Here is a 115343-nt window from a genome sequence, read left to right as displayed (position 1 = left end):
TGAAGTCATTCGTCAGGCAAATTGAGATGTTTGCTCCAGTAAGAAACTCAGAGTTGTGTACGCTGTAATGCCCGCCGGTTTTAAGCTTTAATTCGGCATCCTTCATAACTTTATCAGAGAAACCGCCATTGCCGGGAATGGCTTTGTAGTTAACGATGCCCTGGTACATATCCTGCTCAGCCTGGGTGAAAGGAGTAAATTTCAGCTTCTCCTTCGCTGCCCGTTTGATGGACTCATCCTTTGTGTTTTCAATCAGAAAACGAAGTATGCGCGGATTCTGCATCTTGGAGATGATGAATTCCACAATATCCGGATGCCAGTCGGCAAGCATAATCATTTGTGCTCCCAAATTGTTACTCCGCTTTTAAAAGCGGGGCCGGGTCATTTCTGCCAGGCTCTCATGCTTTCACATGAGATCAGACTATATCATCTAAGAAGGAATCCTTCCATGTCTCGCGCCCCGCAGCACCGTCTCCGGCTGCTGCGGTTTACTTCTTCCGTTCGTATTAAAGAAAAAATTCAGGAAGTTTCAATAGTCGTTGAACGTTCATCTTCGTTTCCAAAGATGCTTCGCTGCTGATTTTCCATTGTCGTATCCCAATCATTTTCAAGCGTTCACGTTTGCCGTTGCCGGCTGCGTTGTAGCTGATTGAGCTTTAGGAGGTTCCAGCAATTCGCGAGATTACGTCGCCGAGTTTGTTAACGACGTGACCCACCCTGCTCTACAAGATGCGTCAATTTGGCAATGTCATCGAGCCATGAAACCGAACCAGAGGATTTACCGTTTACTCCCCGGGCTAGGGTGTTTCTCGGACGAAGAGTAGACCCGTTCGTTCCGACTCCCCCTCCGCGGCTCATGATCTCCATTACTTGTTTGCGGTGCTCAGAAATGCCTTCACGGGAATCCTGGACAAATGGCATTACATAGCAGTTAAAGTACGTTACGTCAGTGCCTGCTCCCGCTCCGTATAAAACGCGGCCTGCAGGAACAAAATTCATGGTCACCAGCTCGTGGTAAAACCTTTCAAACCATTCCTGGCGTTTTTCTTCCGTTTGCTCCACGGAAGCAAGGCCTGTCGCATTCCGTTTAGCGATTTGCTCGTAATATACTTCAAGAGGCTTTTCAATTACGTCAAGAGAACGGACAATCAATCCGCTTTCCACTTCTTCCGGATGATCTAATGAATGCCGGTATTCTTCATCCACAAGAACCGTGGCAGTTTTGGCCGGCCAATCAAGTTCTACGATGTAGCCGAGTCCCCGGGCAGGAAATTTAGGATCCTCTTTAATGGTCAGGACGACAAAGTCACCTTTTGCCAAAGTCACTTTTTCAGTATCCTTAAACGTATATCTGTCCAGCATGACGAGGCGGGAAACTCCTTTATGCATAATGTGCATATCCTCTGTCACCGGATGGACCTGCGGAAACAAGGAAATATCCTTATTCAGCTTGTCGGCATCCACACTCATCTTCTCCTTTAATGAAACGGGCATTCTAACAACTCCTCATTCTTAGTACTTAGTAAAAATATCATAGATCCTACCAAAGAATCAACATATAGTGCATACATTATTAAGAACAATACTAGATATTGATTATAGCTGGCTTTTTCCCCATTTTGTCAAATTGAAAACTAAATAAAAAAAGGAGCAAATCAGAGCAAACAGAAGCTAGTCTGCTATCATCTCTTTAAATTAAACCATTTTGTCGTTTGCAAAACCCCAAGGTATTTTACCTTCTGATAAAATAAGGAAAAGCTAGCATTTTTTTCTTATATGCTTAGAAAATTTAACCTGCAATCATTATAGAACACTTGTTCTATCTTAACCAGACGTAATATCTTCCAAAATGAAAAAGCGGCTGGAACGCCGCTTTTTGCATGCTTACCTTCTGTAATTCCAATCATCGCTTTCATATTTCCTTTTGGCCAGATTCCTGACATAGGCTTCTTCCGGTTCGGACAATTCATACGGTTCAAGCTCAATATCCAGACCGGCTTCAAAGCCCTTCTTGAATGCGGTTCGTGCCTCCGTCACCGTCACAGGCTGAGCTCTTAGTGTATTGGCCGCTACGGCCTTGCTGCTGAAGCTTCTCCGCATCCGCTCCTTAACCCGCTCACTCGGATACTTGAACAAATCAAACAGCTTATCCTCATCCAAGTCCAAAAGAATGGATCCATGCTGAAGGATAACCCCTTTTTGGCGGGTCTGTGCACTTCCTGCTACTTTACGTCCCTCTACAACAAGCTCGTACCAGGACGGGGCATCGAAGCAAACAGAGGATCGCGGATTTTTAAGGCCCTCTTTTTCTTCCTCCGTCCTTGGTACCGCAAAATAGGCATCCAGCCCAAGGTTCCGGAAGCCTTCCAATATCCCCTCTGAAATAACCCTGTATGCCTCCGTAACCGAATGAGGCATTTCCGGATGCTCTTCCGTTACAATGACGCTGTATGTAAGTTCCTGGTCGTGAAGGACCCCTCTGCCTCCCGTAGGCCGTCTTACAAATCCCAGACCGTAGCGCGCAACCGCTTCAAAATCAATTTCTTTCTCTGCTTTTTGAAAATATCCGATCGACAGAGTCGCCGGATTCCATCCGTAAAAACGAATGACCGGAGGAATTTTCCCTTCACTGTGCCAATCAAGCAGCGCCTCATCCAACGCCATATTGAATGAAGGCGAGCAGCTGCCCGAATCTATAAATCTCCATTTTTCTTTGGTCATGTACTTCCCTCTTTCAGCCATTTAATCATTGCCTCAAAAGATTCTTTTTAAGTCTATCAAATCAAAGCCCGATTGAAAACAAATCCGGCCTTTTTTGAAGTGACATTTAAGACAGCCTCTTATATAATTAAAAGTATCGTTTAAAGAATCATTTTCTTTAAGAAAGAAGGAGTCGAGTTTCATTGGAATGGATTATACTGATTGTGCTTCTGGCAGGAGTCGCAGCCTATGGGTTATTCACCTTTTTTTATCAGCGAAAAATTCTTAAATCTCTTTCGGAAGAAGAATTCCGTGCAGGCTACCGCAAAGCGCAGCTGATTGATGTAAGAGAGCCGAAGGAGTTTGAAGGCGGCCACATCTGGGGAGCACGAAATATTCCCCTTTCACAAATGCGCCACCGCCATAAAGAGATCCGTGCAGACCAGCCGGTTTATCTATATTGCCAAAATACGTCCAGAAGCGGCCGCGCTGCCCAGCAGCTGAAGAAAAAAGGCCACACGGAGCTTTACACGCTAAAAGGCGGATTCCGTACATGGACTGGAAAAATTAAAAAGAAATAACTCACAGGGGCTGGCGCCGGAAATGGTGCCAGCCCTTTATTCATTCCTTTTGTATCGGGTTTCTGGGGGAGTGGGCGGGGGTGGGTGCTTTGCCCGGGTTTGGACCTTATACCTGAAACTGCTTTTACGGGAGGTGCCTCCGTTCCTTGCTTCGATGCACGGTGATAGCGGTGGCACCGCTTTACCTGAGCGGGGGTCTGCCTCCGTCCCCCGCTTAGGTAAAGCATTAAACCTCCGTCCCCATTGTGATCAAAACCTTGCAGCACAAGGAATGGCGAAGTCTCAGCTCCGACCCCGAACAAACCGAAAAATGGGGTCGGAGGCTGCCTCCGTCCCCGATTATGTCACCTGGTCTTCCTCTGTCCCCGTAGCATCAAAAGCGCTGGCAGAGTAAGAAGGAGAGCTTTCGGCCTCTGTCCCTTTGTGCTGTGACGCAACGGGGGCCGGAGGAATCACACGCAGCCTTGTACAGGTCCTAATGCCAGAGGCAGCTGGCGCTCAATCGGAACAATGAAATTTAGCAATTTTTGTCGAAAAGTCGATATCTTCGATCAATCGGCTGATAAACGAAATTTTCGGTCGATATAGGATAAGATACGGTCGATTTAAAAAAAGTAAGGTCGATATAATAAAATTTCGGTCGATATCCGGATCATTCCCGTCCCGGAACCGCTTAAATCTATAAGAAACAGGCTTCTATTCCGCTGCAATTCATTCTGACGGGCCCCCCGAGAGGAAATCGTGTACCAAAAAGACGTGAAAACCAATAAAACGACCTTTATTCAGACTCCATCTATTAAATGAACAGCAAAGGTCAGCCTTTTCCTGTTTCCTCCCCTGCCCTGCCTCCACATTGCACACCTTCCAGTTTTCTGCCTCTCTCAAAAGGGTAAAATTCCAGAAAAGGAGGCATCCGCTATGGCTTTTGATTACGACATGGATTTTGAGCACACCGATTTTAGAAAGAATCCGGAAAAATACCGGGTCGGCCGAGGCGAGCAGGGCGTCCTGATGGTCGAACCGTATAAAAGTGAGATTCTTCCGCATTGGCGCTTTAAAACCCCTGAGATTGCCAAGGAATCATCGGAGAAAATTTATGAGCTTTATCTTCAATACAAAAAGAAGGGCGATTTCCCCGGGATGGACATGGCCCGGAAATTCCTCCAGATGGGCTATACACGCTCCCGGAGATACGCAAATTATAAAGGCGGCCGGAAGTATGATAAGGACGGGAACATACACGATCGGAAAATTGACGAGACGAAGGCTGAGTCTGCCGCCATCTTTGAAAAAAAGTGGAAGCAGGTGCGAGCCGATGAAGAGTACCTTAAAATGAAAAAAGAGCATCAGGAGAAGTTTGGCTGAACTCCTGATGCTCCTTTTTTATACCGTCAATCTGGAACGGTTTCTTTTTTTTCGTATTTAAGGACGGGCTTTCTCGCTGCAAGCGTCTCGTCCAGTCTCTTAATTACGGTTGTGTGAGGGGCTTCCTGCACCAATTCGGGATTTTCTTCTGCTTCCTTTGCAATTTGAATCATCGCATCAATAAACGCATCCAGCGTTTCCTTTGATTCCGTTTCGGTCGGCTCAATCATGATGCATTCTTCTACATTCAAAGGGAAATAGATGGTCGGCGGATGGTAGCCGAAATCCAGCAGCCGTTTGGCTATATCCAGAGTACGTACTCCAAGCTTCTTCTGGCGCTTTCCTGACAGTACAAATTCATGCTTGCAGTGCTTGTCAAAGGGCAAGTCGAAGTGTGGAGCCAGCCTTCTCATCATGTAGTTGGCATTTAAAACCGCATACTCTGTCACTGCCTTTAATCCGTCGGGTCCCATTGTTCGGATATACGTATAGGCGCGGACATTGATGCCGAAGTTTCCATAGAACGGTTTTACCCGGCCAATCGATTCAGGCCGGCTGTAATCGAAATGAAAGGCCCCATCTTTTTTTACAAGCACCGGTTTAGGAAGAAATCGGATTAAATCCTGCTTTACTCCTACCGGTCCTGATCCCGGACCTCCGCCCCCATGAGGGCCGGTAAAGGTTTTATGAAGGTTCAAATGGACGACATCAAAGCCCATATCCCCTGGTCTTGCCTTGCTTAACACGGCGTTCAGGTTCGCCCCGTCGTAGTAAAGCTTTCCGCCTGCCGAATGGACAATCCCGGCCATTTCCTGAATGTTTTCTTCAAACAGCCCGAGTGTATTCGGGTTTGTCAGCATTAACGCAGCGGTGTCATCTCCCACTACTCTTCGCAAATCTTCAAGATCCACTAAGCCCGTTTCATCGGACTTGACGGTTACCGTTTCAAACCCGGCGACTGTGGCAGATGCGGGATTCGTCCCATGAGCAGAGTCAGGAACAATCACTTTCGTCCGGTTATGGTCCCCATTCGCTTCATGGTAGGCGCGGATCATCATCAGACCCGTCCATTCTCCATGAGCCCCGGCAGCAGGCTGAAGTGTTACTTCATCCATTCCGGTGATTTCTTTAAGATGCTCCTGCAAGTCATACAGCAGCTCCATCGCACCCTGCACCGTTCCCTCTTCCTGAAGCGGGTGGATATGGGCGAAACCAGCCATTCTGGCGACGTTCTCATTAATTTTAGGATTGTATTTCATCGTGCAGGATCCGAGCGGATAGAAGCCTGAGTCCACTCCATGGTTCCGTTTCGATAATGCGGTGTAATGGCGCATGATATCAAGCTCTGACACTTCAGGCAGCTCAGGCTCTGTTTGCCTGATATACTCACCCGGAAGCAGTTCGCTCAGATCCTCTGCAGGAATGTCCATTTCCGGAAGACTGTATCCGACTCTTCCGGACTTGCTTAGTTCAAAAATGAGTGCTTGATCCTGTTTATTCATGGCGATCCCCCAATTCCTTTACGAGCTGGTCGATTTCAGTCTTTGTTCTAAGCTCTGTAACCGCAACAAGCATGTGCCCCTCCAGGCTTGGATTTGTTAATCCCAAGTCATAGCCTCCGATGATCCCTGACTGAATCAGGTGGGCGTTGGCCTCTTTAACAGGGATATCCAGTTTGACCGCAAATTCATTAAAAATGGCCCCTTCAAACGCAAGTGTAAATCCGGCCTCTTTAAACCGTCTTTTTGCATAATTCGCTTTCTGCAAATTCTGAACGGCCATTTCACGCACGCCTTTTTTCCCAAGCGCTGTCATCGCGACAGAGGCTGCAAGGGCGTTTAACGCCTGATTGGAGCAAATGTTGGATGTCGCTTTATCGCGGCGGATGTGCTGTTCGCGCGCCTGCAATGTGAGAACGAATCCACGCTGTCCTTCTTCATCTACTGTCTGCCCGACAAGCCTTCCCGGCACCTTGCGCATCAGCTTATTCTTTACGGCAAAATATCCGCAATGCGGTCCCCCAAAGGCAGATGGGATTCCAAATACTTGGGCATCTCCTACCACGATGTCCGCGCCTAGCTCGCCGGGAGGAGTCAGAACTCCCAAAGCAAGAGGGTTGGAAGAAACGATCATCATGCTCTTTCCTTGATGGGCAATCTGCTCGAGATCTTTCAAAGGTTCAATTTGACCGTAGAAGTTCGGATATTGAAAGAGCACCGCTGCCACATCCTCACCCATTTGTTTCTCAAGCTCGGATGCGTCTGTTACGCCTGCAGGAGCAGGAATTTCAACGACTTCAATATATTGTCCCTTCGCATAGGTGCGGAGAACATCCTTTGATTCCGGGTTTACGGCTTCTGATACGAGAATTTTCTTCTTTTTCGTCTGTCCTGCGGCGAGCATGGCGGCTTCTGCCAGCGCGGTCCCTCCGTCATACATAGAGGAATTGGCCACATCCATCCCGGTAAGCTCACAGATCATCGTTTGGTATTCAAAGATTGCCTGAAGCTCTCCCTGGGATATTTCAGGCTGATACGGAGTGTAGGCCGTATAAAACTCCGAACGCGAAATGACATGATCCACGACAATTGGCATGTAATGGTCATAGACACCTGCACCTAAGAAGGAAGCGTTTTGGCGGAGGTCTTTATTTTTATCAGCAAGTCCGCTCAGCTCCCTAAGAAGCTCGGTTTCGGACTTTGCAGGCTTGATCGCATACTCCCGGCTGAAACGGACCTGTTCCGGGATATCTTCGAACAGTTCATCAATCGTCTGGACGCCAATAGCACCCAGCATCTCTTTCTCATCTTGTAACGTCATCGGCAAATAACGGTGCTTCATAGCATGATCCCCTCTCTTTATCCTCTAGGACGCTTATAAAATGGTGTAGAAACAACTTTTGCTCTCAGGTGCCTGCCGCGGATTTCCACTTCTACTTCTGTTTCAAGTCCGGTGAACTCAGCTTTAAGAAGGGCAAGGCCTACATTCTTCTTTAAGGTAGGAGACTGGGTGCCGGTCGTAACTTCCCCGATCCTTTCTCCATTTTTGAAAACAGGGTATCCAAGCCTCGGGATGCCTTTATCCAGCATTTCAAGCCCTGCCATTTTTCTTGGCGCCCCATTCTCCTTTTGGTTTTTCAGCACTTCCTTGCCGAAAAAATCCGCTTCCTTGCCCGGTTTAACGGCAAAGCCAATTCCAGCCTCAATCGGAGTGATATCCTTTGAAAGCTCCTGGCCGTACAGTGGCAGATTGGATTCAAACCGAAGGGTGTCCCTTGCACCGAGTCCGCATGGAAGTACTCCGTCCTCTTTCCCTGCTTTAAGAATTGCTGACCATAAAACGGGGGCATCCTCTGACCTGCAGTAGAGCTCAAAGCCATCCTCGCCAGTGTAGCCGGTTCTTGATACGAGGGCATTAACCCCGGCAACCGGAACATCCTCTCTGAATTTAAAAAACTTGATATCCCTTAATTTTTCTTCTGTTAAAGTCTGCAGCACCTGTTCGGCAAGCGGTCCCTGTAAAGCAAGCAGAGCGGTGGCATCGGAAAGATTTACAAGCTCTACATCCCCTGATTGGTGCTGCAGCATCCACTCAAGATCCTTCTCGATATTGGATGCATTGATGACGGCCAAATAATCATCTTCTGCTTTTTTGTATACAAGCAAATCATCCACTGTCCCGCCGTTTTCATAGCACATTGCGGTATACTGTGCTCCGCCCGGTTTTAAGGCAGAGACATCGTTGGTCATTAATTTTTGCAGAAAGGCAAGGCTGTCCTTTCCTTTAATGGATACTTCGCCCATGTGAGAAACATCAAACAGCCCCGCTTTCGTCCTGACCGCCTGATGCTCCTCTTTAATAGAAGAAAACTGAACGGGCAGCTCCCAGCCTCCGAAATCAATCGTTTTTCCTCCGGACTCTTTATACCATTCAAATAAAGGTGTTCTTTTCAGCTGTGTCAATGCATTCCCTCCCCTGTGATGAAAAACGGCAAAAAAGGACAGACCTCTCCTGAAATGATTCAGAAGGGCTCTGTCCTTGGCACCTGAAAGTTTACCCTGATCGGCAGGGCTTTCCCCTTTGGCGGTTTACGGGCTGTAAACTCTCTCCAGAGCTGCGTCAAATAAGAGTCTTTTTGCCTGAGAGATTCACAGTTGTTTGCTCCTTCGGCGCCGCACACGGCACTGGCCGCTGCGGTCTCTCCCCTTATTCTCATCCGCACATATTAATCCAAATAATGGGCAAGCTAGTAGTCAGCATAGTATGGCTGCTCGTTTGCACGGACATGGACATCGGAGCAGACAACGGATTAACAGAAAATGAAGCATTTTGTAAACTTTCTAACTACTTAACATCCTACCATCATCTTAAAAGGAGAGCAATCTAATTTTTTCTGAATGTTCCAGTTATAAAACATTAAATCATTCGGTTATAACCCGTTTCTTGTGATTAAACTATCTATAAACCATGAAAATGTCACAAAAAGTGAACATTAATGAAAGCTGGTGAGAATATGATGAGAAGGTTTTCAACCTTCAATGTGCCAATCCATTACGACAGCGGCTGGCAGGAGGAAATGATGGATCGGATGGAGTCGGACGGGCCGTGGGCCAACTGGGAGCTTTTTAAGCTATCCTCCGAAATCCAGCAGCATACCGCCGTCCCGGATTTCGAGGGACTGCAGGCCCCGAAGCATCTTCCTGACTTCCAGCCGCTGCCCCACCAGCTGGAAGTGGCCAAGACAGTCGTCGAAAAGATGAACGGCAAAGCCATTCTGGCAGATGAAGTAGGCCTCGGCAAAACCATTGAAGCCGGTCTGATATTAAAAGAGTACATGATCAGGGGACTCGTCAAAAAAGTACTGATCCTTGTCCCTGCCTCCCTCGTGTCACAATGGGCCAGGGAATTGAACCAGAAGTTCTACATTCCGGCCATCGAACAAAAGAAGAGCTATGTATGGGAGCAGTGTGATGTTGTCGTCTCTTCCATCGACACAGCGAAGCGCAGCCCGCATCGTGAGATCGTTTTAAGCCAGCTGTATGACCTGGTGATTATCGATGAAGCTCATAAACTGAAAAACAGCAAAACCAAAAACTATGACTTCGTCCTGAATTTAAAGAAGAAATATTGTCTTTTGCTGACAGCTACCCCAATCCAAAACCGGATTGAGGAAATTTTCAACCTGGTTTCTCTTTTAAAACCCGGTCATCTCGGAAATGAAGCCTATTTTACGGAAGTCTTTTCAGCTAAAAACCGGTCTGTCGAGCATCATGAGCATCTTAAGGAGCTTATAAACAAGGTTATGCTGCGCAACAGGCGCGGTGATACAGGGATTGACTGGCCGAAGCGGATTGTCGAAACCATCTCCATACAGTTTTCAGAAACAGAACAGCAGCTGTATGATCAGCTATCATCCGTTAAAACCGCTATGGCAGGAGCCGTCAACACGTTTTCGATCATGACACTTCAGCGCGAGGCCTGCAGCAGCCGGGAAGCCGTTTATATGACCCTGAAAAAAATGCTCGAGCGCCGCGAAGATGAAGGGTCTCCTATACCTGCCCCGATGATCCACGATCTTCTTCAAGCGGTGGATGCGGTATCTAAAAACAGCAAAGCTGAAAAAGTTCTGGAGCTCATCCAGCAAATCAATGATAAGGTTATTATCTTTACAGAGTACAGAGCAACTCAATTGTACCTTCAATGGTTTTTAAAGCAGCATGGCATTTCCTCTGTTCCATTCAGAGGGGGGTTTAAGCGGGGGAAAAAAGATTGGATGAAGGACCTGTTCAGAGGAAATATTCAAGTTTTGATTGCAACGGAAGCAGGCGGCGAAGGAATCAATCTGCAGTTTTGCAACCAGATCATTAATTATGACCTGCCATGGAACCCGATGAGACTTGAACAGCGGATCGGCCGTATTCACCGGCTCGGCCAGGAACGGGATGTTCATATATACAACCTGTCTACCAAAAACACCGTGGAAGAGCATATTCTAAAGCTGCTGTATGAAAAGATTGATTTGTTTGAAAAGGTTATAGGACAGCTGGATGAAATTCTGGCTAAATTGGAAATCACAAATTTTGAAGAACACCTTCAGGATATCCTCTTTCACTCATCAACGGAAGGCGAGATGAAAATCAAAATGGAAAACCTGACCTCAATCCTTGATTTCGGCAAGCAGGAAACAGAGGAACAAAAAGCATCCGGCGGTATTTAAAAAGGAGGGAACTGCATGAACCAGCAGCAAATTTATGGATTGCTAGAGAGATTTTTCAAAGCGAATTATTGTGACGTCTCCGGTAATGGTGCCGGGTCTCTGGCCATTCAGCTGACACCGGACATGGATAAAGAGCTGATGAACCGCCCTTTTTACTGGCATTACCTGGAGAAAACCGGCGGAGAGCCCAACCCGATGAAACTTCATTTGCTCACAGACCGGGACGCTGAAACGGAAAGTGAAAAACCTGAATTTATTCACTTCGGCTCTCCAAGGCTGCATCAGATTTTTCGTTCTGCACAAAAGCTCGGCTCTTTCGCTCGTATGTATGAAAAATCGGCTGCAATCCAAGGCCAGCAGCCTCTTCATCCGTGGCTTGGGATAAATATTACAGTCTCTTATCAATGTGACATGAAAAAGGACGTTGTCTATTCCATCGGGCTGCACTTAATCAGCGGAACCATGGTGGAGGGTTTTCAGGACCGGCTGAACGAGCTCGTTCTGACACCGACCATCCCCGATTTCAGCTTCACCCTCTCCCCTCTGATCCTGCCTAAAAGCGGGATGCAAAGGATCAGGACACATATAGAGCAAAGAATTTCAGAGGATGACCATACATGGGCAGAAGAAGCGAAGCAGCGCTGGAATGCTGATTTAATGCTCCTGCACCATTTTTATGAGGACATGGAGGAAAAGCCGGAAGTGTACGAGCTGGAGAAAGGTGCGTTGAAAGACTTATATGAACCAAGAATACATATTTCTGTCAATAACGGGGGTATTTTTTACCTGAACGAAAAAACAATTTTTTAATAATATCGGCTGAAAAAACAAGAATATTAAATTATTTTTCAATTTCGACAGCTTTCGGCAACTTTTTTCCATCCTGCTATTTATAATCATAGTACAAAGGTTACCTTCCCAGCCATGGACCAAAGTATTAGCTCAGACGGAATGATAGCTTTCACCAGTCAGACAAAGGCAAACCTGCTGAAAGGCAGCGACGCAAAATCACGGGTCTAAGGTTGCCGGAGGCAATGATGATCGCCGGATTGCCTGAAATACATACGTATTTTAGGAGGAAAAGGGATGGAAAATGTTATGGTCAAAGAAGAAATGGATTTGGACTTGGAATGGAAGGATTTAATCAAAGCAGCATTGGAAATGGGACTAAGCAAAGAAGACATCCGCACCTTCCTTCAAACGAATCAGGATGAAAGAAACAGCTGACAGTTTGTCGAAAAAATTTTGTCGATTTTGTTCGATTTACCGAAGAAAACCCTTCGTTATATGCTATAATGACTAAGGGAAGGTGATGTTATGATCGGAGAACGCATTCGCAAATACCGCAAAGAAAAAAACCTATCACTATCTGAACTAGCAGACCGAGCAGGCGTTGCAAAATCTTATCTGAGTTCGATCGAACGTAATCTCCAATCCAATCCATCGGTACAATTTTTGGAGAAGGTTTCAGCTGTGCTTGGTATTTCTGTAAACACCCTGTTGAACGGAAATACGGACGATGCATATGCGAGCCAGCTTGATCAGGACTGGGCATCACTTGTTAAAGAAGCTATGCAATCAGGAGTTACAAAAGATCAGTTTCGTGAATTTCTGGAATTTAATAAATGGCGGATTAATCAGCCAAAAAAATAAACGGTCAGGACACTTGTCCAGGCCGTTTATTTTATGTACTGTCTGATTTTTGCTGGTGAAGTTCTTCAATTTTCAGGATTGCCTGCCAAATGGTTGATATCGAATAAATAATCAAAAGAATCCCCGGTATGATCGCAAGAAGGGCTCTCCCCTCTTTTGACCGTACATAGCTGCTGATGTATCCTGCATAAGGAATGGTCGACCCCGTGTATTCAGCCACTACATTTTGCGCCAGAACCGGGTCTGAGTCCTCAGATTGATTGTGATCCCCTTTGGTTCGGTACACAGCTTGACCGCCGCTCATTGTTTTTCCGGTAATTCTATGGGTTGCCAGATCCTTTTCATTCATCCAGTATGTGATGACATTCCCCACTTCAAAGCGATTCATATCACCGCCCGTTTTCACCGCGATGACAGACCCTGTTTGAATTCCCGGTTCCATCGATCCTGAAAGAACAGTTTTCAGCTGATATCCAAAAACTTCAGGCTCCCCTCCCGATGCTTTCGATGAAAAAACGGCTATCGCAAGTCCGGCAATGATTAGAAACAGCAGCATGGAAAATGCCCGGCCGGCAAGCTTCATCGAATGGCCTCTTCTTCATCCTCTGCCTGTTCTTCTAGAAGTATATCTCTGTTATCTTCATGTTCCGGACTTTCGGTTGTACCCTTTTCGCCCTTTGGCTGCAATGTTTGAGCCATTTCTTCTTGTTTCTCCTGTGTCTCAGGATCTTCAGACTTTGCCCGCTGGTCATCCTGCGGCTCAGGATTTACTCGCTTTGCTTTCTTTTCATCCTGCGCCTCTGGATTTACTCGCATTGCTTTCTTTTCATCTTTCGTCTCAGGCTTTGCTTCTTGTTCATCCTCAATTTCCGGATTCCCGCATGCAGCTGCCGTTATTTTCCCGCTGCTCGTCCAAACCGTTTTATCTTCTTCTCCCTCATAGCCAGGGCGCTGGGCAATTTTTGCGTAATAGGTGCCTGGCTCCTCTGTGCTAACCATAATTTGCGCGGACCTGTCTTCTCCGATTTCCTCCAACGAACCTTCCTCGATCACTTCGTCATTCAGGTAGATGCGGTAATCAGTGCCGCCAGTCATGGCAAACCCGCTATTTTTTACGGAGAAAATCACTTGCTTTGTTTCGCATACCAAATTCTCTGTCTGTTCATAGCGGAGCTTGCTGCCATCCCACCATGATCCCATTTGAATTCCGATCGTCTGCTGACTGTCCTTGCTGAAGTAGGCCTGGACAGGGGATGAAAAGACGCCTGCTGCAAGAAAAGCGGCGCATACGAATCCGGCCGTTTTTACAGCGCCCCTCTTTTTCTTGTGTTCTTTGTCCACCGGTATCACCTTCCATGTAGGTTAAGTGCTTCCTCTGTCCGCTAATCAAAAACAGAACGGGAGAGGGGCTGCCTCATCCCGCTTATGTAAAATCGTCCTGAATCCATTCAGCGCTTATAGCTCTTGTCCTTTTCCCTGCCGGCCGTCAAATGTCCATTTAAGCTGAAGAGAATCGCCTTGGAACTGATTTTGATCCTCATCATTATCAACGAATTCAAACTGGACGAACAAGTCATCGGTCGTTCCTGCTTTCAGTCCTTTTTTCTTTTCAAAAAGAGGTGTGAAAACATTGCTGGAAACAGCGTTAGGATCCATTTCCTTTAATTCTTCCAAGGTTGTGCTGTAAATGACATCATTCAGCTTGTCTGCATTATAAAGGAAGTTTACCTTAATATGGCTGCCTAGGTCCTCCGTGTTAGCTTCTTCGCCTTCTTTGTTCACAACTGTATAATCTGTAGTCAAAAGTACCTTCTTAATGTCGACCGTTCCATCGTTTTGCAGCTTGAATGTACGGGTTACATAATCTCCCGGAGCCATGTCCTTCACATTCACAACTTCAGTCGGAACCGCATTTAAGTCAAGTGTGCCGGCAGCAAATGAGCTCGTTGCCTCTGCTCTGTCATTGAAATAAGCATATGTACCCCCGCCGACCAACGATAGTCCCAATGCTGCTGAAGCAATACCTAACCCTAATTTCGTCTTGATCCCCATTTTACATTCCTCCTGTTTCCTGTGTATGTGATCTCTTATACCTAAGCCCTGTCACGCCTTCGTCCATTCTTTTGGACCAAACATGAAACCAGCCTTTGCAAAGAGGCTCAACCGGTGGTGCAGCTTTTAATTTTCACCTATTTTGTTTAAATATTCCGACAAATATTACCGCGAGGAATTCATCTCATCTGTTATGACAAATTATTTATGATTTGGGATAAAATTCTTCCTTCTTTCCTCCTTAAGTGTAGCAGTCGCCTAAATTCGGCAAAAGGTTCTTTATACCAATAAATCACCTCATCCATTTGTATGATTTTTGAAGTCCCCGGTTTAATAAAAAGCATGAAATCAATGTTTTCCACTAAAATTTTTTACCCCATGAACCAATGGGTCCGGTTCTTTCGGCATTGAAATGGAATGAGTCTACCTAAATAAAAAGAACCCGGATTCTTTTCCAGGTTCTTCTTTATGCATATAGAGAAATGACAGGCTGATCTGACTCGGATTGTGCGTATTTTCCATTAACCGGTGCGATTTTACGCTGGCCGCTTACTTTCAGAACCCGCTGGAAGGTAAGATCATTCGAACAGGAAGGGCATATCCATTCCCCGCCGCTGTAGCTGCTGTAAGAAGACTTGGCACAGCGGGGGCACACTTTTTTAAACATTTCCATCTCTCCTAAACTGTGACATGAAGAATCCAAGTAGAATGAAGGACCAGTACAAAGGAATAGAGGATACACGCTCCGTACGTAACCCCCTTTAGGAGGGTCGTCGTTTTAATTGGGAGGAGAAAGACCATGAAAAAGAGGAGAAAGGAAAACAGAAGCTTGACTCCGATAAAAGCGGCCGGACTCCATTCATACAGCCCTCTCATGATAGGATTGGCTTCCTGTATAAAGCCCAGCTCCAGCCCGGCTAAAGTGATGAAAAGATCTGCGGCATTGACAACAGCCAGATAAATGAAAGCAACCTTCAATGGGAGCAGCTCCTTCTGAAAGGCATATTAGTTATGCTGAAGCTTATGCATTCTTAGGTTCCTCAAGCCTTGCAACAGCTTTCCATATAGTTAATATGGAGTACCCGATCAGCAGCAATCCGGGAACAATGAACAAGAGTGCGTTTCCTTCTTTAGACTTAGCATATTCAATTAAATAGCCGATATACGGAACTGTGAAACCTGTATAAGAGGCTGAAACGTTTTCTGAGAGCACCGGTGATGAATCCGCTGATTGGTTATTGTCCCCCTTCGTTGTATACATCACATGCTCTCCGCTCGTTTTCCGTTCAATCACGCGGTGGGTAACAAGAGTCTGTTCATCCATCTTAAATGTAATCACATCTCCCTGCTCAAACCGTGTCATATCGCCGCCTGGCTGAACCGCAATAACCGATCCTGTCTGAATTCCCGGCTCCATCGAACCGGACAAAACGGTTTTAAATTGATATCCGAAAATTTCAGGATCCCCTCCTGAAACATTTGTTGAAACCACTAACAGAATCATGCCTGTAAGCAAAAGAAACAGAAAGGCGGACATAAGCTGGCTAACGATTCGTTTCACTGCTTTCATCTGCAATCTCTCCTTCGTGATCCGTGATTACTTCAGATTCAGAACGGGCAGCAGGTTCTCGTCCAGCGGATAAATCTGCAGAAGCTGGCTCATGCGTCTGCTTCAATCCCGACTCATCATCGAATGGCTCCGTACCTTCTTCCGCTGTCACAGAACATCCTTTTACTTCTACTGGGTGGCTGCTTATAGAGGCAGTCTCTTTGTCATTGCCTCCGTAGCCCGGCCGTTGATCCACTTCGAATCTGTATGTGCCGGCCTCACCCGCTTTGATTGAAAGAGGAGCCGTTTCTCCCGTTTTTACTGCCGGAAGGTTTCCATCCTCAATCATTTTTTCGTTCATATATATTCTGTAGGACGTACCATCAAGCATCGTAAATCCCATATTTTGGATAAGCGCCTTAATCTCAGCAGGCTCTCCGCAAACCGTTAACGCATCATTTACCGGAATGTCCATAAAGCTTAATTCACTTTTATCCCACCAGGAACCCATCTTGATTTGAATGGACTGCTCATTCCCGTCAGTAAAGTAAGCACTTGTTGGGGAGGTTATGTAAGTGAGGAATAATATCAGAAAATAGGCAATGAACGAGCATTTTAACAGATGATTCACCTTTCGCCGAATGGTCTCCAGCCCCTGTTCTTCTATGGGAATAATTGAAGAAAGGAGAACAGGAAGATCCTGCCCTCCTAACCCTGCTTGTTACAGTTCTTCACCTTTACCGTGCTGTGCTTCAAACGTCCATTTAAGCTCCAGCGCATCACCCTGGAATTCATTTTGGTCTTTGTCGTTCTCCACAAACTCAAATTGAACGAAAAGGTCGTCTGTCGTTCCGGCAGCCAGGCCTTTCTTTTCCATCATTGGAGTAAAGACGTTTTTATCGATAGCATTTGGATCCATTTTTTTCAGTTCACTCAGCGTTGTGCTGTAGATGACATCATTTAGCTTGTCTGCATTATAAAGGAAGTTAACTTGGATGTGCTTGCCAAGGTCCTGAACGTTCTGATCAGCACCGTCCTTATTCATGACCGTATAATCTGTCATCAAGAAGACTTTTTTGATATCCAATGTCCCTTTGTTTTCAAGCTTAAATGCTCTGGTGGCCCAGTCACCGGGCTTCATGTTCTCCAGTTCAATAACCATTTCCTCAGGGCCCACAGCCAAATCTAAAGTCCCTGCTGCAAACGTGCCTTTAGCATCTGCTTTATCACTGAAGTAAGCATATGTACCGCCGCCAACCAATGTCAGACCAAGTGCTGCAGAAGCAAGACCCAATCCCAATTTCTTCTTCATGCTCATTGTAAAGTCCCCCTAAAAATTGATTTATATTGAACTTCCAATACTTCAGGAAGAGTCAATCACTGCCAGTCTATCTTTCTCCCGCGCCTGCTGAACAGCAGCCTAAAGGAGATGTAAAGCAAAGCGGTGCCAGGCAGAATCATCAGAAAGATGCCGGCTGCCCTGGATTGAATGGCTGCGAACAAAAAGCCTGCATAGGGGATCGTGATTCCTGTGTACACCCCTGAAATGTCTTGAGCAAGCACCGGTTCACGGTCCGCACCATCGTTGGCATCCCCTTTTGTAACATAGGAATCTCCCTCAAGCACCTTATCAATGCGATGAGTAATGAGGATTTCTTCTTTCGTTCTGAAGGTAATGACTTCCCCTTTATTAAATGTTTCTTCCCGATCCGGTTTTCTGATTAAAATCATGGATCCTGTCTGAAAAACGGGTTCCATCGAACCAGATAAAACATTCTTTAGCTGAAAAGGAAGGAATTGGTGCGTGTTCCCAAGAAGTAATAAGTAAAACACAATGCCTAATACGAATGTGAATCTTACAGCATAAAAAATGACTCTTTTTTTCATTCAGGCAGCACACCACTGTTCTTAATTAAGAATTTCTTACTATGATTATATCTTATGGCCTATTTAAAAGAAAAATCTCGAAAAATGCCATTTAATTCATTTTAACGAACGTTTTCGTTCGTTTTCTCGAATATCCTCTCTTTTTCTAACAATTTCTTAATTTTATTAAGAACAATTTGTTTTATATAATGAACGAAAGCGTTGCATTTATTGTTAAGAAGGAGTTCATTATATGGAAGCTGTCGGAAAAAGAATTCGCGAAATCAGGCGTCAAAAAGGCTATTCACTCAGTGAGCTTGCCGAACAGGCAGGTGTATCAAAATCGTATTTAAGCTACATAGAACGAAATGTTCAAAAGAACCCCAGTCTTCAGTTTTTAACCAAAATATCGGACACGCTGGATGTCGAAGTAAATGAACTGCTGGGGGACCCTGAGCCAAAGGGCCAGCTCGATGAAGAATGGAAGGCATTGATTGAGAGAGCCATTAATGAAGGCATGAGCAAGGAAGAGTTTGAAACGTTCAGAAATTATGTCAGATTCAATAAATGGAAAGAATCCAAGGGGGAAAAAAATGATGACTGAACAAAGACTTGTTTCAGAAAAAGAGTGGGTTGAACTGTTAACGGAAGCCAAAAACTTGGGACTGACACCCGAGGAAGTACGAAGCTTCCTATTCAGCAAAGAACCAGCAGCAGCACATTAAACGATTCGTTCTCTTTTGGAAGCAGGTGGTGTTATGGTAAAAATCCTGGCTGCGGCCATCCCGGTCCTGTACATTGCCGTGATATGGATTCAATCCAGCTATTCAACGGAAGCCATCATTCTTTTTCTTACAAAAGGGATTGACCGGGTGGCCGTGATTGAAGAACCGGCATTGCCTATTATTCTATTAGGCACCCTCTTTGAACTGCTTCATCTAATCGAATTCGGGATCTTGTTCTTTCTGTCCGTTCTTGCCCTGCAGGCTTTCGGCCTCTCCTCTAAAAGGGCAATCCCGATCGCCCTCTTCATTGCCGCCGGCTACAGCGTCATTGACGAGTGGCACCAATACTTTACAGCAGGCCGTTCCGCCTCATGGACAGATCTTCTGAAGGACTGGGCCGGCATTGTCATCGTCTGGTTACTCATGATCCGGCATGAGCGGAAGAAAAGACAGAGAAGAAGGGCTGAATGGAATACAAGGCTCAGGAAAAGGGCATAGCAAAAACAGCCGGTACCGCTAAACGAAATGCGGCACCGGCTGTTTGCTGTCTGTATATCTTTAATCATTCTTAACGGCTAACCTGAACCGCCTCTGCCTGATTCCCAAGCAGACGCCCAAACTGGCCCGAACGCTGGCTGGCGAGCTCCTGAAAGCCACCAGCCTGCACAATCCTTCCTTCCTCCAATACAATCACCTGATCCGCGTTCCGGATCGTAGAAAGCCTATGCGCAATGACAATAATCGTCATCTTTCCCTTAAGCCCCTCCAGAGCCTCCTGAATCTTTCTCTCATTCTCGCTGTCTAAAGCACTCGTAGCCTCATCCAGCACCAAAATTGAAGGCTTCCGCAAGATTGCCCTGGCAAGCACCAGTCTCTGCCGTTCCCCGCCTGACAGCCGAACGCCCCGGTCTCCGATAGGCGTATCGAGACCATCAGGAAGCCTGCGGACGAATTCGGCAGCGGAGGAGAATTCCAGGGCTTGCCAGATCTCTTTTTCAGAAGCATGGTTTTCAATCATCAGAAGATTATCCCTTATGCTCCCATTAAAAAGAAAAGGATCCTGTGATACATAACTTATAGATTTCCTTAAAGAATACAAATTATCATCTGTAATTGGTGATTCATCAACGTATATTTTGCCATTAGTCGGCTTATTAAGGCCCATAATTAAATCTACTAAAGTACTCTTTCCAGCTCCTGAACGCCCGACTATAGCTGTTGTTCTATTTGTAGATATTTCTAAATTGATATTAGTTAGTGTCCACTTTTCCTGATTATCACTATATTTAAAATCTACTTCTTCACAAGCAATACCATCTGCAAGCAGAAGAGGTTCACCTTGCATTTTATTATTTTTTTCCCCCTCCTTTGAAGCATCAGATTCTTCTTGCAGTTTAATTAGGGACTGAAGAGCAGGCAAAGTTGATGCAATTTGTTCAGCATTCGATTGTATACTTGTGAATCTTGGCCATAGTCTTGTAAATATGAGTATAATCAATAATAATTGTGCAGACTGAGCCTGAAACAAAGTAATGGATATATAAATCAATAGAGCAATAATAACTGCTGAAGACACTTTATAGAATAGCTGGGACCTGTTTCTAAGATGTACAATTGCTAACTGTTCTTTTTCTACTGTGTTACACCAATGCTGCAGCCATGTAATTCTGGAATTTTCTAAAGTATTCGTTTTAATATCTTTCATTCCATTAAAGTGGTCTGTGATCCCCCCTAAATAACTCCTTGCTACTTCTGATGTTTGGTTTCCAATTTCTTTGGATTTCTTAATAAAATGCCTTGAACATAGTGCAAGCATCACTCCAGATAATAGAACGAATAAAGTAATCTGCGGGGATAGCCAAAATGCAATAGCAATTTGTATAAAAGTAAATACAATAGAAGTTGATAATTGGAGAAAAAGCTGAGTTCCAGCAACTACTCTGCTTAACTCATCAGTTAGAGCGTTAACAAAATCAGATTTTCTTCTCTTAATGAAAAAACTCCAGTTTGCATACGTTAATTTCGAAAAAATTTCTAAACGCAAGTGATTTGTAAACCTTACTAAAATTTTCGTATTACGGAGAGCTAATTTTTGATGAAGTAAGGTTTGAAAAACTACTATACCTAAATAAATGGATAAAATAACCGGGAGAAGAAATAAATCGGGGATACTTGAAAATAACTTAACAATTCCAGAGAAATGACTGCTGTTAGATGAGTCATCCAAAATTCCGCTAATATTAAGCATAGGAATAAGCATTAGTATACCGATTCCTTCAAGCAGACTTACAAGACCCATAGCAAAAAAATTCACATAAAGGATTCTACCTGAGAACTTATGCAGTTTTTTTGCAAAAAAAATTAGTGACTCCATCGATCACGTCCCCCAATTATTATAAATAGCTTTTGATTTTCTCCAAGTCCAAAGGAAAGGACGCAGAGGCACATACAGAAAATGGAGATTTTTCGGCAGCGGCATTGTCTCAGAATCAACTGGATACGGATGAAGCAAGCTCAGAGCAAACAAGCATTTCTGTTTAGCTGACATTAGGTCAAATAGATGTCTTTGATGATATTTAGATACATGTATAGGCACAGGTTCAGTATGTAAATTGATCATCTCTTCAAGGTAAAAAATTGCTTTATGAGCAAGCTGATTAGCTCGTTTTCTTTGAAATAACGGCTCCATATCACTGGATATAGGAGTCTTAAATAAACGATTTGTTAAAATCAATGCTTGACCTCCAATATCTAAATAACCATAGGACCTTAGCACCTTCATAACTTTGTTCCAGTCCAAATCCTGCTGAACTAACTGATGGATATCCATTACCCATCGTATTCTAGACCATCCATGCCTTGCTCCATGGGTTACTAGGAAAAAAAACAAATCTTCTTTACTCAGGTAAAAAATAGGTGATTGCGAAAAAGTGCTTACTCTCCTCCGTTCCCATAATTCTTTAAAAGCAGGCTGTTTTGCAGGCCCAGGGTTCAGTCTCCAGTGAATCTCTACCTTCATCTTTGTTTCCGGATGATTAAAAGTCACGTGGTGGTGTCTCCATTTCCAGTCATTAAGAACAGATGAAAAATAGTCATCTTTTATGTAACCCTTTACTTTCATCATCTGTTCAACCTTATTTAGGTCTTTTATAGAGACAAGTACGTCAATATCACTTGAAGTTCTAAGTGATAAGCTTCCATACAATTCTGCCCCTAATATAGGACCTTTTAAGAATAAAGCAGGGATATTATGTTGATTAAAAAGGGTTCCTAACTTACCCATTTCACCACTCAAAGAAAGCATATTCATTGTGTTTATTTTTACATATTGGGATAATAGAGCCATTGTCTGTTGAGGGATAAAACCCCATTTTTCTTCCTTGATTTTTAAAAAAAGACTTGGAAATAAACGGTGATGAATAGACATTTCAACAAATTCATTCCAGTTGACATTTTTGAAAAAATCTTGATTGTTTTTATTCAGATTTTCTGATTTTTTACATGATAACATTTCCAATATTAAGATCAGTTCGTCTGGTACTTTCCTTAAGCATAGTTGATAAGATACCATGGTATAAATCTCCTTAAATGTTCACGAAATGTTTTTTTTAGCAAATGTGCTTACAACCGTATAATCCTGCATTTCTGCTGCGCCAGATATATAATAGGGGCCGCTCCTCAGCCATGCATGGGCAATCATTTTACCATTCGTACTTCTTGCTGAACCTAAGTATAGAGTACTTTCTATATTTCTTCTTTCAAGCATTTTCATCCCTGCTATCGCTTTTACCAAACACTTACTTTCCCAAAAAGTGTATTTACTCATTACGTGAATAGCTATAGCAATTTCTTTTAATTGCTTTCTATTTTGTGTCATAAGTTCTGTAGATGTTTCCTGCATATGATACCCTAATAAATGCTTAATTTTATAAAAAGGGAAAGCTTTTAGTATTCTGGCCCACCCAAGAAATAGGAAGGCTTCTATATACAGACTCAACGTTTTATGGTCCAAAGAGATGAATGTTTTGAATTTTTTTAACGCTCCCACTCTCACATTCCTCATTTTATCTTTTAATTATGTTTATTAAGTAATTCTTCTGAATCAAGCATGGTTAAGAATCTAATGACTTCGTCTTCACATACATCTCTACTCACCTCAAATTTTTCTATGAGGATGTCGATTAAATTAGAGACGCGAATGGGATCCTTTAATTCCCCCCAGATTTCACCACCTATGGAACCTAAATTATAATATTTCCCCTTGTCAACATTAAACATCACTTTTTCGCCAGCCATGTCACTGGTAACGTTCCCTTCTCTTTGGGAAACAGTAGAATAAACGGTGATTTCTTCACAATTAATCACAAACATTCTCCTTTCCTATGATGTTTAATATATTCATAGCCAATTCTGGTGCAGTATATCGAGAAATGGGCCTATTCAAAGAATACACTCCAACTTGATTCAAAATAGCAGCAGAGTATGAAAAATGCCAGCTAGTTAAATTTAATGAGGGAATTAAAAAGTTGCGGTAGGTATGGTTAAGCAGAACTTTGAACCTATTAAATCCTTCCATGCTTTCAATACTCAGATGGTTATCTGTTTTTACAAGTTCAATAATTCCACCTAATGGCAACGGCTGAGTAATAAAATTAGATGAAACTGGCACACTGAATTTATCCGTTCGTCCAAAAATTGATTTGTACTCTTCCTTTTTCATTCCAAAATAATTAAGGCTCTCCTGCCAAAGCTTTTGCTGAGGATAGGATGGGGTCACATACGGATAACCATTCTGCATTGTTATTGGAATGACATCATCACTTAGAAGTTTATATCCTGATTTTAAAAAATAAGAAGCTAAAGTAGATTTTCCCGCGCCGGACTCACCAACAATGCAATAGGCTTTCCCCTCAATTTCAATGGCGCTTCCATGAAGAGGAAGGATTTTTTTTTGCATTAGTATTACACCCATGCATGTACCAAGAACAAAAAGCCTAATCATATCAAAATCTGTTTCCCTGATTGGAGAATATTGAATTTCATGCCCATTTAAAATTCCAAATATAGCTAGGTCGGGAATTTTAAAGTAAACATCCTTGTTATCAAAAGTAAAACCAAACTCATTATCAGAGAGTTCTCTCCAAAGATAAGTCAAGTCTTTTTCATATATATTTATATCGATTGGTAAATTCCGATTTGCTGAGGAAGAAAGTTCTGGCAGTAATAGGTCACTCTGTATAGTAAAACCAAAGCCTGTATATATAAGCTTTTCTTTGACTTTAAGCATCTCTCTTCACTCCATGAAGTAGCCCTACCCTATAGGATAGGGCTCAATAAAATGTGTACTAAGTATCCTCTATCATTCAAAAAACATATGGAGTGATATTAGCTGAAAGTCAATTTTCCTTTTGGAGTATTAGGGTCAAATGCAGCATCTGTAAAATCACCATCTCTTCCAAGAAGAGTTTCGTTTACATCCAAAACTTCTAAAGTTGGTTTTTCCCATACCTTTTTCATATTTTCACCTCCCTTCAATTGAATTTTTTTAAAAACCTATATAAAATAACCGTTCTTACAAGAATCTTAAAATAAGGGTTGATGGCATGGTGTGATTCGACCCCTTGATCCATAATGGAGAGAGCATTCATAATCGTATCCCTATTTAAGTAATACATAACCTGATCATCTTTAACTAAATGATCCAATTCATGTCTAAACTCATTCCACTGAGGAATCATTCTATAAACCCAATCTGCACCTTGCACACCAAAGGTACGTTGATTCAACCTTACTTCATCTGGCAAATAATTCTTTGTTGCTCTTCTTATCAATGCACGGTCTAGACCATTTTGCACATATTGACTATTGGGAACAGATAGGCAGAAACGAATTACACGAAGGTCATTAGTTGGATCACGTTTCCACAAAGAATATTTCAGCGATAGTTTCGTTGATAGAGTGTTGCTGGCATTCCAATGGAAACCATCTTCAAAATGTTTAATTCTTTCTTCTTCTAAGGAAGAATTCAGATACCAGCCTCTATGATTTATTCCTTGCTTTGCAAGTTTTTGATTTACCATTATTTCCTCTGCAAAACTTTCATTGATTATTGACGGCATTCTGTTCTCTGTTTTTCTAATGAACATACCAGGAAAAGCAATTTTTGCAATGTCAGGCAATTGACCCAGTCTGGCTCCACCTGTATTACGACTGTATTGATTCAGTTCCTTATACAACTTCACCCATTTTAATTTCTTTAATAGTTCTGAATAATAATGAACAGCGGAGCCCCATGAGATAGAAAAATTTCCTCTATCCCCATTTAAAAGTACACCTGCGCCTTCTGAATGAGCTGCTTCAAAAAGTCCTTTAAGCCAAAATGAATTTTCAAAAAATTTATAGGGCATCTCCATTATGCTTAAGAAGTCATCTATTTCATCATAAGAATTTTTTTTATCAAAGCTTAATAAATGAGCATGAATACCATTAACATGCTGAACGGTTTTTTTAATCAAAGGTGTCTCATTTGTTAGCAAATGCGTAGCGGTAAAATCTTCAAAATCGTTGGGAGGAATATAGCTAAAAGTATGCAGGATCTCCCTTTTTTCTTTTAATGAATTGACTGCATAGCTTACGACAGAGCCTGAGTCTAATCCTCCACTTAACTGCGCACCAATTTTCTTATAGGTTCTTAGTCTAGCAGTTACTGCCTGTTGAAATTCACTTTGAAAGGCTTCTACATATTCTGAATCATTTTTGAATTTAAATGGATGAATATTGCTGAAAGAGTGGTACCTACGGATTGTGATTTTATCGTTTTTTAAAGTTAGGCTATGAGCCGGGGGAATTTGGTATATATCCATATAAGGAGTAATGGCAGGGTCCACGCTATCCATCATTCCTGACACAGCTAAGTAATCGGCTAGCCAACATTTATTCAGCTTTTTATCAATAAAGGATAGAGAAAGCAATGGTTTAATGGTTGTACTAAAAGCAAAGTTGGATCCTGATTTACTATAATAGAGTGTCCTGGACCCAGAAAAATCTCTAGCTCCAAAAAGGAGATTTTGTTTTTCGTCCCAGATCATAAAGGCGAAATCACCAATTAAATATTTGGGTGATTCTTGACCCCATTTTAGATAAGCCAGCATAATCAATTGACTGTCCGTGATGTTTTTTTGGTCTCTCAAGGGAACTTGCAGGTGTTCGAATAATTCAAGGCGGTTATCTATAATGGCATCTGCTGTGATTGCAATTTGCCTTTGCGGATCATAAAATGGCAACTTCTCTCCTAGAGATTCTTTTGTAATCCATTGTGAATGGCAGCCAAGATAAATATGATTTTTATGAAAGCAGCCTATGTGATTTACAGGAAACTCAGCAAGTGAATCCATAATATTTGTTCTATTTCGAATAGAAACATCATTCTGGTTAAATTGTAAGATCCCTGTAATAGCGCTCATGTTTCCTCCATCGTATATTCTTTATAAAGAACGAAAAGATTAAAAAAAGAGGCAATTATTATCACAATTACTTTCTTTATAAAGAACATTATATAGGTGTAGATTACCATTTATCTATTAACCTGTCAATTCCAAACAGTACTGTAGACTTATAATATTCTTTTTTTAACAAAATCCTTCAAATACTTATATATTGTGCAATTTAGCTTGAAATCAATCCAAACGGCTTAAACACTGCAAGAGCTCCTACATACTCCCAGGTAATACTGCCGTCCTGAGCAGTGCCATTAGTGTTAGATGGTGCAGATGCCCCACTGGATCCCGCAGCTATACATCTGTATACTTTTCCGTTTGCATTGACTAAGCTATTAATGGTATAGGATTTATTTGGACTCCATGGATTTTTGTTTGCAATTCCAGAAGCAACGCAAATCCAGCCAACATATCCCCCCGCTACCGGGGTGACATTATAGATTATTTGTCCAACCATATATGTGCCAGTACTAGGTTCTGAATCTGCTGCTGCAGGGAGAGGAATATTACCCACTATATTTTTTTCTAATTGTAAATCTAAATTCTTCGTAAAAACAATTTCAGAATTTATACTATTATTGTTTTGTGCAACAATTATTGTTCTAGGTTTTGGAAGGGATGAGCCGGATTTTCTATAAGCACTCTCAATCGTGATCGTCCCTTTGGTACTAATACCAATATCATTTTTGGTTACAATTGTATTATTAGAAAGAACTAAATAGTTTTCAGCATAAACCCTTAACGAGTGCATCGCACCTAGAGAAACATTTTTTCCTACAACTCTAAGATTATTATCTGTAACTTCGAGTCTGGGGATATAAAGAAACGCAACTCCAGGTCCTCGAGCTTCATGAACAGCAGTTCCGTATGAAGCGTCCCAGATGATCGTATTGTTACTAAATTTATGTGTAACATACCCTGTTTCTTCAGCTAATATCTCACTGCCGTAGATATCGCCTCCATCAAACCTGAATGACTGGTTCCTAAAGGTTGAGTTTTGAACCCTCATTGATCTAGATGCCATCATACGGCTATAGTTCACTTTGTTTCCGCTGTGAATAAATTCACAGTCTTCAACAATTAGGTTTTTTGCACCTACATAATGTCCGCCGCTTGTCTCATTTGTTAGAAATTTAACATTTTTAAACAAAGCGCTTTCTGTTTGATTGTAACTAGCCGTAACGAGGCCTCCGGCTCTTCTTACATCAAATAATGAATCATAAATCTCAATATTCTTGCTGGCAAAGCGAAGTCCCGCATCTTTATCTGGGTCATCAAAAGTCAATTTACAATTATATATTTTCAAGGTTTCACCAAAGAGGTTTAAGCTGCTTTTTGTAAAAACACAGTTTTCTAACGTCGTATTTCCGGCATTAATTGAACAGGAGGCGTCAAAAATAGAATCATTTCTAAATGTAACAAATGTTCCATCTGCCTCATTACCGCTCGTAATTGACCTGCCTGTAATCGGACCATAATATATATTATTATGCGATAAATAATCATCTCCACTGCCGCTTAAATTAACGGCACCCTTAAATTTATTATTTTCGAGATACACTCCTCTGGTACTGATACAAATAAACGCTCCAGCTCGATTATCGTAGAAGTTACAATTTTTCACGGTGATTTTTTGATTCGTCATATATCCATCTTCTATGTCGATACCATAGCCTGGATTACACCCTTGAGAGTTGCTCATAGGGTTACTGTTGTTATATAATTCACACCTGTCATATGTGATAAATCTGCCCCCATTAACAGACGCACCAAGCCTTCTATTTCTATGGGCTTTACAATTTATATAAGTGATATACTGAGGTATTCTGGCACATAGTACGTAATGCAAATTTCCATTCATTAAGTCGAAATTTTGCAAGTAGGAAAATCTCACTTTTGCAGTACCCTCAGGTAAAGAAGATAGATAGATCAATTCATACGTTCTGGTATTTCTAAATCCTAAATAAGAACCATCTGATTTATAGAAATGCACCTTTATTACTGTTTTGTTTAAGTTACTTCCGGTACCATATCCACCATACCCATCACCCGAGTAATAAAAGTATCCAACTGATTTTACTGTAGATCCCGTCACGTCAAAGAATCTTGAGACTGTAGTATAATTGGACTTTGAAACATCTATATTACCTTGCGCATTAATATCCCCTTTAGCGAAATGTGCTGGGTGCTGGATACCGCCTATTGCTGAAAAGTCCATAGCTGTGGTAAAACCATCTCCAGTGCATTCACTTACCTCACAGTTATTCAAAACAATGTTGTAACAGGAATTTTTACACTCTATGCCATGTCCCCATTCATGTGTACCACCGCTAGAATAGTCGTGAGTCTCCCTATCTCCAATTACAGTAGCACCTTCTATAGTAACGTTTTTGACATTATTACACGAGAGAACAGTGTAGCCTGTAAAGTTGTTTGATTCTTTTACAAATACACAATCATAAAGCTTGTACGTTGTATTGCTATTTAAATTTACTGATGCATTTTTATCTATAAGATATCTGCCCTTTGGTAAAACAACCAAGTTATAATCATTTTCCCTTGCCCATAAAAACGCTTGGTTAATCCCAAGAGTAGTGTTTGCTGCATCTGTTTCATTATCTTTAATTCCCCACCGCTCCAGTTCAACAGTGTAAGAGAAATCACTCATTCCATTCACCTGCAGCTGCTTTGGTGTTCTCATGTGTTATAAATAAACCAACTCTTAATTCACGAATACATTTCATATCTATATATATTCCTCCACTTCTTCTTCTTAGAGGTAATATATTCATATGTACTCTTTTCGTGTGGGTTTATAATTAGATCTGAACTTTTTAACTTGCTGCGGGGTTTAAATAAATTCTTATAACCTGCCGAACATTCAACCCATTAATTTATGATTTCAACCAATTAATTTACCTTCTTTTAAATTAGACTCTATACTCTTTTTCATGATCATTCTATCTACCATTTTTCCTATTGGATAAAATATAAAGTTGATCAAATAAGAAGAAAGGAGACAGAGGGCGATTAGCCAAATGAAAACCAATATCCAATATCTTGGAGCAAATGTAAGCTCCGGGAAAATGGACATATAAAAGAACATATGGGTTAGCCATATGTTCGTAGAATGATCACCAAAAAAGAGTAACACCTTTTTTACTGTTTTTCCTTTACTCATGAGATTAAACAAGCAGACAAAAGCAATGGCAGTCAGAGGGGCAACAATCATAGACTCATACACAGAATGTAATACCAACAATCCAAATATGGCGCAGCCACTTATTAAATTGCGATAAGGGTTGGCAGAGAACTTTCTTGATATTTTTGAATTAACTTTTTCCTTTGCAAATATACAACCAACAATAAATGGAAAAAGAGAAGTACCCACTAAAACTAGAGAATTAATTAAAGAGGTATAAAAGGCTTGATCCAGATCTATAATTTCCTTAATACGCTGGATATAACTTATTAAATAAATAACTACCGAAACAACTAATACATTTCTGGTACTATGAGCTTTCACTTTCTTTACAATATATGGGGTTAATAGGATGAGTATTATATAAGTTTGCAAAAACCACCATGCTCCATTATATGAGTTGGACAGCACGAAAAAGTTAAGAAGAAAGCTGCCAAGTCCACCTTGAAACGCCCCTGATTTTCCGGCCAGGAACCCAATTAACATAAATAATAGCAGAATTATCCAGAAATTGATAAGTAGTTTTAAGATTCTTATGGAGTTTTTTTTCAAAAATGTGTGTTTATGATATGAAATATAGAGACCGTAACCACTTGCAAAACAATATATTGGAACACATGCATCCCCAAATAAACCAATATAATAGGCTAGTGGAATTCCATTAAAAGAAACCAAGGTTTCATATAATCCATTTACATCTTTTCTGCAAAATAAATGAAGGAGCAGCATAAATAAAATGGCTACTCCTTTTAACATTTTCATATTATTTTTTGAAATTTCCATTAGATTCTTCCTAACTCCAATAGCATTTGCTTGGGTCTTTGCTTTAAATATGCTTTTTTTCCAAATTGATATAAATATTTTTCATCATTATTTTTAATCGCTTGTAAGTATTCGTTAGAAAAATATTTTTTTGCGCCCTCGTTGTTGATAGCCTCGGTAATACAAGCATTGGATAAGTAAGTCTTTATTAAATCTCTTTTTTCAATTCCGTTGTATTCACTATAAAACAAGTTGGAAAGACAGGTTTTGAAAGTATTTAACAACATGATGCTGATTCCGTTTAACATGTTTTGTTTAGTATTATAATAATACTTATTAATAACTCCTTGTTGGATTAGGTATCCATTTACAATATCATCGAAAAAATACGGCATATATTTACTTGTAGTTCCACCAGCTCTATAAAAATATAAAGCTTTATTTATTACTTTTATTTTGTTAGCTTTAAGGAATATTTCCAAATTATAATAAAGATCTTCTCCAAAAAATTTAATAGCATCAAGATACTTCCCTGAACTTACAAGTAGCTCTCTTTTATATAACTTAGCACATAATGATGAAGGGAAAGGATGGCCATGAAAATATGCTACAATTAACTCGTTTCTAATTCCTTCTTTATTATAGACTTTAACCCCATTAAAATAAGTACTTTTATTCTCTTTCTTTATCGATAATTTATCCCCAATTACTTTATACATATTACACACTGTAACATCTGAATTACTTTCGTAAGCTTCTTTATATAACAATTCTATTGTCTTGGTATCAATCCAATCATCAGCGTCAACAAACATAATATATTTAGATTTAGCTAGTTCCACACCTTTTCTTCTGGTTGCAATACAACCTTCATTTTCCTTATTTATTACTTTTATTCTAGTATCGATTTTCTCATACCTTTTACATATTTCTAAACTGTTATCAGTAGATCCATCATTTAACAAAATTAATTCGAAGTCTTTAAAGGTTTGATTAACAATAGAATCAATACATTTATTTAGTCTTTTCTTGGCATTATAAATAGGAACTATCACACTTACTTTCTTCAAAATATCACTTCTTCCATTAGTGATTTACAAACTCAAATAAAATTAATTTAGATTAAAATTGGATACTATCTTAGTCAAAACTTGTTTAGGTTTTCGTCTCTTATACGTCTTTTCACCCAAAAGATAGAGATACTGAATATCTTTGTTCCTTATAGCATTTAAATAATCAGGAGAAAGACATCTAATAACTCCCTCATTGTCTAAGCACTCAATAATACTTTCTTTAACCACATTATTTAATATCTTTTCTTTTATTTCAGATTCACTAAACTTCCCCATAAACAAATTAAGCAATCCACTTCTAAACATGTTTAGTAATACTATACTAATTCCATTGATCTCATTCTGTCGGGTCTGTGTATAATACTTATTTATAATTTCTTTTTGAATTTCGTAGCCATTAATAACATCTTCAAAAAAATAAGGCATAAATTTATGGCTGCCTCCACCATATCTATAATAATAAAATGGTTTATTAATGACTTTGACTTTATTAGTTTTTAAGAGCATTTCAAGGTTATAAAAAAGGTCTTCCCCTAAAAATCGTATTCTGTCTAAATAATTACCACTATTCACAAGAAGTTCTCTTTTGTATAATTTCCCCCAGAGCGACGAGGGGAAGGGATGTCCATGAAAATATGCTGTAGCTAACATCTTAACTTCTTCATGATAATATGTTTTTTCCCTTTCAAAATATACACTCTTATTTAGCTGTTTAATAAACCCATACACTCTGTACATATTACATACGATTATCTCAGCTTTACAGTCCATTAATTCATTATAAAGAACCTCTATCATCTTACTACTAATCCAATCATCTGCATCAACAAACATAATATATGGGCCACTTGAAGCTTCTATGCCCTTCTTTCTAGTAGCAGAATGCCCCTCATTTTTCTTGTCTATCAGTATTATTCTTTTGTCATTTTCTGTATATTTCTGACAGATTTCCAAACTATTATCAGTAGAACCATCGTTTACTAGTACTAATTCTAATTCTTTGAAAGATTGATTAATTATAGATTTTATACACTTATGGAGTTTTTCTCCTGCATTGTATATGGGGACAACCACACTTACTTTGCTCATATATTTTACAAATCCTTTCAGATTCAAGAATATTATCAATTGCTAACAAACCAAAGGAGTTAATTTAATGTTTACATTACTAATTGTTTTCGTTTATTTTCAATGTTAACAAGCTGCCCCTTACTAAGTTTAAAAACAATATCACAATTTTCTATCGTGCTAAGCCTATGAGCTATCATGATTAACGTTTTCTCACCTTTTAATCCATTAATAGACTTCATGATTTCTTTTTCTGTTTCATTATCTAATGCTGAAGTTGCCTCATCCATAAATAGTATCTCTGGATCATGGTATAGGGCTCTAGCGATACCTATACGTTGACGCTGTCCTCCTGAGAGCCTTACACCTCGTTCACCTACAGCCGTCTCTAACTGATTAGGTAATGATTTAACAAATTCTGTTAGTTGAGCTTGTTTTAACGCTCTCCAAACTTCTTTATCATCAATAAGATGACTATCTACTCCAAAAGCTATGTTATTACGAATAGAATCATCTGATAAATAAATAGATTGAGGAATGTAGCCAATTTTTTTTTGCCATGTTGATTTTATAGTAAATAAATTTTCTCCATCCACTAAAACATTTCCTTTTTCTGGTTTCAACAACCCAAGTATAATATCCACTACGGTAGTCTTTCCTGCCCCCGATTCTCCTATAAATGCAACAGAGTGTTTAATTGGAATAGTTAATGAAATGTTTTTTAATGAATAGTCTATTTGATTTGGATAGCGAAATGAAACATCATTTAATTCGATTGAATCTAATAACCGGTTTTCTCCACTATTTACATCAAATATACTATCCTCAATAGTATTTGATGTTGCTTCTTCTCTATTATTAAACAAGTCTTCGTAAACTACTGATAAAGCAGGCTGATTATACTTAATAGATGTAATTAAACCTACTACTCGGGTAATAGAGGGCATTAATCGAAAAGCAGCCATAGCAAAAAGTGCCATTGTAGAAATCAACTGGTTAGTATTCAAACCTTGGAAAACGATTATTAATATTGTAATTAGTACTATTGAAATTAGAAGCGTCTCTATAAAAAGTCTTGGTACATGATCTAATATCCTCATGTATCGGCTATTATTCGCATTAATTTGGCTTTGAGTAGTGTATGCATTAATAAAATATTTCTCTTTTCCAGATACTTTTACTTCTTTAGCTGCTCCTAGCCCCTGATTCACCCATTTGATCATCATAGCAAATACCTTTTGTTGCTCTAACCCTAATATACTAATTTTCTTCCGAAATAATTTAAAAAATAAAAAAACGCTTCCCCCTAGTAGAATAGAAGCTGTAATTGTTGCTATTGGAGTTGTTATAAGGAGTAATGTTAAAATACATACAATAACTAAAAGTTCTGTAATTAACTGAAACCCTGATATAAGAATTCCTTGAAACACTCTAGGTACCTCACTATTAACATTTCGAAGAAGATCGGCGGTATTTCGCTGCAAATGAAATGTATATGGTTTTGTTAAATATTCTTTAAACAATCTTCTAGATAGTTTAACTTGGTGATTAAGTATTACTTTCAATTGTATATAATTAAAAAAAAGCAGGTACACATTTTTAAATAAAAATACTGCAAACAATACTATTACTGAAAAAGTAATGAACGCTACCAATGAATTGAAGTTTAAAATCTCATAAATGTACTTTAAGACGCCTTCCTCTTGTATTATATTGGGGTTTGTTACTATTCCCACGAAGGGGACAATTAAACCTATTCCTATAGTTTCAAAGAAAGCTGCAAAAATCATCATAATAAATAAAAGCAAGAATTTTTTCTTCTCTTTTTTATTGAAAAGTCTAAATAATTTATATATATCATCCTTCAATTTAGCCACTCCTCTTCTTTTATCCTAGCCGAGATACCCCTCCATTTTCCTTATGCACTACAATAACTCGGCTGTCAGCTTTAGCGTATAGTTCACAAATTTCTCCGCAATTATCGGGTGAACCATCATTAACTATTCAAAATTTGTAAAAGTTTGCGCAAGGATCGAATCAATACATTCATTTAAAAATTTTTCAGTTTTATAAATCGGGACAATTATACTTATTTCGGGAGTCATCATAGCCCCTCCAAATTTTCTTTATTGTTTTAATACCTTTAACAAATTTTCTACATTAGTTTTATTACTTAAGTCATTTCGTTTTAAGTTACACTGCAATTGTTGTTTAAATGAAGTGTTTTTTAATAATAAGGATATTTGTTCAAATATTTGACGATTGTCAAAATCTACAATGATCCCAGTTTCACCATCTATAATCTGTTCTCTCGCACCTACAAAATCAGTTGTAATGATAGGTTTATTAAATGCTCTGGCTTCGGCTAGAGTTATACAATATCCCTCATGTCTTGATGGCTGAACATAAATATCACACTGCTTCATATAGGGATAAGGATTATTTAGATTACCTAATAAAATAAGGTGTTCTTCTAGTTGGTTCTTCTTAATGAGATTCTCCAGCTCTGCTCGGCCTTCACCTTCACCGATACAGTACCATCTAATCTTAAATCCCGCTAAAGTCAATAGCTTTAAAATACTAGGTATTAAATCTTGACCCTTTTGGGATGTTAACCTACCTACTGTAAGGATTTTAGTACCGTTAAATCTATCTTCAAATCCTTTTTCCATTGATAGCTTATCCATTTTTATACAATCAATTATATTGTAGAAAACTGCCGTTCTTTTTTTAAGATCGGGATACATATCAGTAAACTTATCCATAGCGTATTTAGAAACACAAAATACTTTATCAAATTTGGAGTAGTATTCTTTATATGGTTGAAGCTCACGTTCATATTGAGTAACATCGCTATGGATCCAGGCAACTTTCTTGTTGGCAATAATATTATCTATTACATAAACTACTGGAAAAGACGCTGGAGTATGAAAAGCAATTGCCATGTCGTACCTTTCTTTACCTTTCGGTAACATTTTAGAATGGTAAAATTCTTGTTCAAACACCGTTTTTGCTTTTCTAGCTAGGAGGCTATAGTAACCAGTTTTAAAAGCAGCGGCAAATTTGCCTTTTTTGAAATCATTAATTACCCTTTCTCGCGTAGATTGTTCATCACCAAAAAGGCATTTCACTTTAACGTAATCTGGAAGATCATCAACAAGCTCTCCTCCATTTGCCATAACTAAAATTGTGATATCAAATTCATCTTTAGGTATTGTTTCGAGCATAGAAATTAGTGCTTTTTCTATTCCTCCCATTACCATTTGTCTAGTAACAAATATAATTTTTTTCATGCCATACCTCTAACCGATTTGACTTTGAAAATCCATTATTCTATTCACTTCAAAAGAAGGATCAATTATTTCTTCAGATAGTTTCCTTGAAAATGCTTCTCGTAATCTATGATTATTTAATAAATTTACTACAGCTTTGAATATATCGTTTTCGTTACAGCTTACTATCAGACCAGTTTCTCCGTTTTTTAACTGTTCACTTGCACCAGTAAAATTTGTAGTAATAATCGGTTTAGCCAGACATTTTGCTTCAGCGAGTGTAATACAATATCCTTCATGTCTCGATGGCTGAACATAAATGTCACACTGTGCTATATAAGGATAAGGATTAGGATCTGAGCCAAGAAATATAAAACTCTCATTTAAATTAAACTCTTTTACCATTCTTTCATATCTATTCCTTGAATTCCCATCCCCCACACAATACCATCTAACCTTATACCCTTGATTAATTAACATTGCTAGCACTTTTATAGCGAGATCTTGTCCTTTTTCATTCGTTAATCTACCAACGGTTAAGATTCTTATTCCGTTAAAATTATCGCTAAAACCTATACCTTTTCTAGCCTGATGATGAATCAGGTCACTAGACACTAAATTAGTAAACACTTCGGTTTTATCCTTTATAGCAGGAACTCTATCAACAAGCTTCTCTTTGCCTTCTTTAGATACAACAAATATTTTTTCGTATTTTCTATATACCTTAGATGCAAAATACCTATCGAAGCCTACTTTAGTTACATCAAAATGAATCCATTGGATTTTCTTATCTGCCTTTATTTTATTAATGACAAAATAGCTTATAAAATCCATAGGGCCTGCATAAGCTACTGCCAAGTCATATTCACCTTCGTATGATTGAAAATTTCTCATAGCGTATTTAAAAAAGATGCCTCGATCTTTTCTGATCTTCGATAATAAATGGATAAATAAAATACTAGAAGCAGCAAATATATTGCCTTTTTTAAAGTAATTTATAGAAGTTAATTGGGGTGGTTGATTTATTAGGTCTTTAATATCTTTATATTTCTTTAAATACATCTTACTAACATGCCCAGGAACTGAATCTAAGAATCCACCATACTCTTCTAACATTAAGATCGTTATCTCAAATTTATCTTTCGGGATTTCTGAAATCATGTTCAACAATGCTTTTTCGGTTCCACCTATATTTAAATTAATGATCATGAAAATAATTTTTTTTTTCATATCGCTCCCCTATTGCTAATTTCAAATTTTAAAAACTCACTTAGCTTTTCGAATTGGGCAGCTGCTTCAAAGGCTACGTTTGTAATGTCAGCTTTATTATTAAGAGCCTTGAGGATTATCTTTTCATTGAACTGAATGTGGAGATTTTCCATAGTTACCAAGATGTCAGCTAATTGAATGTCTTCCAGCATATGAGTAGTTTTGTGGCTGTATATAATAGGCATCACTCCTGATTCAAAGATTATTGCTAAGATGTTCGCATGAAATCTTGCTGCCACAAACAATTTAAAAGAAGCTATTATATTAATAGCTTCTTTTAAATTTCCCTTATAGCTATATTTAATTGTATTCTTTAGCGCCTCTGGGGAAAGAGTTGAAATAATAGAATCGGTGACTTGCAAATCCCCTTCATCTTCACAAAAAGACATTAAGCAACATTCGTACCCTTTACTAGTAAGTAATTCAATGGCATTAACTGTACTTCTTAAATAATCATTATAATACTCTGACAAACCTTGTTTATGTTTCACATCAATAATTGAAAATCCCACTCTATCTTTTATGGTGATTTCCTTATACTCCTTAATATCCATCTGAAACACAATATCCGGTGCATGTCTAATTTGCGGAAGATCTTTGAATAACTCATATGAAGCTGTATCACGAAAACAAACATCCGCACACATTTCAAACAATTCTTTGTAGTCTGATAAGAAACCCTTAGTTTGATAAGGACCAAAATTTGCACCAAGAATAAAAACCGGCTTGTTTCTTTTCTTAAATTCTTTTACTAATTTCAATCTATCAGCATACAAATTGGAATGGTAATCTTCCTCTCTGAAAATAGATCCTCCAATAAATAGTAATGCATCATGTTCTTCTGCTACGGCATGGAAATTTGTAATAGAGTCTGATAACTTGAGACGTTGACCGATTTTATTCACCAGACTATATTTTCTTCGTTTAACATTGGTATATTGGGAGATAAAATCATCATAATTATTCCCCAAGTGGTTTACAGTAAATTGGGCAGCAGGATATTTTTTGGCTAAAATGTCTAGGAATAAATCATCCCCTAAGTTGAATTTCAAATAAATATCAACAAATATTTTTTTCATTCAGCATCCCCACTTATGCTTTTTCTAGAATATTATAAAACCTTTGCAATTGATTTAAGGAATTATATGGTTGAATCGAATCTAATTCTTTCATTATGTCTCTCTTAAAACTATGGTCTTCTAAAAACCTTTTTACACCCTCGTATATACTCTCTATGTTGTGTTCTACAATTAATCCAGTTTTGTTGTGTTCAATTATCTCTTTTGCGGTATCAAAATTGGTACAGACTATTGGTCGCTTTAATATTTTTGCTTCACAAACCGTAAGCCCAAAACCTTCTTTACTAGATGTTTGAACATATATGTCGCAGTTTTTCATATATACATAAGGATTAATTTTTTTTCCAAGCAAGACAAAATGTGCATTTAAGTTATAATCATCTATCATTCTCTGGATTGCATCTTTCTCGGAGCCTTCTCCTATTACAAACCATTTAAATTTGTAACCTGCGCTTTTTAATAATCTGGCAACCTCTACAGCTTTATCATAGGATTTAGCACTCACTAATCTGCCAACTGTTAAAATATTTACAAAAGAATCCTCAAACTCCACTATATTCTGTTCATCTGCCAGCTTACTAATGAATTCAGGATTTATTATGTCAAATATCAAATCAATTTTTTTCTTATACTCATCTCTAATTTTTGATATTGATTGTTTTGTATGATAAGAAACGGTAATGATTTTGTCCATGTGTTTGTAAGAGTCATAATCAACATTTTTATCGTACTGTGTATTAACATAATCTGTATTGATCCATGCTAATTTTTTTAATGCATTTACTTTATGAGCTACATAATATGTTGGCATCCCCTGACTGTAAGCAATGGCAGCATCATAATGTGTAATAATTGGTTTTAATATGCTCTTAATACTTCTGTATACAACTTGTTCACTGTGGTGAGACTTTCTTTTGAAATTATTTAATCTTATAAAAAGTGAAGTCTTTATTCGAAAGTTGTAATACTTTAGTTTTTTCCCAATAGGAAATCTAGTCCCATCTAAAAATAAAAAATATTCGGGTGGGGAAAGTATATTTACATACTCAGGTACATGTTTTTCAAGATCACCACCCCTTTTAAATAAGAGTAGGTCTATTTCATACTTTGACGGATCGATCATGTTTAATAATGATACTAAGCTTTTTTCTGCTCCTCCAATATTTAATGAATCAATAACAAATAATAGCTTTTTCATAGGCCCACGTTCTTTCTTTTCTTAAAATTTCTATTTATATTTTTAATTACATTTATAAACATTCCATATTGAATACTACTTTTTATATGCCTATTCCTTAAAAAGAAGATGTACGGCTTGTATATCCAATTCTGTGCTTCAAATTTATCTTGATACTTTTTGATGTAAGGGATAGACAATATGTAATCAATATCGTTAATTGCCTGTTTCATTCCGTGATCCTTTATTTTCATACTTAACATTTCTACATTACTTACAATAATGTTTTGAATTCTATTTCCTATTATCTGATTAATTTCTTGATTACCTAAATTTACAGATAAAAATATTTGTTCAAGGTGCTTGCATACAGCGATGAAATTTTCTAAATACTTTGTAGAAATATTCGAACTGATACTATCCTGATTAAGCCTATTGTAATGATATAAATTCTCGTTTATTGCTGTAAAAGAACTACTGCAACGAACTACATATTGTAATACAAAAACCAAGTCCTCTGACATAAAAATATCCTTATCCATTTTAATACCATATTTAACGATTATTTCTCTTCTGAAAATTTTCCCCCAGAGTACCCCACCAGTTCTCTTGCATACCATATCAATTATTTCATGAGTAGAAACACTGCTTTCAAACTCAAAATCAGTGCAATTTATAACCCCATACTCTGATATATCCACATACCCACAGCAAACTAGATCTGATCCGGTTTTAATCATTCTTGTTAGCAATAACTCTACATAACGCTTGTCAACTGTATCATCTGAATCAACAAATACTAGATAGTCCCCTGTAGAAAGGGATATTCCTCTATTACGGGCTTCCGATGGACCGCTATTGGTCTGTTCATAGTAAATAATCCGAATATCCATCTCTTTAAAATGTTTGACTACCTGCCCGCTACCATCCGTTGACCCATCATTAATGATAATGATCTCTATGTTTTTGTAAATTTGGTTAATGATACTCTCTAAACATTTAGATAAGTATTTTTCACAATTATAAACAGGCACAATAACACTTACTTTTGGAAGCATTTTGACCTCCAGGTAATTTGATTTTCAAAGTTAAATGAAACTTACACTTTTATTTAAACAGCCATTTAAACTTTCAACAACTCTTCCTTGATCCTCAATTGTTAATCCAGAACCAGATGGCAAACAAATTCCCTTATTGAACTTACATTCAGCAACACAATCATATGTACGTTGCTGAAAGAACCGGTATTTTTCAAAAAGCGGCTGTAAATGAAGAGGCTTCCATACCGGTCTTACTTCAATATTATTATTTGCAAGTTCCGCCAAGACGTTTGAAACACTGAGGCCCAGGCTTTTAGTATCGATATTAATAACAGTTAACCAGCGGTTTGTCATGGTCTGTTCTAATTCGGGGATAAAAGAAATCTCCTTAATGTGCTCCAATTCTTTCTTATATGTCTCGTGTATCCTTCTTCTTGCCTCTACTCTATCTTCCAAAACTTCCAGCTGAGCCCGTCCTAATCCAGCTAAAATATTACTCATCCTGTAATTGAATCCTAATGAACTATGCTGATAGTGAATGGCTGGATCTTTTGCCTGGCTTGCTAAAAACCTGGCCTTCTCAATTGCTTCCTCATCATCCGATACGAGCATTCCCCCGCCTGAGGTGGTGATGATTTTGTTTCCGTTAAAGGAGTAGATTCCGAAGTACCCGAACGTGCCGCTCGCTTTCCCTTTGTAGGTAGAGCCAAGAGATTCCGCTGCGTCCTCAATCATGGGCACATCATAAAGGTTGCATAGTGCGAGGAGCTCGTCCATTTTTGCACTTTGGCCATACAGGTTGACGACAATGACGGCTTTGGGCAGCTTTCCGGCATCTGCTGCATCTTTAAGTGCCATCTCCAGAGCCTGTGGAGACATGTTCCATGTTTCCGGTTCTGAATCGATGAATACCGGTTCGGCTCCCTGATATAAGATTGGATTTGCAGTGGCTACAAATGTAAGGGTGGAACAAAATACCGTGGCTCCTCTTTCGACTCCTAATAAAATAAGAGCCAGATGAATGGCTGCAGTTCCGGAACTGACGGCTGCGGCTGCTCTGACTCCTACTTTTTCAGCCAGCTCTCTTTCAAATGCGTCCACGTTCGGACCTAAAGGAGCGATCCAGTTGGTTTCGAATGCTTCGTTAATATAATGCATTTCTTTCCCGCTCATGTGCGGCGGGGACAAGTAAATACGTTTTTGCTGAACGGCCTGCTTCATGCTTCTCGCCTCCTTATCTTATGATTTTTCTTAATTTTTGCAGGAACTCCGGCTGCTAGGCAGTGGGAAGGGATATCTCCTATGACGGCTGCTCCGGCTCCGATCACCGTCCAGACTCCGATTTCTTTTCCTGGAATTACAGTGGCTGAAGCACCGATGTGTACGCCTGTTCCGATCTTGACACTTCCTGTTAATGTGGAATTTGGGGAAATGTGGACAAAATCGTGAAGCAGGCTGTCATGTTCAATAATGGATCCCGTATTCAGAATACAGTGAGACCCGACCCTGGCATCCGCATTAATGACACTGTTAGGCATCACAGCTGTTCCAAAGCCGATGGACGCCGATTGGCTGATGATTGCGCTTGGATGGATCAGGGTCGCATATTGATGATCGGCCAGCCTTAGCTTCTGGTACACTCTTTGCCGGGCTGAATTATCCCCGATCGCGATGAAAAATTTCGTTTCCTGCTGGGTAAATTCATTAACAATGGCCGATGGCCCATGAACGATGTTCTCTATCATCTTAATTTCCGTTACACAATCATCCAGGATCGCGATCACTTCGTATTGATCACTCAAGCTTGCCATCTCCTGAATGACCTTGCTGTGTCCACCATTACCGATAATCACGAGTGGAACCATATCAATTCAGTCCAGTGCCTTTAAATTTTTCAGCGGTTGCAAAGCCTGCCTGCTGTACGTCATCTGATTTGATGGCTTTCACGAACGTTACGAACAGAATTTTGACATCCAATAAAAAGCTTTGATTCTCCACGTACCAGACATCCAGCTGGAATTTCTTTTCCCACGTGATCGCATTCCGGCCATTTATCTGAGCCCAGCCTGTTACTCCCGGCTTTACTTCATGCCGTCTTGCCTGTTCCTTGGAGTAAAGTGGCAAATACTCCATTAGCAGAGGCCTGGGACCAACAAGACTGAGATCACCTTTCATGACATTGAATAACTGAGGCAGCTCATCCAAGCTGAATTTCCTGAGGATCTTTCCGAATGAGGTCAGCCGCTGTTCATCTGAAAGCAAAAAACCATTTTTATCGGTTTCATCCGTCATCGAACGAAACTTCATCAATAAAAATGGCTTTTCGTGAAGACCGGGTCTGGTCTGTTTAAACAAAATCGGGCTTCCTAGTTTTGCTTTAATGAATAGAGCCAGGATGCTCATCGGGATACACAATAATAAGATTAGGAATAGTGCAGTTAGCAGATCAAATGACCGTTTTGCCACATCTTCACTCCTTATTTTGCAGCGCTGATAATTTGCCTCTTAATTTCTCTAATTAATTCTACTGTATGGATTTCTTCTCTTTTTTCAGCGATTTGATAAGCGCTCAATAAGATCTTTTTTAGTTGTTCCTGTGTCAAAGTTTATCTCACCTTTACTTTTCTTAAGAGAATGCGTGTGATTTATAGCCGGAAGGATTTTTTACTTGCCAGTTCCAGGCATCCCGGCACATTTGGCTTATTCCTCTAGTCGCGTACCAGTTTAACTCGCTATTGGCTTTACTGGAATCTGCATAGCATTCCGCAATATCACCCTGCCTCCGGCTCATCACCTTATATGGAATGCCTACTTGGTTGACCTTTTCAAACGCGCGGACCATCTGGAGAACAGAATAGCCAATGCCGGTTCCAAGGTTATAGGCATCGGTTCCGGTGGAGTACAAATTTTTCTCCAGTGCTTTTACATGACCGTTTGCCAGGTCCATGACATGGATATAGTCCCTCACCCCTGTGCCATCTGCCGTCGGATAATCATCACCGAATATGTGCAGACAGCTGCGGGACCCGATTGCCACTTGAGCAATAAACGGGAACAGGTTATTTGGAATCCCATTCGGATCTTCTCCGATCAGTCCGCTTTCATGGGCTCCGACTGGATTAAAGTATCGAAGGATGGAAATGCTCCACTCCGGATCAGCATGATATAAGTCTTTCAGTATCTCTTCAATCATCAGCTTTGTCCGCCCGTAAGGATTTGTTGCTGTTAATGCAAAGTGCTCCTGGATCGGTACGGAGTGAGGATCTCCGTATACTGTTGCAGATGAACTGAAAACCAGATTTTTCACGTTGTGTTGTTTCATTACCTCCAGAAGATTCACAGTTCCAGCTATATTATTCCGATAATATTTAAGAGGCTCAGCAACCGATTCTCCAACTGCCTTTAATCCGCCAAAGTGGATAACGGCCTCAATTTGATTCTCTTCAAAAATGGCGTTCAGGCCCTCACCATCCAGTAAATCCGTATCATAAAAAGCGGGTCTTTTTCCAGTAATCTCATAGATTCGATCTATGGATTCAATATGACTGTTGCTGAGATTGTCCGCAATTACGATGTCGTAATTCGCTTCCTGAAGCTCTACGCAGGTGTGGCTGCCGATATATCCTGCTCCGCCCGTCAGTAAAATCATGTTTATTCCTCCTGTTAGCTCTCTATGAGTTCGTAAAGCTTATTCAGTTCAGCCTTACTTTCGTAAGAAACCGCTTCAAGATTGGATATCAACTGCTTCCTCAATTCTTGATTATCCATCATCTGCTGGATGCCTATCGCAATTCCCTCTGGACCGGTTGGTGTAATCTTTCCGTCGAAGCCATCATTCACCTGACTTTTGGCAGTTGGAAAGTTTGTTATGACGATAGGTTTCCTTAAAATCTGAGCTTCTTTAACGGTTACGGCCTTCCCTTCATAGCGCGAAGGCTGCACATAGATGTCACAGGCTTTTATGTATGGGTAGGGATTCACTTTTTTCCCTAATAAAAAAAACCGATCTTCTAATTCGAGATCAGCAATCAGCACCTTCAGCTCATTTTCAAGCGGGCCATATCCAACAATATGCCACTCTAAATCATACCCTTGATCAATTAGCAACCGGCATGCGCGTGCCGCATCGTCAAAGCCTTTCGCATGTGTAAGACGCCCTACAGAAACCAAAATTGTCCTTCCGTTTCGTCGTTGAATTTCAGGGGGGACCATTAAATCCGCCTGCTCCCTGACAAAAGAAGGAGAGAGGATATTTTCAATGACAGCGGTCCTTTCCTTTAAAAGTGGAAACTCACCAGTAAACGTTCTGGAACATTCATCGGATACCGCAACAATATGGTCAAGCTTCTTCCAGACACGTTCATCTGCTTTTTTATTAACATGAATGTTGGAATAATCTGTATGAATCCACCCAATTTTCTTCTTCGCTTTTACTTTAGTTCCAATGAAATGGTGAGGCCATAAAAAGCTGATGGCTGCATCGTATTCTTTTTCTATTTTTGGCAGAATAGGTGTGGTGAAGTCCCAGCCGTATTGGATGGTTAAGTAGCCGGGTTCCGGGATGTTTTTTAGTTTTCCTTCTATGGAACTGGTATACTTGGCTAATACTCTTCCAACTCCGATGGGATATTGTCTTCCCTTAACTACCTCTCCAATGGATTTTCGGAAGGTTGTATAGGCAGGAATCTCCGGCAATACGTTCGGTCCTTTAGGAATGAAGGACATAAATTCTCCCTCCTGTTTAAAGAGGAGAAGGTCGACATCATAACGGCTGTAATCAATCGAATTAAGAAGACCAATTAAGCTTCTTTCTACCCCTCCAATGGCTAGATCAAAGGAGGAAATCAGTATGTGTTTTTTCATTTCGTTCCTCCGCCGGAAGGACTGATTGCATTTCTTACGGCAGCAATTGCTTTCGGTCCAATTAATTTACTGGCCGCTCTCTTAACTGAGCTTTTAAACCTAGTGCTCGCAGGCAGCCATGTTTGAGCATAGTGATGAATTGTGTAGCTCTCTTCATTTATAAAGCTTTCGCCATTTATATAATCGTATGGGCTGAAGTATGTGCGTGGAAATACTTCAACTCCATTATTCAACACCTGGTACTGTCCATTTTGGATAAGACCAAACTGTAAGCACTGACTAGTCATAAGACTGGTGTTTGTTTTCATATTCAAGGAACCATCTTTATTTGTGAAATGCTTATTTTCATAATAGCTAAGGAAATATTTAATCAAATCATGTCCTTTAGCAAAACCCAGCGTTCCTGACTGGAGAAACGTATCATCCTCAAATCCTGTAAATGCATTTTTTTCTAAAAGCGGATCAAGTGGCTTAAGAACTTCTACGTCTGTATCCATGTAGATCCCTCCTTCTTCCAAGAGGGCCGTTAATCTGACATAATCACTGACAAATGCATATTTTTTAGCCTCATAAGCTTCCCTAACAAACGGATGAGAGGAAACATCAAATTTCCTTTCATTCCATTCTATAAACGTATAACCAGTCAGGTGCTTCTGCCAGCTTTCCATGCATTTTTTTACCATTCTAGGTTTTTCTCCATATCCGAACCAGCAATAATGAACCGTTCGCGGGATTCTTTGATCATCAGTCATATGCTTTCCTCCCTCCTCTTTGCTATAAGTTAAAGTAGTTGCTTTTATAAACCATATTTAAAGACAAGACATGTTCATAGTAAAAATAAATAAAGTAGCAAATGATAATAGAGTAATACACTAGTTTTTCATCCTTAGGCCTGAATATCTTTACAATCCAAGAAATAAGAATCAGCTCATACAACCCAAAATATATAGAAAATCTCGCAAATATCCAGTTCTGGGTGGATATGAGCATAAAAACCAACCCTAAGATGGACATATTGACAACCACATCACTGTATGGGAACATCTCCCGAAGTTTTTCTCTTCCAAAGTATGCAAGAATGACTGGCGCTGCATGAACGATAACCCTTAAGAAGCTGGCCCCGCCTTCGGAGAAAGATTGATATCCGGAATACTGAGTGTTTTCAATGGCTGCAAAAAGGATGGCAGAGAATTGGCCATATCCAATTACGGCTAGCGCAGCAAGCATCAATAGGATATACGTTTCTTTCGTCCATGCTCTGCGATTCACTAGAAAGTAAATTGGGAGCATAATGAGTGCGGACTGATGGATGGTTGAAGCAAAAAGAATCGTTATAAAGAATAAAAACCACTTTCTTTTAAAAAGAAACGTGGTAGCGGCAAAAATGATGGCTGCGGCCAGGAACTGGCGCAGCCCATTCATGGACACAAGATACATCCCTGAGGTAATGAATACAAATAGGCTTAGTTCAATCATTCTGGAATATTGATAAAGAACGAGAACGATCAATAGATTCGTAATGAGTGCAGTAGTAAAAATTAAAATTTGTGGATCCTTAGAGAAACTTTGCAACATCATCTGCATCATTCCGAATCCGATATCTTTATCGCTTAGTATTTTGTCCCAGGTCATATCTGTCTGAAAGCTGTGCATATAAAAGAAGGTATCTCCAATATTTGTTCTTAAACCAGATACTGCAACAAGCACCATTGAGGTAAAGATAATTAATAGTTTGTTGGCTCTAATTTCGCTGTAGCTATTCAAATCCGGTACTGAAAAATAGCGCGAAAAAAAGGAAAGCAATGAAACTAAAACAAGGTTTAGGTAGAGAATTGCCATGATCTTTTCCTTTCAATTGTTTACCTGATTTTTTCCCAGCATATTCTTCCTATTGCGAAATTGAATATAAAAATAGAGTGCAATTCCCATAGGTGTAACCAGCAAGGCTTCGATTCTGTGAGGCGTTTTAAATAAAAAAAGATACTCTTTTAAGAGTAAGCTGCCCGAAACGTAATGCATTGATTCTCTAAGCCGCTTAGGAAAGGACGGTGCGTATTTCATCGCAACTTTCCTATAATGAAGAAAACCATTTGGATTATTTTTGTACTGCTTAAGCATATTTAAGCTTGAGCCATCTTCGCGATATTCCACATGACATAAAACCTCATTTAAAACCAGGAGAGGATATTCCTGTTCTATTAAGATGTACTTGATATTCAATGGACAATATTTTTCACCTTTAAACAGAGGGTACGGGGGAACACTTTTTATCAGGTCGGTTCTGTAAACCAGCTTTTTATCCCCTCTGACTTTGTGAAGAACATACAGATCAGTCAGTGCAGTTTCTGTAATATGTTCCGGTATGCTTGTTCCAATAATTTCACCAGAGGGACTGGCATCCAGCCCTATTATCCCCGCATACTTTTGGCTTCCTTTGTTTTTCCAAAAGCTTACGATCTTGTCCACCGCGTCCTTTGCCAAATAGTCATCTGAATCAATACACACATTTAATTCTGTATCAATATTTTCATATGCTGTATTATGAGCACCGTGCATCCCTTGATTTTTCTGCCAAATGTATCTGATCGTAATCACATTTTCTTCTATCCATGAATCCACCAGTTCTTTCGTCCGGTCTGTGGAACCATCATCAATTATCAGCCAATCGAAATCCTTATTGCTTTGTCTCTTTAAGCTTTCATAGCATTGACCAAGACAGTAAGCTCTATTGTATGTTGGTGTAAATACCGTTAACGTTTTCAAACCATCACCTCACTGCCCCCAAGTAAAACCCCTGGGCCCATTCAGACGTATTCCGTATATCATAGCCATTTAAAATGAGTGTATTTTGCGGTATGTTTCTTTCCCTTTTTTGAAGTAAGACCTGTGCAACCTTAGACGCCCATTCCTCTTTTTGATTTAGCGGGAGATACGTCATCAAGTTTACGCCCATATCTGCTTCATTCGTGATAGTATCTGATACGATACAGGGAAGACCCGCTCCCTGGGCTTCCACCAGAGTGACAGGCAAACCTTCGTGCAAAGACGGAAAGGCGAAAAGATCAAACGCCTGCAGCAGGTGAGGGATATCCGGCCGGACTCCTAAAAAACTTACTTTGTCTGCTAGTTGCAGGCTGTTCACTCTTTGCTCCATCCTAGTTCTTAATGGCCCGTCCCCTGCCAGCACGAGATGTAGGTCTGTATAGTTTTTGCAGCATTCATGAAAAATTTCTAAAAGAAATTCGTGATTTTTTTGAGGATTAAACCTCCCCACATGCCCGATAACATATTTATTCGTCAAGCCAAGTTCCACTCTAAGGCGGTTCCGTATAGATGGAGAATGCCTGAATTGGTCGGAATCAATGCCATTCTTCATCAAGATTTTGTTCCTCTCTGTGTTTCCGTACAGCCATTGGGCAGCTAATTCTGAACAAGAGAACAAATGGGTGGACGAGGGATGAATGAGTCTTCCAGCCAGGTCCTTATACATTTTCGCCAGGAAATTCCCTTCGCTCTCGGTGTTGTGGCTGTGCGCAATCCTAACCGGAATGTTATGCTTTTTAGCTGAACGGAGAACAAATCCACTCATTTTATCCATGTGGGAATGGACAATTTTATATTGCCTGTTTTTACTAAAAAAAGCGTCCAGGCTTCGGATATAGCGGAAATGTCCCCCATCTGTAATGTATGGAATGCGGTGGATGGTGCCACCCAGCTCCTTGATCTCTTCGTCAAAAACGCCTTCCTTGCAAGTCAGGAAATCAAATTGAACCTTTGAACGGTCCATATTCCGGTAAAGGTTCATAATAAGGGTTTCAGCTCCACCCCGGTTCATGTTAACGACCGAGTGAAGAACTCTCACTGGCTTGGACATGCGGCACCTCCTTTTGATCCATGTATTTTACATACACCGTACTTTTTTGCTTTAGCACCATTTGCTCGCTGTATTTGCTTACAATTTTTTCGCGGCTTGATTGCCCTAGGAGCTGACGCTGGCCTGAGGAATAAGTGACAAGCTGCAGCATCCTCCCCGCCATATCCTCCACATTCCCCGGTTTCACGAGCCAGCCGTTCTCGCCGGGGACGACCAGTTCCCTGTGGCCTCTGTTTTCGGTGGCAAGGACCGGCAGCCCGCATGCCATGGCTTCCATGATGTTGACGGGAAGGCCTTCCCGGTAGCTGGATCCTGCTGCGGCGTCGCATAGGGGGAGGAGGTCGGCGATATCTGTCCTAAATCCGAGAAACTGGATGAGGTGATCTGCCTCAAGTTCTTTGGCGAGCATCCTGCATGACTCAAGAAGCTTGCCTTCACCGGCAAGAAGCAGCCTGATGCGGGGCACTTGATTTTTAATAGCCGTAACCGCCCGGATCAGCTGCTCCTGATTTTTATTTTGGTTAAACTCAGCTGCGTAAAACAGCAGAAAGTGATCTGACTGGTATCCCATCAGTTTTCTTTTTTTCTCTCTTAAACTGGAATCCATTGGCTTGAATTGTTCTGTGTTGACTCCGACTCCGTGGACGTGTTCAATTCTTGATGCTTTAAATGGATGCCGCTTCGCCAGGCGGTAATCTTCCTCGTTTATCGTAATCAGACAGTCCGTAGCCAAGCTCAGTGCCAGTTCAGCCGGATAATACAGCAGCCAGCACGAAAGGGAGGCTCCTTTGCAGAAATGGAAGCCGTGAGCAGTATAAATGACTTTGGTTCCTTTTTTACGCGCCTTTAAAGCAGCCAGTCTTGCAAGCACGCCTCCCATCGGGGTGTGGCAGTGGATCATATCGTAGGCATGTTCATCCATGATCGCTTTTAGCTCTTTTAGGGCCATCCAATTCTGCGATTTAAAAGGAGAACGCTGAATAGGGATATTGAATTTAAGATCGGTATAGGGAAGCTCCAAGTCCCCTTGAGCTGCTATATGAACTTCCCATCCCTGTTCCTTGAACCATTTCATGATTGGTAAATGAAAAGCCTTAAAATGGTAGTCAACTGTTGCCGCTAGCAGCACTTTTTTCTTCATGGACATGGCTCCCATACAAAAAAACGCCAGGGCGGCGTTTCCTTAGTATTATTTAATACGTTTAACCAGGAACGGAAAGAAGCTCTTTGACGGCAGGTTTCCGGTTGGCAAGCTCCAGAAGCCTTTCTCTTAAGGGCTCTGCTTCCAGCTCCGGAAAGGACTGAAGCAGCTCTTCGATTTCGTCCATCAGCAGCTCTGCTTTTCTGCCGATGTAAATTTTCGGATAGATTTGCTCTTCGTGCACTTCCTCTTCCTGAAGCAGCTCCTCGAACAGCTTTTCACCAGGGCGAATTCCGGAAAATTCAATCCCGATCTCGTCGACGGAATTTCCGGATAAAACGATTAAATTTTTGGCCAGATCAACAATCTTAACGGGCTCTCCCATATCGAGAACAAAAATTTCTCCGCCCTGGGCCAGAGCTCCTGCCTGGATGACGAGTCTTGACGCTTCGGGAATGGTCATAAAATAGCGGATCATATCCGGATGGGTAACGGTGACCGGACCTCCGTTCTGAATTTGCTTTTTAAATAAAGGGATGACACTTCCCCTGCTGCCAAGAACGTTGCCGAACCGGACGGCAACAAAGCGGGTATCGCTCATCGAGTCCATATCCTGAATAATCATTTCGGCCAGCCTTTTTGTAGCCCCCATAACGCTCGTTGGATTAACCGCCTTGTCAGTCGAAACCATGACAAAGGTTTCGACTCCGTTCCAGCTTGCCGCCAGGGCTGCATTCCGGGTGCCGATCAGATTGTTTTTTACCGCTTCTTCCGGGTTTCGTTCCATTAACGGGACATGCTTATGGGCTGCAGCATGATATACGACATGGGGCAAATGCTTTGCCATCACCGCGTTCATTTTTTCTGCGTCCTGCAGTTCGGCTATTTCTGTAACAAATTGGATGCCTGATCCCCTGAATGTCCCCTTTAGTTCCATCTCGATCGAATAGATGCTGTTTTCACCGTGGCCGAGCAGAATCAGCTTGGCCGGAGTAAACTTGGATATCTGCCTGCAGATCTCAGAGCCGATGGAGCCGCCTGCACCGGTAACCAGGACGGTCCGGCCCGTAACGTACTCCGATATGCTTTCTATATCCAGCTGGATCTGCTCGCGTCCGAGCAAGTCCTCCACCTGAACGTCCCGGAACTGGCTGACGGAGACTTTCCCGGTTACCAGGTCCTCAAGCATCGGCAGGATTTTGGTTTTGGCGTTCGTTTTGGCGCACTCCTGAAAGATCCGGTTTAATTCTTTTTTCTTCAGAGAAGGGATCGCGATGATGATGTTATCAACCTTTAGATTTTCTACAGCGAGGGCAATTTGAGGCACGCCTCCAACAACCGGAAGGCCCATTATATCCAGGCTTTGCTTTCTCTTGCTGTCATCAATGAAGGCAATTGGCTTCAATTCAGATTCATGGTTGTTTTTCAGCTGCCTGGCCACCATCGTACCAGCTGCCCCGGCTCCAATGATCAGCGTCCGTTTTTTATCCTGCGTCCTGCTGAAAAGCGAGTCTCTGTAGACCCTCCAGCAAAAACGGGAGCCGCCGATAAAAAACATATGCAGCAGCCAGGTTACAGCAAGAAGCCTAAAATATACATCATGAAACGCAATTCCCTGAACAATTCCCGCTGTAAAAATCGAGAGCGTGACCGCTTTTGCAATCATGATCAGCTCACTGATGCTGGCGTACTCCCACGCCTTTTTATAAAGCTTGTACATGTAAGAAAATATATGATGGCAAACAAGAAGTGTCAGCGAGCTGATGAATACAGGGACAGTTAAGACATGAATATCTGCGGATACGACGAATCGGCTGATATAGACGGCGGTCAGTACAATGATTGAGTCAATCAGGATCAGTAAGGCCAGTCTTGTCCGAAATGCCAAAAAGTTCACCCCTTTATTTAAATGGTATTTGAAGTTCTTAGCCTTAAACTCCTAAGCAGAAATTCACCGCTAAACCCTTCAATAGTAAAAATGGGGCATTTAACCCCCCCTCACATCACACTTACGACGACTGGCGTCTAAGGTTGTATAAACCCGCAGCGTAACCGAGTGCCTCCGTGGATAACGGCGAGGAGACATGCCCGCATTTTGTTCTTTTTAAAGAACAAAATAAGTGTAAAAAGATAAAGGAATCGATTTCAGCAGGACTTACTCTGTCTCATTTAAAATGACCCCGAGCAGCTGGGTATCGAAGGATTCAAGCTTCTTTTTTGCTTCTTTCAGCTTGGATTGAGCGGTTTTCCCCGCCCGGGTGATGAGAATCAGGCCTCCGCATTGATTGGCCATGATTTTAACATCTGCTGTCTCAAGCATTGGCGGTGCATCTATCACAATGCAATCGTATTCTTTACAGGCATAGTGGAGAACGTTTTTTAATGCACTGGAAGCAAGAAGTTCTGAATGATTCATCTGAATGCTCCCGGATGTCAGGATATCAAGCCGTCTGATTTCAGTCTTTCCTGCTGCTTCCTCAAGCCGTATATAGCCTTTCAGAACATCGCTGAAGCCGATTGAATTATCAATTTTAAAGGTTGTATGAAGACTTGCCTTCCTTGAGTCCCCGTCGATGAGCAAAACTCTTTTGCCTTGCTGAGCGAAAGAAACAGCGAGGTTGACACTTGCAGTGGACTTCCCTTCTTTATAGCCGGGAGATGTGATAATAAAAGATTTAAGCTGGGCGCTTTCCGGAGCAAGCTGGAGGTTTGTCCGGATGGATCGGTATTGGTCGGCCACTTTTGACATTGGGTTAAAAAAGGAAGCGAGCCGGCGTTTGTCTGCCTTTTCCATCTTTCTTTTACTTGTAGGAAACAACCGATTCACCCCTTACAGAAATTTTAAGCCTTTTGTCCTTTAAAATCGGTGAGGTTTTGCGGGTCATTTTTGATACGCTTCCAAGAACCGGCAGGCCGGTCAGCTTTTCTGCCTCTTCCTCCGTCCGGACGGAGTCATCCAGTGAATCAAGCAGGAAAATCATTCCCAGCGAAAGCACGATTCCGGCAATCAATCCGATAAGCATTCTTTTCACCGGGCTTTCTTTATAGGGCTCTGCGTTCTCCTTTGCTTCTGTCAAAATTTTTGTCTGGCTGAAATTCAGGAGCTTCGGCAGCTCTTCGCGGTAATGCTTCATCGTTGAGTTCGCGATTTTAGCAGCCATTACCGGGTTTGGATCGGTCACGGTAATCTCGACAATTTGAGATTCTCCGACCGGCATCACGGAGATCTGGGAGGCAACCGCCTGAGGAGAACGGTTGAGGTTCAGCTCTTCTGTGACTTTAGACATAATGACTGGCTCCCGGATTACTTCTGTCAGCGTATTAAAAAATTTTGTGTCATCCCGGATTAAAATCCGGGCAGATGCATCATAGACCGGTGTCGTAAAATAGGTGCTATACCCCCAGCCTGCAGCTGTCAGCAGCAAAGCAAACGTAATCATTATCCAGATGCGGCGTTTTATTAACGTGAATAGATTTTTTATATCAATTTCTTTCTCCACTTTCGTCATCCTCCCTGTTTTCAATAGAGAACGGACGGACTAAAAAAATATCCCCTGTTCGTATACTATTAGTCTAGTTCTTTATACAGAACGTGTCAACAATTGAACGGATAATTTGCGGAAAATTTACATTATATTTATCTATATTGGTAATACAAACCTCATTTTGTTCTTCATAAAGAAAATTTACTACTTTTAACCTATGTAATCAACCTTAAATTAGTCAATTTGTTTAAAATAATAGAAAAAGACCTGACAAAGGTCAGATCTTTTTCTTGCGTTTTGCCTTTCTTTTCTTGACCCACAGCATAATGGATATCGGAAGAACACCAAACCATTTAAACCAGAATGGCGTGCGTGTTTCCTTTTTGATTTCCTTTTCCTGCTGGCGCTGTTCTTTTGGCGTATCCATGTATTTAACGACCTGCTGAGTTACGTATTTGATGTAGTCATTGGAAGACATCTGTATTCCTCCTGTCCTAGCAGACAGTATGGACAAAAGCGGTCATTTATAATCTTGCTGCAATGTCTGCTGCTATTTCTTCCGGATTTTTCCCCGTTGTCTCAATCACGATGGCTCCCTCCTCATAGGCGGACATTCTGCTCTCAAAGAGCTGATATATTTGTTCTTTCGTTTTTTCTTTAAGCAGAGGGCGGGTTGTATCTTCCTTCAGCCTTTCATATAGCGCATTAAATTCGCAGCTGAGATAAAAAATCCTGCCCTTCTGCTTTAGAAGTTCCCGGTTTTCTTCTTTCATCACAATCCCGCCTCCTGTCGTAATGACAGCCGGTCCTTCAGGGAGTTCCCGCAGCATTGCTGTTTCCTTTCTCCTGAATTCTTCTTCTCCAAATTGATCAAAGATCTCATTCATGCTCATTCCGAGCTTTTGCTCAAGAAGCACATCCGTATCATAAACAGGCACCGATAGCCTATTCCCAAGTGCCTTGCCTGCTGTAGTTTTTCCCGCTCCCATAAATCCAGTCAGTATAATTCGCTCCATGCATAATCACTCCGTTTTTTCGATGGTTTCTATGATACATCGAAGCGTCGGATGAGTCTACCATTCCTGCCAATTGTACATTTTCTTCTCATGAATGCTCCATTCATAAGAAGCGTGATAGGAGGTCTGTTCACCTAATGAAAAAACAAGAGAAATTTGCAGGCGGTCCTCTGCAGCCTTGACCAATGAGATCTGGATTGTCCCCTCTTTGTCCTTTACGTCCATCTCTCCTGTCCATTGCTCGGCTGCTTTTTTAGAGGAGATTGCAGCACCGGCATAGGTCAGATGCTGCAGCCTGTAAAACTTCCTTGTATCCTCATAGTATTTTGTTTCCAGCAGCAGCATTTGGGTGATGTGAATCGAGGTCATAAAGAACAACAGAACCATCAAAACTGTAAATGGATAAATGAACCCTGTTTCTGTCTTACATGACTTCATTGTATATAGACCTGACTGTCAGGCTGCGAAGCGTTCCGTTTAAGCTTTTAACAACGATGACCATGTGGTTATCCTTCACCTCGAATTGAACATGCTGAACCTTCTGCAGCACCATTTCATTTCCGCTTTTATTAATCTGCCGCCGGATATAATTTTGATACCTCTGGTAGGTTACAGATTGCCCAAGGCTGTTCTTGAAAGAGAGAGTTTCCCCCGTTACGGCAGGATCAACAGCCGATTTCAGCTCCAGCATGGCCTGTTCGCTGAAAAATTCCCATTCTAAATCATTTAATTCCCTATAGCCTTCGACAGATTGATAAAAAAAGAGTAGCAGCGGAAACAGCGAGGAGACAATCAAGGTAAAAACGGAGAGGGAGAACAGCATATTCAGAAGGGAAAAACCTGATGAATTAGTGTATCTGCATACAAAACTCTTGTTCTTTTTGTCTGGCATCCTTCCAGTGTATACAGGAATGCCCGTCACTTGAAATAATCGTATAGGGACCGCTCCCCTCTTCATCGTTTTTTTTGAAGGCTCCAGTCATCCGCTCCGCTGTATGGCTTTGCAGAACTCTATAGGCATCTGTTTCAAGGGAAATGTTTTCTCTTTCCTGCAGCATGCCGACAACACCTGGCAGCAAGGTTAGCACTGCCATGCACCAGATGGAAAAGGAGGCAATGGACTCAAGCAGTGAGAAGCCATTAGATTTTTTTAACAAGAAATCTCCCCTTTCCTAAATAAAACGTGACGAGATAAGCCTGCTGGCGGATGACCACCCTGAGTGTTCCGCTTGCAGAAATGTTTCCATTAGCAAGAAAGGTCAATCTCCGGTCCAGCGTACCCGGCAGTATCGTGATTCCTTCAGGAAGGCTGCGTGAAACCAGCAGTTCATTTGCATTATGGCGGCCCAATTTGATTGAATAGGACGTGCCGTCTTCATTGTAAGTAAATAAATAAGGCAGACGTTCCATGATGGCATGCTGCTGAGCATAAAGGATGTCTTTCTGGAATTGCTCAAAAAAGTGCTGTTCCGTCAATTTTTCGTGTGCAGGCTGCAGCGGGATAAGGACCGTCAGCGAAAGCACGGAGAATATGGAGAGCACGAGGAGGGACTCAATCAGAGTAAACCCATTAGTCTGCCGCTTCAACCACATAGCCGCCGGCATCCAGGGTTATGGTACTTCCATCCGGACATGTATTGCCGTTGATGTATTTACCGCTTATGAGATTGTCGATTGTAGGCACTGCGTTTTCATTCATTCGGTAGGCTTCAGCTTGTGCAGAGATCATATTGCGAAGACCGCTGCAGCCTTTCTCCTGGATATTGCTGCTGTGATTGGCAATGTTGGGGATTGTGACAAGCAGCAGGACTGTGATTACAAGGAGCACAATCAGCATTTCGATCAAAGTAAACCCATTATCATTCTTCATTTTACCGCCTCCTAGATTTGGTCGATCATTTGGTACATGGGGAGTATCATGGATAAATACACGAGAAGGACAATCAGGCCGACGCTTGTGAATACGGCTGGCTGAATAAAGGCTGCTGCGGAAGACAGTTTCTCCTCAAGTCTTTGCAGTGTGTATTGGCTGTAAGTATAAAACTCTCTGTGCAGCATGCCATTCCTTTGTCCGTATGCAGCAATTTCAGCAAGCTGAGGGTCATAGTGGGGCTGCGCAAACAACTCTTCAAAGCGATCCCCTTTTTTAAGCCGGTTAATCATTGTGTTTGCTTCTTCGCTGAAAAACGGGTAAAGACTCTGCTCCCTGAACGTTACCAGGCACTCATAGTAAGACAGCCCGGCCTTTAGAAGGTTGCTAAGCTGCAGACTGATGTAATAGCTGTTAAACAGCTTAACCCATTCTTTTACAAGCGGAATACTCATTAGCATGTTCATCTGCTGCGCCGGAGGTTTTCGCCTGTATGAGAAAAAATAAAAGGAACCCGCTAAAAGAAAAAGGACGGGAAATGCGAAGGAGGCTGCTGCCAGAAATTGAAAGGATGCCAGCAGCACTGTGTTTAAAGGAGAAGGTTTCATATTCATTGACTGATAAACAGAGAGGAATTGGGGAGCGATGATATGCTGTACGACGTACAAAACACCCATCATGATGAAGATTAAGAGAATCGGATACCGCATCATCCGGGTAATTTTTATAAACTGCTCATGCTTTCTGCTGAGCAGCTGCGAGCTCTCGTTTAAAGAGAACGCCAAATCGCCATGCTGTTCGGCAAAAAACAGATAAGTGACGGCATCCCGATGAAAATGCAGCTGCTGGAGAACCTGATGGAAAGGAGTCCCCCTCTTCAGTTCCATTAGGCAAAAGTGGTAATCCCCTCTTCTTTTCTGGGCAGCCTGCAGAGATAGGAAGCGTATGGCTTCATCCAGCGAGTAGCCTTTCTGGACGAGGCTGTTCAGACGGCCAATAAATACGGATTGCTCAGCATTGCTCCATTTATTCTTCATTTGCAAAAATCCACCTGTAATAAGCCGCATGGGGTACAAACCCTAGGGCAATTCCTTTTTTGATTACTTCTTTTAGTGTGGCATAGTCGTTCGCTTCTTCCGATCCTCTAGTCTCCCGAAAGGCCGCGTTTAAATTTTTTCCGTATAAGAGTTCAAAAACAGCTGCTTTTCTTGCTTTTCTCATTTTTTTGCAGTAGGGCGAGCATGCTCCCGGGCAGTAAGGACATTTAATATCTACAAGTCTTTGAGCAGAGACAGCAATAAGCGTCTGTTCCATTTCTGCCTGGGGAACACCGAATTCAAGCAATCTGTATAGTGCCCCTTTTGCGTTTCTAGTGTGCATTGTACTCAGGACCAAATGCCCGGTCAGCGAAGCTCTGATAGCGATTTTAGCCGTTTCCGAGTCCCTGATTTCACCTACCATGATGATGTCAGGGTCATGCCTCAAAATCGCTTTTAATCCTGCAGCATAAGTAATTCCAGCTTTTTCATTCACCTGCACCTGCATCATTTCGTCATTTTTTGCTTCTACGGGATCTTCCAGCGTAATAATATTCCGTTTAAAGTGTTTTTTGGCATGGTTGAGCAGCGAATAAAGAGTCGTTGTCTTGCCTGAACCGGTTGGCCCTGTAAAAATCATGAGTCCGTGGGAATGATAAAAAAAAGAGAGAAGTTTTTGAGTAGCGGATGGAAAGAGGGAGATGCGTGCTGCAGGGGGTGTTTGCCCGGAGGATAAGAGTCTGATCACCATGCTTTCTTCGTAGATGGTGGGCAGGGTGGAAAGCCTGACCGGAACTTCCAGATCATCAAGCTTTACTGAAAGAGCACCGCTCTGCGGCTTCCTTCTTTCTCCTATATCCATAGAAGCTTCAAATTTAAGATGAGAGATCAACCGCTGTGATACATCCCGATGAAGCTTCTGCTGATTGAGAAGATCATCGTCTATCCGGTAAAGAATCTCTGTAAATTCTTCCTTTGGAACAATGTGAATGTCAGATGCGTGGAGTTCAATGGCTTTAAGAACGATGCTTGCGCATAACGCTTCAATTTCCTGCAATCAATTCTCTCCTTTCCTGTATTTAAACAGAAGTATAGACGGATGGAGAGATTCTGTCATATTGGCAAAAAACCATTATCCAGGGTGTACAGTTCTTGAAAATCCTTTTTCCTTACAATAGAAAAACCGTTTTTTGAATAAAAAACGGCAAAAGGATTGTTCTTATTTTTCTTCCGTTACATAGTAGATGTATGTTTTTTTGGATTTAAACAGAGAGGACTTTTCATAATAAATCCTGTAGCCGCCTTCTAATTGATTATGTCCTGCGTAAGTGAGTCTGCTTTTCGCTTCAAAGTCTTTTGCTGCTGCTACCAGGCTGCTCTCAGGCGAAGTATAATCGGGTTTCTCATAGCTAACCGACACAGGCTGCATGTTTACACCTTCAAGATAAAAATTGAATCCTGTCATGCTTCCGCCTCCCATTCATTATAAAGAACAACTTGCATTAAATATAGCACAACAGGAAATGTATTCAAAGTAAAAGAATTGAAAAAATCACCCCTCAGGGTGACATGATCAAGAGACGGACATATGAAGCAGGCTATTTTTTGACAGTTTGCTCAACGCCTGCGGATTGTAGCCGACTACAAGCTTCTTCCCGTCAGTCAGGATCGGCCTGCGCAGCAGCTTCGGTTCATCGGTCAGCAGTTTAAGTAAGGTTGACAGGTTCATATCTTCAATATCAAGATTTAAGTCTTTGAACGTTTGGCTTCTTGTAGCCAAGATTTCGTCGATGCCTTCAGTAGTCAGCTCCAGAATTTTCTTGAGCTCCTCTGCATTGGGAGTTTCGCGGAACATGTGTCTTTCTTCAAAATCAACTTCGTTTGCTTTCAGCCAGTGCTTGGTCTTCCTGCAGGATGTACAGCTTGGGTACGTGAAAAAAGTAAGTTCGCTCATTTAAATGTTCCTCCTCAAGGTTATTCAAAGGCTTAATTTATATTTTTTCTATTGATTATTTATCTGTATTTGTATTGTACATTAATTGTACACCTTTTGTACATCAATATGCACAGCCTGTTAATTTTTTTTAAAAAGTCCTTCACAGCTAAATGTAAACGCTTATTTACAATGAAAGGAAGTGTCCTTTATAATAAAGAGGGATGGAATAGAGGGGTAAGGGAGGAATTGCATATGGACCGCATGTTTCGTGTGCTCGGATTCTGGACTGGAATTTTCGCAGTCATGTTTTATTTAGGGGATATGCCGGAAACTTCAATTTTATTTTTTGCTCAAACGGTCTTTTTTGTTTTTTTATCCTATCTTAAATTATCAGAGCGGATGTATATTTATATTTTCGGTGCTTATTTAACCGTTTTCTTTGTAGGCTTTACCTATTGGACCACCTTCATGATGGTGCCCGGCCAGGGAGGCCATTAAAAAACGGGGCTGTCCAGTCAGTTGCCTGCTGCAGGTGATGTCCTTTTCATTTACAAATTAAACCCCCGGTATGCGCAAGCTTCATAAGCATACCGGGGGTTTTTCTTTGCTCTTAGCGGGACTTTTCTAGACTGCCCCTTTTCTATGTACCATAATATAGAACGATTCACTGATCCCTTCATGTGAAAGGAGGGAACGAATGGCGCGGTTCCTTTTTGATGCAACAGAAAACGGATCAGGGTCCTGTACTTCCTGTAAAAAGCCAGCGAGCCCGTTATCCCAGAAAAATTCGGTCTGCTTTTGCACGGCCAGCTCCTCCCAGCCCAGCTCTCCTGTCTTTTTCAAATAGGCTGTGAGCGGAATGTCATACGTTAAATCCATTTCATACGGATAAGCCAGCGGATGCTCATAAAGGATGTGATTTCTGTAGCCGCGAATTGTCCCTTGCTTTCTCTGAACAAGAAGATCCGAAAAATGACCGTAGTCTGCCGTGACTATATAGGCGTTGCCGAGCTTTTCATTCAGCTGCTGCAATTTCTCAAGCATCTCCAGCGGAATCTCTATTCTGCTCTCCTTTTTCAGAGGAATTTCTGCCCATCTGAGGTAGGAGGCAAGCTCACCGTTGTTGTCCTCGCGATGCATAAAAACGAGCTGTCCCTCCTGATCCGCTCCGACGCCTGCTTCCATTACGACTCCTCCAGAGTTTTCTGCCAATTTTACCGGAAGTGCATCCAGCCATTCATTTGAGAAAATCGTTCCTGAAAAGCCGGCTGGAAGATCCTCGATGCCTGGGAGTACCTTTACTCCAAGCTCTCTCGCTCTTTGACGGTGAGCCGGGCTTTTTTCAACACTGAATACGGTCCCCCGTTCAAAGGTTTCAGGAGACTGGGCTTTCCATTCATCAAGAAAAGCGCGGAGAAAGGATCCCGTTCCGCTTCCTATTTCACAGAAAACCGGAGGGATTTCATTGGAACGGACTTTGTCTAAAAACCACCCTGCCATCAGGGCACCGTATAGAGAAGAAATGGAGCTGGCCGTATAAAAATCACCGGCCTTGCCGATTTTCGGCCTCCCGGACATGTAATAGCCATGATCCGGGTGGTACAGGGATTCTCTCATATACTCATCAAAGGAAAGGAAGCCTCCCTTCTCCCTGATCAGCTGCACCATCATCCCTTTCATTTAAAACCCGTTTAAAAAAGGGTTTCGGTCCATTTCATCCTGAATGGTCGTTTCAGGCCCGTGTCCTGAAAGCACCATCGTGTCCTCCGGCAGCTGGAGCAGGTGATTATGTATGCTTGAGAGCAATACTTGATGGTCTCCTCCAGGCAGATCCGTCCGGCCGATTCCCTCTTTAAAAAGCACGTCTCCGCTGAATACCGATCTTGTTTCTTCATGGTAAAAGGAAACACTGCCTGGTGAATGACCGGGAGTATGCAGAACCTTGAAGGAAAAATCACTGATTTTAAGTGTCTCGCCAGTCTGAATGTATTCATCTGCAGGTCTCGCATGGATTGGACCTGCTCCGAAAAAATGAGAGCCGTTAAGCTCCGGCGAAGGCAGCCAGTCTTTTTCTTTTTTATGGATATAGACAGGAATATTCCATCGTCCGCGTATATCATCAACTGCACCAATGTGATCGAAATGGGCATGGGTAAGAAGCACAGCAAGCGGCTTTAAACCTCTTGATTGAATCAGCTGATTCAGCTTGTCTCCTTCACTCCCAGGATCAATAATCATGCACTCTTTATTCCTGCTGCTTACCAGGTAGCAATTCGTTTGCAGAGGACCTAATGGAATTCGTTCCCAGTTCATAATGACAGCACCTCAATTTGATTTTAGTCTACCCCTATTATTAAGGAAAACCGGCAAAGTTTCAATCCGGGAGGGCTATTATGGCATCGCTTTCAAAAGCTTATTTTTAACTCGACATTCATTTTGAAAACGTTTAAAATATGTAGTGAACTTGTTTCATTTTTTTCCAGAAGTGATCGCAAGGGGGATTGGCAAATGGGGTTAGTCATTATCTTTACGTTGATTTCATTATTAGCCGTATATGGACTGCTGCGCGCCTTTAAAGAAAAAAACATGATGGGAATCATGTTTTGCGTGGCTACACTTGGCGTTTTCGGCTGGTTTACTGTTATGACGGTCATTTTCCACGGATATCCGACTCACCATTAAAGAAAAAGCTGGCTTACAGAGCCAGCTTTTTTATGTACGTTTCATATGCTTTTGAACACTCTCAAGCTTTCCTTGCATCGTTGTTTCCTTATCTCTCCGGTCATCAATCCGGATGTTGGTTGCGACCCGGGATATGCCCTCCTGAAAAGGGGCCTCATGGATGGCTTGAATGACCTCAAAGAGCATCGGCAGCTCCCCTTGGATTAATGTATTCATCGGGGTAAGCTGATAATCGATTTTTCCTTCCGCTTTATAGGATTCCAGAATGTTCTGGATCCCGGCAACGTACCCGCTCACACTCGGAGTATCTGTTCCTATTGGAATGATGGTTACATCTGCAATGGGCATAATTTTGACCGCCTTTCGTTTTCATCAGTATATCACATCCCTAAAAGGGCTAAAACGTAACAAGAGTTTTCAGGCTCCCCGTCAGCAGGTTAATGACCTTCTCCAGCTGAAAGCCGTATAACACTCTGGTACCGTCCGGTGAGTACATTAAAGGCATATTCAGTGCGTCCCTAATGTGAACGGTTTTCTTTTGATCCAGCAGAGAGAAACTTACAAGATTCAGACGGTCAGATTCTTCGTTGTACTCGTAGGTTATGAATTCATGCTCAGATGGGCTGATTTCTATTTTAGGAAGATCCAGGCTTCCTTCTGATTCTTTAAGAGAAGAAGGAAAGCGCTGTTTTTTTATGCCGTCCTGAACGATAAAGACAGGGCTGTCGTTTTCATAGCTCAGCGTAATCCATGTATGATTCCTGGAAAAAACGGATAAAACTTCATCCGCCATCTTTTTTTCTTCCTGCTTTTGAACATCATACTGATAAAGCGGAGAGCCCTTGCCTCCTCCATCCTTCGCAAAAAACAGGTTTCCGTTCCCGCTCCATTCTGCAAAAGGAGCATCGATCGGATCAGCATCCTCGAAGCCGGTCAATGGATAGTAAATGGCGGTCTCATATGTCCAGTCTTCATTGAACGCGGTCACGAACAGCCGGTCCGGATTCGCCTCGCTCCACGAAAATGACAGATCGTGGGAGGAAAATTCCTTTTCAAACCGCTTGGTCCCCTTTGAATCAATCAGCAGGAGATTCGTTGTATTGGCTGAAGAACTACCCTGCATTAAAATATAGGTTCCGTTCACCTCTACATGCGTTACTGCCATGTCCGCCCTGTAAAGTTCTTTTTTGCTTCCCTCCGAAAAATCATAGGTAGACAAAGTGGTCTCTTTTTTATCATATTCCGCCAGAACAACCGTCTTGTCATCAAGCCAGCCCCCTACTGTTTGAAAGGTTTGCTCATCCGCCTCATATGGTATCACTGTCTGTTTATCTGTTGTCTGCACGTTGGCATCAACAGCCGGAGCCTTTTTCTCCGGTTCATTTGCACAGCCTGCTGCTATCATTGCCAGGGCCAGCACTGCCGCCAATAAACGGCCTTGTTTTATACTCATTCCTGCTTCACCTTTCTTTAACGTGTGCCGACTTAACGGACCATTTAACGCGGATTTCAAGCTGATAGAACATTATGTACCCTTATGGGAAGAGCAGAGGGAAATGGGTGAACGGTTCTTCCATCAGGGGCTGAATCCCCTGATGAAAGCCTCATGGATCGTTCCTTTACATATACAGGGCAGCCCGGAAAATGCCCTCCCCTCTTTGAAGGATGGTTTCGTATTGGTCAAGCGGCAAAGGATTGACCCCAGACCCAAGCTCAATGGTGTACCCTGCGCGGCTCCATTCATGAATAAACCAGTCCCTGTAGCCGGCATGACTGTCTATGTTCCGAACCTCCGTATACTTGCTCAGGATGGCAAACTCCTTGACGATTAATGAGGCCTCTTCCGGTTCTTTGTTTAAGTAACCCCAGTAAATCTCTTCACCTTGTGTGTGGAAACAAAGCAAACGGTCAAACTGTTTCCTCTCAGCAAGAGCAGCCATAGCGGCGGATTCGGGTTCAGATAATGGGTATTCTCCCGGATAATCTCTTGGTGCTGGTGATTTAGGGATTTTTCTTTCCTTTTCAATTTCCCAATAAGCCGGATACTGATTGTTTAAATCGACTCCTCTGATGTTTGCTTTCCATTGAGAAAAGTCTGTGGATTCATTATTTATTGGAAGGACGAGTTTACGTATACTGTCTTCTTCCGGAAGACCCTGCAGGACTAAGTCAACGCCGTCAGGATTGACCATGGGTACGATGGATAGAGCATTTAGAGTGTAAAGCTGAAGAGAAGGATGGCCGAACCTGGATTCCCCGTAAATCAAGTCATTAGCAAATTGTTCCAGCCAATCCATTAATACAGCGGAAGTAATCCATTCATTCGCATGGAAGGAGGCATTCATATGAACGAGTCGTTTTCCTGTTCCAAATGTTAACTCTATTATAGGCTTATCCCTCACACTTTTTCCAATTATATGCTGCTGAATAAACGGGTACTTTTGTACTAATTTTTCTATATCTGCATACAAACAGGAGGAGGTGTACGGTTTTTTCCTTGATGAAAGATGCCGCTCAGCCTTAACCGCTGCCACAAATCCTTCTCCGGGATGAGCCGGCTCATAAAACCTTTCAATTTCACCATGTGTCTGTTTCCACTCAAATCCTGGAATCTTTAGTATTTGACCAGCCTGAAACGAATCCTTTTTATCCGGATTGGATTGTTCAATCAGAACCGCCGGAAGCTCAAAATGCTCTGCCACCTCGGTTAAGCCTGTGCTTTTTTTCAGTTTAATTTCCAATGATAATCCCCCTTTCCTTACCATTCATTTTATGAGCGCTGCACCCCTTTCTGAACCCTTGAAAATAAGGAGAAGGCCGTATGCTGTTTCCGCTAAAAAAGCTTTGGCTGTTAGGCCAAAGCTTTTTAGCTTGCTATTTTGATTCTGCCGGATTCTTTTCGTCTTCCTTGTTGTAGAATCTTAGCAGGTCACTGTAGATAATTTTATCGGAATAGTCGAGTTCTTTCTTCGCTTTTTCTAAATAAGGCTCACAGACTCCTTTATCTTCTACAGGCTTGCCGGTGTTCTTATCGTAGCAAATATTATCCGTATAAACATATTTGTCGGTTACGAAGCTTCCGTCACGCATTACGGTAAATGGGAGCCGGTCTTTGGAGAACAGATCGTTTCCAAATTCCACTTGATCCTTCGTGTCTGCTCCCAGCATGTTCATGATTGTCGGCCGAATGTCAATCTGGCCGCCAACTGTATCGATTTCCTTCGGATTCTTGTCCGTCACGCCCGGAATGTGGACGATAAACGGTACACGCTGAAGCTGCTGCGATTCGAAAGGTGTAATTTCTTTGCCAAGATATTTAGACATCGCTTCATTGTGATTTTCAGAAATGCCGTAATGGTCGCCGTAGAAGACAATAATAGAGTTCTCATAGACCCCTTCTTCTTTCAGCTTTTCGATAAATGCTTTAACCGCGTCATCCTGATATTTGACAGTTGTAAAATAGTTGTTCAGCGTTTTGCTGTTTGAATCGAACTTATCAATGGATTGATCTTCTTCACTCAGCTCAAACGGGAAATGATTTGTCAGCGTTATTGACTTAGAGTAAAACGGCTGAGGCAAATCCTTCATGAGGGTGGCAGTCTGTTCAAAAAATTCTTTATCCTTCAAGCCCCACCCTACAGATGTTTCAGGTGTTACTTTATAGCTGTTCACATCGAAGAATCGATCGTATTCGAATGAATCGTACATTAAGTCACGATTCCAGAAAGACTTGTTGTTCGCATGAAAGACAGCGGATGTATAGCCCTTATCCTTTAAAATTTCCGGAGCTGAATTGTATTCATTATCCGGGTTTGTAAAGAAAACAGCTCCGCGTCCGAGCGGGTAAAGAGAATTATCTGTCAAAAACTCAGAGTCAGATGTTTTACCCTGACCGGTCTGGTGATAGACATTCGTAAAATTGTAGCTCTGTTTCGCGAGATCGTTCAAATAAGGAGAAACTTCCTGTCCATTCACTTTTGCTCCGTCCATTACGAAGTTCTGTGTGGACTCAAGTGATACCATAATGACGTTTCGTCCTTCGGCAATCCCCTTCATATCCTGATTTGGTTCTTTTTTGTTTGCTTTAATGTAGTTTTGGATTTCAGTTAAATTCGTACTGTCAGCCATTGCACGCTGTGCTGAGGTTTTCGACTGAATAATCCCGTCATATACGTGGAAATTGTACACACTGATGTTTTTAACAAGCATTTCACGGTCAAATGATCTCGTGAGCAGCTGTGGACGTTCTGTTTCAGCAAGTCCCAGGTTAAAGAAAAATACGGCTGCGACCATTAGATAATAAGCAGAACGCTCTTTTCTTGTAGCACGGATATCCGTACGGAAAGCTGGCTTGCGAAGAAGCCAGAACAGAATGACTAAATCAACAAACAATAAAACGTCAACCGGCTGGAACAGGGATGAAATACTGCTCCCAAGATCTCCCATGTTGCTGGACTGAAACAGGACCGGTATGGTCAGGAAGTCATTAAAGAACCGGTAGAACACCATGTTTGCCAGGAGCACCCCTGTCAGAACGATGCTTGTTATGAATACAAAACGGTTTCGGTTCCGTTCCTTCATAAACAGCCCGATTCCATAAATGAATAACAGGAAGCTTAAGGGATTAATGAAAAGGATCACTTCCTGTGTCCAATTTTCAATTTTAATGTCAAAGCTAGTTTTATAGACAATGTACGTTTTAAGCCACATAAATAATGTAGCTATAAGTAAGAATGAAATTTTTGATAGTGAATTTTTACGCATTCGTTGACCTCCTCATCCGGCAGAACTGCGCATGACTATATCTATTCTTTTCCCAATTTAAGTAAGCAGGTTATAAACAAGCTAAATCATATCTTAATACTTCGTTTACAAAAAATCAATGCTTTTAATATTAACATTACAATGAAATGGTAGAATTATATGTTGACTGTAATCTTTACCCCCTGTATTTAGGGGGCAAACCCCCTTTACATTACAGCTTTTTTAAATAAATTTTATTATGTTACGTAAGTTTTCAAAGGTTTTCTCATCGTAAAAGCGTTTATTCCTTTTTGAGGGAGGAATTTCTGCTTCACTGATTCAACGATGGCTTATATACTCCCGGCCGCAGCATCAGCTTCGCGATTCCTAAAAAAAGAAGCCTGTCAGCAGGCTCCTTTTTAATATACGCTTCTTTTTCCGTCTTCATTAATAATCCGTAAGCAGTGTTTTAGCCAGCCATGCTCCTCCGATGACCCCGGCATCATTGCCAAGTGTTGCGATTTCAATGGCCGCTCCCTGTGCAACCCTTGGGAAGGCAAACTGCTTGAAGTACTTTTCAACATGCACCCGCAAGTATTCTCCCGCCTGGGATACGCCCCCGCCGATCACGATTTTCTCAGGATTAAGTCCATTCGCAAGGCTTGAGAGCGCCAGCCCGAGATGGAAGGTGACGAACTCTACAACCTCCTGAGCAATCGGATCGCCCTTTGCTGCAAATTCAAAAACATCTTTTGAAGAAATTTCTCCTGCCTCTTTAAGAACATTCCGCAGCTTGCTTTCCTGAGTGGACAGGCTGATTTTCTCTTTTGCAATCCGGACGATTCCTGTAGCTGATGCTACCGTTTCAAGACAGCCGGTTTTCCCGCAATTGCATGGTGCCCCGCCTTCCGGGATTGAGGTAATATGCCCAATTTCTCCCCCGGCACCGTTCACTCCATGAATTACATCGCCGTTTGAAATGATTCCTCCGCCTACTCCCGTACCGAGGGTGACTAAAATGACATCCTTCGCACCGTCGCCTGCACCCTTCCACATTTCCCCAATTGCCGCGATATTGGCATCATTATCGATAACAGCGGGAAGTCCTGTTTCTACCTCTAAATGGTCCTTAAGCGGGTAGTTCAGCCAGCCGAGGTTGACGGTCTGATAAACAAGGCCTGACGCAAGGTCTACAGGCCCTGGAGCCCCCATACCGATTCCCGCGAGCTTCGACTTCGTTTCGCCCCGTTCAATTAACTTGGCATCAATTGCTTTTGCAATATCAAGCGTTATGTTCTTTCCTGTTTTATCTGTAGGGATTTCCCACTTCTCAACCAGCTCGCCATAAAGGGAAATAAAAGCCATTTTTATCGTGGTGCCTCCCAAATCTACTCCAACCAGCAACTTTTCGCTCATGTCTCTCCGTCCTTTATCTATCGTATTAGGAAACCGCTTGCACAAATATGTATCAGTTCATTGATCTTTTCCTGCGTTCCATCTGAGCTTCCTGCCGCAGAATGAGCAGCGACATTTGAAAGTCCTGAGTCTCAATCAGCTTTGACTCATATAGCTGTCTGACCTCATCTTCCATCAGCTCTAAATCAGCCACACGGTCACCGACATATATAATGGTTCCATACTTTTTTAAAAGCTGCCGCACATCATAAACCGTTTTCAAACCTTCACCTCATTTAACGACAGTACATCCATTTATAAGGTAACTAAGAACCGTGCTTGAGTCAAGCATTAAATAAGCGCCGTCTCCAGGCTGAAACATACAAGCTGCTGTGCTGGCAGCTTGTATGGCGGGAGACCCGGTTCAGCATGCATGCGCCGTCTAGCTATGCTTTAGTTTATATTCGAAAAATACCCAAACGCAGCCAGGGAAACAGCAACTGCCAGCCCTGAGGCTGCTGCGAGACCCTGACGGAACGATTTTGGCTGGGAAGGAAGCTGCACGGCAAACGCTGCAGCCAGGCCGCCAATCAGCCCTCCGATGTGGCCGGCATTATCAATATTTGAAATGGTAAAGCCCAGCGCCAGATTAATGCCGATCACGACCAGTATATTCGGTCCGATGGTGCGGAGAAAAAGATCGCGCTCCACGACTCCCAAGTAAAGCAGTGCACCGAAGCATCCAAAGATTGCTCCGGAAGCTCCGGCGGAAATAGAATTGCTGAAGGCAAAGCTTGCAAGGGTCCCGAGGATGCCCGAAAAGAAGTAAATGGCCAGAAACCGGGCGGATCCAAACATTTTTTCCACTGCGTCCCCAATAAAATACAAGGCTACTGAATTCATTAGCAGATGAATAAAGCCGATATGAAGAAACATAGGCGTAACGAGCCTCCACCATTCCCCTTCGACAATGTACGGATTGAATTTAGCCCCAAAATCAACGAGCGTCTGATTGTTCTGGCTTCCTCCGGAGAGTTCCATTAAAAAGAAAAGAATAATTTGAATAGCGAGCAGGATTTTCGTGAATTTCGGCTTTCCATATTCAAAAACCTTTCTTTCTTCCTGAATCCGGTGATTTTCTTTTTCTATGACTGTCGTTTTATAGCGATTGAGTTCCTCATAGCTGTCTATCTCCGGAGCACCGGCATGAAAACGGACGGAAAGCATATCCTCTATCGTCATGAGTGCAGCAGACCGGTTTTCATCATATACAAGGACATTTTTTAAAACCGTGTTTCCGCGGGAATACGGTTTTTCGACAAGATGCTCCCATTCATCCACCGGCGGATAAGATGAAAGATAAACATTCAGGATGTTCATTGATTTCCGGCCTGAACTTTTCCTGATTTCCTCAAATTTTTCTGCAGCCCGGGACACGTCTTGCTCCAGCTGATTTCCCCAATCGGTCTCTTTACGTGAAATCCGAAGCAGCTGAAAATCTGCTCCCCTTTGACTTTCAAGCCAAATTTCACTGTGATCTTCAGCCAATGAGACGATACGAAACTTCTTTTCAATCAGCTGATTGATTAAATTCCAGTGTAATACTTCCTGTTCTAGTGACATCGCCATCTCTCCAGCGTCCATTTTTGTTATGGATATTATAGCAAGACTGCATAGTAAATAGAAAGGCAAAGCACTTCGGCCTAAAGGGTTCAGGGTCCTTTATGGCTGCGGCTCAAGGTGAGAATGTTCTCTTATTTTCATCAGATGCCCTATGTACTGTCCTATTATCTATGCAGGAGGTACCACGCCATAAGCGCATCAAAAAAGCACCAGGCATGCCGGTGCTCTTTATCCAAATATTGCATTAGAAAAAGGCTTTGTGAATAAACTTATCTCTTACAAAAGGAAGCCTTAAAGAAAGCCTGATAAAAAATGCGCGCATTGCCGGGTTTCCAAGAATCATGTTCAGCAAACGGTATCTAAACTGATATAGCAGAAAGCCGCCAATGATTGCGAGCAGGTAGCCAGTCAATCGATTCATCGTAATCCCTCCTGCTCATACTTTTTACCGCTTCTGCCTATTTTATCCGTATCTTTTGAATATGGCTCTGATTAAACAGGAAGCTGACCCCAAACCCATGCTGATTGATGCGGAAGGCTTTAGACTGATTATGGACCCCACAGAAGTGAGCGCTGAGGTCTGCCCTGCATAACCATCCGCTGGAAAGCGTTAACAGATCCCGATGTTTCACCGAAACGCTTGTTATACGCGGTGCTCTTCGTCAAAAAGAAAAAAAGATGAAAATTCCAGCTGACAATACGGCTGCAAATCCAATGGAAATGATGTTGACTGCATCATTATTAAAAAAAGAATAGCCTTGAAAGACGTGTCCTTCGACACCACAATGTAACCGCCGCTCTGTGATTTTTCCGCAGGCTGGACATTTATATTTTACCTGGACGGATCCGCCAAGAACTGTATCCGCCAGATTGCCGCAGAATCCAATCAAGGCAATCATGACTCCCCATTGCACGCTCAGGTTAAATACCATAACAGACAGGATGGCGATGAAGGCTGCCCCGGCGGCAGCCGCTCCTGTTCCAAGCATCGAAACCGCACCCGATGTCCCTCTTACTGTTTTTCTTAGTGAAAGCAGCAGTCTGGGATTTCTTTTACTAAGGGTTCCTATTTCCGAAGCCCACGTATCCGAGTTTGCCGCGGCGATTGACGTGCAAAAGACAGCCGTCCATAGATCTGCACCGGTCAGCCAGAACATGAAACTGGCAATGGAGGCAATCCCTCCGTTTGCAAATACCTGGACTGAATCCCTGCGGTCCCCTTTTTCCAACAGTTCATCGACAGCTTGTTTCCGGTTTCTTTTAAATTTACTCAGCAGGCTTGAGCTTGCAAAAAAGGCTCCAAGCAGCAGCAGACCCTGGTACCCATACCCCAGATAGATCAGCATTCCTGTCAGGAACGCTGCAGCTGCTCCGGTTAGAGTCAGGGAGCGGATCTTCCAGCCCGCAAGAGAAATGAAGCCGATTAAAAAGATCCCTATAATGTGAATCGGATTAGTCACAGCAATGAAGCACCTCTTTTTCAGTTATGATCCTTTGCACCGGAACATCAAAGGGTTCAGCAGGAACGAGAGGAAGAACCTGGAAAGAGAAGGCTAGTGAAACTGTTTGTCCCCGGTAATCCTCTAAAAAGCGGTCATAATACCCTCCGCCATAGCCGATCCGGTAGCCTCTGGAATCAAAGCACAAACCCGGCACAGCGATGGCATCGATTGAACGTTTATCCGCCAACGCAGTCATCTCCCGGATTGGCTCCTTTAACCCGTAATAGACCGTTTCCAGCTGATCAAAGGAGGTAAGTACTCTGAATTCCATTTTTCGTTCAGCAGGAAAGCATTTTGGAATAACCGCCTGCTTCCCCTCGCTCCATGCTCTTCTGATGATGTTTCTTGTATTTGGTTCCCTGTTTTGAGAGATTGTTAAACCGATAACGGCGGCATTCTTCCACAACGTGCTTTGAAATAACTGCTTTTCCAGACGGTCAGAGTAAACGGAGTATTCATGGTCGGTCATTTTCTGCAGCTGAATTTTCATTTGCTCCCGCAGGCTTGTTTTATTCATTTTGATTCACCGCTTTTATATGTATTGGTTTCATTATATATGTTCGAAATCGTATTCACAGCAAATCCGCTGAAATATTTTATGAGGTGCCGGGGCTGACCTTGCACTGGTGAATGTTCAGCGTTTTCCGTTTACCGGTATGCTGGGGCGGTGCCGGAGCTTTAGTACATTAAAGGGCCGGGGGTCAGAGACAAAATGCAGTCAGGCGTTATGTGGCAAGGTCTGCCGGATCAGGTGCCGGAGCTTTAGTACGGCAGTGAAGGTGGGGTCAGGCACTGTGCCAGGCCCCTGCTGCTTTAACGCACAGCGGTACGGGGACTTGGACTTTTAAAGCCTTGCTCCGTATGGGATTGGTGAGGTGGTGCCAGAGCTTTAGTGCTTTAGCAGAGTGAGGGTCAGGCGCATCAGCAGCTCCGCACACAAAAAAACAGCAGGAATAAATTCCCTGCTGCTTACTTTGTTTCACGGTGCGTTGTCATTTTTTTCTCTCTGGAGCAGTATTTTTTAAGCTCCATACGATCCGGGTTATTACGTTTATTCTTTTTAGAGATATAGTTACGCTCACCACAGTCAGTGCAAGCAAGTGTAATATTCACACGCATGTTTATCCCTCCAAACTCTTCAATCGTTAAATCTAATCAGACTTTAACATCATACCATTGTTGTTTAAGAAATTCCACTTTATTTTTTATTTTTGAAAGTGTTTTATTTTCCTTGTGTATTTCTCATTTGTTTTTAAGGCTTCTTCGGGCCGGCTGTTGACTGTTATTACGGAAAAAGCCGAGCGGTCCTGGAGAGCCGATATTCTCGTCCAGCTGTCATCTGCATGGTGGATGTTGACTCCTTCAGAAAGACGGAGCCGGTCAAAATCCTCGTCTGAAATCAGCCTGCTCAAAACTCTGGTTTCCTGTCCGTGCTGACACGAAATATGCTCGTAAGCAGCTTTTGAATAGAGTATGAGTTTCGTCTTAACGGCCGGCTTCTCTTTCATTCCTTTCAGCAAATAGATCAGCAGCTGCAATGGGCTGTCGGTCTCCGGAATAGACTGACTCTCCTGCAGGAGCTCTGATAAGACGGAAGCCGTGATGGGCAGGTCTCCGTTCTCCCCTTTTAGCTGAAGGCTTTGATCTTTTTCATTTAGAAGAAAGACAAGATCGGCATTTTTAAAATCACGGGCTTCAGCCGGTGACAGCCTCACTGTAAAATTTGCCCGCTCCAGCCAATCCCTGTGAAAACGGTATGAAAGCGCATCAAGCTCCGCTCCGTAAGTTTCACTCTCATTAGGGAAATAAGCATTTAGAAATGAGCTCTCATATTCAAAGGCAAGGCCCGCTATTCTCGTTTTTATGCCAGGCACCTCGGTTGTAACCATTGTCGCTTTTGAAAAATGATGCTGCATTGATTTTTCTATTTCAGATGGAAGGAGCTGTCCCCCTCCGTCGAAGAAAAGAAAGGAGCACGAATCTTTGGAAGAAACCGCATAAACCCCCATCCTGTTCAATTTGCTGCATCCGAACCTTAACGCGGAAGGTGAAAGCGGATCCTCTTCTGCATAGATTGGACAGCCGAACGATCGGAGCGATTCGGTGAACAGACTCAAGAATAAGGAAGAAAGAGCACTGCCGTCACTTCCGGCAATGACGCCTGCTTTTCCGCAAGAGGCGGCAAATGCCTGTGCAAGTTTCGCCGCTTTAACGCCTCCTCCCTCTGCGATGGCAAGATGGATATGGCCTCTTTTTCTGAAAAGCAAAGCATCTGCCAGATACCTTGCAGAAAAGGTATCATTCAATATAACTCCCGGTGCTACCGTTTGGTCAGGCCAGATCCGAACCTGCTCCTTCACCACGTTATCCCCCTCCAGAACTACATTTTCGCCCAGAACGGACCCATTTTGCAATTCACTGAAGGACTTTATTTCACAGCTGCTTGCCAAAACGGATCCCCGGACGATGGCATATGAGTGAATACGCTGATGATGCCAGAAAATAGAGTGTTCAATCTTCGACCCCTCAGCTATGTGTGTACTGTCACCCAGTATCGCATACGGGCCGATTTTGCTTCCCTTTTCGATTACAGTACCCTTCCCTATAAATAGAGGGCCGGTGAGTATTGTTCCGGGCTCTATGACAGCTCCCTGTTCAATATGGATTCTCTCCTCACTGGAAGTTGAAGCAAAAATCCATTCAGGTGAGAGGCCTTTTATGCCGTCGAGCAAATCGTATTGCGCTCCCCTGTACTCTGAATGAGTGCCTATATCGGACCAGTATCCAGCAGCTTGATGCATATGAAGACCATCCGTGAGAAGCTTGGGCATGATATCCTTACTGATATCCTGAGGTGTTCCTCTTTTGATATAATTGAAGACCTCTGGCTCAAAGATATACATGCCGGTGTTAATATACTCACTGTAGACTTCGGTCCGGCTTGGCTTTTCTGAAAAGCCGAGAATCCGTCCATTCCTTCCGGCAATGACGCTCCCATATTCTCCTGTTTGGTTCTTCTTCACACCAAATACCGTTGCGATGCAGCCTGATTCCCTATGAGCTGATATTCCTTCTCCGAGGTTGAAATTGCTGATCGTATCGCCGCTGACGACCAAGAAAGACTCTTTGAGGAAGGGCTCCGCAAGCTTGATGCAGCCGGCTGTGCCAAGCGGCTTTTTTTCAATCAAATAAGAGATCTGGACGCCGTGCCGGGAACCATCTCCAAAATACTCCTCAATGACCCGGCTATTCCAGCAAAGGGAAAGGAAAATACTCGTAAATCCATTCTCTCTTAAGTGGAGGATGACATATTCAAGGACCGGTTTATTCAGCAGCGGAACCATGGGTTTGGGCAATCTTGATGTAAGGGGCTGTAATCTGGTACCCATTCCTCCTGCCATGATTATTGCTTTCATATGAAAACCCCTTCCCTTCACTTTCTCTGAAGCAGCTTATTGTAAACAGCCAAGGTTTCTTCACCCATTAAGGACCACGAATAATTTTTGGACTCCTTTAGCGCATTTTTTCCAAGGAGCTGAGCCTTTTCTGGTTTACTCAGCATTTCCGATAAAACTTGGATGAGCTGATCTATTTTCCCGTTCTCGAATACCCATCCATTTTCATCATGGGAAACCAGCTCAGGAAGGCCACCCGCGCTTGAAACAGCAACCGGTTTACCTGCAGCCATTGCTTCAAGGGCAGCAAGTCCGAATGGCTCATAGCGGCTTGGTATGCATATTCCAGCCGCATGCTGTATATATTTATTCAGCTCGGTACCCGAAATAAAACCAGGAAATGTTACATCTTCCTGGAGATTGAGTTCTCGTACTAGCCCTGTGCAGCCAGCTAAAGCAGGACCTTCACCGGCTATGACGAGTTCTAAATCTGGAAACGAGGGTTTAAGCTTAGAAAAGGCCCTTATGAGATCCTCAAATCCTTTTTCGGGAACAAACCTCCCCATAGAAAACAGATACGGTTCAGCCGGCTTCCCATTCTCTGCAGGCGGAGGGATCGAAACGCCATTTTTCACTTGCGTGATGGCTCCCGGGTCTGCACCTTCCCGAATCAGGGCCTGCTTCATATACTGGCTGCACACAATTAGGTGATCCGCTTTGCGGATTAATTCCATCTCTGTATCGTGAATCCATTTTTCTGCAGAAGTAGTAAGTGTGTTTTTACGGCCGCTTTCCAGGGAATGAATCGTTGCAACGAGCGGAACATCGAACGTTTTCTTCGCATAAAGAGCGGCTCCTGCTGTCAGCCAGTCGTGGGCGTGTACAAGCGTAAACGGAACGTTCATATCATGTAAAGCTTTAATCCAGGCGAAATTGGCATTCAGCATCCATTCAAAGGAGTGGCTGTAGCGCTCAAAAGCCATTGGCGGGCGGATGATCGAAAACGATTTTTCTTTCCCAGCACTTCCGGCTGCTTTGGAAGGAAGAGTCACGAGTACCCCGCTTCTGTCTCTGACTGCAAGCTCCTTCACTAAATGCTTCACGTGTGTTCCAAGCCCGCCCAATATTTCAGGAGGATATTCAGATGAGAGCATTAGAATGGATTCCGGACCGTCATTTTGCATGTTCAATCCCTTTCTCCGTAATCTGTATAGGCGGAAAAATACAAGCGGTAATCTGCGTTTAGAAAATCGCCCAAGACGTCGGTGCGGGCAGAGGGCAGATCAGGAGTTTTGGCTGCAAACAGCTTCAGGTTGGAGGAGTTGATGAGAATCAGATGCAATTGGAAGGCAGAAAAGCCCTTTGGAAAAAAAAGCTTCTTTTTCCCTGCTGAGGAATGGATCGGGTAATCGTAGGTTACGGGCTCTTTTCCATCATGACGGTAAAGAGATAGCTTAACTATTTTGTAAAGGCTTTCATATTCTTCTTTCATAAGATGTGATGAGGCTTTCTCTGTTAAAGCAGAAATGTGCCATTCTGTAAAAAGAAAGGAAGAAACCTGCTTTACTTGAATCCAGTCTGTTCGTGATGCCGCAGAAGCCTTTTCAAAATCCAACCGTCCGCTCCTCATTTCTCTATTTTTCTCTACTATAATTCAAAATCCGCGATCATACAACCAGAAGCTTGAAACTGGAATAAAATTAAGCAAATCCGCGGTTTTCTGACAAAAACCATTAAAATATTCGACATTTTATGATATAAATAATAAGGGAAAACTTAATGAGAAGGTGGAAATGAGATGGAAGTTGTCATTGTGATTTTACTGGCTGCCGCCATTGGCCTGCTGGCTTATTCATTCACAAAAAAAGATAAGGTTCAAGAAATAGAAAAAGATCTCGATCAGCTTCAGCTGTCTTCAATGCAGGAGATTTACAAGCTAAAAAAGAAGGTCAAGGTGTTGGAAGAAGAAATTCTGCAGGATGACATTCAGTCGATCCCTGAAGAAAAACAGCTTGACTACTATATCGAGAGAAAAGTATTAGCGAAATACCAGCACGGGATGACCGTTGATGCCATCGCCAAATCCGAGAATATTTCTGTAAAGCAGGTTCAAGGTATGATTAAACGGAATGAGAGGATCTTAACATGAGCAGAAAAAGCATTCAGGCTTTCTCCGCAGGGATTATCTCCGCTACCGCTATTCTATCCGCTGCCTATTTTCTTTCTCCCAAAGAAGAAGCTGTGCCTGCAGAGATCACAAAAAAACAAGTCCAGACCTACTTAGGCAGTGAGGGCGAAGTCGCCCTCCCAAGAGATCAGTACGAGGCGCTTGTTAAAGCCAAAGAAGAGGCCGTTTCAAATGATAACAAGCAGAAAGAAGCAGCCAAAACGGAGGAAGCTCCCAAACAGGAAACTTATCGATTCAGCATAGGAGATGGGATGAGTACCGGCGAAGTGGCCCAGATCATGGAAGAAGGCGGAATCATTCCATCGGCTAAAGAGTTTGCCAGCTATCTGATTGATACAGACCTGCACCGGAAAGTACGCCAGGGCAAATACAACCTCCCAACCGGTCTCACGAATGAAGAAGCAGCCAAATATCTTGTAAAGCAGTAAAAAAATCCGCTGGGATCAGCGGACTTTTTTAATTATTCAAATCGTAATGTCTTCCTTTTACAAGGTAGAAAATATTTTCTGAAATGTTTGTGGCGTGATCCGCAAACCGCTCTAGATACCTGCTTACGAATAAAAGCTGTGTAATCTGAGGCATCGATTCACGGCTGTGCTGGGTGAGCTCGAGAAGCTCTCTGATTGTTTGACCATAATAATCATCAACCTGATCATCCATATCCGCTACTTTTTTTGCCAGCACGACGTCCTCTTCATTAAAAGCTTTTATCGATAATGAAAGCATCTCGCTCGCAATCGAATGCATACTCTTTATCGTTTCAATCGGTTTAATGAGAGGGTCGTCTCCAATCCGAATCGCAGACTTAGCGATATTTACTGCAAAGTCTGCCATCCTTTCCATCTCGTTGGAAATTTTAATTGCAACCATAATCCTGCGCAAGTCGGTAGCCACCGGCTGCTGCTTAGCTATCAGAAGAATCGAGAGATCATTGATCTCTTCATCCAAATTATCAACCGTTTCGTCCTCTTCCATAATTTCAAGAGCCCGTTCAATATTCTGGTTCTCAAGAGCATCGATTGCCTTAGACAGTGCAATTTCAGTAAGGCTGCCCATTTCAATCAACTTTTCCCGCAATGTATTTAAATCAAAATCAAATTGTCCGCGTACGACCATATTTATCTCCTCCTTCTATTTCTATCCCCTTATTTCACCATTTTTACTCGTTTTCATTTAAGACAATGATAGGATGCTCTGTTAAACTTGGCTGTTAACTGGATCAAGCTGGCGTTCGCTTATGCTCGGGCGGACGGTTGAGCCTCATGCTCCCGGCACCACTGCCGGATATTACCTGTCCCGCTGCTCTTATCCCGGAAACTCAAGCCTTCCGCTTCGGTGTTAAAATCAACACCATCCTTTGACAAAGCTTGTTGATAAGGTGTTTTACAGTAAAAGCTATCTGAATAAGGAAAAAGCCGTGCTGATATGCACGGCTTTTAATTTTAGCCAAAACGGCCAGTAATATAATCTTCAGTACGTTTATCCGATGGAGTAGAGAACAGTTTGTTCGTATTCGAGTACTCGATTACTTCTCCGTTTAAGAAGAATGCAGTACGGTCAGAAATACGGGCGGCCTGCTGCATATTATGCGTTACGATGATAATGCTGTAATTTTGCTTTAATTCTTGAACCAGCTCTTCCACTTTAAGCGTAGAAATCGGATCAAGTGCGGACGTAGGCTCATCCATAAGAATAACATCAGGTTCAATTGCCAAACAGCGCGCGATGCAAAGACGCTGCTGCTGTCCCCCTGAAAGGCCGTATGCATTTTCCTTAAGACGGTCTTTTACTTCATCCCAGATCGCAGCACCCTTTAAGCTTTCCTCTACAATCTGGTCCAGCACTTTTTTGTCTCGGATTCCGTGAATTCTAGGTCCATAAGCGACATTGTCGTAAATGGATTTCGGGAAAGGGTTAGGCTTTTGGAATACCATTCCAACGTGTGTTCTCAGTTCTTCTACACCGTAGGATTTCTCAAAAATGTTTTGGCCGCGGTAAATAATTTTTCCTGATGTGCGGACAATTGGAACAAGTTCAACCATGCGGTTCAACGTCTTGATAAAAGTGGACTTACCACACCCGGAAGGTCCGATAATTGCGGTTACTTCGTTTTCATACACATCCAGGTCAATATTTTTCAATGCCTGGTTGCTGCCGTACCAAAGGTTTAAATTATCTGTGTTGTACACAATGTTTTTGTTATCGTTTGTGTTTACGGACTCTGTATTTGCACTTGATGCTTTTGTATCTTTCACAATTGTTTTTACTTCCATTGCGAAAATCCTCCTTCACCTAAAACCGGTTTAGTATCTGTTGGAAAACTTATTTCGAATCAAAACAGCTATTGAATTCATAACGATCAAAATAATAAACAGGATGATGATGCCCGCTGCTGCTAATGTCTGGAACTCAGCCTGCGGTCTCGCTGCCCATTGATAAATCTGAATTGGCATAACCGTGAACGTACTTAGTAAATCGTCCGGAATATACCTTACAGCTGCATATGCACCTACTACGAGTAATGGGGCTGTCTCCCCTACTGCTCGGGAAAAGGCAAGAATACTTCCAGTTAATATTCCTGGAACTGCGGTTGGTAAAACCACCCGGTAAATAGTTTGCCATTTGGTAGCCCCCATCCCATAAGAAGCTTCACGAAGCTGTCCGGGTACAGAACGAATGGCCTCTTGAGATGCTACTACTATTACTGGAAGAATTAAAAGGGCCATAGTTAGTCCGCCGGCTAAAATACTTCGATCTAAATCGAAGAAACGTACAAAAATGGTCAAACCAAGTAATCCAAAAACAATGGATGGCACACCGGCCAAATTAGAGATATTCATTTGAATAAAAGTAGTAAATCTATTTTTTGACGCATATTCTTCTAAATAAATAGCGGTTCCGACCCCCAGAATGAGTGATACAGGAATCGTTACTGCCATGACCCACAACGTTCCGTAAAGTGCTGCTTTAATACCAGCCTTTTCAGGTATTACAGAAGTGAAATTCTGTAGAAAATCCCATGAAAGGTATGCATATCCTTGAGTGAATATCCGAAACAGCAGAATTGCCAATACGATAAGTGAAAAAAGAGTGGCCAGCAGGTAAATACCTTTAAAAACTTGATTCTTTGCAAGTCTGCCTCCCATTTTTCTCTTTATCAGAGCTTGGTCGATTAACTTCATCTTAATACTCCTCTCTGAAACGGCGCGAAATAAACTGTGCCAATATATTCATAATGAGAGTAAAGACAAACAGAGTCATTCCTACAGCGTAGATGCTATAGTAAATTGGAGTTCCGTAACCTGCGTCACCCGTACTGGCCTGAACGATATAAGCTGTCATAGTCTGAATCGTTTCAGTAGGATCGAGTGTTAGATTAGGGTTAGAACCCCCTGCAAGCGTTACAATCATCGTTTCCCCAATTGCGCGTGAAATCCCAAGTACGAAAGAAGCAATAATCCCTGATATTGCTGCAGGTAATATTATTTTAATAGCAACTTCGAATTTGGTGGCACCCATTGCCAGTGCACCTTCACGAATGGAGTTTGGCACAGAACTCATTGCATCGTCAGAAAGAGATGCAATCATAGGAATAATCATAATTCCTACTACAATACCTGGACTTAGAGCATTAAAGAAGTTAAGACCAGGAATCACGCTTTGAAGGAGCGGGGTGACAAAAGTTAATGCGAAAAAGCCGTAAACAATTGTTGGAATTCCGGCAAGAATTTCTAGTATCGGTTTAACAATTCTTCTGACTCGGTCAGTAGCATATTCACTCAAATATATGGCTGCTCCAAGCCCAATAGGAACGGCTACAATGGTAGCAATCAGCGTTACAAGGAGTGTACCAGAAATTAATGAAATAATTCCGTACTTTGGATCCCCTGCAAAAGGAAGCCATTTTAGTTCCAGGAAGAAATTCGAAAAAGGAACTTTTGAAAAGAAAGTGAACGTTTCAACGATTAATGTGTAAAGAATTCCCAATGTCGTAAGTACCGACACAATGGCAGTAAACAAAAGAATATAGGGTATTACTTTCTCAATAATATTGCCAGCGCTGTTTTTTGATTTTTTCTCTTTTATCATTTCTCGAACAGACCGGCTGTTTTCCATGGCCATTTTACAAACCCCTTTCTACATAGAAAGATGAGAAGCAAAAGATGCTTCTCACCTATGTGGTTGTATTGCTATTATTTCGTTGCTTCTTCAAATGCTTCCATAGCAGCATCTGTTTCTTCCTGAGGAAGACTTACGTATCCAACTTGGCTAGCAAGCGTGCTTGCTTGCTCAAGGTAGAACTTAACAAATTCTTTAACTTCTTCTTTTTCAGTCAAAGACTCATTTTTCACGTAGATGAATAGTGGACGGGATAGCGGGTTGTAAGAACCGTCTTCAACAGTTTCGTCAGTAGGCTCTACTGCCTCGCCTTCTTCATTTACAATTGGAACAACTTTGAATGTATCTTTGTTTTCTAGGTAGTAAGCATAACCAAAGTAGCCGATTGCGTTTTTATCGTTTTGTACGCCTTTAACCAGAACGTTATCATCTTCGGAAAGAGTAGCAGCTGTTGTAATTTCATTTTCTTTGTCGTTTGCTTCTAGGATTACTTCTGTGAAGTAATCAAAAGTACCAGAGTCCGTTCCTGGGGAATAGAATTTAATTTCTTCTTCCGGCCAAGATGGGTCAATGTCGGACCACATTTTCGCTCCGCCTTCGGACCACATTTGCTGAAGCTGATCTACAGTAAGTTCATTAACCCAGTCGTTTTCTTGGTTAACAACTACAGATAGTCCATCGTTGGCAACTTTGAATTCTGTGTATTCGATGCCAGCATCTTCAAGAGCTTTTTTCTCTTCGTCTTTGATTGGACGTGAAGCTTGGGAGATGTCAGTTTCGCCTTTAATGAAACGCTCGAAACCGCCGCCTGTACCGGATACACCGATAGGAGCTTTAACATCAGGGTGTTCTGCATTGAATTCTTCAGATACAACTTCACCGATTGGTGCTACTGTAGAAGATCCATCAATCGCAATTTCACCGGATAGTTTCTTTTCAGCAGATTCCTCAGCTGGCTTTTCGCTGGAGCTGGAACCGGAACCTCCGTTAGTGCCTTCTCCGCCGCCGCAAGCTGCAAGCGCAAGGAAAGATGATGCCATGATGGATACAGCCATAAATTTCAAGCTTTTCATTATTTCTATTCCCCCTAAAATGGTGTTTTTGTCCTACGTGAATAAGAATACAGGCTTACTATTAACTTGGTTTTAACCAAATGTTAAGACTTTGTAAATCCGTGATGCTTTTTGTCGGTTTTTAGGGATATCCCGCCCTTTTTTTCCAGAAAAAGAGCACTCTTGGTTGAGTGCTTTTATTATGGCAATAGTCCCGGAAGTTTATTCAACTTCTTTTTTTATCGCCTTTTCTTCAATTTTATCTATATTTTTTTGTTCTAAATTTTCTTTATCATGTTTTTCCTTTAGCTCGAAATATTTATCCATGATTCGTTTGCTGATCACTTTGTTGACAGAGTTTGAATTTGAACTTTTGTCATAAGCCCAGGGCACTACTACTGAGAATGCCACTTCCGGCTTGTCATGCGGCGCGTAGCCGACCATGGTGAGGTTAAAAGTGGGAGCTAAAAATTTGCTTTTATTTGGTCCATCATAAAATGCCTGTGCCGTTCCTGTTTTTCCGGCTGGGCTGTAATCAGCCCCCATAAAGTATCCGTAGCCGGTCCCTTTTTTCTCCTGCATCACTTGCCTGAAGCCTTCCTGCACCCGCTCAATCTGATCTTTGTCCATATCCAGCTTGTTCAGAACGTGCGGCTCTGAGGATCTGACTGCCGGTCCAATTCCTTCAGAAGGGTCGGGCTCTCGGATTTCCTTCACCATCTGCGGCTTCATTCTATAGCCGCCATTCGCAATGGTTGACACATATTGTGCGAGCTGGAGCGGTGTGTACGTATCATACTGTCCGATTGATAAATCCAGCAGAAGCCCGGGGGTTACGGATGTTCCCTTGTATCCTGTGGCTTCATTCGGAAGGTCGATCCCTGTTGGAACACCGAGTCCAAATTGGCTGAAATAGTTTCGCATCTCGCTGAAGGCTCCTGTATCAAGCGGAAGTGAGCTGTTTTTTTTGTATTCTCCATCTCCCATTTCGATAGCGGTCTTGAACATGTAAACATTAGAAGAACGTTTCAGCGCTTCCAGATCGTTTACTGTTCCCATCGTCTCGTAGGATTTTTTTGCGGGCGAGCCTTTAATGTAAAGCGGTTCATCCAGCAGGGAAGTGCCTGGTTTGATTGCACCTGACTGATAGCCCGCAAGGACTGTTGCTCCTTTAACGGCAGAACCCATCGTATAGGAGGATGTCATCGCTCCCAATGAATAGTCATTAATTTTCTGGACTCCGCTGTCATCTTTTACAATTTGCTTACCGGCCATGGTAAGGACTTCACCATTTCTCGGATCCATCATAACAACAAAGGCACGGTCAAGCATTTCAGTGCCTGATTCCTTTTTAGCGGCCTTAAGCTCTTCTTCTATAATTTTTTCCACTTCCTGCTGCAGTTCAACATCCAGAGTGAGGACCAGGTCCTTTCCACTTTTTCCCTCGGAGATGATTTGGGTCTCCAGAATGTTGCCTTCCCGATCTGTAATGTTTTTAGCCCGTGCTTTTTCTCCTTGAAGAACATCTTCATACTGCATTTCAAGGTAGCTGGTTCCGACACGGTCATTTAGGCTGTACCCCTTGGCAAGAAACGTATCCCGCTGCTCCTTCGGGATTCCCTGCTCAGGTGAAGATATGCTGCCTATCATCGTCCGAAGCATCGACTTATAGGGGTATTTTCTCTCCCAGTCCGTCGTAATATCAACGCCCGGCAAATCTTCAAGCTGTCCGCTTACTGCAGCAACTTCCTCTGGAGTCACTCCTTTGTTTTTGATTGTTTGAGGAGTCATCGCATACCCAGCATCCATCTGGCGTTTAATGGCCAGCACTTCAAGCTCCTTTTCCGAAATGTCCGCAAGATCCTGTTCTGTAATTCGGCTTAGCTGCAGCTCATACAGCTTATCTTCCGGAATTTCGCCGTCCTCGACCTTTTGCCGGTCTTCAGAAGTGATCTTTTTCTTCGCTTCATCCGGCCGCGTCATGATCCAATAATCTTTCTTGTCTCTTTCTGTCACCTTGTCCGTATTCTGCTCAATGAGTCCGCTGAGCGCCTTTGCAATCGCTAGTCGATCTTCCTGGCTTGTTGCGGATGATCTCGTATATGTAATGGCGTTGAGGGGTTCATTATCTACGAGCGGCGTATAATTCCTGTCGTACATTTTTCCTCTCGGAACCGTTGAACTGACATCCGTCTCTTCTTTTCTTTCCAGTTCCTTCTTGTAATCCTGGCCGTAAACAATCTGGACCACCCCGAGCCTGAGAACGATCCCGCAAAAGATGAAAAAGACAACCAAAAATAAGGCATTTAGCCGAACTGGCAGCATCTTTCTTTTTCGCTTTTTTTCTTCTTTCGTCATTTGACACCACCCTGTATTTCGTTTTATGTGGAAAGGCTTGATTTTGAATGCGACTGTAATTCCTTAAATCGTTCACCCAGTGCCCATCGTACCATACATTTTCTGCCCTGTTAAAAATAAAAAGACACCTTTGCAAGTGCCTTTTCATTGTATTCTTTTTCCGTTTTTATTTCTACCGGCCGATCGGTTTGTTACATAATTGTAAGGAATCCGATTAATTTCCGTTTTCTCCATCCATTAAATTGGATTCTGCAGCGATAATCTCTCCATCTTCGCTTTTAATTGTATGAACCGGCTCAGGAAGCTGAATCTTTCTTACAAAAAAATAGATGCACGCATGCCCCGCCCCAATGATGGACAAAAATACGGGCAAAGCTTCCTGGACATTGAATTGGGTGACCACTGCAATGAACCCGAGAATCGATACCACTCTTCCCGCGTTCAGAAAAAGTTCCCTTACTACCATATACTCTACCCGTGCTTTTGCTGCATTCCATGCTCTGCCAATTACATCATAGGTCAGGGAAGCGTAAGGAACCAGAAGAACTGGATAGGCAACGGCGATGCAGACTGCATAAATGAGCAGGTTTTGATAAGACATGCTGAATAAAATGAGGAAAATGGAGGAGTAGAGCAATAAGCCTCCAAGCAATATCGCTTTTTTCCGTTTGTTTTTTGTAATCAGCCTCGAGGCTGCATAGTAAGCGACAAAGGCCACTGCAGAATTAATCATGCCAAAGGTGCCTAATGCCAGTTCACTGCCCGTTGTGATGAATACGAAAACCCCGATTACGAAAATAAAGGTCCCTTCTCTTAAGCCTTGAAAAAAGTGTGCCCCGGTGATCAGCTTCCAGTTTGCATCATGCTTTCGTTCATAAAACACTTTTTTTATTAAATATTGCCCGCTCGACGGCCTTCTTTTCAATTGCAAACTTAAACCGACCGCACTGGCAAACAGTGCCAGAGATATAGCAAAAATTACGTTATACCCGCTGTCCCCTGCGAAATAGGATATAACCAGGCCGGCCGCTATCGGTCCGATCATACCGGCGGATGACGTCAAAACGCCTAAAAAGCCGTTGAAAAAATCCCTTGTTTCCGGTTCAGTAATCTCAAAGGTCAATACATTGAAGGCCAGCCAGTAAAAACCGTAGCCTACACCGAGAAGCCCCCCCATTATTATGAGGTACTCACTGGCGCGGTTTCCTATGATCAGCACAAGAATATAAAATACGGAAAGAAAAAACACTCCAAGCCTCAGTACGATGACCCTGTCCACTTTCTTCGCCCACCTGCCAGCCAGAATAAAAGTCAGCGGCTGCATCACGACAATGCATAAGTTGTAAACGCCAAGGTCGGCAAACTCTCCAGTCTGCTTCCATAAAAAGACGTTAACAAACGAATTGGACAGCGAAATGCTCAGGGAGTAGAGGCCCCCTATCGTAAGAAGAAGCAGGAGATCTTTGTTGACTTCAATATCCCCGAAGAGTTTTTGCAGTTTAGCCATAGCAAAACTTCCTTTCTGTCTCGTCATAGTGTGGCACGAAGGAAAGGAGTTATGTATTTAATCTGGATTTAATGAGGGTATCGAAACGAATGGAATTAAATCAGCGCCTCGTAACCATGTGCAGCCACCAGAAGTTTTGTCGAATTTGCTCGAAAAGTCTTTATATGTGTGAGTTAGGACAATAAATCTGGAATACGGACAATAAATTGGAAATACGGACAATAAATTAGAAGTACGGACAATAAACCTGTAAACGGGACGATATTTTGTGAAAATGTAACGTGAACTCAGCTAAAAGGGTGAATCCGGGACGTCCACAGCCGCAAGCATGTTCAAATCCTTCTGAAAACGTAATATCTCGAATGATTAAGGCCATTTTCATGTGAAAAATAGCCGCTATCCTTAGCGGAGCCTGTGAATCAGGTACAATACCTCCCCATACTTGGCCGGAGCTTAGATTAGCAGCTATCCACTGCAGAAATCTCTTCAAAAATTTTCTGAACCCACTTGAAAGATCTGATTATTCTACAATCAGCCGCTATACTGTTAGATCATCAAGTACGGTGTCAGCCTCAGGGTCACCCCTGCAAGTAAATTGTTATCGGGAGCGCAATATTTCTGAGCAGCAGTACAAAAATGCATTTTCCTAATGTTTCCGCTACGAAAAAAAGCAGGGCTGTTACCCCCTGCTTCTCATACTGCACATCTTATTTTGCTGATTCGCAGCGGTTGGAAACTTCGTCCCAGTTCACTACATCCCAGAAGGATTTGATGCAATCCGATCATCTTTTCATTGTTCCCATTACAAAAAAAGCAGGGCTGTTACCCCCTGCTTCTCATACTGCACATCTTATTTTGCTGATTCGCAGCGGTTGGAAACTTCGTCCCAGTTCACTACATCCCAGAAGGATTTGATGCAATCCGATTATCTTTTCATTGTTCCCATTACAAAAAAAGCAGGGCTTTTACACCCTGCTTTTCATACTGAACTTCTTATTTTGCTGATTCGTAGCGCTTGGAAACTTCGTCCCAGTTTACTACATTCCAGAAGGATTTGATGTAATCCGGACGGCGGTTTTGATAGTTCAGGTAGTAAGCATGCTCCCAAACGTCTAATCCCAATACAGGTGTTTTGCCTTCCATGATTGGAGAATCCTGGTTAGGAGTACTTGTTACTTCAAGCTCGCCGTTATGAACTACAAGCCATGCCCAGCCGGAGCCAAAGCGTGTTGTTGCAGCTTTCGCAAATTCTTCTTTGAAAGCGTCGTAGCTTCCGAATTTGCTGCTGATTGCGTCAGCAAGAGCGCCAGTTGGCCCTCCGCCGCCGTTTGGTGAAAGGATTTGCCAGAAGAATGAATGGTTAGCATGTCCACCGCCGTTGTTGCGTACAGCTGTTCTTTTTTCTTCAGGAATTGCATCCAGGTTGGAGATCAGGTCTTCAATGCTTTTGCCGGCAAGGTCATCGTGACCTTCAAGTGCAGCATTGACATTCGTTACATATGTGTTGTGGTGCTTCGTGTGGTGAATGTTCATTGTTTCCTTGTCAATATGAGGCTCCAATGCATCATAAGCGTAAGGCAATTGCGGTAGTTCGTAAGCCATTTAAATCTCCTCCTTGAATTAGTATGTACTAAGCAAGCAAAGGGGCTTGCCCTTTTGCTGTCTGAGTTCAGCGTACCAAATTTAAAAAAATGTTTCAATGAATATGATTGCGGTTTGGTACCGCTATCATAGTGAATTGGAAAAATGAGGCTATACTCGTGCGTTTTGCGGCTAAGATTATCGGCATTATTTGCTTAAAGAACGACATATAAGAAATAACCGATCATGATCAGCTGGATCACACTTTTCGCAGCCACTCCTGAAATAAATCCGACAAGTGAGCCGAGACCCACTTTTACAGAGGTCGTGAAGTCTTTTTTATGTACGAGCAGCTCGGCCAGAACGGCCCCAATGAATGGCCCGATTAATATACCGGCAATTGGAATGGCAAATGGGCCTACAAGGAGTCCAATCGTGCTTCCCCATATGGCCGCCTTGCTCCCTCCCACTCTTTTCACACCGATTAAATTTGTCACGTAATCAGCCGCAAAAAGGACTGCTGTGAAGATCCCTTCTATAATCCAAAACGTATAGCCATATTGATCAAAGCCGTAAAACCAGCCGTAAAGAAGAAATCCTCCAATTATAAACACGACGCTCGGTATAATCGGATATATCAGACCAACAAAGGCAATGACAAAGGCAGCAATAATTAACGCCCAATATAAAAAGTCCATCTTTTTACCTCCCTCTATAAATGTTGATGTATTAACGGTTTAAGCCGCTGATGGGGTGTCAAAAAAATATTTTTCGACACAATCCTTAACAGGATTTTTAAAATATGTGATTCTATGACAGTTGACGGGTACACTTCGTGGTCTCCACTGGGTATATCTGGTTGGTGGAGCTGAACTCAGTATGTGATGCACATTGGATTTCTGCGTTGCTTATGATGATGTACCCTCCCATGTCTCTTAGCATCCGTGTGCCTACATTCCTTCGTTCGGTCTAGTCATAAGGCAGAGGCTGGCGAAGCTCCTATAGGGACCGAGGTCGAATGGATATGCCAGCTTCTCCGTGTCATCCTTGTGATTTAATCGGAAGAAGAAATTAGGCGGCTTGCCTGACCTGGGTGAAGTCCTGGATCATTCGCTGCGCATTAAACACCATGTGCTTCGTACTAAGGGCGTGAAGCACTTTCAACAGCTTTCCGCATAGAACCACAATGGACTGCTTTTTCTTGAGCGGATTCTCCCGCCTTGTCGTGTAATACTTATGCAGCTTCCGAAACGCCTCATTGTGACGAATCATCGGCATCATTACTCGGAAGAGAAGGGCTCGAAGCTTTCGCCTTCCCCGTTTGGAAATGCGCTTTTGTCCTTTGTGAAGACCGGAGGAATTCTCTTTCAGCGTTAACCCCGCGAGTTTGACTAGTTGGCGTGGGTGCTGATAATGCGTGAAACTGCCGATCTCGGACAAAAGCTCTACAATGGTGACATCCCCTAAACCGGGTACCGTTTGGAGATATTCGTACTCTACAGACGATTGCACCAGGGCTGTCAGCTGTTCGTTTAACTCCTGAATTTCCTTCTCTAGCTGGCGGTACCGGCGGACAAGCGTGGCAATCTCAATACGGGCCATCTGTTGTCCTTCCGTGACGCCAATGGACGAGGAAGCAAGATCAAGGAGCGTTCGGGCTTTTGGTTTTTGAGGGGATTTGAGCCCCTCTACCTGGCGGTATCGGTTCAAGAGGTCTTCCAGGCCGATGTCCGCCAGATCACTCGGAAACGGAGTCGTTTCCAGCGCAGCCAGCGCCATTTTTCCGAAGGACGGAAACACCTGCGCAAACTCAGGAAAATACTTGTCGGTCCAGCGAATCATCTTATTCTGGATGGAGGCAAGCTCTTCCGTCATCGTCGCGCGAAGCGTGGCTCCGGTCCGGAGTTCGGCTTCTGTGTCCTTCAGGATGCGAGGGTAGCTGAACCGGCCATCTTTCACAAGGCGTGCGATGACGAGCGCATCCTTCGCATCATGTTTGGTTGGCAGGTTATCATCCAGTTCCTTGGATTTCTTGACGTGCATCGGATTGCACACCACAAGGGGAATGCCCCGGGCATCCAGAAAATAGGCGAGATTCTTCCAATAATGACCTGTTGGCTCAATGCCGATCAGCACCTCGCTTTTGCCGTATGCTTTCAAGGCTTGGAGAATGCGCTGATAGAAGTCTTCAAATCCCTGTCTGGACTGGGAAACCGGAAAGGACTTTTCTAGAATCAGTCCCCGGATATCCACCATACAAGCGTAATGGGTCTTTTTGGCAATATCCAATCCTATGACGAGGGTTTGATCGGTGACTTGATTTATTTTGTCGTTTTGCGTAAAATTCACGTTGAGCTCTCCTTGGTATCCAAATTAGGGGTCAATTCGTGCAGATTTGACACCCCGTATCATACCAAGAGGGCTTTTTTGTGTTCAAGTCCCCGAAAAAGCTTCTAACAGGAATGCTCCTATTATAAAAGTTTTGATACCGAAGTGGTTCCATGATGTTCAGCATGACAGGGATTTCATAATAAAAGCAAGCGCAAACAAGTGCCCTTGCCTTCATTATATCTTAAACTGCTGCCGCTTAACCTCTATTTGCGATAGCCGAGAACCGCTTCGGCTACATTGACACAGTGATCCCCGATCCGTTCAAGATTGCTGACGATATCAACAAAGATCATACCGGCCTGTGCGGAGCATTCTCCGCTGTTCATCCGCAGGATATGCTTTTTCCTGAGGGTTCTCTCCATCCGGTCAATCCGGTCCTCTGCTTCAAAAATACGGTTTGCCAGCCCATGATCCCGGTCATCGAGCGACTGAACGGCGTAGCTGAGCGTTTTGACGGTCAATTCAAACATTTCATCTAAGTCATCTAGCGCTTCATCCGTTATCTTTACTTTATTGGACAATTTATAATCAACCAATTCAATGATGTTTTCAAAATGATCGCCCACCCGCTCAAGATCTCTGACGGTATCGATCAATACCGAATGCTCCGAGGTTTCATCTTCATTCAATTCATTCCGGGAAACGAGAATTAAATAATCCGTAATTTTACGGTCCAGATTATTGATTGCCTCCTCGATCTGCAAAGCTCTTTGTGCATGCTTCTGCTGACTTCCTGTCAAGTACAGTTTAGCCTCTTTTAACCCCTGCAGCGAAAAGCGCCCCATACGAAGAACTTCTTCTTTCGCCTGTCCGAGTGCGATGGAAGAGGATTGTTCAATAAATAAAGGATCAAGGTGTTTGGCCCTGTATTCCACAGATGAATCCTCGCCCGGGATGACTTTCGATGCTGCCCATGCGATCGAGCTGATAAATGGAAGCTGAATGAGCGCATTTGTTATGTTAAAGCTTCCATGGGCAAACGCAATCGTCATGGCCGGACTTAAATTTAAATTTTGCTCCAGCGACTGAATAAACATGGTGAAAAGCGGCAAAACAACCAAGAAAAGTGAGGTGCCTGCAATGTTAAAAACAACATGGGCGAGAGCGGCCCGCCTTGCAGCGAGCGAGGCTCCGATCGAGGCGAGCACGGCTGTCATGGTTGTCCCAATATTATCTCCGAACATAACAGGAAGAGCAGCCCGTAAATCCACCAGACTCTGGCCATACAGCTCCTGAAGAATGCCAATAGTTGCACTTGAACTCTGGACAATACCAGTAAACAAAGTTCCTGCCAGTACCCCAAGAAGCGGATTTGAGCTAAGCATCAGGGTAAATTCAGTGAAAAAATCAAGGCTTGCCAGCGGGCGCATTCCATTGCCCATTAATTCAAGGCCAAAAAAAAGAGCTCCGAAGCCGAAAACAACCTGCCCGGCATGATGAATTTTTTTATTTTTGATAAAATAGAGCAAAACCGCTCCGATTGCAAGAATTGGCAAAGAATATTCCGCTACATTGATCCCGATTATAAAAGCCGTTATGGTGGTTCCGATATTCGCCCCCATAATTACGCCAATAGCCTGGTTCAACGTCAGAAATCCTGCACTGACCAGACCTACAGCGATTACCGTAGTCCCGCTGCTTGACTGAATTAAAACAGTAACCAGCATTCCGGCGATCACTGCCTTAACCGGATTTGCTGTAAACTTATCAAGCATATCGCGAAGCCGGTTTCCCGCAGCCCGCTGCAATCCTTCTCCCATATACTTTATTCCAAATAAAAAGATCCCCAGACCTCCTGCAAATTCAAAAATCATCCTTTGGAGATCAATAGCCATCCAAATTCCCTCCAGCTGTTCTCTATCTCTCTTTATTACGTTAATCAAGTCAATTATTAATGAATTGTATATTTATTGTAAAGCATTTTTCGCTTTTTGTTTAATTTTTTTACAAAAGATCGCGTCTTCCTCTATTCACTTCACTTGTTTAAGTAATTTATGAAAGGTAAAATGAAAATTGGATTGAAAGAAAAGGAAGTGAACTTGTGAACGTATTTAAACAATTAGTTAAAAGCCTCTACTCCCCAAAGGATATTGCTTCGTTCAGATTCCAGGGAATAGGGAAAACGATTCTTTATGTATTTATTTTATGTGCGGCAGCCATCATCCCTGCTTCTATTTTACTCGGGCTGACAATCAGCAGCAGCATCGATGCCGTTCAGGAAAGCATCAGCAGCGACATCCCGGACTTCGCCATTGAAAACGGCGAGCTGACGTCTGAAGCAAACAAACCGGTCGAAATTAAAAGCGGCGATATGATCATTGTCTTGGACCCCACTGGTACATACACTGAAAAAGAGATTGAACAAAAACAGAATGCCATCGGCATCCTGAAAAATGATTTCGTACTGGCTTCAAACGGAACTGCGCAGGTTTTTCCTTATGATCAAGCAGGAAATCTAACGGTAACGAAAGATCAGATAACAGACCTCGCTAATCAGACGGGCCAATTAAAGCCCGTCATTGTATCCGCAGTTATCATGATCCTTTACCTGATTACAGCATTCTCTAAATTCGTGGAAGTGACTATACTTGCTCTGCTTGGGCTGCTGATCCGCAACCTGGTGAAGAAGAAGGCGAACTTTAAACAGCTATGGGTTATGTCAGCCTACTCCATTACCCTGGCTACAATTTTTATCGCTTTAATGACTTCGCTTCAAGCGGCCGTGCCCAGCCAGGGACTTGTCGTCTGGTTCGTGCATCTCGTTATGCTGTATCTGGCTATGAAGGAGCTTCCTGCAAGAAAAGAGCCCGCCCTCCCTGCTTAAAGCAGGACTCTAAATGATAGGGCTTTTTTGAAAAAGTTCATAGGTCGAATTATAAAAACCCAGGAATTGCTTTTACAGCGAGCATTCCTGGGTTTTTGTACCGTTTTAGATTCCGCCTTCATTTATTCGGCGGGAAAGAGGACGGATCGATCAATAGAATTATCTTGCAAGCTCCTTCGTCAGGTCTGAAAGCTCACCCGACAGGTTCGTCAGCCTGTTTCCAATTTGATGAGTCAGGTTGATCTGAACCATTTGTTCTTCTGAAGACGCAAGCATTTGCTCGGCACTTGCGAGAGTCTCTTGGGAAACAGAAACAAAATTCTCGGTTGACTGCTCCATGAGGGGCAAACTCTCCTGCAAAGCATACATGTTGTCGTTCATTTGCTTGAGCTTTGAGTTTACGCTTTCCATTTCCTTCATTAGATGGTCAAAGGAGAATCTTGATTCTTCAGCCGCTGTTAAATGGGATTTCAGGCTGCCGTGAAGTTCGCCGAATTCAGAAGTAGCTTTGTTTGAAATGCTCTCCATCTTTTGAACAGAACCTTTTATTTCTTCCGCGGCCTTTGAAGACTGATCTGCAAGTTTTCGTACCTCATCCGCTACGACTGCAAATCCTTTACCTGAATCTCCTGCCCTTGCTGCCTCAATAGCGGCATTTAAAGCAAGCAGTTTAGTCTGCTCGGAAACTTTCTGAATCAGGTTTACTACTTTGGAAATTGATTTTGAATGGCTCTTTACTCCGTGGATGGTTTCATTCATTTTTTCAAATTCTTGCCCAAACGTAAGAATTTCATGAATAAGCCCTGCAATTTTCTTTTCTCCGTGGTCTGCTGAATGATTCATTCCATCCGCACTTTTGAAAAGGTACTCCATACTCTTAATGGCCGTATGAATTTCACTTTTCATCTGATTAAATGCAGCCGAGCTCATTTCTGATGTGGCGGCTGTCTGCTCTGCCCCCATTTTAACCGTCTTAATTGCTTTTACAAGCTGTTCGTTTTGTTCAAGTACATCTGTTGAAGCATTTGTAAGATCAGCTCCTGTTTCAGATAAATCCAATGTCGTATTTTTCATATTCGAAAGCATCGTCCTCATTTGATCAATCATTTGATCAAAGCTTGTAATCAGTGATTTTATTTCAGGAATATTTGTTTTTATGCCTTTTCCTGAATCAAGCTTCCCTTCCCTTACGCCCCTCATCACTTTTCTTAAGTGGGTGAGAGGTTTTGTTAATCCTCTGACAAAAAACACGATTAGAAGGGTCGCAATTACAATACTCGTTGCAGCAGTCCAGGCGGTGAAGCTTCCAAGTGCATCAATAGGGGCTAAATAGCTGTCTGTTTTAACCGCTATCACCAGAATGCCCTTAAGCTCCTGAATTTCTTTTATTGAAAGGGTGTAATCTGCACCATTAATCACCCGGTGATGAATTGTCTGTGTTTCCTTCTCATTTAGATCTTTTAACTGATCAAACTCTAGTTTCGTTTTGGATTGGCCTAAAATTTCAAGGCTTTTATCATTTAGCAGATAAAAGTCTGCATCCAGACCATCTTGAATAAGCTCACTGGACTGATTAGGAAGAACTTTAGTGTTGAAGCGTTCTAAAAAAGCTTCTTCATCCCCTATATAGGCAAACATTAAATTTCCGGCAATTTCATTTGTAGTATTTACCTCTCGTTCAAGCCGGTTTTCAATAATTGAAACGGTCGTTTCTTTTGCTTTCTGATAAGATGTTATGCCGACCACCAAAATTGAAGAAATTAAAATAAAAAGAACAAGGCCAATGATCCGTGTTTGAAGGCTTAAGCCATTTTTCAAGCTTGGGCGCCACTTGCTTGCATGTTTAACCGTTCGTTCCATTGACTTCCAATAACTAAGCAGTGTCTGTTGAGAAGGCAGCAGCCTCGACCATTTCTCTTTCATCAATGGTAAATTCTCCTTTTTGTGTTCATAATGTGTAATCTAATTAAATTATCCCAAAAAAATGTTAAGGAAGTGTAAACTCTGTATTAAATTTAGCAGGATTTGTCGAAAAAGCAGACCATTTTTACTTGTTTTTTAAAAAATTAAAAAAATAATAAGTACAAAGACCCCCTTTTTCCCTACCTGCATAATTAAGTGAGACAAGCATATGCTTTAGTATTCCTGGCAAAAGGGTGAGAGGCTAATGAAAAGGCTATTCCTGCTGTTTTCCATCACACTGCTGACATATATCATTTATTATGATTTAAAGGTAGGCACAATCCCGAAGCAGGAAGCGGAAGGAATCATGACTACTTCCCAGCCTGTTAAAAGCGAAAGGAAACAAAGCTATAAAGAAATCCGTGTACAGGACGGTGAGTCTGTACTAATGATTATCAATAAAGTAAACGGCCATTCCATTCCTGTTCCTCTAGAAACGGCAGCAGGAGATTTTGAGAAACTTAATCCCGGTTCTAAGGCTAACAATATTCTGACAGGAAACTCTTATAAGTTCCCTCTGTATGAATAGCGGGTATGTTTAATTCCTTGTCAATACCGTCAAAAGGCTGATACAATGTGTAAGGAAACAAATCATTCTGGTTAATAAACCAATATGAATAAGGAGCGATTCACTCGTGGGTGAAATTACACATCGTACGAAGACTCGGCCCGTCAAAGTTGGAAATCTGACAATAGGCGGCAGCAATGAGTTAATTATACAAAGTATGACGACAACTAAAACACATGATGTCGAAGCAACGGTTGCAGAAATTAACCGGTTAGAAGAGGCAGGATGCCAGGTTGTCCGTGTTGCATGTCCGGATGAGCGAGCAGCCAATGCCATCGCTGAAATAAAAAAACAAATCAATATCCCTCTTGTCGTTGATATTCATTTTGATTATAAACTTGCCCTGAAAGCGATTGAAGGCGGAGCGGACAAAATCCGGATCAACCCGGGAAACATCGGCCGAAAAGAAAAAGTAGAAGCTGTAGTGAATGCAGCAAAAGCAAAGGGCATTCCGATTCGTATCGGGGTAAATGCAGGGTCTCTTGAGAAGCGGATTCTTGAGAAATACGGATATCCTACAGCGGATGGAATGGTGGAAAGTGCTCTTCACCACATTAAGATTCTTGAAGATCTGGATTTCCATGACATTATTGTCTCCATGAAGGCTTCCGATGTGAATCTGGCTGTTGAAGCATATGAAAAAGCATCTAAAGCATTCGACTACCCGTTGCATCTTGGAATTACTGAATCCGGAACCCTTTTTGCAGGAACCGTGAAAAGTGCTGCAGGTCTTGGGGCCATCCTGCACAAGGGAATCGGAAATACACTCCGGATTTCATTAAGCGCCGATCCGGTTGAAGAGGTCAAGGTAGCCAGAGAGCTTCTGAAATCATTTGGGCTGGCGTCCAATGCTGCAACGCTCATCTCCTGCCCTACATGCGGACGGATCGAGATCGATTTGATCAGTATTGCAAATGAAGTGGAAGAATACATTTCCTCCATCAAAGCTCCGATAAAAGTTGCTGTGCTTGGCTGTGCCGTAAACGGTCCTGGTGAGGCAAGAGAAGCAGACATCGGAATCGCCGGTGCGCGCAAAGAAGGTCTTTTGTTTATGAAAGGCCAAATTGTCCGTAAGGTGCCGGAAGCAACGATGGTTGAAGAGTTGAAAAAAGAAATTGACAAGCTTGCTGAAGCTCATTATGCAAAAGAAGCGGCTGAAAAAGCAAAAATTGAAGCTTAAAAAGTAAAAGCGGGCAATCCCATATGGGATCGCCCGCTTTTTTTGACGCAATTAAAAGAATGGGGTCACAAACAAGCCAAGAATCAGGGAAACAGCTCCGATTCCGATGGCCCAGGAACCTAGTGTCCGGGCCCCTTTTCTTCTTGCAACAAACCCTACAATGATTCCCGCCGCTCCTAATATGACGGGAAGCAAGAATAAGGAGATGACAGAAAGCGCAATCGCTACATACCCAGTCGTTCTGCCTTCTGCAGCGCCCCGGTCTGCATCCGTGTCAATGCGCTCCTCTTCGCGGTACGCATTAACTGGCGGCGCTATTTCTGCTGCCGATTCTTCCTTATATTCACGATGCTTTTCTATTTCCATTAAATCATCACGGTTATTCAGCCCGTTTACGGTATCCGAGTTCGTCATGTTGCCATGGTCCTCGAAGTGTCTTTCATCTGCCATTCCTTTCCCCTCACTTTCAAGTATAAGGAGCATTCCTTAGTATGCAGACCCGCCGGTTCAATTATGCCCCGTTTCCTTCTTTTTTTAGGAGGCATTGTGATACACTGGGAAAAGACTGTTGCAACAGTCAGTCATTGAAGGAAAAGGAGTGCCCGTATGCTGCGTTTAGGAATTGACATAGATGGAACGATTACACCCCCCGAAACATTTGTCCCTTACTTAAACAAATCGTTCAAAAAACAAATCACACTCGATGATATAAAGGATTACGACCTCACGAAAGCACTAAAAGTAAGCTATGAAGAACTCGGCCGGTGGATGGACGAATTTGAGCCTGTCATATATGGAGAAGCTCCTGTATCAAAAGGAGCCAAAGAAATCCTGAATAAATGGAAAGACATCCACAAACTGATCTTTATCAGTGCACGCGGACTTCATCTGAAGGATACTACCGTAGATTGGTTTGAAAAAAACAAGGTTTTTTACCATCATATTGAGCTAGTGGGCTCCCATGATAAGCTCAAGGCAGTCGACCATCATCAAATTGATGTATTTTTCGAAGATAAACACGATAATGCCTGTATCATCAGCGAAACGTTCAATATCCCCGTGATTCTTTTTAACACTCCCTACAATCAGGATCCTGTACCAGAGCAAGTCATCCGGGTAAACAGCTGGTATGAAGCGGAAAAGTGGATGAAGGATTACGAAAAAGAAGCGAATGTCAGAAGATAGGCTTAATGGATTAAGGCCCATATTGAGGAGAGTGAAGGCTGCGAGGTGCCTTCTTCCGGTGCCGGTGCCTGTCCCTCACTCTGATAAAGCGATAAAGCTCCAGCACCTGATCTGCAATCCGTTGCAGCACAAGGCTTTATAAACGTAAGTCTCCGGCCCGCACCACGTTAAAGCAGCGCGGGCCAGGCACGGTGCCTGGCCCCGCTTTCGATGCCGTACTAAAGCTCAGGCACCTGATCTGTCAGGCCTTGGCTCACAAGGCCTGATTGATGGATGCCTATGCCCCTCGTTCCTTTAAAGCACTAAAGCTCCGGCACCCCCGCTCACCAAGCGCTTCGAATGGTATTCTCCTCCGGCATCCGGCTAATAAAACAAAAACACCCAAAATTGCTGGGAAATTCAGCACTTTTGGGTGGATTGGTTAATGATTCTAATGTCAATGGCACTCCGGGCATTTACCGTAAATTTCGAATTTATGCCCGCTCACATCGAACCCTTTTAGATCATCCTTCAGTTTTTCCATTGGACAGGAATGGAGCTCCTTCGTTTTGCCGCAGTCCATGCAAATAAAGTGATGGTGGTGATGGGAGTGGTTGCATGTAAACCGGAAGTGCTTTTCTCCTGATAATTCAGTGGTTTCCAAAATGCCCAGTTCTGCAAATAAGGACAAATTCCTGTAGATGGTGTCAAAACTGAGGCCGGGATAATTGAATTTCATGCTTTCGAGCACGTCCCGCGCTGTCTGGTATTTGTTTGAATCCGCAAAAAAGGAAAGCATATCTTCCCGCTTATTCGTATATTTGTACCCGGAGTCTTTAAGCATTTGGAGTGCTTCGGTAATATTCATTGCACATGTCCCCTTTTAAGCTTGCTTGCTAAAATGGAAAGCGCCAGAATGATGATGTTCAGTACGACAATGGTTCCTCCTGGTGCAAGATCCAGCTGATAGGCTAGGATTAACCCTATCATAACAGACAATTCACCAAAAAGAACAGATAAAACGATGGCCTGTTTAAATCCTTTGGCAAGCCTGATGCTGGCTGCGACGGGCAATGTCATCAAAGAGGAAACCAGCAGAATGCCGACAATTCTCATGGAAGCTGCAATGACTAGTGCCACAGTTAAAATAAACACGAGGTGGATCCACTTAGCCTGGATACCGGAAGCCGCTGCATGCTCTTCATCGAACGAGAGGACAAAAAGTTCTTTGTACAACAGACCGACTACAAGCAGGACAAAAACAGAAATACCAGCGACTACATATAAATCGGACCGGGTTACAGCGGAGACGCTTCCGAATAAATAATTCAGCAGATCTGCGTTGAAGCCGTCGGCGAGGGATATAAATATCACTCCGATGCCGATTCCTCCTGATAAAATAATGGGAATGGCAAGCTCCTGGTAATGCTTGTAAAGCCCACGCAGCCTCTCAATCATAAGGGAGCCCCCAACGGAGAAAGCCATCCCCATATAAATAGGATTCACACCTGTGAGGATGCCCATTTTTTTCTCCAGGAACAGACTTGCTGCAATTCCGGTCAGTGTCACATGGCTGAGCGCATCTGCAATGAGTGACAGCCGCCTAACTACAATATATACGCCGAGTAAAGGAGCAATGAGTCCTATTAGAATTCCGGAAAAAAAAGCGTTCTGCAAAAATTCATATTCAAGGAATGGACTAAACATGGCTGTGGTCCTCGTGATCATGAGTAAGGACATGGACGGGATGGCCGTAAAATTCCGATACGGATTGTCCGTTCAACTCATCAAATTCCTTTGGTGATCCATGAAAATGGAGTGTTTTATTCAGGCAGGCTACCTGAGTCACCTTGTCGGTAATCGTCCCGACATCATGTGTGACTAATATCAGGGTAATTCCAAGCCTTCTGTTTAACTCCTCCAGCATGTTATAAAAATTCTGAACGGATGAAGCATCGACTCCCACAGTAGGCTCGTCCAAAATTAAAAGCTGTGGCTCGCTGACGAGAGCACGGGCGATAAAGGCCCTTTGCTGCTGTCCTCCGGAGAGCTCACCGATATTTCTTCTCATAAAAGAAGCAAGTCCGACTGCCTCAATGGCTTCTTCTACCTTTTTTCTGTCCGGAGCCTTCATCGTGCGGAACAATCCAAGCTTGCTTGAAAGGCCGCTCGCGACCACTTCAAATAAAGAGGCAGGAAAGCCAGTATTAAAGCTGTTTGCTTTCTGCGATACAAACCCGATTTCATGATGGTTTTTAAATTTCCTCAAATCTTCCCCGAACAAACGGATGGTCCCCTCAGTGGGCTTCAGCAGTCCCAATATACATTTTAGCAAAGTCGTTTTCCCTGATCCGTTTGGACCGACCAGCCCGAGAAAAGCTCCTTTTTCCACTTTTAAGTTTATATCTTCAAGCACATTTGTCCGGTCATAGGAATAATACACGTGACTGATATCAATTATAGGCTGTGCCACATTTTTCACCTCATACTTTATCAATAGATGTGGAGTCAGAACGATTCCGATTTAAACTTCAAAAATAAAATGGCTGCACCAAAGCAAGCCATTTTATACAACTATGAAATTATACAAGCCATCTGCGTTTTTGTAAAGTTATCTGCATCAATGAATGGCTGATTTGAATCTGGCCCCTTTTGTTTCCTGGGTATTCATGATCGTTATGAAAGCATTCTCGTCAATCTCATGGATAATGGATTTCAGCTTTGTGACTTCAAGCCTCGTGACTACCGCATAAATGACTTCGGTGTCTTCATCGGAGTAGCCTCCTTTTCCTTTCAGCTTGGTTGTTCCTCTCCCAAGCCGGTGCAGGATGGCATCAGATACTTCCTTATACTGTTCAGTCACAATGATGACAGCCTTTGTTTCATCCAGTCCCTGAATCACAGTATCAATCGTTTTAAATGCAATGTAGTAGGTCATCACCGAATACATCGCCTGCTCGGGACCAAATACGAATGCAGCCCATCCAAAAATAAAGATGTTGATGAACATGACAAATTCCCCAACGGAAAAAGGAAGCCGTTTTGTCATTAAAATCCCGAGGATTTCTGCTCCATCGAGAGATCCCCCATTACGGATAACAAGCCCTACCCCAAGTCCGAGGATCAGTCCGCCAAAAACCGTTGCAAGGATTGGCTCGCTGGTGAATGGATCCATATGGTGAAGGGACTGTTCAATGATGGCCAAAGCAATAATTCCAAATATAGAAGATATCATGAACGTTTTTCCAATATGTTTGTAGCCTGAATACATAAATGGGAGATTGAGGACGACGACAAGCGTACCAAAACTGATAAATGCCAGCTCTGCAGGTGCCAGGTAATCCAGAATGAGGGATACGCCGATGATTCCTCCATCAATGATGCTGTTTGGGATTAGAAATAGCTCAATGGCGATTGCAGCTAATGCTGCACCAATCGTGATCATAATAAAACGATACAATGTCCTGCCTAATTTTTCTTTTCGATGCTGTCTTTTTTCCATAGTCCTCTCCTTTTTCTCTTTATATTTTGTTCATTAGACGAGCTAAAGCCCATATGTATAAGGTATCCCTCTTCATGATAGAGGTTTTAGAGCGGTGAAGTCTCATCGTTCCGCACAGCTTTCGGTTGCCTTTGATAATGTAACGAGAGGAGGGTTTCAATTGATTTTATTTCAGAAAATAATCAATCAAAAAGTCAATTCCATTACCGCGAATGAATTGCTGCAGCTGGCTAAGCAAAATCAGCTATCCATTGACCCGGCACAGGCTGCTCAGATTGTGAAAGTCATAAAAGGGAAAAACGTGGATATCTTCAATGATCATGACCGCAGAAAGCTCCTGGCAAGCATTGCCGCCATAACTTCACCTGCTACTGCCCAGCAAGTGGACCTGCTGTTTAAACAGTTTGTAAAATAGCTTATGCTGAAAGTTGGACGGCTATAACAGTATGAAACAAAAACCTTAGTAAATGGAGAAGAGGCTGGGACATATCTAAAATTGATGTCATTAAAGCCGAATATTTCTTTTGAAAAAGCTCTTTAACTCGGCTGTTGATTGCAGTTAGCAGGCATTCGCTTATCCATGGGCGGGCGGTGAGCCTCCTCGCCGCTTTGCGCCTGCGGGGTCTCACCTTTCCCGCTGGTCCCGCAGGAGTCTCATGCCTTCCACTCCAAACAACAGGTGGTAATAAATCAACAACATACATGAACAAAGCCTTTGAAAAAAAACATGAAAACCAACAAAACCGAACGATTACGAAGCTCTATATTAGAGTTTCAAATAATAGTTCGGTTTTTTAATTAACCGGGAACCTTTTGTCTCAGCCTCTTCTCTCTTTGTTATTGACTGACGATCTTATTTAATACTTCATTATCGAATTCTTTTGATCGGATCATATCAATTTCAAATTTGTACGGCGGCTTTTTGTTTTTCTTATCTTCGCCAACATATGGTGTTTCAAGAATTTTAGGAAGCCCGCTCAGGGACGGATGATGCACGATGTCTACCAGCGCATCGAATCCGATATGTCCGAACCCAAAATTCTCGTGGCGGTCCTTCCTTGCACCGATCGGATTTTTACTGTCATTTATATGCAGCACCTTTAGACGGTCCAATCCAATGATGCGGTCAAATTCCTCCAGCACTCCATCGAAGTTATTGATAAGATCGTATCCGGCATCATGTGTATGGCACGTATCAAAGCAAACGGATAGATGCTCACTGTAGTGAACCCCCTCCATAATCTGTGCCAGTTCTTCAAAGTTCGAACCGATTTCAGACCCTTTTCCTGCCATTGTTTCAAGGGCGATCTGTACGGTTTGATCCTTAACGAGCACTTCGTTAAGTCCCTCAATGATTTTTTTAATGCCCGCTTCTGCTCCCGCTCCGACATGGGCCCCTGGATGGAGCACAATTTGTTTTGCGCCGAGAGCTGCGGTCCGTTCAATTTCTGAACGCAGAAATTCTACGCCGAGTTCGAATGTGCTTGGATTAACAGAATTTCCAATATTGATGATGTATGGGGCATGAACAATGATCTCGCCGATGCCGTTTTCTTTCATATGTGCCTGTCCAGCCTCAATATTCAGATCCTCAATCTTTTTCCTTCTCGTGTTCTGAGGAGCGCCCGTATAAATCATAAAGGTATTCGCCCCGTATGATGCTGCTTCCTGACTTGCAGCCAGCAGCATGTGCTTTCCGCTCATTGAAACATGAGAGCCAATCCTAAGCATTCCTTGCCCTCCTATTTTTCTCTTCTTTTTATTCTCCGCTGTTTCTTTTTGACCTTATCCATTTCCCATTTCATTTTCCGTTTATAGCCGGGTTTGACTTTCTTCGGCTTCCGGATTCCATGTTTCGCACGCTCGTCAGCATCACGGTCGGTTTTCGGGCGGTTTTTCCTGCGGTGGCGGTCATCCGCTTCTTTCCATTCAGAACCGTCTAGGTCTTTGTATTCAAACTGGATGCCCATTTTCTCAAGTTTCGCCAGAGCGTCTTCATCGGATGTTTCATAAATGGTAGCTGCGATCCCTGAGTAGCCTGCACGTGCAGTCCTTCCCACACGGTGGATGTAGAAGTCCAGATCCTGAGGCAGTTCAAAGTTAATGATGTGACTCACGCCTTCAATATCGATTCCGCGGGCGGCGAGGTCTGTCGCTACTACGTATTGAAATTCAAGATCATTGACCTGCTTCATCACTTTTTTACGTTCGCGTGGCGGCAGGTTTCCGTGAATGCGCCCGACTTTAAGGCCCTTGGCAGCGAGTTCGTCCGCAACTGCATCAGCCATTTTTTTTGTATTTGTAAAAACGATGGCCAAATACGGGTTGTAAGACTGAAGCATTTCATAGACAAGTCTCGTTTTGTTTCTGTGTTTAAGAGGAACAAGAACATGCTGAATCTTTGCAGCTGCTGCCTGTTTCGGTGCAACATGCGTAAATTTCGGGTTTGCCATGTATTTTTTTAAGAAAGGCTTCAGCTTTTCGGGAATGGTTGCTGAAAATACGAGCATTTGAAGCTCTTCCGGCATACCGCCTGCAATCCGGTCTACATCTTCCAGGAAGCCCATATCCAGAATCATATCAGCTTCATCTACGACTAAGGATTTAGCCTGATGAACAAAAAGAGCCTTTTCCTTCAGCAGGTCATGGATTCTTCCAGGCGTTCCGACGACAATCTGAGGCTGCTGCTTCAGTTTATCAATAGACCGCTGCTTATCAGTTCCGCCGGTGAAGCACTTGGCAGTAATGTCTTCTTCATGATGAGCAATTAATTTAAGAACCTCTTTATAGATCTGATTCGCCAATTCTCTTGTAGGGGACGTAATAACAACTTGAACAGTCTGGGAAGCGGGATCCAGGTTATTTAGCAGAGGAAGCAGGTATGCATGGGTTTTTCCAGTCCCTGTTTGAGACTGCCCGATGACACTTTCTCCTTTTATGATTGAAGGGATAATTCTTTCCTGTATTTCTGTTGGCTGTTTAAAGCCTAAATCTTTCACTGCTTCTATTAGAAACGGCTTTAGCTGCAATCGTTCAAATTTCTCCATAGTTTTCATAACTCCTTAATAATCTGCCATTCCTGATTTCGGATGTTCCGTATCCGGACAGGTTTAACCATTTTCACATTATATACGAAATCCAGGCAAAACACCAATCTTCCTGAGCCCTTTCCCGGCAAATGAAAAACCTTTTTCAGCCTGGCGCATATTCTGTAAGAGGCAAGAAGTCAGAAAGGAGTGAGACGATGTTTCCACAAAGACCAATGCCGCCGGGCGGCAATCCTGGAAGAGGATTTATGCAGGGACCCTTTCCAGGCGGACAGATGGCTGGAAGAGGCCCGGCTTTTATGGGGAGACAGCCTTTTAATGGGCAGGTGCCAGGCGGCCGCGGGTTATTTCAAGGCGGTCCTTTTGGCGGAGGGCCGGCCGGCTTTGGCGGTTCACAAGGATTTGGAGGGTTCGGCGGACCGGTTCAGGGAGTTCAGCAGGCTGCCGGGAGCGGCGGAATAAAAGGCCTGCTATCGCGCTTTTTACCTTCTGCAGGCGGGGCCGGAAATGTTGCCGGAGCGGCACAGCAAGGCATCCAGGGGCTCGCAAATCCAGCAAATATCACGGGGATGCTCGGCAATGTCCAAAAGGTTTTGGGCATGGCTCAGCAGGTTACACCTATGGTTCAGCAATATGGTCCCCTCGTCAGAAATTTGCCTGCTATGATTAAAATTTTCAGCCAGATGAATAGTGACGATACGGAAGAAGACACACCTGCAGAAGAAAACAAGGCGGTAAAACAGGCACCCGCAGCCGGCACAGCTAAGAAGAAGAAAGAACCTGTATCAGATGGTGCGGAGTCCGTTCCGGAAATAAGTCCTGAGGAAAAAAAGACTTCCCCCAAGGGAGCATCAAAACCTAGACTTTATGTATAAGAGTTTTGCAGTCTTTCCTCCAGTTCGTTATAATGGGAGCAGGGTATTATAAAAAAAGCCGGAAGCCGGCTTTTTTCTATTCGTTTCCTGTTTAGGAGGAAGATATATGGATGTAATTAAAATTGCTCCACGCGGATACTGCTATGGCGTCGTAGATGCGATGGTCATTGCCAAGAATGCCGCAATGGATAAAACATTGCCAAGACCGATCTACATTATAGGTATGATCGTCCATAATAAACATGTTACAGATGCATTTGAACAAGAAGGAATCATTACTCTTGACGGTACGAACCGTCTTGAAATCATGGAACAAGTAAATACGGGCACTGTCATTTTTACAGCCCATGGAGTTTCTCCGGAAGTCCGCCGCATTGCGGAAGAAAAAGGGCTCGTCAGCATTGATGCCACCTGTCCCGATGTGACAAGAACGCACGATCTGATTCGTGATGTAAAAGCAAAAGGCTACGAGGTCATCTATATCGGCAAAAAGGGGCACCCGGAGCCAGAGGGTGCCGTCGGAGTGGCCCCGGATATCGTTCATCTCATTGAAACCGTCGATGATGCTGCAGCTCTGGAAATTCATTCGGAGAAAATCATCGTAACGAATCAGACGACGATGAGCCAATGGGACGTGTATGACATTATGGAAAAGGTGAAGGAGAAGTTTCCCCGTGTGGAATTTCACCAGGAAATCTGCCTCGCCACTCAAGTTCGGCAGGAGGCTGTGGCTGAACAGGCAAAGGATGCCGATTTGACCATCGTTGTAGGTGACCCAAAAAGCAATAACTCCAACAGGCTTGCACAGGTTTCCGAGCAAATTGCGGGCACACCCGCCTACAGAATTTCGAACCTTTCCGAGCTTAAGCTGGAATGGCTGAAGGGCGTAAAGAAGGTCGCCATTACTGCCGGAGCATCCACCCCGACACCGATCACCAAGGAAGTCATCTCTTTCCTTGAGGGGTATGAAGAAGATTCAGATAAAGACTGGCAGGTAGTCCATGCTGTACCATTGAATAAAATTCTCCCAAAGGTCCGGGCGAAGAAATAAACAAAGGAGTTCCGGTGAGACGGAACTCCTTTTTCTATCCTCTATACTGCTATACCGTGTCAGCATCCAGCCTGTTTTCCCGCTCTGCCTCCTTCTTCATTTCATAACAGGCACCTGCTATTAGCAGGGCGAGGCAAGTCATCATCAGGATTGGAAAAGCTGTAAATTGAATATCTCTTGCGAACAGGATAACAGCCAGTCCTAGTATAAGCATGGCGGAAGGAGGGTATATATAAGATTTAGACTGATACAGCCAGGCGAAAGGAAAAAAATGACCTGCTGTGATGACACTAATGGTAAAGGGAAGTGCTCCCGGATCGGTAAAGCAAATATATGCCATAAGCGGTCCCATCAGAGCAGGCACCGCTGCAAGAATACCAGAGAGTCCTGACAGCGGATTAATTTTTTTGAACATATCCGTCTTCATCCATTTGGAAATCAGGATGCCGGCGAGGAAAAGCAGTCCTGTTCCGTACAAATAAATAATGGCAAGAGTACTCTCATTTTTTATGACAAAACTGAATATCAGCATAATGAACCAATATAAAAGAGCGCCCGTGATCATCGGTACTCCTTTTTTATTGTTTAAAGCCAGCTGATTTCTTGCAGTGTTCAGATCCATGAAGCCCATCCCCTTTTCTGCCTGACTTAAATAAACTTGAACGGATCTGTATGGATTTCTGAAGGAATGATGCTGACTTCATAATTCTTCTCTTCGCATAATGAGAGCATGGCATCTGTCACTCCCTGTTTCATTACCTTTTCCACATGATGGCCGGGATCCACAATATTCAGGCCCATCATCATTGCATCATGAGCGGTATGGTAATACATATCTCCTGTAACAAAAACATCCGCCCCGCTGAATTTCGCATCTTTAATGTACTTGTTTCCGTCCCCGCCAAGCACCGCACATTTTCTGATTACGGCATCCAGATCTCCAACAACCCGCACAGCTTCAACATCAAGAGCTTTTTTTACAAACTCAGCGAATTCTCTGAGGGACATTTCCTTCTCCAGCTTGCCGACCCTTCCCAGTCCCATAGGAAGTCCTTTCTGATCCAGTGTAACCAGATCATAGGCGGCTTCTTCATACGGATGAGCTTTAAGCATGGCAGAAATGACTTTTTTCTCAATTGATTCAGGGATAATGGTTTCAATCCGGATCTCATCGGCTTTTTCCAGCCTGCCTGTCTCACCTAGAAATGGGGAGGCTCCCTCAAGCGGCAAAAATGTCCCTGTTCCCCGGGCTGCAAATGTGCAATGGCTGTACTTTCCGATATTTCCTGCTCCCGAATCACCGAGCGCCTTTTTGACCGCTTCAGCATGATCTGCGGGAACAAATACAGTCAGCTTTTTCAATCTCTCTTCAGTTACAGGGGATAACACCTTCGTATCCTGCATATTTAAGGCAGCAGCTAAAAGATCGTTCACACCGCCGTTTGTGACATCCAAGTTTGTGTGGGCTGCATAGACGGCTATATCGTGCTTGATGCATTTTTCCAGAAGCTTGCCTGCCGGCTGGTCCGTTCTCAGCGAATGAAGCGGCCTGAAAATGGGCGGATGATGGGCGATAATCAGATCAGTATTGGATTCGATCGCTTCATCAATCACTTCATCCAGGACGTCCAATGCAATCATAACCTGCTTAACGGGTTTATTAAGCGTTCCGATTTGAAGTCCTATCTTATCCCCCTCCACCGCGTATTTTTTAGGGGAAAACTGCTCAAAAAGCTCAATAATTTCAAAACCATTCGGTATTTTGCTCATTCCAGTACCTCCCTGGTGATCGATATTAGGTGTTCCATTTCACGGCGTTTGCTCAAGGATTCTTCGGTTTGTTTTCCCTTCCCTATTTGAGCAGCCACCTTTTCCCAGTGGAGCATTTCATGTGTCCATTTCTTCTTAAATACTTCATTTTTTTCTTCCATTAAAAATGGACCAAACAGAATAGCCTGTTCCCGTTCTTTTCCTTCATAAGGCTTTAAAGGATTCCCTTTTTCAGCGGCAAGAATTTCATAGATTTTCTGATCCTCTTCCAGGATGCTCTCGCCGGTTAGCTCCCAGCCGTTTTCTATCAGCCACGATCTGATGAGATTCGCATTTACATTTGGCTGCAGAATCAGCTTTTCTGCCACATCCAGTTTGTCTTTTCCCGACTCCAGGATTTTGGCAATCAGGCCTCCGCCCATTCCGGCAATTGTGACACAAGTGGCTTCTGACGGCTTCAGCACTGACAGACCATCCCCTTTTCGGACGTCGATCAAATGCTGCAAACCAGTCCGCTCCACCTGCTTAACAGCGGATCGATAGGGACCCTCCACCACTTCTCCGGCAATGGCTTTTTGAGCCTTGCCATTCATAACCGCAAAGCATGGCAGGTAGGCATGGTCTGACCCTATATCAGCAAGGACAGAGCCCTCCTGAATATAATCTGCTACCGCTTCTAATCTTCTCGATAATTTTAATTCATTCATGTCCGTCACCTTTTGCCTATAATTTATGTATACTCCTTTTATTTTAGGTGAAGTGAATCACGATGTCCAACGGCTGCCGCAGCCAAACAAAAAACCCCTTCAGCAGGGGCATTGAGCACATTATTTAAGTTCGGAAACCCATTTTGCCACTTCATCCAGCTTCTTTTCGTCAGGTACCAGGTTTGGAGGCATTCCGCCGCCGCCGTTTTTGATTTTGTCTTTAATTTCATCTACGCTTAATCCTGTACCGGCAAGCTTCGGCCCTACTCCGCCTTCATAGTTTTCACCATGGCAGGAGATGCACTTTCCCTTATAGATTTCTTCTGGAGAAAGGTTTGCGACATTTTCTGTCTTAGGCTTTTCTTCATCTCCGCCAGCCATTTTTTCAGCATCACCAAGCCCTTTAACCGAGAAAAAGAGCATGAGCCCTATACCGAAAACAGCAATTAAGACAAAAGGTATTAGCGGATTCCGTTTCATTATTTCTCCTCCCAGACTTCGTCTCTCTCTGTATGTAGTAATCGCCATAAACTTCCTTCATTTTACTTTATCTTAGAGGGAAGGAAAAGAGAAGGAATCAAATTTCATCCAAAACTTTTATCTTTTGCCAAATAATCAGCTCAGCATCCGATCTGCCTGGCAATAACCATTCTTTGGACTTCACTGGTCCCCTCGCCAATCTCAAGCAATTTAGCGTCGCGTAAAAACCGCTCTACATGATAATCCTTCATGTACCCATAGCCGCCATGAATCTGAATAGCCTGGTTCGTAACCTCTGAACAGATTTCGGAAGCATAAAGCTTACACATGGACGCTTCTTTCGTAAAGGCTTTCCCCTGATCCTTCAGCCACGCTGCTTTATAAACCATTGTTCTTGCAAGCTCAACTTTCATGGCCATATCTGCCAGCTTAAACTGAATAGACTGGAATGCGGATAAGCTTTTGTTAAATTGCTTTCTCTCCTTCGCATAAGCCAGCGCTTTTTCGAAAGCGGCCTGGGCAATTCCCACTCCCATTGCTCCAATCCCGATTCGTCCTCCGTCCAGTGTAATGAGAAACTGCTTAAAGCCCTTCCCTCTTTCTCCAAGCAAATTTTCTTCAGGAACGATTACATCCTCAAGGACCAGCTCGGTTGTATTTGATGCATTCAGTCCCATCTTGTCATAATTATCAATAACTGTAAAACCGGGTGAATCCGTTGGAACGATAATAGCACTGATCTCTTTATGGCCCTCTTTTCTGCCTGTGATGGCTGTAAGGGCCAGGAACTTAGCGTAGGAAGCATTAGTTATAAAGCACTTGCTCCCATTAATGACGAAGCTTCTGTCTTTTAAAACGGCTTCAGTAGCCGTACCCCCTGCATCAGAGCCGGCGTTAGGCTCAGTCAGACCGAAAGCACCTAAAGACTCCCCTGAACAGATTTTAGAAAGATATTCCCTTTTTTGCTCCTCCGTCCCAAAGAGATGGATCGGCGCTCCTCCCAGTGAGATATGAGCTGAATAGGTAATTCCGGTAGATGCGCACGCTCTGCTTAACTCCTCTGTCACTATAGCAAAGCTCACCGTGTCCGCTCCGGCTCCGCCGTATTCTTCCGGAAAAGGAAGTCCAAGCATCCCCATCTCGCCCAGCTGCTTAAAGACGTGCACCGGAAACTCTTTTGTCTTATCTCTTTCTTCTGCCCCAGGTGCAACCTCAGCAATGGAAAACTCCCTTATCGTTCTTTGTACCATTTTCTGTTCAGCCGTTAACTCAAAATTCATCCAATCCCCCCTGAATAATGAACACGCTTACAATAACAGTATAAGAGGAAAGGGATTTTTTCACAACTTTTAAAATATTTAATATTCTATTCCTCTTTAAAAGCAGCTAGAGGATAAAAGAAGCAGCAGTCATCAGGATTCCTGCAGTCCCTGCGGCAAAGAAGGAGCGCAGCTTAAAACGAACGGAAAACAGGATCCACATAAGACTGTTCAGCACGACAGCTGCTGCATATGCAGGTGTTCTAGGCCAACCCAATAAGTCTGCACCTGTAAGAGAACTAAATAACAGGATCGAAAACACAACTCCCATGTAATAAAAAACGAGTTTCTGTTTTCTGCTGAAATATAATGCGGGTAGCATCCCGAGGAGAAAAGCAGCAAACAGGGCCATTTGCAATGAAGAGTTCATTTCAGTAAAATAGATAAAAAGTGATGCAGGCATCAGCAACATGATAAAAATTGGGATATAGAAACCCGTCTTTTTTCTTCGCTTTGCATCATTCTCCTGCTCTCCCTCTGTATAAAGTGCAAGAAGGAAATCACAGTATGTATCCGGAAGAAGCTTGCTTGACTTCCAGTGCCTGATCTCGTCAATAATGATTTTTTTTCTATCCATGTTCATTCAGTCATACCTCACTGGGTCTATGATACCTTTATTGTAATGAGGTTTGCATTCTTCGTAAACATAAATTATTTTAGTAAGCGCTTACCCCGGAATTATTATAGGGATGGAGAGATTAGGGAGCTTCATATTAATTCGCAGAAGTGCTGGATAAAAAAAAGAAAGACGGTTATCCGCCTTTCCTTCCTACTCCAGAAAATCTTTTAATCGCTTGCTTCTGCTTGGGTGCCGAAGCTTTCTTAAAGCTTTTGCTTCGATTTGACGGATACGCTCGCGGGTAACACCAAACACTTTGCCGACCTCTTCCAGTGTCCGTGTACGGCCATCGTCCAGTCCAAAACGGAGACGAAGGACATTTTCTTCACGGTCTGTAAGCGTATCAAGAACGTCTTCAAGCTGCTCCTTTAGAAGTTCATAAGCAGCATGCTCTGAAGGTGAGGTTGCGTCCTGATCTTCGATAAAATCCCCGAGGTGGGAATCATCTTCTTCACCAATCGGCGTTTCAAGTGATACCGGCTCCTGAGCAATCTTAAGAATTTCCCTTACTTTTTCAGGAGTTAAATCCATATCCTCTGCAATTTCTTCCGGTGAAGGCTCACGTCCAAGATCCTGAAGGAGCTGCCGCTGAACACGGATTAATTTGTTAATGGTTTCGACCATATGCACAGGAATACGGATTGTACGGGCCTGATCGGCGATCGCTCTTGTAATGGCCTGACGGATCCACCACGTAGCATACGTACTGAATTTATACCCTTTGCGGTAGTCGAATTTTTCAACAGCCTTCATCAGTCCCATGTTTCCTTCCTGAATCAGGTCAAGGAACAGCATGCCTCGTCCGACATAGCGCTTGGCGATACTTACAACGAGACGAAGGTTTGCTTCAGCAAGACGGCGTTTAGCCTCTTCATCGCCTTCTTCGATCCGTTTAGCCAGTTCAATTTCTTCATTGGCCGATAGAAGGTCTACACGCCCGATCTCTTTTAAATACATTCTGACAGGATCATTGATTTTGACTCCCGGCGGAACGCTCAGATCATTCAGGTCGAACTCTTCTTCTTTCGCTAAATCCTGTATGTTAGGGTCTTCTGCTTCACCATTTTCTCCTTGAAGCTCAACACCTTGTTCACCAAGAAATTCATAATACTCATCCATTTGGTCTGATTCCATTTCAAAGCTTGACATACGTTCAGCAATTTCCTCATATGTCAATGAACCGCGCTTTTTACCGATCTCGGTAAGCTGATCCTTTACTTGATCCAGCGTCAGTTCTGTGTCATGGGTTTGTTTGTCAGCCATTGGATCCCCTCCTTCCAAAACTTGAAGCCTTCTCAGGCAGTTAGATTTTTCGCTGCCTTATCATAAGACGGCTTAGTGTGCTATAGATGAACTCCATGTAAAATGGATGGTCATTTTTTCAGTATCCTGATCATTGCGCAGCAGCCTGCTGCTGAACAATGAACCGGTGTATTCCCTTAGGATCAGCCCCTTAAAGAGCGCTTGAGCTGAACGATCTCCATGGCAATTCTCGCTGCTTTTACAAAGTCGCGCTGCTTCTCTGCCTCGTTTTTCTCCGCTTCCTTTTCCTGCAGATCGCGGATTTTTGGATAGTTCAGGATCTGTTTCATGTAATCCTGGATTTCGGCAGGGGCAGGATCATCACTGACTTGCATCATGGCTATATCTGATGCTGCAGACATCAGTTCTCTGCTTGGGAGCCTTTGGAGAAAGGTGCTGATGTTTCCGTCGGATCCTTCTTCATAATAAGCAAATAAATAAGTGGCAATTGCACGGTGCTCTTCAATATTAAATTCGATCCCGAGAGTATCCAGCACCTTTTGGGCGGCGTCCCTGCTCTTCAGCATATGGGCAAGCAGCATCCGTTCAGCATTATGATAGGCCGGAAGCAGCTTTTTCTTTTTTCGGGGTGCCATAGGCTTATCAGCAGCCGCCCTGTTCTGCTCCGGTTTGCCTCTCGGCTTTCCGGAAGTTCTCGCAATCTCACCAAGCCTCTCTTTTAGGATCTCCATTCCTATTGAGTATTCCTGAGAGAGCTGTTTAAGATAGATCTCCTGTTCAAGCGGATTGGATAATTCAGCAATCTCCTTAAGAATCTGCTCCATATACTGAATTCTTTCCGCTTCATTCTGAAGATTTTTCCCGCGTTTAAAATAATTCATCTTAAAGGCCATAACAGAGACGCTCGCCCCTATTACATCCTGGCGGAACTTTTCAGCTCCATACCGGTTGATGTAGTCATCGGGGTCCAAGCCATCCGGGATCATGGCTACTTTAACAGCCGCACCAGCCTGAATCAGCGTTTTAGCAGAGCGCAGCGTGGCTTCCAGTCCGGCTTTATCGGAATCATAGCAAAGCACGATCTCCAGACTGTTGCGTTTTAAAATCTTAGCCTGTTCATCTGTCAGCGCTGTTCCCATTGCGGCAACGGATTGCTCCACTCCTGCTTTTGAAGCGGAAATCACATCAGCAAAGCCTTCAAGAAGCACCGCTTGCTGATGTTTTCTTATATGTAGCCTTGCTTTATGGAAATTGTACAGCACCTTGCTTTTATTAAATAATTTCGTTTCAGGGCTGTTCAAATACTTGGGCTGTTCGTCCGTGAGCACTCTTCCTGAAAAGGCGATCGTATTCCCATGATGATCAAGAATAGGAAACATGATCCGGTTTCGAAAGCGGTCCAGGAAATCGGATCCGTCGTTCTTTTTCACCAGCAGCCCTGCCTGTTCCATCAGCGGGAGGCTGAAACCTCTTTTGGCCAGAAATTTCGCTGCAAAATTCCAGGAAGGAAGCGAGTACCCGATTTCAAAATGCTCGATGGATTCTTTGGTGAACCCTCTTTGAATCAGATATTCCAAGGCAGTCTCGCCCTCTTTTGTATTTACCAGCAAATGGTGGTAAAATTTCTTTAGAAGCTCATGGGCTTTTAGCATGACAGCAGAATCCTGGTCACGGCCCTCTCCTGAAGGTTCCGAGAGCTTAGGGGTATCTTCCGGAAGGGCGATCCCTTCTTTTTCTGACAGCTGCCGAACCGCTTCAACAAATTCATAGCCTTCCATTTGCATGAGGAAGGAAAAGACGTTTCCCCCTGCTCCGCAGCCAAAGCAGTGAAAGATCTGCTTATCTGGAGAAACAGAAAAAGATGGTGTATTTTCACCATGAAACGGACAAAGCCCAAAATAATTGCGGCCCTGTTTTTTTAATTGAACGTATTCTCCGATCAGATCGACGATGTCCACGGATTGCTGAATTTTATTGACAGCATCCTCAGGAATTCTCTGAGCCATACTAACATCCCCGTGTTTCAATTATTCGAGACTTAGGATTCAATCCCTGCAAGTTTCGACAAGATTTTTTCTAAGGAATCTGCAAAATTTTTGCGGTCTGCATCCAGAAAAGGCTTCGGTCCTTTGGAATGGATTCCCTCTCTTCTGCCTTTAGCAGATAAATACCGGAATTGTAAAGCCGTGTCTATATTTTGCTCTGTATAATGTTTACCCCGTGGCGTCAAAACCATAACGTTTTTTTTCAGGAGCAAGCCTGCCAATCCAATATCCTGAGTGACCACAATATTGTCCGGTCTTGTGTGGTTAACGATATAGAGGTCTGCCGATTCTTTTTCAGCATCCACATACACCCACTTTTTTCCGAGTGTTTCCATCGTCATGTGGTTGTACGATGCTACAAACACCGTCTCCGCTTGATAAGCATCAGCCAGCTGTACGATTTCATTCTTAACTGGGCAAGCATCGGCATCGACAACTATTTTCAGCTTTTTTTCGGCATTTTTCTCTATTCTCCATCACTCCGTTAAAATCCTTCTTTCAAAGCAGAATCCTGCAACTGAACATGCAGCACCGGAAAACAAGTCCAGCCTGCTTGCTTCAGCTTCCAGTTAAATCAGTCTTTGTCGATTTATTTTTGCTGAATCCACTTGACAGATACTAGTAAATAGTTTATTCTACCGCTTCAAAGTCTAAACCTAAAAAGTGTAATTTTATCACAATTTTTTATTATAATACAAAGTCTCTACTTTTTCTATCCTTTTGATTTAATTTCGCAGAAGGATTTTTGCTCGTCCTGTATTTATTCAAATGAAAGCCCGGCTGAACTTTTTTCAGCTGGGCTTCATTCATCATTCATTTGTCAACAATGCTTTGAATGCACCTTTAAGGCAGGATAGCAGAATTCCCTTATCCAACCGCTATTGCTATTGTCCAGCTTCGGGCGCTACCGTCTCTCAGCGCTGGGCAAGCGCCCTACGCTTTTCTTATTGTCCAGCTCCGGCGGCTAGCCTCTCGAGGTCATAAGCCACTCATCCTGCGGAAGGGAGGACGCCTTCCTCCGGCTGATTGTCTTATGCTTGTCGAGGCTGCACAAGCCGCCTCC

General features: G+C 42.7%; 119 protein-coding genes, 3 pseudogenes and 2 riboswitches (1 of these 124 running past the window's edge). Of the genes and pseudogenes, 20 read left to right on the top strand and 102 right to left on the bottom strand.

Going from position 1 to position 115343, the window contains the following annotated elements; genetic code table 11:
- The 3 genes and pseudogenes from ACQCV8_RS15325 to ACQCV8_RS15315 form a co-directional block, all read right to left on the bottom strand.
- Nucleotides 1-346, bottom strand: a pseudogene (locus ACQCV8_RS15325) (vitamin B12-dependent ribonucleotide reductase); its annotated part reaches 1421 nt to the left of the window's first position; the annotation flags it as partial.
- A gap of 356 nt (nt 347-702) precedes the next feature.
- Nucleotides 703-1494: pseudogene (locus ACQCV8_RS15320) on the bottom strand (ribonucleotide reductase N-terminal alpha domain-containing protein); the annotation flags it as partial.
- A gap of 390 nt (nt 1495-1884) precedes the next feature.
- Nucleotides 1885-2721, bottom strand: a complete 837-nt coding sequence (locus tag ACQCV8_RS15315; protein ID WP_426845799.1) for a lipoate--protein ligase family protein — start codon at nt 2719-2721, stop codon at nt 1885-1887.
- Nucleotides 2722-2912: 191 nt separating this feature from the next.
- Between ACQCV8_RS15315 and ACQCV8_RS15310 the strand changes: the two genes are divergently transcribed.
- Nucleotides 2913-3281 (top strand): rhodanese-like domain-containing protein, encoded by a 369-nt coding sequence (locus ACQCV8_RS15310; RefSeq protein ID WP_426845816.1) that lies wholly within the window; start codon nt 2913-2915, stop codon nt 3279-3281.
- Nucleotides 3282-4199: 918 nt separating this feature from the next.
- On the top strand, nt 4200-4646 hold the full coding sequence (locus ACQCV8_RS15305) for a DUF4385 domain-containing protein (protein ID WP_426845798.1): 447 nt from the start codon (nt 4200-4202) through the stop codon (nt 4644-4646).
- Between the two features lie 26 nt (nt 4647-4672).
- On the opposite strand, the gene gcvPB is transcribed toward ACQCV8_RS15305, so the two are convergent.
- The 3 genes from gcvPB to gcvT are packed head-to-tail and all read right to left on the bottom strand — an operon-like array spanning nt 4673 to nt 8608.
- Nucleotides 4673-6148, bottom strand: a complete 1476-nt coding sequence (gcvPB, locus tag ACQCV8_RS15300; RefSeq protein WP_426845796.1) for an aminomethyl-transferring glycine dehydrogenase subunit GcvPB — start codon at nt 6146-6148, stop codon at nt 4673-4675.
- On the bottom strand, nt 6141-7487 hold the full coding sequence (gene gcvPA, locus ACQCV8_RS15295; RefSeq protein ID WP_426845794.1) for an aminomethyl-transferring glycine dehydrogenase subunit GcvPA: 1347 nt from the start codon (nt 7485-7487) through the stop codon (nt 6141-6143). The genes gcvPB and gcvPA overlap by 8 nt, the downstream gene beginning before the upstream one ends.
- Nucleotides 7488-7504: 17 nt before the next feature.
- Entirely contained in the window at nt 7505-8608 is a 1104-nt protein-coding gene (gcvT, locus tag ACQCV8_RS15290; RefSeq protein ID WP_426845792.1) for a glycine cleavage system aminomethyltransferase GcvT, read from the bottom strand.
- A 155-nt stretch (nt 8609-8763) separates the two neighbouring features.
- Nucleotides 8764-8862: riboswitch (glycine riboswitch) on the bottom strand.
- A gap of 300 nt (nt 8863-9162) precedes the next feature.
- Between gcvT and ACQCV8_RS15285 the strand changes: the two genes are divergently transcribed.
- From ACQCV8_RS15285 to ACQCV8_RS15270, 4 genes are all read left to right on the top strand, one after another.
- On the top strand, nt 9163-10863 hold the full coding sequence (locus ACQCV8_RS15285; RefSeq protein ID WP_426845814.1) for a DEAD/DEAH box helicase: 1701 nt from the start codon (nt 9163-9165) through the stop codon (nt 10861-10863).
- Between the two features lie 15 nt (nt 10864-10878).
- Nucleotides 10879-11673 (top strand): YqhG family protein, encoded by a 795-nt coding sequence (locus ACQCV8_RS15280; protein ID WP_426845790.1) that lies wholly within the window; start codon nt 10879-10881, stop codon nt 11671-11673.
- Nucleotides 11674-11830: 157 nt separating this feature from the next.
- A riboswitch (cyclic di-GMP riboswitch) is annotated at nt 11831-11920 on the top strand.
- 29 nt (nt 11921-11949) lie between these two features.
- Nucleotides 11950-12090 (top strand): anti-repressor SinI family protein, encoded by a 141-nt coding sequence (locus ACQCV8_RS15275; protein ID WP_426845788.1) that lies wholly within the window; start codon nt 11950-11952, stop codon nt 12088-12090.
- Between the two features lie 90 nt (nt 12091-12180).
- Nucleotides 12181-12516, top strand: a complete 336-nt coding sequence (locus ACQCV8_RS15270) for a helix-turn-helix domain-containing protein (RefSeq protein ID WP_426845786.1) — start codon at nt 12181-12183, stop codon at nt 12514-12516.
- 31 nt (nt 12517-12547) lie between these two features.
- On the opposite strand, the gene sipW (ACQCV8_RS15265) is transcribed toward ACQCV8_RS15270, so the two are convergent.
- The 9 genes from sipW (ACQCV8_RS15265) to ACQCV8_RS15225 form a co-directional block, all read right to left on the bottom strand.
- The gene (gene sipW / locus ACQCV8_RS15265) at nt 12548-13099 is read right to left on the bottom strand and encodes a signal peptidase I SipW (RefSeq protein ID WP_426845784.1); all 552 of its coding nucleotides are present in this window, start codon (nt 13097-13099) and stop codon (nt 12548-12550) included.
- A complete protein-coding gene (locus ACQCV8_RS15260; protein WP_426845782.1) occupies nt 13096-13857 on the bottom strand; it encodes a hypothetical protein in 762 nt (253 codons plus the stop codon). Before ACQCV8_RS15260 ends, sipW (ACQCV8_RS15265) begins: the two co-directional genes overlap by 4 nt.
- Nucleotides 13858-13971: 114 nt before the next feature.
- Nucleotides 13972-14568, bottom strand: a complete 597-nt coding sequence (locus ACQCV8_RS15255; protein ID WP_426845780.1) for a TasA family protein — start codon at nt 14566-14568, stop codon at nt 13972-13974.
- 466 nt (nt 14569-15034) lie between these two features.
- Nucleotides 15035-15235 (bottom strand): hypothetical protein, encoded by a 201-nt coding sequence (locus ACQCV8_RS15250; protein ID WP_426845778.1) that lies wholly within the window; start codon nt 15233-15235, stop codon nt 15035-15037.
- An 11-nt stretch (nt 15236-15246) separates the two neighbouring features.
- Nucleotides 15247-15546 (bottom strand): DUF5658 family protein, encoded by a 300-nt coding sequence (locus ACQCV8_RS15245; protein ID WP_426845776.1) that lies wholly within the window; start codon nt 15544-15546, stop codon nt 15247-15249.
- 43 nt (nt 15547-15589) lie between these two features.
- Nucleotides 15590-16138 (bottom strand): signal peptidase I SipW, encoded by a 549-nt coding sequence (gene sipW, locus ACQCV8_RS15240; protein ID WP_426845774.1) that lies wholly within the window; start codon nt 16136-16138, stop codon nt 15590-15592.
- Nucleotides 16113-16748, bottom strand: coding sequence for an amyloid fiber anchoring/assembly protein TapA (gene tapA, locus ACQCV8_RS15235; RefSeq protein WP_426845773.1), 636 nt, complete (start codon nt 16746-16748; stop codon nt 16113-16115). Before tapA ends, sipW (ACQCV8_RS15240) begins: the two co-directional genes overlap by 26 nt.
- Nucleotides 16749-16838: 90 nt before the next feature.
- Nucleotides 16839-17435, bottom strand: coding sequence for a TasA family protein (locus ACQCV8_RS15230; protein ID WP_426845771.1), 597 nt, complete (start codon nt 17433-17435; stop codon nt 16839-16841).
- 59 nt (nt 17436-17494) lie between these two features.
- Nucleotides 17495-18004, bottom strand: a complete 510-nt coding sequence (locus tag ACQCV8_RS15225) for a signal peptidase I (RefSeq protein WP_426845769.1) — start codon at nt 18002-18004, stop codon at nt 17495-17497.
- Nucleotides 18005-18236: 232 nt separating this feature from the next.
- On the opposite strand from ACQCV8_RS15225, the gene ACQCV8_RS15220 reads away from it, so the two are divergent.
- Genes ACQCV8_RS15220 through ACQCV8_RS15210 form a run of 3 tightly spaced genes read left to right on the top strand, consistent with a single transcriptional unit; the run spans nt 18237 to nt 19206 of the window.
- Entirely contained in the window at nt 18237-18587 is a 351-nt protein-coding gene (locus tag ACQCV8_RS15220) for a helix-turn-helix domain-containing protein (RefSeq protein WP_426845767.1), read from the top strand.
- Nucleotides 18577-18708: an anti-repressor SinI family protein gene (locus tag ACQCV8_RS15215; RefSeq protein ID WP_426845765.1), complete on the top strand. Its 132-nt coding sequence runs from the start codon at nt 18577-18579 to the stop codon at nt 18706-18708. Before ACQCV8_RS15220 ends, ACQCV8_RS15215 begins: the two co-directional genes overlap by 11 nt.
- Nucleotides 18709-18741: 33 nt before the next feature.
- Nucleotides 18742-19206, top strand: coding sequence for a VanZ family protein (locus ACQCV8_RS15210; RefSeq protein ID WP_426845763.1), 465 nt, complete (start codon nt 18742-18744; stop codon nt 19204-19206).
- Between the two features lie 70 nt (nt 19207-19276).
- On the opposite strand, the gene ACQCV8_RS15205 is transcribed toward ACQCV8_RS15210, so the two are convergent.
- The 43 genes and pseudogenes from ACQCV8_RS15205 to ACQCV8_RS14995 form a co-directional block, all read right to left on the bottom strand.
- On the bottom strand, nt 19277-21082 hold the full coding sequence (locus ACQCV8_RS15205; RefSeq protein WP_426845761.1) for an ABC transporter ATP-binding protein: 1806 nt from the start codon (nt 21080-21082) through the stop codon (nt 19277-19279).
- A 3-nt stretch (nt 21083-21085) separates the two neighbouring features.
- Complete coding sequence (locus ACQCV8_RS15200) at nt 21086-22279, bottom strand: nucleotidyltransferase domain-containing protein (protein WP_426845759.1); 1194 nt, start codon at nt 22277-22279, stop codon at nt 21086-21088.
- Between the two features lie 21 nt (nt 22280-22300).
- A complete protein-coding gene (locus ACQCV8_RS15195; RefSeq protein WP_426845757.1) occupies nt 22301-22756 on the bottom strand; it encodes a lasso peptide biosynthesis B2 protein in 456 nt (151 codons plus the stop codon).
- Nucleotides 22757-22779: 23 nt separating this feature from the next.
- Entirely contained in the window at nt 22780-23073 is a 294-nt protein-coding gene (locus ACQCV8_RS15190) for a lasso peptide biosynthesis PqqD family chaperone (protein WP_426845756.1), read from the bottom strand.
- Nucleotides 23066-23995, bottom strand: coding sequence for an aldolase (locus ACQCV8_RS15185; protein WP_426845754.1), 930 nt, complete (start codon nt 23993-23995; stop codon nt 23066-23068). Before ACQCV8_RS15185 ends, ACQCV8_RS15190 begins: the two co-directional genes overlap by 8 nt.
- Nucleotides 23996-24093: 98 nt before the next feature.
- The gene (locus ACQCV8_RS15180; RefSeq protein WP_426845752.1) at nt 24094-24225 is read right to left on the bottom strand and encodes a paeninodin family lasso peptide; all 132 of its coding nucleotides are present in this window, start codon (nt 24223-24225) and stop codon (nt 24094-24096) included.
- Between the two features lie 14 nt (nt 24226-24239).
- Nucleotides 24240-26171, bottom strand: coding sequence for an asparagine synthase-related protein (locus tag ACQCV8_RS15175; protein WP_426845751.1), 1932 nt, complete (start codon nt 26169-26171; stop codon nt 24240-24242).
- Nucleotides 26172-26373: 202 nt separating this feature from the next.
- Entirely contained in the window at nt 26374-28872 is a 2499-nt protein-coding gene (locus tag ACQCV8_RS15170; RefSeq protein ID WP_426845749.1) for a right-handed parallel beta-helix repeat-containing protein, read from the bottom strand.
- Between the two features lie 234 nt (nt 28873-29106).
- Nucleotides 29107-30189 (bottom strand): acyltransferase family protein, encoded by a 1083-nt coding sequence (locus ACQCV8_RS15165; protein WP_426845747.1) that lies wholly within the window; start codon nt 30187-30189, stop codon nt 29107-29109.
- Complete coding sequence (locus ACQCV8_RS15160) at nt 30189-31238, bottom strand: glycosyltransferase family 2 protein (RefSeq protein ID WP_426845745.1); 1050 nt, start codon at nt 31236-31238, stop codon at nt 30189-30191. The genes ACQCV8_RS15165 and ACQCV8_RS15160 overlap by 1 nt, the downstream gene beginning before the upstream one ends.
- Nucleotides 31239-31280: 42 nt before the next feature.
- Nucleotides 31281-32330, bottom strand: coding sequence for a glycosyltransferase family 2 protein (locus tag ACQCV8_RS15155; protein WP_426845743.1), 1050 nt, complete (start codon nt 32328-32330; stop codon nt 31281-31283).
- Between the two features lie 71 nt (nt 32331-32401).
- Nucleotides 32402-34186, bottom strand: a complete 1785-nt coding sequence (locus ACQCV8_RS15150; RefSeq protein WP_426845741.1) for an ABC transporter ATP-binding protein — start codon at nt 34184-34186, stop codon at nt 32402-32404.
- Between the two features lie 22 nt (nt 34187-34208).
- Nucleotides 34209-34414, bottom strand: a pseudogene (locus tag ACQCV8_RS15145) (glycosyltransferase family 2 protein); the annotation flags it as partial.
- Between the two features lie 21 nt (nt 34415-34435).
- Nucleotides 34436-35602: a glycosyltransferase gene (locus tag ACQCV8_RS15140; RefSeq protein ID WP_426845739.1), complete on the bottom strand. Its 1167-nt coding sequence runs from the start codon at nt 35600-35602 to the stop codon at nt 34436-34438.
- 9 nt (nt 35603-35611) lie between these two features.
- A complete protein-coding gene (locus tag ACQCV8_RS15135) occupies nt 35612-36811 on the bottom strand; it encodes a glycosyltransferase (protein ID WP_426845737.1) in 1200 nt (399 codons plus the stop codon).
- Nucleotides 36808-37929 (bottom strand): polysaccharide pyruvyl transferase family protein, encoded by a 1122-nt coding sequence (locus tag ACQCV8_RS15130; protein WP_426845735.1) that lies wholly within the window; start codon nt 37927-37929, stop codon nt 36808-36810. Before ACQCV8_RS15130 ends, ACQCV8_RS15135 begins: the two co-directional genes overlap by 4 nt.
- Before the next feature lie 13 nt (nt 37930-37942).
- Nucleotides 37943-39127, bottom strand: a complete 1185-nt coding sequence (locus tag ACQCV8_RS15125; RefSeq protein WP_426845733.1) for a glycosyltransferase — start codon at nt 39125-39127, stop codon at nt 37943-37945.
- On the bottom strand, nt 39124-40164 hold the full coding sequence (locus tag ACQCV8_RS15120; protein ID WP_426845731.1) for a glycosyltransferase family 2 protein: 1041 nt from the start codon (nt 40162-40164) through the stop codon (nt 39124-39126). Before ACQCV8_RS15120 ends, ACQCV8_RS15125 begins: the two co-directional genes overlap by 4 nt.
- Before the next feature lie 30 nt (nt 40165-40194).
- Nucleotides 40195-41367 carry a DegT/DnrJ/EryC1/StrS family aminotransferase gene (locus ACQCV8_RS15115; protein WP_426845729.1) on the bottom strand — a complete coding sequence of 391 codons (1173 nt, stop codon included), beginning with the start codon at nt 41365-41367 and terminating at the stop codon, nt 40195-40197.
- Nucleotides 41364-42011, bottom strand: a complete 648-nt coding sequence (locus ACQCV8_RS15110) for an acetyltransferase (RefSeq protein WP_426845727.1) — start codon at nt 42009-42011, stop codon at nt 41364-41366. The genes ACQCV8_RS15115 and ACQCV8_RS15110 overlap by 4 nt, the downstream gene beginning before the upstream one ends.
- 1 nt (nt 42012) lies before the next feature.
- Complete coding sequence (locus ACQCV8_RS15105; RefSeq protein ID WP_426845725.1) at nt 42013-42612, bottom strand: sugar transferase; 600 nt, start codon at nt 42610-42612, stop codon at nt 42013-42015.
- Between the two features lie 11 nt (nt 42613-42623).
- Entirely contained in the window at nt 42624-42749 is a 126-nt protein-coding gene (locus ACQCV8_RS15100) for a hypothetical protein (RefSeq protein WP_426845723.1), read from the bottom strand.
- 23 nt (nt 42750-42772) lie between these two features.
- Nucleotides 42773-43795 carry a UDP-glucose 4-epimerase GalE gene (galE, locus tag ACQCV8_RS15095; protein ID WP_426845722.1) on the bottom strand — a complete coding sequence of 341 codons (1023 nt, stop codon included), beginning with the start codon at nt 43793-43795 and terminating at the stop codon, nt 42773-42775.
- Nucleotides 43796-43809: 14 nt separating this feature from the next.
- A complete protein-coding gene (locus ACQCV8_RS15090; protein ID WP_426845720.1) occupies nt 43810-45009 on the bottom strand; it encodes a glycosyltransferase in 1200 nt (399 codons plus the stop codon).
- On the bottom strand, nt 45006-45809 hold the full coding sequence (locus ACQCV8_RS15085; protein WP_426845813.1) for a glycosyltransferase family 32 protein: 804 nt from the start codon (nt 45807-45809) through the stop codon (nt 45006-45008). Before ACQCV8_RS15085 ends, ACQCV8_RS15090 begins: the two co-directional genes overlap by 4 nt.
- Nucleotides 45784-46848 (bottom strand): EpsG family protein, encoded by a 1065-nt coding sequence (locus ACQCV8_RS15080; protein ID WP_426845718.1) that lies wholly within the window; start codon nt 46846-46848, stop codon nt 45784-45786. The genes ACQCV8_RS15085 and ACQCV8_RS15080 overlap by 26 nt, the downstream gene beginning before the upstream one ends.
- Before the next feature lie 12 nt (nt 46849-46860).
- The gene (locus tag ACQCV8_RS15075; RefSeq protein ID WP_426845716.1) at nt 46861-47772 is read right to left on the bottom strand and encodes a glycosyltransferase family 2 protein; all 912 of its coding nucleotides are present in this window, start codon (nt 47770-47772) and stop codon (nt 46861-46863) included.
- A gap of 4 nt (nt 47773-47776) precedes the next feature.
- Nucleotides 47777-48883: a glycosyltransferase family 1 protein gene (locus ACQCV8_RS15070; RefSeq protein ID WP_426845714.1), complete on the bottom strand. Its 1107-nt coding sequence runs from the start codon at nt 48881-48883 to the stop codon at nt 47777-47779.
- Complete coding sequence (locus tag ACQCV8_RS15065; RefSeq protein WP_426845712.1) at nt 48846-50024, bottom strand: glycosyltransferase family 4 protein; 1179 nt, start codon at nt 50022-50024, stop codon at nt 48846-48848. The genes ACQCV8_RS15070 and ACQCV8_RS15065 overlap by 38 nt, the downstream gene beginning before the upstream one ends.
- Nucleotides 50025-50085: 61 nt before the next feature.
- Nucleotides 50086-51912, bottom strand: a complete 1827-nt coding sequence (locus ACQCV8_RS15060) for a polysaccharide biosynthesis protein (RefSeq protein ID WP_426845710.1) — start codon at nt 51910-51912, stop codon at nt 50086-50088.
- Between the two features lie 267 nt (nt 51913-52179).
- Complete coding sequence (locus tag ACQCV8_RS15055; protein WP_426845708.1) at nt 52180-52842, bottom strand: CpsD/CapB family tyrosine-protein kinase; 663 nt, start codon at nt 52840-52842, stop codon at nt 52180-52182.
- Entirely contained in the window at nt 52826-53524 is a 699-nt protein-coding gene (locus ACQCV8_RS15050; protein ID WP_426845706.1) for a YveK family protein, read from the bottom strand. Before ACQCV8_RS15050 ends, ACQCV8_RS15055 begins: the two co-directional genes overlap by 17 nt.
- Before the next feature lie 262 nt (nt 53525-53786).
- On the bottom strand, nt 53787-53987 hold the full coding sequence (locus ACQCV8_RS15045) for a YqzE family protein (RefSeq protein WP_426845704.1): 201 nt from the start codon (nt 53985-53987) through the stop codon (nt 53787-53789).
- A 46-nt stretch (nt 53988-54033) separates the two neighbouring features.
- A complete protein-coding gene (locus ACQCV8_RS15040; protein ID WP_426845702.1) occupies nt 54034-54525 on the bottom strand; it encodes a shikimate kinase in 492 nt (163 codons plus the stop codon).
- Nucleotides 54526-54582: 57 nt separating this feature from the next.
- Nucleotides 54583-54963, bottom strand: coding sequence for a hypothetical protein (locus ACQCV8_RS15035; RefSeq protein WP_426845700.1), 381 nt, complete (start codon nt 54961-54963; stop codon nt 54583-54585).
- Nucleotides 54950-55417: a competence type IV pilus minor pilin ComGF gene (gene comGF, locus ACQCV8_RS15030; RefSeq protein WP_426845698.1), complete on the bottom strand. Its 468-nt coding sequence runs from the start codon at nt 55415-55417 to the stop codon at nt 54950-54952. Before comGF ends, ACQCV8_RS15035 begins: the two co-directional genes overlap by 14 nt.
- Nucleotides 55374-55682, bottom strand: coding sequence for a hypothetical protein (locus ACQCV8_RS15025; protein ID WP_426845696.1), 309 nt, complete (start codon nt 55680-55682; stop codon nt 55374-55376). Before ACQCV8_RS15025 ends, comGF begins: the two co-directional genes overlap by 44 nt.
- Nucleotides 55666-56118, bottom strand: coding sequence for a competence type IV pilus minor pilin ComGD (gene comGD, locus ACQCV8_RS15020; protein WP_426845694.1), 453 nt, complete (start codon nt 56116-56118; stop codon nt 55666-55668). The genes ACQCV8_RS15025 and comGD overlap by 17 nt, the downstream gene beginning before the upstream one ends.
- Nucleotides 56096-56395 carry a competence type IV pilus major pilin ComGC gene (comGC, locus tag ACQCV8_RS15015; RefSeq protein WP_426845692.1) on the bottom strand — a complete coding sequence of 100 codons (300 nt, stop codon included), beginning with the start codon at nt 56393-56395 and terminating at the stop codon, nt 56096-56098. Before comGC ends, comGD begins: the two co-directional genes overlap by 23 nt.
- 11 nt (nt 56396-56406) lie before the next feature.
- Nucleotides 56407-57432, bottom strand: a complete 1026-nt coding sequence (gene comGB, locus ACQCV8_RS15010) for a competence type IV pilus assembly protein ComGB (protein WP_426845690.1) — start codon at nt 57430-57432, stop codon at nt 56407-56409.
- Nucleotides 57422-58489 carry a competence type IV pilus ATPase ComGA gene (gene comGA, locus ACQCV8_RS15005; protein ID WP_426845688.1) on the bottom strand — a complete coding sequence of 356 codons (1068 nt, stop codon included), beginning with the start codon at nt 58487-58489 and terminating at the stop codon, nt 57422-57424. Before comGA ends, comGB begins: the two co-directional genes overlap by 11 nt.
- Nucleotides 58490-58651: 162 nt before the next feature.
- On the bottom strand, nt 58652-58897 hold the full coding sequence (locus ACQCV8_RS15000) for a hypothetical protein (protein ID WP_426845686.1): 246 nt from the start codon (nt 58895-58897) through the stop codon (nt 58652-58654).
- A gap of 108 nt (nt 58898-59005) precedes the next feature.
- Nucleotides 59006-59386, bottom strand: a complete 381-nt coding sequence (locus tag ACQCV8_RS14995) for a Spx/MgsR family RNA polymerase-binding regulatory protein (RefSeq protein ID WP_426845684.1) — start codon at nt 59384-59386, stop codon at nt 59006-59008.
- Between the two features lie 234 nt (nt 59387-59620).
- On the opposite strand from ACQCV8_RS14995, the gene ACQCV8_RS14990 reads away from it, so the two are divergent.
- On the top strand, nt 59621-59866 hold the full coding sequence (locus tag ACQCV8_RS14990; protein WP_426845682.1) for a DUF2626 domain-containing protein: 246 nt from the start codon (nt 59621-59623) through the stop codon (nt 59864-59866).
- 126 nt (nt 59867-59992) lie between these two features.
- Here the strand turns inward: ACQCV8_RS14990 and ACQCV8_RS14985 are convergent, their stop codons facing one another.
- Together ACQCV8_RS14985 and ACQCV8_RS14980 are read right to left on the bottom strand one after the other, a co-directional pair.
- The gene (locus tag ACQCV8_RS14985; RefSeq protein WP_426845681.1) at nt 59993-61048 is read right to left on the bottom strand and encodes an SAM-dependent methyltransferase; all 1056 of its coding nucleotides are present in this window, start codon (nt 61046-61048) and stop codon (nt 59993-59995) included.
- The gene (locus ACQCV8_RS14980) at nt 61049-61681 is read right to left on the bottom strand and encodes an MBL fold metallo-hydrolase (RefSeq protein WP_426845679.1); all 633 of its coding nucleotides are present in this window, start codon (nt 61679-61681) and stop codon (nt 61049-61051) included.
- Nucleotides 61682-61876: 195 nt separating this feature from the next.
- Between ACQCV8_RS14980 and ACQCV8_RS14975 the strand changes: the two genes are divergently transcribed.
- Nucleotides 61877-62050 carry a DUF2759 domain-containing protein gene (locus tag ACQCV8_RS14975; RefSeq protein WP_426845677.1) on the top strand — a complete coding sequence of 58 codons (174 nt, stop codon included), beginning with the start codon at nt 61877-61879 and terminating at the stop codon, nt 62048-62050.
- Nucleotides 62051-62080: 30 nt separating this feature from the next.
- Here the strand turns inward: ACQCV8_RS14975 and ACQCV8_RS14970 are convergent, their stop codons facing one another.
- The 14 genes from ACQCV8_RS14970 to ACQCV8_RS14905 form a co-directional block, all read right to left on the bottom strand.
- A complete protein-coding gene (locus tag ACQCV8_RS14970) occupies nt 62081-62398 on the bottom strand; it encodes an MTH1187 family thiamine-binding protein (RefSeq protein WP_426845675.1) in 318 nt (105 codons plus the stop codon).
- Nucleotides 62399-62447: 49 nt separating this feature from the next.
- Nucleotides 62448-63503 (bottom strand): hypothetical protein, encoded by a 1056-nt coding sequence (locus ACQCV8_RS14965; protein WP_426845673.1) that lies wholly within the window; start codon nt 63501-63503, stop codon nt 62448-62450.
- Between the two features lie 166 nt (nt 63504-63669).
- On the bottom strand, nt 63670-64791 hold the full coding sequence (locus tag ACQCV8_RS14960; protein ID WP_426845671.1) for a M14 family metallopeptidase: 1122 nt from the start codon (nt 64789-64791) through the stop codon (nt 63670-63672).
- A 133-nt stretch (nt 64792-64924) separates the two neighbouring features.
- Nucleotides 64925-66814 (bottom strand): LTA synthase family protein, encoded by a 1890-nt coding sequence (locus tag ACQCV8_RS14955; protein WP_426845669.1) that lies wholly within the window; start codon nt 66812-66814, stop codon nt 64925-64927.
- Between the two features lie 426 nt (nt 66815-67240).
- Entirely contained in the window at nt 67241-68209 is a 969-nt protein-coding gene (locus ACQCV8_RS14950; protein WP_426845667.1) for an ROK family glucokinase, read from the bottom strand.
- Between the two features lie 52 nt (nt 68210-68261).
- Nucleotides 68262-68471: a YqgQ family protein gene (locus ACQCV8_RS14945; protein ID WP_426845665.1), complete on the bottom strand. Its 210-nt coding sequence runs from the start codon at nt 68469-68471 to the stop codon at nt 68262-68264.
- A gap of 170 nt (nt 68472-68641) precedes the next feature.
- Nucleotides 68642-69811 carry a rhomboid family intramembrane serine protease gene (locus ACQCV8_RS14940; protein WP_426845663.1) on the bottom strand — a complete coding sequence of 390 codons (1170 nt, stop codon included), beginning with the start codon at nt 69809-69811 and terminating at the stop codon, nt 68642-68644.
- Between the two features lie 244 nt (nt 69812-70055).
- A complete protein-coding gene (locus tag ACQCV8_RS14935) occupies nt 70056-70232 on the bottom strand; it encodes a hypothetical protein (RefSeq protein WP_426845661.1) in 177 nt (58 codons plus the stop codon).
- Between the two features lie 241 nt (nt 70233-70473).
- The gene (locus ACQCV8_RS14930) at nt 70474-71271 is read right to left on the bottom strand and encodes a DUF92 domain-containing protein (protein WP_426845659.1); all 798 of its coding nucleotides are present in this window, start codon (nt 71269-71271) and stop codon (nt 70474-70476) included.
- Nucleotides 71264-71830 (bottom strand): 5-formyltetrahydrofolate cyclo-ligase, encoded by a 567-nt coding sequence (locus tag ACQCV8_RS14925; protein ID WP_426845657.1) that lies wholly within the window; start codon nt 71828-71830, stop codon nt 71264-71266. Before ACQCV8_RS14925 ends, ACQCV8_RS14930 begins: the two co-directional genes overlap by 8 nt.
- A gap of 452 nt (nt 71831-72282) precedes the next feature.
- Entirely contained in the window at nt 72283-72432 is a 150-nt protein-coding gene (gene rpmG, locus ACQCV8_RS14920; RefSeq protein WP_426845655.1) for a 50S ribosomal protein L33, read from the bottom strand.
- 86 nt (nt 72433-72518) lie between these two features.
- On the bottom strand, nt 72519-74729 hold the full coding sequence (locus tag ACQCV8_RS14915) for a sugar phosphate nucleotidyltransferase (protein ID WP_426845653.1): 2211 nt from the start codon (nt 74727-74729) through the stop codon (nt 72519-72521).
- 17 nt (nt 74730-74746) lie between these two features.
- Nucleotides 74747-75892, bottom strand: a complete 1146-nt coding sequence (locus ACQCV8_RS14910; RefSeq protein WP_426845811.1) for a glycosyltransferase family 4 protein — start codon at nt 75890-75892, stop codon at nt 74747-74749.
- Between the two features lie 2 nt (nt 75893-75894).
- Nucleotides 75895-76323: a hypothetical protein gene (locus tag ACQCV8_RS14905; RefSeq protein WP_426845651.1), complete on the bottom strand. Its 429-nt coding sequence runs from the start codon at nt 76321-76323 to the stop codon at nt 75895-75897.
- A gap of 183 nt (nt 76324-76506) precedes the next feature.
- On the opposite strand from ACQCV8_RS14905, the gene ACQCV8_RS14900 reads away from it, so the two are divergent.
- On the top strand, nt 76507-76857 hold the full coding sequence (locus tag ACQCV8_RS14900) for a hypothetical protein (RefSeq protein WP_426845649.1): 351 nt from the start codon (nt 76507-76509) through the stop codon (nt 76855-76857).
- Complete coding sequence (locus ACQCV8_RS14895) at nt 76854-77324, top strand: hypothetical protein (protein WP_426845647.1); 471 nt, start codon at nt 76854-76856, stop codon at nt 77322-77324. The genes ACQCV8_RS14900 and ACQCV8_RS14895 overlap by 4 nt, the downstream gene beginning before the upstream one ends.
- Before the next feature lie 28 nt (nt 77325-77352).
- Here ACQCV8_RS14895 and phoU read toward each other — a convergent pair whose 3' ends face one another.
- The 11 genes from phoU to ACQCV8_RS14840 form a co-directional block, all read right to left on the bottom strand.
- The gene (gene phoU, locus ACQCV8_RS14890) at nt 77353-78012 is read right to left on the bottom strand and encodes a phosphate signaling complex protein PhoU (protein ID WP_426845645.1); all 660 of its coding nucleotides are present in this window, start codon (nt 78010-78012) and stop codon (nt 77353-77355) included.
- Between the two features lie 326 nt (nt 78013-78338).
- Entirely contained in the window at nt 78339-79169 is an 831-nt protein-coding gene (pstB, locus tag ACQCV8_RS14885; protein WP_426845643.1) for a phosphate ABC transporter ATP-binding protein PstB, read from the bottom strand.
- A gap of 30 nt (nt 79170-79199) precedes the next feature.
- Nucleotides 79200-80078, bottom strand: a complete 879-nt coding sequence (gene pstA, locus ACQCV8_RS14880; RefSeq protein WP_426845641.1) for a phosphate ABC transporter permease PstA — start codon at nt 80076-80078, stop codon at nt 79200-79202.
- Between the two features lies 1 nt (nt 80079).
- Complete coding sequence (gene pstC, locus ACQCV8_RS14875) at nt 80080-80985, bottom strand: phosphate ABC transporter permease subunit PstC (protein ID WP_426845809.1); 906 nt, start codon at nt 80983-80985, stop codon at nt 80080-80082.
- Nucleotides 80986-81089: 104 nt separating this feature from the next.
- Nucleotides 81090-82088 carry a PstS family phosphate ABC transporter substrate-binding protein gene (locus ACQCV8_RS14870; protein ID WP_426845639.1) on the bottom strand — a complete coding sequence of 333 codons (999 nt, stop codon included), beginning with the start codon at nt 82086-82088 and terminating at the stop codon, nt 81090-81092.
- A 201-nt stretch (nt 82089-82289) separates the two neighbouring features.
- The gene (locus ACQCV8_RS14865; protein WP_426845637.1) at nt 82290-84425 is read right to left on the bottom strand and encodes a peptidoglycan D,D-transpeptidase FtsI family protein; all 2136 of its coding nucleotides are present in this window, start codon (nt 84423-84425) and stop codon (nt 82290-82292) included.
- Between the two features lie 214 nt (nt 84426-84639).
- A complete protein-coding gene (locus tag ACQCV8_RS14860) occupies nt 84640-85932 on the bottom strand; it encodes an MFS transporter (RefSeq protein ID WP_426845635.1) in 1293 nt (430 codons plus the stop codon).
- A 993-nt stretch (nt 85933-86925) separates the two neighbouring features.
- A complete protein-coding gene (locus ACQCV8_RS14855) occupies nt 86926-87534 on the bottom strand; it encodes a superoxide dismutase (RefSeq protein WP_426845633.1) in 609 nt (202 codons plus the stop codon).
- A 194-nt stretch (nt 87535-87728) separates the two neighbouring features.
- Nucleotides 87729-88211, bottom strand: coding sequence for a DUF456 domain-containing protein (locus tag ACQCV8_RS14850; RefSeq protein WP_426845631.1), 483 nt, complete (start codon nt 88209-88211; stop codon nt 87729-87731).
- A 373-nt stretch (nt 88212-88584) separates the two neighbouring features.
- A complete protein-coding gene (locus ACQCV8_RS14845; protein WP_426845629.1) occupies nt 88585-89862 on the bottom strand; it encodes an IS110 family transposase in 1278 nt (425 codons plus the stop codon).
- A gap of 245 nt (nt 89863-90107) precedes the next feature.
- Nucleotides 90108-91739 (bottom strand): Na/Pi cotransporter family protein, encoded by a 1632-nt coding sequence (locus ACQCV8_RS14840; RefSeq protein WP_426845627.1) that lies wholly within the window; start codon nt 91737-91739, stop codon nt 90108-90110.
- A 206-nt stretch (nt 91740-91945) separates the two neighbouring features.
- Between ACQCV8_RS14840 and ACQCV8_RS14835 the strand changes: the two genes are divergently transcribed.
- The gene (locus ACQCV8_RS14835; protein WP_426845625.1) at nt 91946-92728 is read left to right on the top strand and encodes a DUF1189 domain-containing protein; all 783 of its coding nucleotides are present in this window, start codon (nt 91946-91948) and stop codon (nt 92726-92728) included.
- A gap of 159 nt (nt 92729-92887) precedes the next feature.
- Here ACQCV8_RS14835 and ACQCV8_RS14830 read toward each other — a convergent pair whose 3' ends face one another.
- The gene (locus tag ACQCV8_RS14830; RefSeq protein WP_426845807.1) at nt 92888-94651 is read right to left on the bottom strand and encodes a methyl-accepting chemotaxis protein; all 1764 of its coding nucleotides are present in this window, start codon (nt 94649-94651) and stop codon (nt 92888-92890) included.
- A 244-nt stretch (nt 94652-94895) separates the two neighbouring features.
- On the opposite strand from ACQCV8_RS14830, the gene ACQCV8_RS14825 reads away from it, so the two are divergent.
- Together ACQCV8_RS14825 and ispG are read left to right on the top strand one after the other, a co-directional pair.
- Complete coding sequence (locus ACQCV8_RS14825) at nt 94896-95219, top strand: hypothetical protein (RefSeq protein ID WP_426845623.1); 324 nt, start codon at nt 94896-94898, stop codon at nt 95217-95219.
- A 106-nt stretch (nt 95220-95325) separates the two neighbouring features.
- Entirely contained in the window at nt 95326-96438 is a 1113-nt protein-coding gene (gene ispG, locus ACQCV8_RS14820; RefSeq protein ID WP_426845621.1) for a flavodoxin-dependent (E)-4-hydroxy-3-methylbut-2-enyl-diphosphate synthase, read from the top strand.
- A gap of 51 nt (nt 96439-96489) precedes the next feature.
- Here the strand turns inward: ispG and ACQCV8_RS14815 are convergent, their stop codons facing one another.
- Entirely contained in the window at nt 96490-96804 is a 315-nt protein-coding gene (locus ACQCV8_RS14815) for a DUF4190 domain-containing protein (protein ID WP_426845805.1), read from the bottom strand.
- Nucleotides 96805-97044: 240 nt separating this feature from the next.
- Between ACQCV8_RS14815 and ACQCV8_RS14810 the strand changes: the two genes are divergently transcribed.
- Nucleotides 97045-97623 carry a hypothetical protein gene (locus ACQCV8_RS14810; RefSeq protein WP_426845619.1) on the top strand — a complete coding sequence of 193 codons (579 nt, stop codon included), beginning with the start codon at nt 97045-97047 and terminating at the stop codon, nt 97621-97623.
- A gap of 436 nt (nt 97624-98059) precedes the next feature.
- Here ACQCV8_RS14810 and ACQCV8_RS14805 read toward each other — a convergent pair whose 3' ends face one another.
- From ACQCV8_RS14805 to ACQCV8_RS14790, 4 genes are all read right to left on the bottom strand, one after another.
- Nucleotides 98060-98470, bottom strand: coding sequence for a Fur family transcriptional regulator (locus tag ACQCV8_RS14805; protein WP_426845617.1), 411 nt, complete (start codon nt 98468-98470; stop codon nt 98060-98062).
- Nucleotides 98467-99309, bottom strand: coding sequence for a metal ABC transporter permease (locus tag ACQCV8_RS14800; RefSeq protein WP_426845615.1), 843 nt, complete (start codon nt 99307-99309; stop codon nt 98467-98469). Before ACQCV8_RS14800 ends, ACQCV8_RS14805 begins: the two co-directional genes overlap by 4 nt.
- A complete protein-coding gene (locus tag ACQCV8_RS14795) occupies nt 99302-100075 on the bottom strand; it encodes a metal ABC transporter ATP-binding protein (protein ID WP_426845613.1) in 774 nt (257 codons plus the stop codon). Before ACQCV8_RS14795 ends, ACQCV8_RS14800 begins: the two co-directional genes overlap by 8 nt.
- A gap of 147 nt (nt 100076-100222) precedes the next feature.
- On the bottom strand, nt 100223-101104 hold the full coding sequence (locus ACQCV8_RS14790) for a YitT family protein (protein ID WP_426845611.1): 882 nt from the start codon (nt 101102-101104) through the stop codon (nt 100223-100225).
- Between the two features lie 160 nt (nt 101105-101264).
- Here ACQCV8_RS14790 and ACQCV8_RS14785 point away from each other — a divergent pair, with 160 nt between their 5' ends.
- A complete protein-coding gene (locus ACQCV8_RS14785) occupies nt 101265-101519 on the top strand; it encodes a DUF2624 domain-containing protein (protein WP_426845609.1) in 255 nt (84 codons plus the stop codon).
- 422 nt (nt 101520-101941) lie between these two features.
- Here the strand turns inward: ACQCV8_RS14785 and ACQCV8_RS14780 are convergent, their stop codons facing one another.
- Both ACQCV8_RS14780 and ACQCV8_RS14775 read right to left on the bottom strand, forming a co-directional pair.
- On the bottom strand, nt 101942-102835 hold the full coding sequence (locus tag ACQCV8_RS14780) for a deoxyribonuclease IV (protein ID WP_426845608.1): 894 nt from the start codon (nt 102833-102835) through the stop codon (nt 101942-101944).
- A gap of 11 nt (nt 102836-102846) precedes the next feature.
- Nucleotides 102847-104151 (bottom strand): DEAD/DEAH box helicase, encoded by a 1305-nt coding sequence (locus tag ACQCV8_RS14775; protein ID WP_426845606.1) that lies wholly within the window; start codon nt 104149-104151, stop codon nt 102847-102849.
- A gap of 197 nt (nt 104152-104348) precedes the next feature.
- Between ACQCV8_RS14775 and vrrA the strand changes: the two genes are divergently transcribed.
- Complete coding sequence (gene vrrA, locus ACQCV8_RS14770; RefSeq protein ID WP_426845604.1) at nt 104349-105026, top strand: VrrA/YqfQ family protein; 678 nt, start codon at nt 104349-104351, stop codon at nt 105024-105026.
- A 106-nt stretch (nt 105027-105132) separates the two neighbouring features.
- The gene (locus ACQCV8_RS14765; RefSeq protein ID WP_426845602.1) at nt 105133-106077 is read left to right on the top strand and encodes a 4-hydroxy-3-methylbut-2-enyl diphosphate reductase; all 945 of its coding nucleotides are present in this window, start codon (nt 105133-105135) and stop codon (nt 106075-106077) included.
- A gap of 49 nt (nt 106078-106126) precedes the next feature.
- Here ACQCV8_RS14765 and ACQCV8_RS14760 read toward each other — a convergent pair whose 3' ends face one another.
- From ACQCV8_RS14760 to ACQCV8_RS14720, 9 genes are all read right to left on the bottom strand, one after another.
- Nucleotides 106127-106699 carry a DUF7010 family protein gene (locus tag ACQCV8_RS14760; protein WP_426845600.1) on the bottom strand — a complete coding sequence of 191 codons (573 nt, stop codon included), beginning with the start codon at nt 106697-106699 and terminating at the stop codon, nt 106127-106129.
- A 26-nt stretch (nt 106700-106725) separates the two neighbouring features.
- Nucleotides 106726-107847, bottom strand: coding sequence for a Nif3-like dinuclear metal center hexameric protein (locus ACQCV8_RS14755; RefSeq protein WP_426845598.1), 1122 nt, complete (start codon nt 107845-107847; stop codon nt 106726-106728).
- Nucleotides 107844-108554: a tRNA (adenine(22)-N(1))-methyltransferase gene (locus tag ACQCV8_RS14750; RefSeq protein WP_426845596.1), complete on the bottom strand. Its 711-nt coding sequence runs from the start codon at nt 108552-108554 to the stop codon at nt 107844-107846. The genes ACQCV8_RS14755 and ACQCV8_RS14750 overlap by 4 nt, the downstream gene beginning before the upstream one ends.
- Before the next feature lie 120 nt (nt 108555-108674).
- Nucleotides 108675-109034 carry a cytochrome c550 gene (gene cccA, locus ACQCV8_RS14745; protein ID WP_426845594.1) on the bottom strand — a complete coding sequence of 120 codons (360 nt, stop codon included), beginning with the start codon at nt 109032-109034 and terminating at the stop codon, nt 108675-108677.
- A gap of 140 nt (nt 109035-109174) precedes the next feature.
- Entirely contained in the window at nt 109175-110314 is a 1140-nt protein-coding gene (locus tag ACQCV8_RS14740) for an acyl-CoA dehydrogenase family protein (protein WP_426845592.1), read from the bottom strand.
- A 106-nt stretch (nt 110315-110420) separates the two neighbouring features.
- On the bottom strand, nt 110421-110936 hold the full coding sequence (locus tag ACQCV8_RS14735) for a hypothetical protein (RefSeq protein ID WP_426845590.1): 516 nt from the start codon (nt 110934-110936) through the stop codon (nt 110421-110423).
- Nucleotides 110937-111122: 186 nt separating this feature from the next.
- Nucleotides 111123-112235 carry an RNA polymerase sigma factor RpoD gene (gene rpoD, locus ACQCV8_RS14730; RefSeq protein ID WP_426845588.1) on the bottom strand — a complete coding sequence of 371 codons (1113 nt, stop codon included), beginning with the start codon at nt 112233-112235 and terminating at the stop codon, nt 111123-111125.
- Nucleotides 112236-112417: 182 nt separating this feature from the next.
- Nucleotides 112418-114241 carry a DNA primase gene (gene dnaG, locus ACQCV8_RS14725; protein ID WP_426845586.1) on the bottom strand — a complete coding sequence of 608 codons (1824 nt, stop codon included), beginning with the start codon at nt 114239-114241 and terminating at the stop codon, nt 112418-112420.
- Between the two features lie 32 nt (nt 114242-114273).
- Nucleotides 114274-114750, bottom strand: coding sequence for a YaiI/YqxD family protein (locus tag ACQCV8_RS14720; RefSeq protein WP_426845803.1), 477 nt, complete (start codon nt 114748-114750; stop codon nt 114274-114276).
- Between the last annotated feature and the right edge of the window lie 593 nt (nt 114751-115343).

The organism is Metabacillus sp. 84 (genome assembly GCF_050107715.1).
Taxonomy (GTDB): Bacteria; Bacillota; Bacilli; order Bacillales; family Bacillaceae; genus Metabacillus_B.
Note: the sequence above shows the minus strand (reverse complement) of the source record. Positions and strands in the feature narration are given on the sequence as shown.

Excerpts from the sequence above, each read along its gene's own strand:
- ACQCV8_RS15315 (WP_426845799.1), bottom strand. The coding sequence starts at position 2,721 with ATGACCAAAGAAAAATGGAGATTTATAGATTCGGGCAGCTGCTCGCCT.
- ACQCV8_RS15305 (WP_426845798.1), top strand. The coding sequence starts at position 4,200 with ATGGCTTTTGATTACGACATGGATTTTGAGCACACCGATTTTAGAAAG.
- gcvPB (WP_426845796.1), bottom strand. The coding sequence starts at position 6,148 with ATGAATAAACAGGATCAAGCACTCATTTTTGAACTAAGCAAGTCCGGA.
- gcvPA (WP_426845794.1), bottom strand. The coding sequence starts at position 7,487 with ATGAAGCACCGTTATTTGCCGATGACGTTACAAGATGAGAAAGAGATG.
- ACQCV8_RS15285 (WP_426845814.1), top strand. The coding sequence starts at position 9,163 with ATGAGAAGGTTTTCAACCTTCAATGTGCCAATCCATTACGACAGCGGC.
- ACQCV8_RS15280 (WP_426845790.1), top strand. The coding sequence starts at position 10,879 with ATGAACCAGCAGCAAATTTATGGATTGCTAGAGAGATTTTTCAAAGCG.
- ACQCV8_RS15275 (WP_426845788.1), top strand. The coding sequence starts at position 11,950 with ATGGAAAATGTTATGGTCAAAGAAGAAATGGATTTGGACTTGGAATGG.
- ACQCV8_RS15270 (WP_426845786.1), top strand. The coding sequence starts at position 12,181 with ATGATCGGAGAACGCATTCGCAAATACCGCAAAGAAAAAAACCTATCA.
- sipW (WP_426845784.1), bottom strand. The coding sequence starts at position 13,099 with ATGAAGCTTGCCGGCCGGGCATTTTCCATGCTGCTGTTTCTAATCATT.
- ACQCV8_RS15255 (WP_426845780.1), bottom strand. The coding sequence starts at position 14,568 with ATGGGGATCAAGACGAAATTAGGGTTAGGTATTGCTTCAGCAGCATTG.
- ACQCV8_RS15250 (WP_426845778.1), bottom strand. The coding sequence starts at position 15,235 with ATGTTTAAAAAAGTGTGCCCCCGCTGTGCCAAGTCTTCTTACAGCAGC.
- sipW (WP_426845774.1), bottom strand. The coding sequence starts at position 16,138 with ATGAAAGCAGTGAAACGAATCGTTAGCCAGCTTATGTCCGCCTTTCTG.
- ACQCV8_RS15230 (WP_426845771.1), bottom strand. The coding sequence starts at position 17,435 with ATGAGCATGAAGAAGAAATTGGGATTGGGTCTTGCTTCTGCAGCACTT.
- ACQCV8_RS15225 (WP_426845769.1), bottom strand. The coding sequence starts at position 18,004 with ATGAAAAAAAGAGTCATTTTTTATGCTGTAAGATTCACATTCGTATTA.
- ACQCV8_RS15220 (WP_426845767.1), top strand. The coding sequence starts at position 18,237 with ATGGAAGCTGTCGGAAAAAGAATTCGCGAAATCAGGCGTCAAAAAGGC.
- ACQCV8_RS15215 (WP_426845765.1), top strand. The coding sequence starts at position 18,577 with ATGATGACTGAACAAAGACTTGTTTCAGAAAAAGAGTGGGTTGAACTG.
- ACQCV8_RS15210 (WP_426845763.1), top strand. The coding sequence starts at position 18,742 with ATGGTAAAAATCCTGGCTGCGGCCATCCCGGTCCTGTACATTGCCGTG.
- ACQCV8_RS15205 (WP_426845761.1), bottom strand. The coding sequence starts at position 21,082 with ATGGAGTCACTAATTTTTTTTGCAAAAAAACTGCATAAGTTCTCAGGT.
- ACQCV8_RS15200 (WP_426845759.1), bottom strand. The coding sequence starts at position 22,279 with ATGGTATCTTATCAACTATGCTTAAGGAAAGTACCAGACGAACTGATC.
- ACQCV8_RS15185 (WP_426845754.1), bottom strand. The coding sequence starts at position 23,995 with ATGCTTAAAGTCAAAGAAAAGCTTATATATACAGGCTTTGGTTTTACT.
- ACQCV8_RS15180 (WP_426845752.1), bottom strand. The coding sequence starts at position 24,225 with ATGAAAAAGGTATGGGAAAAACCAACTTTAGAAGTTTTGGATGTAAAC.
- ACQCV8_RS15175 (WP_426845751.1), bottom strand. The coding sequence starts at position 26,171 with ATGAGCGCTATTACAGGGATCTTACAATTTAACCAGAATGATGTTTCT.
- ACQCV8_RS15170 (WP_426845749.1), bottom strand. The coding sequence starts at position 28,872 with ATGAGTGATTTCTCTTACACTGTTGAACTGGAGCGGTGGGGAATTAAA.
- ACQCV8_RS15165 (WP_426845747.1), bottom strand. The coding sequence starts at position 30,189 with ATGGAAATTTCAAAAAATAATATGAAAATGTTAAAAGGAGTAGCCATT.
- ACQCV8_RS15155 (WP_426845743.1), bottom strand. The coding sequence starts at position 32,330 with ATGAGCAAAGTAAGTGTGGTTGTCCCCATATACAATGCAGGAGAAAAA.
- ACQCV8_RS15140 (WP_426845739.1), bottom strand. The coding sequence starts at position 35,602 with ATGAAAAAAATTATATTTGTTACTAGACAAATGGTAATGGGAGGAATA.
- ACQCV8_RS15135 (WP_426845737.1), bottom strand. The coding sequence starts at position 36,811 with ATGAAAAAAAAAATTATTTTCATGATCATTAATTTAAATATAGGTGGA.
- ACQCV8_RS15130 (WP_426845735.1), bottom strand. The coding sequence starts at position 37,929 with ATGAAAAAAATATTTGTTGATATTTATTTGAAATTCAACTTAGGGGAT.
- ACQCV8_RS15125 (WP_426845733.1), bottom strand. The coding sequence starts at position 39,127 with ATGAAAAAGCTATTATTTGTTATTGATTCATTAAATATTGGAGGAGCA.
- ACQCV8_RS15120 (WP_426845731.1), bottom strand. The coding sequence starts at position 40,164 with ATGCTTCCAAAAGTAAGTGTTATTGTGCCTGTTTATAATTGTGAAAAA.
- ACQCV8_RS15115 (WP_426845729.1), bottom strand. The coding sequence starts at position 41,367 with ATGAAGCAGGCCGTTCAGCAAAAACGTATTTACTTGTCCCCGCCGCAC.
- ACQCV8_RS15110 (WP_426845727.1), bottom strand. The coding sequence starts at position 42,011 with ATGGTTCCACTCGTGATTATCGGTAATGGTGGACACAGCAAGGTCATT.
- galE (WP_426845722.1), bottom strand. The coding sequence starts at position 43,795 with ATGATTTTACTGACGGGCGGAGCAGGATATATCGGCAGCCACACCTGC.
- ACQCV8_RS15090 (WP_426845720.1), bottom strand. The coding sequence starts at position 45,009 with ATGAAAAAACACATACTGATTTCCTCCTTTGATCTAGCCATTGGAGGG.
- ACQCV8_RS15080 (WP_426845718.1), bottom strand. The coding sequence starts at position 46,848 with ATGGCAATTCTCTACCTAAACCTTGTTTTAGTTTCATTGCTTTCCTTT.
- ACQCV8_RS15070 (WP_426845714.1), bottom strand. The coding sequence starts at position 48,883 with ATGTCCAAGCCAGTGAGAGTTCTTCACTCGGTCGTTAACATGAACCGG.
- ACQCV8_RS15065 (WP_426845712.1), bottom strand. The coding sequence starts at position 50,024 with ATGAAGAAAAAAGTGCTGCTAGCGGCAACAGTTGACTACCATTTTAAG.
- ACQCV8_RS15045 (WP_426845704.1), bottom strand. The coding sequence starts at position 53,987 with ATGTCTTCCAATGACTACATCAAATACGTAACTCAGCAGGTCGTTAAA.
- ACQCV8_RS15040 (WP_426845702.1), bottom strand. The coding sequence starts at position 54,525 with ATGGAGCGAATTATACTGACTGGATTTATGGGAGCGGGAAAAACTACA.
- ACQCV8_RS15035 (WP_426845700.1), bottom strand. The coding sequence starts at position 54,963 with ATGAAGTCATGTAAGACAGAAACAGGGTTCATTTATCCATTTACAGTT.
- comGF (WP_426845698.1), bottom strand. The coding sequence starts at position 55,417 with ATGCCAGACAAAAAGAACAAGAGTTTTGTATGCAGATACACTAATTCA.
- comGD (WP_426845694.1), bottom strand. The coding sequence starts at position 56,118 with ATGTGGTTGAAGCGGCAGACTAATGGGTTTACTCTGATTGAGTCCCTC.
- comGC (WP_426845692.1), bottom strand. The coding sequence starts at position 56,395 with ATGAAGAATGATAATGGGTTTACTTTGATCGAAATGCTGATTGTGCTC.
- comGB (WP_426845690.1), bottom strand. The coding sequence starts at position 57,432 with ATGAAGAATAAATGGAGCAATGCTGAGCAATCCGTATTTATTGGCCGT.
- ACQCV8_RS15000 (WP_426845686.1), bottom strand. The coding sequence starts at position 58,897 with ATGACAGGATTCAATTTTTATCTTGAAGGTGTAAACATGCAGCCTGTG.
- ACQCV8_RS14995 (WP_426845684.1), bottom strand. The coding sequence starts at position 59,386 with ATGAGCGAACTTACTTTTTTCACGTACCCAAGCTGTACATCCTGCAGG.
- ACQCV8_RS14990 (WP_426845682.1), top strand. The coding sequence starts at position 59,621 with ATGGACCGCATGTTTCGTGTGCTCGGATTCTGGACTGGAATTTTCGCA.
- ACQCV8_RS14985 (WP_426845681.1), bottom strand. The coding sequence starts at position 61,048 with ATGAAAGGGATGATGGTGCAGCTGATCAGGGAGAAGGGAGGCTTCCTT.
- ACQCV8_RS14980 (WP_426845679.1), bottom strand. The coding sequence starts at position 61,681 with ATGAACTGGGAACGAATTCCATTAGGTCCTCTGCAAACGAATTGCTAC.
- ACQCV8_RS14975 (WP_426845677.1), top strand. The coding sequence starts at position 61,877 with ATGGGGTTAGTCATTATCTTTACGTTGATTTCATTATTAGCCGTATAT.
- ACQCV8_RS14970 (WP_426845675.1), bottom strand. The coding sequence starts at position 62,398 with ATGCCCATTGCAGATGTAACCATCATTCCAATAGGAACAGATACTCCG.
- ACQCV8_RS14965 (WP_426845673.1), bottom strand. The coding sequence starts at position 63,503 with ATGAGTATAAAACAAGGCCGTTTATTGGCGGCAGTGCTGGCCCTGGCA.
- ACQCV8_RS14955 (WP_426845669.1), bottom strand. The coding sequence starts at position 66,814 with ATGCGTAAAAATTCACTATCAAAAATTTCATTCTTACTTATAGCTACA.
- ACQCV8_RS14950 (WP_426845667.1), bottom strand. The coding sequence starts at position 68,209 with ATGAGCGAAAAGTTGCTGGTTGGAGTAGATTTGGGAGGCACCACGATA.
- ACQCV8_RS14940 (WP_426845663.1), bottom strand. The coding sequence starts at position 69,811 with ATGTCACTAGAACAGGAAGTATTACACTGGAATTTAATCAATCAGCTG.
- ACQCV8_RS14935 (WP_426845661.1), bottom strand. The coding sequence starts at position 70,232 with ATGAATCGATTGACTGGCTACCTGCTCGCAATCATTGGCGGCTTTCTG.
- ACQCV8_RS14925 (WP_426845657.1), bottom strand. The coding sequence starts at position 71,830 with ATGAATAAAACAAGCCTGCGGGAGCAAATGAAAATTCAGCTGCAGAAA.
- rpmG (WP_426845655.1), bottom strand. The coding sequence starts at position 72,432 with ATGCGTGTGAATATTACACTTGCTTGCACTGACTGTGGTGAGCGTAAC.
- ACQCV8_RS14915 (WP_426845653.1), bottom strand. The coding sequence starts at position 74,729 with ATGAAAGCAATAATCATGGCAGGAGGAATGGGTACCAGATTACAGCCC.
- ACQCV8_RS14910 (WP_426845811.1), bottom strand. The coding sequence starts at position 75,892 with ATGCAAAATGACGGTCCGGAATCCATTCTAATGCTCTCATCTGAATAT.
- ACQCV8_RS14900 (WP_426845649.1), top strand. The coding sequence starts at position 76,507 with ATGGAAGTTGTCATTGTGATTTTACTGGCTGCCGCCATTGGCCTGCTG.
- ACQCV8_RS14895 (WP_426845647.1), top strand. The coding sequence starts at position 76,854 with ATGAGCAGAAAAAGCATTCAGGCTTTCTCCGCAGGGATTATCTCCGCT.
- phoU (WP_426845645.1), bottom strand. The coding sequence starts at position 78,012 with ATGGTCGTACGCGGACAATTTGATTTTGATTTAAATACATTGCGGGAA.
- pstB (WP_426845643.1), bottom strand. The coding sequence starts at position 79,169 with ATGGAAGTAAAAACAATTGTGAAAGATACAAAAGCATCAAGTGCAAAT.
- pstA (WP_426845641.1), bottom strand. The coding sequence starts at position 80,078 with ATGAAGTTAATCGACCAAGCTCTGATAAAGAGAAAAATGGGAGGCAGA.
- pstC (WP_426845809.1), bottom strand. The coding sequence starts at position 80,985 with ATGATAAAAGAGAAAAAATCAAAAAACAGCGCTGGCAATATTATTGAG.
- ACQCV8_RS14870 (WP_426845639.1), bottom strand. The coding sequence starts at position 82,088 with ATGAAAAGCTTGAAATTTATGGCTGTATCCATCATGGCATCATCTTTC.
- ACQCV8_RS14865 (WP_426845637.1), bottom strand. The coding sequence starts at position 84,425 with ATGACGAAAGAAGAAAAAAAGCGAAAAAGAAAGATGCTGCCAGTTCGG.
- ACQCV8_RS14860 (WP_426845635.1), bottom strand. The coding sequence starts at position 85,932 with ATGGCTAAACTGCAAAAACTCTTCGGGGATATTGAAGTCAACAAAGAT.
- ACQCV8_RS14855 (WP_426845633.1), bottom strand. The coding sequence starts at position 87,534 with ATGGCTTACGAACTACCGCAATTGCCTTACGCTTATGATGCATTGGAG.
- ACQCV8_RS14850 (WP_426845631.1), bottom strand. The coding sequence starts at position 88,211 with ATGGACTTTTTATATTGGGCGTTAATTATTGCTGCCTTTGTCATTGCC.
- ACQCV8_RS14840 (WP_426845627.1), bottom strand. The coding sequence starts at position 91,739 with ATGGCTATTGATCTCCAAAGGATGATTTTTGAATTTGCAGGAGGTCTG.
- ACQCV8_RS14830 (WP_426845807.1), bottom strand. The coding sequence starts at position 94,651 with ATGAAAGAGAAATGGTCGAGGCTGCTGCCTTCTCAACAGACACTGCTT.
- ACQCV8_RS14825 (WP_426845623.1), top strand. The coding sequence starts at position 94,896 with ATGAAAAGGCTATTCCTGCTGTTTTCCATCACACTGCTGACATATATC.
- ACQCV8_RS14815 (WP_426845805.1), bottom strand. The coding sequence starts at position 96,804 with ATGGAAATAGAAAAGCATCGTGAATATAAGGAAGAATCGGCAGCAGAA.
- ACQCV8_RS14810 (WP_426845619.1), top strand. The coding sequence starts at position 97,045 with ATGCTGCGTTTAGGAATTGACATAGATGGAACGATTACACCCCCCGAA.
- ACQCV8_RS14805 (WP_426845617.1), bottom strand. The coding sequence starts at position 98,470 with ATGAATATTACCGAAGCACTCCAAATGCTTAAAGACTCCGGGTACAAA.
- ACQCV8_RS14800 (WP_426845615.1), bottom strand. The coding sequence starts at position 99,309 with ATGTTTAGTCCATTCCTTGAATATGAATTTTTGCAGAACGCTTTTTTT.
- ACQCV8_RS14790 (WP_426845611.1), bottom strand. The coding sequence starts at position 101,104 with ATGGAAAAAAGACAGCATCGAAAAGAAAAATTAGGCAGGACATTGTAT.
- ACQCV8_RS14780 (WP_426845608.1), bottom strand. The coding sequence starts at position 102,835 with ATGCTTAGGATTGGCTCTCATGTTTCAATGAGCGGAAAGCACATGCTG.
- ACQCV8_RS14775 (WP_426845606.1), bottom strand. The coding sequence starts at position 104,151 with ATGGAGAAATTTGAACGATTGCAGCTAAAGCCGTTTCTAATAGAAGCA.
- vrrA (WP_426845604.1), top strand. The coding sequence starts at position 104,349 with ATGTTTCCACAAAGACCAATGCCGCCGGGCGGCAATCCTGGAAGAGGA.
- ACQCV8_RS14765 (WP_426845602.1), top strand. The coding sequence starts at position 105,133 with ATGGATGTAATTAAAATTGCTCCACGCGGATACTGCTATGGCGTCGTA.
- ACQCV8_RS14760 (WP_426845600.1), bottom strand. The coding sequence starts at position 106,699 with ATGGATCTGAACACTGCAAGAAATCAGCTGGCTTTAAACAATAAAAAA.
- ACQCV8_RS14755 (WP_426845598.1), bottom strand. The coding sequence starts at position 107,847 with ATGAGCAAAATACCGAATGGTTTTGAAATTATTGAGCTTTTTGAGCAG.
- ACQCV8_RS14750 (WP_426845596.1), bottom strand. The coding sequence starts at position 108,554 with ATGAATGAATTAAAATTATCGAGAAGATTAGAAGCGGTAGCAGATTAT.
- cccA (WP_426845594.1), bottom strand. The coding sequence starts at position 109,034 with ATGAAACGGAATCCGCTAATACCTTTTGTCTTAATTGCTGTTTTCGGT.
- ACQCV8_RS14740 (WP_426845592.1), bottom strand. The coding sequence starts at position 110,314 with ATGAATTTTGAGTTAACGGCTGAACAGAAAATGGTACAAAGAACGATA.
- ACQCV8_RS14735 (WP_426845590.1), bottom strand. The coding sequence starts at position 110,936 with ATGAACATGGATAGAAAAAAAATCATTATTGACGAGATCAGGCACTGG.
- rpoD (WP_426845588.1), bottom strand. The coding sequence starts at position 112,235 with ATGGCTGACAAACAAACCCATGACACAGAACTGACGCTGGATCAAGTA.
- dnaG (WP_426845586.1), bottom strand. The coding sequence starts at position 114,241 with ATGGCTCAGAGAATTCCTGAGGATGCTGTCAATAAAATTCAGCAATCC.